This is a genomic window from Marinibium conchae (assembly GCF_015595035.1).
Classification (GTDB): domain Bacteria; phylum Pseudomonadota; class Gammaproteobacteria; order Enterobacterales; family Alteromonadaceae; genus Glaciecola.
The window spans coordinates 1-115,343 of sequence record NZ_JADNRN010000005.1; the positions used below are offsets into that span (position 1 = coordinate 1).

Annotated in this window: 108 protein-coding genes (1 of these 108 running past the window's edge); 40 read left to right on the forward strand and 68 right to left on the reverse strand. The window is 42.4% G+C overall.

Features of this window, described 5'->3' with window-relative positions; translation table 11 throughout:
* Window positions 1-423: 423 nt before the first annotated feature.
* Window positions 424-912, forward strand: a complete 489-nt coding sequence (locus ISG33_RS16300) for an RNA recognition motif domain-containing protein (RefSeq protein WP_370545345.1) — start codon at window positions 424-426, stop codon at window positions 910-912.
* Window positions 913-1,056: 144 nt separating this feature from the next.
* On the opposite strand, the gene ISG33_RS16305 is transcribed toward ISG33_RS16300, so the two are convergent.
* Window positions 1,057-2,259: a DUF5610 domain-containing protein gene (locus ISG33_RS16305; RefSeq protein ID WP_195734717.1), complete on the reverse strand. Its 1,203-nt coding sequence runs from the start codon at window positions 2,257-2,259 to the stop codon at window positions 1,057-1,059.
* A 124-nt stretch (window positions 2,260-2,383) separates the two neighbouring features.
* Here ISG33_RS16305 and trmA point away from each other — a divergent pair, with 124 nt between their 5' ends.
* Entirely contained in the window at window positions 2,384-3,475 is a 1,092-nt protein-coding gene (gene trmA / locus ISG33_RS16310) for a tRNA (uridine(54)-C5)-methyltransferase TrmA (RefSeq protein WP_195734718.1), read from the forward strand.
* 41 nt (window positions 3,476-3,516) lie between these two features.
* On the opposite strand, the gene fabR is transcribed toward trmA, so the two are convergent.
* Entirely contained in the window at window positions 3,517-4,116 is a 600-nt protein-coding gene (fabR, locus tag ISG33_RS16315; protein ID WP_195734719.1) for an HTH-type transcriptional repressor FabR, read from the reverse strand.
* A 109-nt stretch (window positions 4,117-4,225) separates the two neighbouring features.
* Here fabR and ISG33_RS16320 point away from each other — a divergent pair, with 109 nt between their 5' ends.
* The gene (locus ISG33_RS16320; protein WP_195734720.1) at window positions 4,226-5,359 is read left to right on the forward strand and encodes an acyl-CoA desaturase; all 1,134 of its coding nucleotides are present in this window, start codon (window positions 4,226-4,228) and stop codon (window positions 5,357-5,359) included.
* A gap of 91 nt (window positions 5,360-5,450) precedes the next feature.
* Complete coding sequence (gene sthA, locus ISG33_RS16325) at window positions 5,451-6,869, forward strand: Si-specific NAD(P)(+) transhydrogenase (protein WP_195734721.1); 1,419 nt, start codon at window positions 5,451-5,453, stop codon at window positions 6,867-6,869.
* Between the two features lie 75 nt (window positions 6,870-6,944).
* On the opposite strand, the gene ISG33_RS16330 is transcribed toward sthA, so the two are convergent.
* The 14 genes from ISG33_RS16330 to ISG33_RS16395 form a co-directional block, all read right to left on the reverse strand.
* A complete protein-coding gene (locus tag ISG33_RS16330; RefSeq protein WP_195734722.1) occupies window positions 6,945-8,639 on the reverse strand; it encodes a hypothetical protein in 1,695 nt (564 codons plus the stop codon).
* Between the two features lie 220 nt (window positions 8,640-8,859).
* Entirely contained in the window at window positions 8,860-9,180 is a 321-nt protein-coding gene (locus ISG33_RS16335; RefSeq protein WP_229333660.1) for a pyridine nucleotide transhydrogenase, read from the reverse strand.
* A gap of 115 nt (window positions 9,181-9,295) precedes the next feature.
* Window positions 9,296-11,053 carry a bifunctional diguanylate cyclase/phosphodiesterase gene (locus ISG33_RS16340; RefSeq protein ID WP_195734723.1) on the reverse strand — a complete coding sequence of 586 codons (1,758 nt, stop codon included), beginning with the start codon at window positions 11,051-11,053 and terminating at the stop codon, window positions 9,296-9,298.
* A gap of 151 nt (window positions 11,054-11,204) precedes the next feature.
* Window positions 11,205-11,963: a phosphoadenylyl-sulfate reductase gene (locus tag ISG33_RS16345; RefSeq protein WP_195734724.1), complete on the reverse strand. Its 759-nt coding sequence runs from the start codon at window positions 11,961-11,963 to the stop codon at window positions 11,205-11,207.
* Complete coding sequence (cysI, locus tag ISG33_RS16350; protein ID WP_195734725.1) at window positions 11,956-13,668, reverse strand: assimilatory sulfite reductase (NADPH) hemoprotein subunit; 1,713 nt, start codon at window positions 13,666-13,668, stop codon at window positions 11,956-11,958. Before cysI ends, ISG33_RS16345 begins: the two co-directional genes overlap by 8 nt.
* On the reverse strand, window positions 13,668-15,479 hold the full coding sequence (locus ISG33_RS16355) for an assimilatory sulfite reductase (NADPH) flavoprotein subunit (RefSeq protein ID WP_195734726.1): 1,812 nt from the start codon (window positions 15,477-15,479) through the stop codon (window positions 13,668-13,670). Before ISG33_RS16355 ends, cysI begins: the two co-directional genes overlap by 1 nt.
* Window positions 15,480-15,584: 105 nt before the next feature.
* The gene (locus ISG33_RS16360) at window positions 15,585-16,340 is read right to left on the reverse strand and encodes a TIGR04219 family outer membrane beta-barrel protein (protein ID WP_195734727.1); all 756 of its coding nucleotides are present in this window, start codon (window positions 16,338-16,340) and stop codon (window positions 15,585-15,587) included.
* A gap of 3 nt (window positions 16,341-16,343) precedes the next feature.
* Window positions 16,344-17,336 (reverse strand): DUF2333 family protein, encoded by a 993-nt coding sequence (locus ISG33_RS16365; protein ID WP_195734728.1) that lies wholly within the window; start codon window positions 17,334-17,336, stop codon window positions 16,344-16,346.
* Window positions 17,337-17,466: 130 nt separating this feature from the next.
* Complete coding sequence (locus ISG33_RS16370) at window positions 17,467-17,670, reverse strand: PspC domain-containing protein (RefSeq protein ID WP_229333661.1); 204 nt, start codon at window positions 17,668-17,670, stop codon at window positions 17,467-17,469.
* A 221-nt stretch (window positions 17,671-17,891) separates the two neighbouring features.
* On the reverse strand, window positions 17,892-18,194 hold the full coding sequence (locus ISG33_RS16375) for a hypothetical protein (protein WP_195734729.1): 303 nt from the start codon (window positions 18,192-18,194) through the stop codon (window positions 17,892-17,894).
* A 241-nt stretch (window positions 18,195-18,435) separates the two neighbouring features.
* Window positions 18,436-19,467 (reverse strand): tRNA dihydrouridine(20/20a) synthase DusA, encoded by a 1,032-nt coding sequence (dusA, locus tag ISG33_RS16380; protein ID WP_195734730.1) that lies wholly within the window; start codon window positions 19,465-19,467, stop codon window positions 18,436-18,438.
* A 357-nt stretch (window positions 19,468-19,824) separates the two neighbouring features.
* A complete protein-coding gene (locus tag ISG33_RS16385) occupies window positions 19,825-20,442 on the reverse strand; it encodes a hypothetical protein (RefSeq protein WP_195734731.1) in 618 nt (205 codons plus the stop codon).
* Between the two features lie 121 nt (window positions 20,443-20,563).
* Window positions 20,564-21,421 carry an S-formylglutathione hydrolase gene (fghA, locus tag ISG33_RS16390; protein WP_195734732.1) on the reverse strand — a complete coding sequence of 286 codons (858 nt, stop codon included), beginning with the start codon at window positions 21,419-21,421 and terminating at the stop codon, window positions 20,564-20,566.
* Between the two features lie 30 nt (window positions 21,422-21,451).
* Window positions 21,452-22,615, reverse strand: coding sequence for an S-(hydroxymethyl)glutathione dehydrogenase/class III alcohol dehydrogenase (locus ISG33_RS16395; protein ID WP_229333662.1), 1,164 nt, complete (start codon window positions 22,613-22,615; stop codon window positions 21,452-21,454).
* Between the two features lie 152 nt (window positions 22,616-22,767).
* Here ISG33_RS16395 and ISG33_RS16400 point away from each other — a divergent pair, with 152 nt between their 5' ends.
* The 4 genes from ISG33_RS16400 to ISG33_RS16415 all read left to right on the forward strand — a co-directional run bounded on the left by ISG33_RS16400 (window position 22,768) and on the right by ISG33_RS16415 (window position 28,168).
* The gene (locus tag ISG33_RS16400; protein ID WP_195734836.1) at window positions 22,768-24,936 is read left to right on the forward strand and encodes a sensor domain-containing diguanylate cyclase; all 2,169 of its coding nucleotides are present in this window, start codon (window positions 22,768-22,770) and stop codon (window positions 24,934-24,936) included.
* A gap of 144 nt (window positions 24,937-25,080) precedes the next feature.
* The gene (gene yihG / locus ISG33_RS16405) at window positions 25,081-25,995 is read left to right on the forward strand and encodes a 1-acylglycerol-3-phosphate O-acyltransferase, YihG family (RefSeq protein WP_195734733.1); all 915 of its coding nucleotides are present in this window, start codon (window positions 25,081-25,083) and stop codon (window positions 25,993-25,995) included.
* Window positions 25,982-26,872 (forward strand): 1-acylglycerol-3-phosphate O-acyltransferase, YihG family, encoded by an 891-nt coding sequence (gene yihG / locus ISG33_RS16410; protein WP_195734734.1) that lies wholly within the window; start codon window positions 25,982-25,984, stop codon window positions 26,870-26,872. Before yihG (ISG33_RS16405) ends, yihG (ISG33_RS16410) begins: the two co-directional genes overlap by 14 nt.
* Window positions 26,873-28,168, forward strand: coding sequence for a mechanosensitive ion channel family protein (locus tag ISG33_RS16415; RefSeq protein ID WP_195734735.1), 1,296 nt, complete (start codon window positions 26,873-26,875; stop codon window positions 28,166-28,168). It begins immediately after the preceding gene.
* Between the two features lie 38 nt (window positions 28,169-28,206).
* Here ISG33_RS16415 and ISG33_RS16420 read toward each other — a convergent pair whose 3' ends face one another.
* Window positions 28,207-28,398 carry a hypothetical protein gene (locus tag ISG33_RS16420; RefSeq protein ID WP_195734736.1) on the reverse strand — a complete coding sequence of 64 codons (192 nt, stop codon included), beginning with the start codon at window positions 28,396-28,398 and terminating at the stop codon, window positions 28,207-28,209.
* 268 nt (window positions 28,399-28,666) lie between these two features.
* On the opposite strand from ISG33_RS16420, the gene ISG33_RS16425 reads away from it, so the two are divergent.
* Both ISG33_RS16425 and ISG33_RS16430 read left to right on the forward strand, forming a co-directional pair.
* Entirely contained in the window at window positions 28,667-29,464 is a 798-nt protein-coding gene (locus ISG33_RS16425) for a YggN family protein (RefSeq protein WP_195734737.1), read from the forward strand.
* Window positions 29,451-30,305, forward strand: coding sequence for an NAD-dependent epimerase/dehydratase family protein (locus tag ISG33_RS16430; RefSeq protein ID WP_195734738.1), 855 nt, complete (start codon window positions 29,451-29,453; stop codon window positions 30,303-30,305). Before ISG33_RS16425 ends, ISG33_RS16430 begins: the two co-directional genes overlap by 14 nt.
* Here the strand turns inward: ISG33_RS16430 and ISG33_RS16435 are convergent.
* The 3 genes from ISG33_RS16435 to ISG33_RS16445 all read right to left on the reverse strand — a co-directional run bounded on the left by ISG33_RS16435 (window position 30,287) and on the right by ISG33_RS16445 (window position 33,026).
* The gene (locus tag ISG33_RS16435) at window positions 30,287-31,708 is read right to left on the reverse strand and encodes a sodium-dependent transporter (RefSeq protein WP_195734739.1); all 1,422 of its coding nucleotides are present in this window, start codon (window positions 31,706-31,708) and stop codon (window positions 30,287-30,289) included. The two genes, ISG33_RS16430 and ISG33_RS16435, sit on opposite strands and share 19 nt — an antisense overlap.
* Window positions 31,709-31,813: 105 nt before the next feature.
* Window positions 31,814-32,557: an SDR family NAD(P)-dependent oxidoreductase gene (locus ISG33_RS16440; protein WP_195734740.1), complete on the reverse strand. Its 744-nt coding sequence runs from the start codon at window positions 32,555-32,557 to the stop codon at window positions 31,814-31,816.
* Between the two features lie 79 nt (window positions 32,558-32,636).
* Window positions 32,637-33,026, reverse strand: coding sequence for a thiol-disulfide oxidoreductase DCC family protein (locus ISG33_RS16445; RefSeq protein ID WP_195734741.1), 390 nt, complete (start codon window positions 33,024-33,026; stop codon window positions 32,637-32,639).
* Window positions 33,027-33,309: 283 nt separating this feature from the next.
* Between ISG33_RS16445 and msrA the strand changes: the two genes are divergently transcribed.
* The gene (gene msrA, locus ISG33_RS16450; RefSeq protein WP_195734742.1) at window positions 33,310-33,852 is read left to right on the forward strand and encodes a peptide-methionine (S)-S-oxide reductase MsrA; all 543 of its coding nucleotides are present in this window, start codon (window positions 33,310-33,312) and stop codon (window positions 33,850-33,852) included.
* 12 nt (window positions 33,853-33,864) lie between these two features.
* Here the strand turns inward: msrA and ISG33_RS16455 are convergent, their stop codons facing one another.
* A complete protein-coding gene (locus ISG33_RS16455) occupies window positions 33,865-35,112 on the reverse strand; it encodes a hypothetical protein (RefSeq protein WP_195734743.1) in 1,248 nt (415 codons plus the stop codon).
* A gap of 206 nt (window positions 35,113-35,318) precedes the next feature.
* Here ISG33_RS16455 and ISG33_RS16460 point away from each other — a divergent pair, with 206 nt between their 5' ends.
* From ISG33_RS16460 to ISG33_RS16505, 10 genes are all read left to right on the forward strand, one after another.
* The gene (locus tag ISG33_RS16460; protein WP_195734744.1) at window positions 35,319-37,280 is read left to right on the forward strand and encodes a metallophosphoesterase family protein; all 1,962 of its coding nucleotides are present in this window, start codon (window positions 35,319-35,321) and stop codon (window positions 37,278-37,280) included.
* A 2-nt stretch (window positions 37,281-37,282) separates the two neighbouring features.
* Entirely contained in the window at window positions 37,283-37,837 is a 555-nt protein-coding gene (fldB, locus tag ISG33_RS16465) for a flavodoxin FldB (protein WP_195734745.1), read from the forward strand.
* Between the two features lies 1 nt (window position 37,838).
* Window positions 37,839-38,651 carry a CLCA_X family protein gene (locus tag ISG33_RS16470; RefSeq protein WP_195734746.1) on the forward strand — a complete coding sequence of 271 codons (813 nt, stop codon included), beginning with the start codon at window positions 37,839-37,841 and terminating at the stop codon, window positions 38,649-38,651.
* 409 nt (window positions 38,652-39,060) lie between these two features.
* Window positions 39,061-39,813, forward strand: coding sequence for a hypothetical protein (locus ISG33_RS16475; protein ID WP_195734747.1), 753 nt, complete (start codon window positions 39,061-39,063; stop codon window positions 39,811-39,813).
* A complete protein-coding gene (locus ISG33_RS16480; RefSeq protein WP_195734748.1) occupies window positions 39,810-40,376 on the forward strand; it encodes a hypothetical protein in 567 nt (188 codons plus the stop codon). Before ISG33_RS16475 ends, ISG33_RS16480 begins: the two co-directional genes overlap by 4 nt.
* Window positions 40,376-45,382, forward strand: coding sequence for an RHS repeat-associated core domain-containing protein (locus tag ISG33_RS16485; RefSeq protein WP_195734749.1), 5,007 nt, complete (start codon window positions 40,376-40,378; stop codon window positions 45,380-45,382). Before ISG33_RS16480 ends, ISG33_RS16485 begins: the two co-directional genes overlap by 1 nt.
* Window positions 45,363-45,671: a DUF2185 domain-containing protein gene (locus ISG33_RS16490; RefSeq protein WP_195734750.1), complete on the forward strand. Its 309-nt coding sequence runs from the start codon at window positions 45,363-45,365 to the stop codon at window positions 45,669-45,671. The genes ISG33_RS16485 and ISG33_RS16490 overlap by 20 nt, the downstream gene beginning before the upstream one ends.
* A gap of 1,055 nt (window positions 45,672-46,726) precedes the next feature.
* Entirely contained in the window at window positions 46,727-48,073 is a 1,347-nt protein-coding gene (locus ISG33_RS16495) for a HEAT repeat domain-containing protein (protein WP_195734751.1), read from the forward strand.
* A 198-nt stretch (window positions 48,074-48,271) separates the two neighbouring features.
* Window positions 48,272-48,451, forward strand: a complete 180-nt coding sequence (locus tag ISG33_RS16500; protein ID WP_255528943.1) for an LPD1 domain-containing protein — start codon at window positions 48,272-48,274, stop codon at window positions 48,449-48,451.
* A 167-nt stretch (window positions 48,452-48,618) separates the two neighbouring features.
* Window positions 48,619-49,809 (forward strand): hypothetical protein, encoded by a 1,191-nt coding sequence (locus tag ISG33_RS16505; RefSeq protein ID WP_195734753.1) that lies wholly within the window; start codon window positions 48,619-48,621, stop codon window positions 49,807-49,809.
* Window positions 49,810-49,885: 76 nt separating this feature from the next.
* On the opposite strand, the gene ISG33_RS16510 is transcribed toward ISG33_RS16505, so the two are convergent.
* Complete coding sequence (locus tag ISG33_RS16510) at window positions 49,886-51,259, reverse strand: xanthine permease (protein ID WP_229333663.1); 1,374 nt, start codon at window positions 51,257-51,259, stop codon at window positions 49,886-49,888.
* A 130-nt stretch (window positions 51,260-51,389) separates the two neighbouring features.
* Window positions 51,390-52,370 carry a DMT family transporter gene (locus tag ISG33_RS16515; RefSeq protein WP_370545346.1) on the reverse strand — a complete coding sequence of 327 codons (981 nt, stop codon included), beginning with the start codon at window positions 52,368-52,370 and terminating at the stop codon, window positions 51,390-51,392.
* A 214-nt stretch (window positions 52,371-52,584) separates the two neighbouring features.
* Between ISG33_RS16515 and ISG33_RS16520 the strand changes: the two genes are divergently transcribed.
* Complete coding sequence (locus ISG33_RS16520; RefSeq protein ID WP_195734755.1) at window positions 52,585-52,992, forward strand: ExbD/TolR family protein; 408 nt, start codon at window positions 52,585-52,587, stop codon at window positions 52,990-52,992.
* A 97-nt stretch (window positions 52,993-53,089) separates the two neighbouring features.
* On the opposite strand, the gene ISG33_RS16525 is transcribed toward ISG33_RS16520, so the two are convergent.
* From ISG33_RS16525 to ISG33_RS16540, 4 genes are all read right to left on the reverse strand, one after another.
* Window positions 53,090-53,596, reverse strand: a complete 507-nt coding sequence (locus ISG33_RS16525) for a YgjV family protein (protein ID WP_195734756.1) — start codon at window positions 53,594-53,596, stop codon at window positions 53,090-53,092.
* A 74-nt stretch (window positions 53,597-53,670) separates the two neighbouring features.
* A complete protein-coding gene (locus ISG33_RS16530; RefSeq protein ID WP_195734757.1) occupies window positions 53,671-54,039 on the reverse strand; it encodes a hypothetical protein in 369 nt (122 codons plus the stop codon).
* A gap of 177 nt (window positions 54,040-54,216) precedes the next feature.
* Complete coding sequence (locus tag ISG33_RS16535) at window positions 54,217-54,861, reverse strand: NAD(P)H-binding protein (RefSeq protein ID WP_195734758.1); 645 nt, start codon at window positions 54,859-54,861, stop codon at window positions 54,217-54,219.
* Window positions 54,862-54,980: 119 nt separating this feature from the next.
* Window positions 54,981-55,355 (reverse strand): PH domain-containing protein, encoded by a 375-nt coding sequence (locus ISG33_RS16540; protein WP_195734759.1) that lies wholly within the window; start codon window positions 55,353-55,355, stop codon window positions 54,981-54,983.
* A 181-nt stretch (window positions 55,356-55,536) separates the two neighbouring features.
* On the opposite strand from ISG33_RS16540, the gene ISG33_RS16545 reads away from it, so the two are divergent.
* Both ISG33_RS16545 and ISG33_RS16550 read left to right on the forward strand, forming a co-directional pair.
* Window positions 55,537-56,559 (forward strand): serine/threonine dehydratase, encoded by a 1,023-nt coding sequence (locus ISG33_RS16545; protein WP_195734760.1) that lies wholly within the window; start codon window positions 55,537-55,539, stop codon window positions 56,557-56,559.
* 12 nt (window positions 56,560-56,571) lie between these two features.
* The gene (locus tag ISG33_RS16550; RefSeq protein ID WP_195734761.1) at window positions 56,572-58,257 is read left to right on the forward strand and encodes an amidohydrolase; all 1,686 of its coding nucleotides are present in this window, start codon (window positions 56,572-56,574) and stop codon (window positions 58,255-58,257) included.
* A gap of 9 nt (window positions 58,258-58,266) precedes the next feature.
* Here ISG33_RS16550 and ISG33_RS16555 read toward each other — a convergent pair whose 3' ends face one another.
* The 5 genes from ISG33_RS16555 to dinB all read right to left on the reverse strand — a co-directional run bounded on the left by ISG33_RS16555 (window position 58,267) and on the right by dinB (window position 62,759).
* Entirely contained in the window at window positions 58,267-58,791 is a 525-nt protein-coding gene (locus ISG33_RS16555) for a GNAT family N-acetyltransferase (RefSeq protein WP_195734762.1), read from the reverse strand.
* On the reverse strand, window positions 58,767-59,642 hold the full coding sequence (locus tag ISG33_RS16560; RefSeq protein WP_195734763.1) for an MBL fold metallo-hydrolase: 876 nt from the start codon (window positions 59,640-59,642) through the stop codon (window positions 58,767-58,769). The genes ISG33_RS16555 and ISG33_RS16560 overlap by 25 nt, the downstream gene beginning before the upstream one ends.
* 194 nt (window positions 59,643-59,836) lie before the next feature.
* Window positions 59,837-60,076, reverse strand: a complete 240-nt coding sequence (locus ISG33_RS16565; RefSeq protein WP_195734764.1) for a DUF1653 domain-containing protein — start codon at window positions 60,074-60,076, stop codon at window positions 59,837-59,839.
* A 9-nt stretch (window positions 60,077-60,085) separates the two neighbouring features.
* Entirely contained in the window at window positions 60,086-61,639 is a 1,554-nt protein-coding gene (locus tag ISG33_RS16570; protein WP_195734765.1) for a M17 family metallopeptidase, read from the reverse strand.
* 58 nt (window positions 61,640-61,697) lie between these two features.
* The gene (gene dinB / locus ISG33_RS16575; protein ID WP_195734766.1) at window positions 61,698-62,759 is read right to left on the reverse strand and encodes a DNA polymerase IV; all 1,062 of its coding nucleotides are present in this window, start codon (window positions 62,757-62,759) and stop codon (window positions 61,698-61,700) included.
* Between the two features lie 240 nt (window positions 62,760-62,999).
* Between dinB and ISG33_RS16580 the strand changes: the two genes are divergently transcribed.
* Window positions 63,000-63,713: a hypothetical protein gene (locus ISG33_RS16580; protein WP_195734767.1), complete on the forward strand. Its 714-nt coding sequence runs from the start codon at window positions 63,000-63,002 to the stop codon at window positions 63,711-63,713.
* A 16-nt stretch (window positions 63,714-63,729) separates the two neighbouring features.
* Here the strand turns inward: ISG33_RS16580 and nqrM are convergent, their stop codons facing one another.
* From nqrM to ISG33_RS16640, 12 genes are all read right to left on the reverse strand, one after another.
* Window positions 63,730-63,963 (reverse strand): (Na+)-NQR maturation NqrM, encoded by a 234-nt coding sequence (gene nqrM / locus ISG33_RS16585; RefSeq protein WP_195734768.1) that lies wholly within the window; start codon window positions 63,961-63,963, stop codon window positions 63,730-63,732.
* A 42-nt stretch (window positions 63,964-64,005) separates the two neighbouring features.
* Window positions 64,006-64,980: an FAD:protein FMN transferase gene (locus ISG33_RS16590; protein WP_195734838.1), complete on the reverse strand. Its 975-nt coding sequence runs from the start codon at window positions 64,978-64,980 to the stop codon at window positions 64,006-64,008.
* 202 nt (window positions 64,981-65,182) lie between these two features.
* Window positions 65,183-66,415, reverse strand: coding sequence for an NADH:ubiquinone reductase (Na(+)-transporting) subunit F (gene nqrF, locus ISG33_RS16595; RefSeq protein WP_195734769.1), 1,233 nt, complete (start codon window positions 66,413-66,415; stop codon window positions 65,183-65,185).
* Window positions 66,416-66,435: 20 nt separating this feature from the next.
* Complete coding sequence (nqrE, locus tag ISG33_RS16600; protein ID WP_195734770.1) at window positions 66,436-67,044, reverse strand: NADH:ubiquinone reductase (Na(+)-transporting) subunit E; 609 nt, start codon at window positions 67,042-67,044, stop codon at window positions 66,436-66,438.
* A 2-nt stretch (window positions 67,045-67,046) separates the two neighbouring features.
* Window positions 67,047-67,679: an NADH:ubiquinone reductase (Na(+)-transporting) subunit D gene (locus ISG33_RS16605; RefSeq protein ID WP_195734771.1), complete on the reverse strand. Its 633-nt coding sequence runs from the start codon at window positions 67,677-67,679 to the stop codon at window positions 67,047-67,049.
* A 9-nt stretch (window positions 67,680-67,688) separates the two neighbouring features.
* The gene (locus ISG33_RS16610) at window positions 67,689-68,468 is read right to left on the reverse strand and encodes a Na(+)-translocating NADH-quinone reductase subunit C (RefSeq protein ID WP_195734772.1); all 780 of its coding nucleotides are present in this window, start codon (window positions 68,466-68,468) and stop codon (window positions 67,689-67,691) included.
* The gene (locus tag ISG33_RS16615) at window positions 68,458-69,669 is read right to left on the reverse strand and encodes an NADH:ubiquinone reductase (Na(+)-transporting) subunit B (RefSeq protein WP_195734773.1); all 1,212 of its coding nucleotides are present in this window, start codon (window positions 69,667-69,669) and stop codon (window positions 68,458-68,460) included. Before ISG33_RS16615 ends, ISG33_RS16610 begins: the two co-directional genes overlap by 11 nt.
* Before the next feature lie 3 nt (window positions 69,670-69,672).
* Entirely contained in the window at window positions 69,673-71,013 is a 1,341-nt protein-coding gene (locus tag ISG33_RS16620; RefSeq protein ID WP_195734774.1) for a Na(+)-translocating NADH-quinone reductase subunit A, read from the reverse strand.
* 457 nt (window positions 71,014-71,470) lie between these two features.
* Complete coding sequence (gene fabV / locus ISG33_RS16625) at window positions 71,471-72,664, reverse strand: enoyl-ACP reductase FabV (protein ID WP_195734775.1); 1,194 nt, start codon at window positions 72,662-72,664, stop codon at window positions 71,471-71,473.
* 128 nt (window positions 72,665-72,792) lie between these two features.
* Entirely contained in the window at window positions 72,793-73,890 is a 1,098-nt protein-coding gene (locus tag ISG33_RS16630) for a TRAP transporter substrate-binding protein (protein ID WP_195734839.1), read from the reverse strand.
* A 24-nt stretch (window positions 73,891-73,914) separates the two neighbouring features.
* Entirely contained in the window at window positions 73,915-75,291 is a 1,377-nt protein-coding gene (locus ISG33_RS16635; protein ID WP_195734776.1) for a TRAP transporter large permease, read from the reverse strand.
* A complete protein-coding gene (locus tag ISG33_RS16640; protein WP_195734777.1) occupies window positions 75,291-75,851 on the reverse strand; it encodes a TRAP transporter small permease subunit in 561 nt (186 codons plus the stop codon). The genes ISG33_RS16635 and ISG33_RS16640 overlap by 1 nt, the downstream gene beginning before the upstream one ends.
* Before the next feature lie 217 nt (window positions 75,852-76,068).
* Between ISG33_RS16640 and ISG33_RS16645 the strand changes: the two genes are divergently transcribed.
* Window positions 76,069-77,181 (forward strand): Gfo/Idh/MocA family protein, encoded by a 1,113-nt coding sequence (locus tag ISG33_RS16645; RefSeq protein WP_195734778.1) that lies wholly within the window; start codon window positions 76,069-76,071, stop codon window positions 77,179-77,181.
* A 148-nt stretch (window positions 77,182-77,329) separates the two neighbouring features.
* Here ISG33_RS16645 and ISG33_RS16650 read toward each other — a convergent pair whose 3' ends face one another.
* Both ISG33_RS16650 and proB read right to left on the reverse strand, forming a co-directional pair.
* Window positions 77,330-78,577 carry a glutamate-5-semialdehyde dehydrogenase gene (locus ISG33_RS16650; RefSeq protein ID WP_195734779.1) on the reverse strand — a complete coding sequence of 416 codons (1,248 nt, stop codon included), beginning with the start codon at window positions 78,575-78,577 and terminating at the stop codon, window positions 77,330-77,332.
* Complete coding sequence (gene proB / locus ISG33_RS16655) at window positions 78,574-79,680, reverse strand: glutamate 5-kinase (protein WP_195734780.1); 1,107 nt, start codon at window positions 79,678-79,680, stop codon at window positions 78,574-78,576. The genes ISG33_RS16650 and proB overlap by 4 nt, the downstream gene beginning before the upstream one ends.
* Before the next feature lie 522 nt (window positions 79,681-80,202).
* Here proB and ISG33_RS16660 point away from each other — a divergent pair.
* Both ISG33_RS16660 and ISG33_RS16665 read left to right on the forward strand, forming a co-directional pair.
* The gene (locus ISG33_RS16660; protein ID WP_195734781.1) at window positions 80,203-80,694 is read left to right on the forward strand and encodes a MarR family winged helix-turn-helix transcriptional regulator; all 492 of its coding nucleotides are present in this window, start codon (window positions 80,203-80,205) and stop codon (window positions 80,692-80,694) included.
* A 7-nt stretch (window positions 80,695-80,701) separates the two neighbouring features.
* Entirely contained in the window at window positions 80,702-81,145 is a 444-nt protein-coding gene (locus ISG33_RS16665; RefSeq protein ID WP_195734782.1) for a DUF2177 family protein, read from the forward strand.
* Here the strand turns inward: ISG33_RS16665 and ISG33_RS16670 are convergent.
* The gene (locus tag ISG33_RS16670; RefSeq protein ID WP_195734783.1) at window positions 81,142-81,504 is read right to left on the reverse strand and encodes a MaoP family protein; all 363 of its coding nucleotides are present in this window, start codon (window positions 81,502-81,504) and stop codon (window positions 81,142-81,144) included. The genes ISG33_RS16665 and ISG33_RS16670 overlap by 4 nt on opposite strands.
* A 232-nt stretch (window positions 81,505-81,736) precedes the next feature.
* On the opposite strand from ISG33_RS16670, the gene ISG33_RS16675 reads away from it, so the two are divergent.
* Window positions 81,737-81,937, forward strand: coding sequence for a hypothetical protein (locus tag ISG33_RS16675; RefSeq protein ID WP_195734784.1), 201 nt, complete (start codon window positions 81,737-81,739; stop codon window positions 81,935-81,937).
* A 92-nt stretch (window positions 81,938-82,029) separates the two neighbouring features.
* The gene (locus ISG33_RS16680) at window positions 82,030-82,887 is read left to right on the forward strand and encodes a LysR family transcriptional regulator (protein WP_195734785.1); all 858 of its coding nucleotides are present in this window, start codon (window positions 82,030-82,032) and stop codon (window positions 82,885-82,887) included.
* Window positions 82,888-82,894: 7 nt separating this feature from the next.
* Here the strand turns inward: ISG33_RS16680 and ISG33_RS16685 are convergent, their stop codons facing one another.
* Both ISG33_RS16685 and bamJ read right to left on the reverse strand, forming a co-directional pair.
* On the reverse strand, window positions 82,895-84,421 hold the full coding sequence (locus tag ISG33_RS16685) for a bifunctional GNAT family N-acetyltransferase/carbon-nitrogen hydrolase family protein (protein WP_195734786.1): 1,527 nt from the start codon (window positions 84,419-84,421) through the stop codon (window positions 82,895-82,897).
* A 188-nt stretch (window positions 84,422-84,609) separates the two neighbouring features.
* Entirely contained in the window at window positions 84,610-85,230 is a 621-nt protein-coding gene (bamJ, locus tag ISG33_RS16690; RefSeq protein ID WP_195734787.1) for a BamJ family beta-barrel-assembly machinery protein, read from the reverse strand.
* A 201-nt stretch (window positions 85,231-85,431) separates the two neighbouring features.
* On the opposite strand from bamJ, the gene ppc reads away from it, so the two are divergent.
* Entirely contained in the window at window positions 85,432-88,041 is a 2,610-nt protein-coding gene (gene ppc / locus ISG33_RS16695) for a phosphoenolpyruvate carboxylase (protein ID WP_195734788.1), read from the forward strand.
* 129 nt (window positions 88,042-88,170) lie between these two features.
* On the opposite strand, the gene mdh is transcribed toward ppc, so the two are convergent.
* A complete protein-coding gene (gene mdh, locus ISG33_RS16700) occupies window positions 88,171-89,109 on the reverse strand; it encodes a malate dehydrogenase (RefSeq protein ID WP_195734789.1) in 939 nt (312 codons plus the stop codon).
* Window positions 89,110-89,331: 222 nt separating this feature from the next.
* On the opposite strand from mdh, the gene argR reads away from it, so the two are divergent.
* Both argR and ISG33_RS16710 read left to right on the forward strand, forming a co-directional pair.
* Entirely contained in the window at window positions 89,332-89,796 is a 465-nt protein-coding gene (gene argR / locus ISG33_RS16705) for a transcriptional regulator ArgR (protein WP_195734790.1), read from the forward strand.
* A 232-nt stretch (window positions 89,797-90,028) separates the two neighbouring features.
* Window positions 90,029-92,110 (forward strand): putative bifunctional diguanylate cyclase/phosphodiesterase, encoded by a 2,082-nt coding sequence (locus tag ISG33_RS16710; protein WP_195734791.1) that lies wholly within the window; start codon window positions 90,029-90,031, stop codon window positions 92,108-92,110.
* A gap of 28 nt (window positions 92,111-92,138) precedes the next feature.
* Here ISG33_RS16710 and rsmI read toward each other — a convergent pair whose 3' ends face one another.
* Entirely contained in the window at window positions 92,139-92,984 is an 846-nt protein-coding gene (gene rsmI / locus ISG33_RS16715) for a 16S rRNA (cytidine(1402)-2'-O)-methyltransferase (protein WP_195734840.1), read from the reverse strand.
* A gap of 201 nt (window positions 92,985-93,185) precedes the next feature.
* On the opposite strand from rsmI, the gene ISG33_RS16720 reads away from it, so the two are divergent.
* The 5 genes from ISG33_RS16720 (at window position 93,186) to ISG33_RS16740 (ending at window position 97,179) form a co-directional block, all read left to right on the forward strand.
* Window positions 93,186-95,225, forward strand: coding sequence for a penicillin-binding protein activator (locus ISG33_RS16720; RefSeq protein ID WP_229333665.1), 2,040 nt, complete (start codon window positions 93,186-93,188; stop codon window positions 95,223-95,225).
* Window positions 95,225-95,581 (forward strand): YraN family protein, encoded by a 357-nt coding sequence (locus ISG33_RS16725; protein ID WP_195734792.1) that lies wholly within the window; start codon window positions 95,225-95,227, stop codon window positions 95,579-95,581. The genes ISG33_RS16720 and ISG33_RS16725 overlap by 1 nt, the downstream gene beginning before the upstream one ends.
* A gap of 57 nt (window positions 95,582-95,638) precedes the next feature.
* Window positions 95,639-96,232, forward strand: coding sequence for a phosphoheptose isomerase (locus ISG33_RS16730; protein ID WP_195734793.1), 594 nt, complete (start codon window positions 95,639-95,641; stop codon window positions 96,230-96,232).
* Window positions 96,233-96,244: 12 nt separating this feature from the next.
* Window positions 96,245-96,835 carry a BON domain-containing protein gene (locus ISG33_RS16735; RefSeq protein WP_195734794.1) on the forward strand — a complete coding sequence of 197 codons (591 nt, stop codon included), beginning with the start codon at window positions 96,245-96,247 and terminating at the stop codon, window positions 96,833-96,835.
* Between the two features lie 191 nt (window positions 96,836-97,026).
* The gene (locus ISG33_RS16740; RefSeq protein WP_195734795.1) at window positions 97,027-97,179 is read left to right on the forward strand and encodes a hypothetical protein; all 153 of its coding nucleotides are present in this window, start codon (window positions 97,027-97,029) and stop codon (window positions 97,177-97,179) included.
* 69 nt (window positions 97,180-97,248) lie between these two features.
* On the opposite strand, the gene ISG33_RS16745 is transcribed toward ISG33_RS16740, so the two are convergent.
* The 16 genes from ISG33_RS16745 to ISG33_RS16820 all read right to left on the reverse strand — a co-directional run bounded on the left by ISG33_RS16745 (window position 97,249) and on the right by ISG33_RS16820 (window position 111,363).
* Window positions 97,249-97,773 (reverse strand): ClpXP protease specificity-enhancing factor, encoded by a 525-nt coding sequence (locus tag ISG33_RS16745; RefSeq protein WP_195734796.1) that lies wholly within the window; start codon window positions 97,771-97,773, stop codon window positions 97,249-97,251.
* Between the two features lie 95 nt (window positions 97,774-97,868).
* Window positions 97,869-98,501 (reverse strand): stringent starvation protein SspA, encoded by a 633-nt coding sequence (gene sspA / locus ISG33_RS16750; RefSeq protein WP_195734797.1) that lies wholly within the window; start codon window positions 98,499-98,501, stop codon window positions 97,869-97,871.
* Between the two features lie 102 nt (window positions 98,502-98,603).
* On the reverse strand, window positions 98,604-99,338 hold the full coding sequence (locus ISG33_RS16755) for a cytochrome c1 (protein ID WP_195734798.1): 735 nt from the start codon (window positions 99,336-99,338) through the stop codon (window positions 98,604-98,606).
* The gene (locus ISG33_RS16760; protein WP_195734799.1) at window positions 99,335-100,600 is read right to left on the reverse strand and encodes a cytochrome b; all 1,266 of its coding nucleotides are present in this window, start codon (window positions 100,598-100,600) and stop codon (window positions 99,335-99,337) included. Before ISG33_RS16760 ends, ISG33_RS16755 begins: the two co-directional genes overlap by 4 nt.
* Window positions 100,600-101,232, reverse strand: a complete 633-nt coding sequence (gene petA / locus ISG33_RS16765) for a ubiquinol-cytochrome c reductase iron-sulfur subunit (protein WP_195734842.1) — start codon at window positions 101,230-101,232, stop codon at window positions 100,600-100,602. The genes ISG33_RS16760 and petA overlap by 1 nt, the downstream gene beginning before the upstream one ends.
* Before the next feature lie 336 nt (window positions 101,233-101,568).
* Entirely contained in the window at window positions 101,569-101,961 is a 393-nt protein-coding gene (rpsI, locus tag ISG33_RS16770; protein WP_195734800.1) for a 30S ribosomal protein S9, read from the reverse strand.
* 12 nt (window positions 101,962-101,973) lie between these two features.
* Complete coding sequence (rplM, locus tag ISG33_RS16775; RefSeq protein ID WP_195734801.1) at window positions 101,974-102,402, reverse strand: 50S ribosomal protein L13; 429 nt, start codon at window positions 102,400-102,402, stop codon at window positions 101,974-101,976.
* Window positions 102,403-102,660: 258 nt separating this feature from the next.
* Complete coding sequence (locus tag ISG33_RS16780) at window positions 102,661-103,074, reverse strand: MazG nucleotide pyrophosphohydrolase domain-containing protein (protein WP_195734802.1); 414 nt, start codon at window positions 103,072-103,074, stop codon at window positions 102,661-102,663.
* A gap of 5 nt (window positions 103,075-103,079) precedes the next feature.
* Entirely contained in the window at window positions 103,080-105,227 is a 2,148-nt protein-coding gene (relA, locus tag ISG33_RS16785; protein ID WP_195734803.1) for a GTP diphosphokinase, read from the reverse strand.
* Between the two features lie 108 nt (window positions 105,228-105,335).
* The gene (gene rlmD, locus ISG33_RS16790) at window positions 105,336-106,805 is read right to left on the reverse strand and encodes a 23S rRNA (uracil(1939)-C(5))-methyltransferase RlmD (protein ID WP_195734804.1); all 1,470 of its coding nucleotides are present in this window, start codon (window positions 106,803-106,805) and stop codon (window positions 105,336-105,338) included.
* Between the two features lie 5 nt (window positions 106,806-106,810).
* Window positions 106,811-107,257 carry a holo-ACP synthase gene (gene acpS / locus ISG33_RS16795; RefSeq protein ID WP_195734805.1) on the reverse strand — a complete coding sequence of 149 codons (447 nt, stop codon included), beginning with the start codon at window positions 107,255-107,257 and terminating at the stop codon, window positions 106,811-106,813.
* A 60-nt stretch (window positions 107,258-107,317) separates the two neighbouring features.
* The gene (pdxJ, locus tag ISG33_RS16800; RefSeq protein WP_195734806.1) at window positions 107,318-108,058 is read right to left on the reverse strand and encodes a pyridoxine 5'-phosphate synthase; all 741 of its coding nucleotides are present in this window, start codon (window positions 108,056-108,058) and stop codon (window positions 107,318-107,320) included.
* Window positions 108,059-108,091: 33 nt separating this feature from the next.
* Entirely contained in the window at window positions 108,092-108,823 is a 732-nt protein-coding gene (gene recO / locus ISG33_RS16805) for a DNA repair protein RecO (protein WP_195734807.1), read from the reverse strand.
* Window position 108,824: 1 nt separating this feature from the next.
* Window positions 108,825-109,106 carry a hypothetical protein gene (locus ISG33_RS16810; protein ID WP_195734808.1) on the reverse strand — a complete coding sequence of 94 codons (282 nt, stop codon included), beginning with the start codon at window positions 109,104-109,106 and terminating at the stop codon, window positions 108,825-108,827.
* Entirely contained in the window at window positions 109,106-110,833 is a 1,728-nt protein-coding gene (gene recJ, locus ISG33_RS16815; protein WP_195734809.1) for a single-stranded-DNA-specific exonuclease RecJ, read from the reverse strand. The genes ISG33_RS16810 and recJ overlap by 1 nt, the downstream gene beginning before the upstream one ends.
* Before the next feature lie 113 nt (window positions 110,834-110,946).
* The gene (locus tag ISG33_RS16820) at window positions 110,947-111,363 is read right to left on the reverse strand and encodes a hypothetical protein (protein WP_195734810.1); all 417 of its coding nucleotides are present in this window, start codon (window positions 111,361-111,363) and stop codon (window positions 110,947-110,949) included.
* A 164-nt stretch (window positions 111,364-111,527) separates the two neighbouring features.
* Here ISG33_RS16820 and ISG33_RS16825 point away from each other — a divergent pair, with 164 nt between their 5' ends.
* Window positions 111,528-111,965: a hypothetical protein gene (locus ISG33_RS16825; RefSeq protein ID WP_195734811.1), complete on the forward strand. Its 438-nt coding sequence runs from the start codon at window positions 111,528-111,530 to the stop codon at window positions 111,963-111,965.
* A 44-nt stretch (window positions 111,966-112,009) separates the two neighbouring features.
* Window positions 112,010-112,870, forward strand: coding sequence for a dihydrodipicolinate synthase family protein (locus ISG33_RS16830; RefSeq protein WP_195734812.1), 861 nt, complete (start codon window positions 112,010-112,012; stop codon window positions 112,868-112,870).
* Between the two features lie 67 nt (window positions 112,871-112,937).
* Here the strand turns inward: ISG33_RS16830 and ISG33_RS16835 are convergent, their stop codons facing one another.
* On the reverse strand, window positions 112,938-115,343 hold the 3' portion of the coding sequence (locus ISG33_RS16835; protein ID WP_195734813.1) for a PAS domain-containing protein. The gene runs 2,181 nt beyond the window's last position; 2,406 of the gene's 4,587 nt are visible here — the last part of the coding sequence; its start codon lies off the right edge, out of view — the gene reads right to left on this strand; the stop codon is at window positions 112,938-112,940.

The window sequence follows — 115,343 nt, forward strand, 5'->3', positions numbered from 1 at the left end:
ACGTTTCGTGCCGTCTCAAGCGGGATGCGTATACTACCTACATCCAATTTATTGTCAAGCCATTTTGCAAATTTATTTGAATTTATTTTTGACCGAAGTCGATGTAAAACCCAACACAAATTGTAAAACACTTGCCACTTCAACTTAGCTCTAAACTTGCGTTTGGATGTCTCCGTTGAAGTGAGCGCGCATTTTAGAGATTAAATGTTTTTGTGCAAGTACTTTTATCAAAAAAACTGAAAAATCCTAAAAAAACTTGTTTCACTGCTCTTTATTCACTCAAAACGACTAATATTCCATCAAATTGCAATATTTTTCCTATTCAAACGATTGAAAACTGGCAAATGTCGCTTAAAAGCGTCATATTGTAGGTGCCTTTTACATAACATTAACAAAAAAAGATAAGGAAAGGTTATGGTATCCATAAAAATGCCGCTAATTGTGGTGGCATCAATCATACTTGCTGTGATTGGTTATATAGTTACATCTTCAGTTTCACCCACTGATGCTTCCATTATTCAAAAGTCTACATTCTCAATCGGTGTTTTAGCTACCGCTGTCACATTTGTATTATTAGGCAGTCTTACGAAAACAAAAGGAACATCAACGCCAAGCTCAAGTTCAACATCTTCAGGTGCTTCTATAGATACAGATAATGATGACATAGCAACTTTGTATGTCGGTAATCTTCCATATAGAGCTAACGAGCAAGTTGTGAAAGAACATTTTGAAAGCTTCGGCTTTGTAAAATCGGTTCGTTTAATGAAGGACAAGCGAACTGGAAAACGAAAAGGCTTCGGCTTTGTAGAAGTTGGCTCAGCTGAAGCAGAGACCATGATAGAAAAACTGAATGATTCTGAATTTCAGGAAAGAACAATAAAAGTTCGTCCTGCAAAAGACAAAGTCGCTTAGATATATCTACACCAATAAAGTAAAAGTCCACTGCAAGCTATAGTGCCAGCTAGTTATGAACTGGCTGGCACTTTCTTTTAGACGGGGATATCTTTGCTTTTTATGCGTGTTGGCGCATTATTGCTAATGCCGCATATCCACCAATTAGTAGTCCGGTTTTGGCTCTATACCTTCAAGAAGCTTTGCGTTGAAAGAATGAAAGCGATTAATTGCCGTTAAAATATCGGGAACTTGAACATCTTTCAATTCATTAACTAAGCTATTTATGACTGATTTAAAATCACCCTGACTTTCTAATGTCTCTTGCGCTTGATCTAAGCCATCTAATAACTTATTCAGATACTGAGCTACCGCCTTCGGTGCTTTCAAATCGGTATCATCGTTTGAGTACTGTTGAATTTCTCCATACTTCTGTACCTTCTGATAGCTTTCAGCTTGAGTGAGTTGAAAAGCGAAAGAAGCCAGCTCTTTGTTATCGAAGCCAACATTCAAAGAGTCTTCAAAAGCCTTTTCAATATCTCCTCTGTAAAAACTATTTGCTATATCATCTGCCTGAGCAACTAAATCTCCGATAGCCTTGAGCTCTTCGTCATCTAGCTCCCCAGATATTGCTAACGAGAAACTTTGGCTCTCTTTCAGTATAGTGTTGGATACTCCTGATTCGGTTGAGATAAATGACCGACTATCTAAGCTTTGCGATAGCCCGAACTGAATTGTTACCTCATCGCCGTCGCGCGTCCGTACGTAAAACTCACTTAGTTCACTGCGTTTTGCTTCTAAGGCTGTGTTGAGACCTATCTGCTCGTCCTCGGCAACTGGGAAGATGTTATTTTCTAGCTTATCAATGCCATCAAAAATCGTATCTCGACTTGCATTAATGCCTTTTTCAATATCATCATTTATCGAGTTACTTAACTCCTGGCGAGCAAGTGCGATACCTTTGTCGACACCAAAGCGCGCTTGCTCAAAAAGAGAATTTAGCTTTTCATCCGACGAACCTGATGATGCTGCTTTATTAATCACGCCGCCAACAAAATTGAGCACATTTTTTGCGACTTCTTCAAAGTCGAAAAGTTGCGTGTTGTCCGTGGCTTTTGATTTAGGGTTTTTCTCGCTACCCTCTTCACTTTCTTCACGTAACTCGAGGGCATCATTGATGGCACCTCCCAATACTCGGGCAGCAATAGAACGCCCGTCAGATATAGATTCATTAGGTGCAATGAATGACTGCTGCAACTCTCTAGCCTGTTGCAGGCCGTCTTGTTGGAGCTTCTTATTCAATACTTCATCAGGGCGAACAACTTGTTGCTTTTCGCCTTGGTATGTTTTTACTTCTACTATATTCATTTCAGATACCTCACTATCCTCAACAACCTTATCGACTGCAGAATGCAAAACCTTAAGCTTTAACTTGGTAATTTTTTCAAAAACCTTACAATCCACCTATATTAACGAGAGAAATGGCGTACTTATGGCACTTGAATTAACTCAAGCCTATGCAGAGCAACTACAAGACAAAGAGAAGAAAATCAAAGATTTGCTTTCTCCCTTTTATACCCTAGCAATCGATTCTTACCCATCAAAACCCGAAAACTTTAGAATGCGTGCTGAGTTTAGGATCTGGCACGAGGGCTCTGATAGCTATCACATCATGTTTGACCAGAATTCTAAGCAACAATACCGCGTTGATTACCTTCCTGCGGCAAGTCTTCTAATCAACAAGGCAATGACTGCAGTTTGCAATGCACTTGTTGGTAATGAGGTGTTGAGAAAAAAACTGTTTCAGATTGATTATCTCAGTACACTTACCGATGAGATATTGGTAACGATGGTATATCATCGTCCCCTTGATGATGAATGGTTAGAGGAAATCGCTAAGTTACAGCAAGGTCTAGCGCCAGAAATGAAAGTTGAATTCATTGGGCGCTCAAAGAAACAAAAGCTAGTGCCCGACAGAGATTATGTGATTGAGCGTCTTCCAATTTTTGATAAACACTACGAATTTAAGCAAATTGAAAACAGCTTTACTCAGCCAAACGCACTAGTTAATTGTAAAATGATTGAGTGGGCAATGACGCAGACTAAGCAGTCTGATGGAGATTTACTTGAGCTCTATTGCGGTGCAGGCAACTTTTCGATCCCTATGGCTTCGATTTTTGACAAGGTACTCGCTACTGAAATCTCGAAAACATCTGTGAATGCAGCTCAGTTCAATATTGACAGAAACGCAATTTCTAACTTAAAAATCGTGAGGTTCTCAAGTGAAGAATTTGTCGAAGCGATGAAAGGAGAACGCAAGTTTGTTCGTCTCAAGGATATCGAGTTAAACGATTACGCTTTCTCAACAGTGCTTGTTGACCCCCCAAGGGCTGGGCTTGATAGCGAGACCATTAAGTTAATTCAACAGTTCGACAATATCATTTATATATCGTGCAACCCAGTAACCCTTGCAGATAACTTAACGACACTAACCACCACACATGAAGTAAAACGTGCAGCTATCTTCGATCAGTTCCCATTCACTTCTCATATAGAAAGTGGCGTATTTTTAAGTCGAAGATAAAAGAGGGTAAAATATAAGCGGTGCAATATGCTTTGGACGCCTTATCGAGAAGCGTACTTCACCGCTCCATATTGTACAAAACGCAGTTGGAGCTTCACGCTGGCAGCAATATCACGCCTGGCGATGTCGTCGGAATCTAGGGCTTCTGCACCAGCACTGAAAACCAGTTTGACCATTGCCTCCGCCTGCATCGTTGCTATATTACGTGGTAACTTTAATTGTAAAATTACGTAGTCAGTAAGCTCCTCTATAAAATGCTGGATCTCTCTAACCACCGCTGCTCGAAACGCAGCTGATGTACCGGTGTGTTCACGTAACAGAAGACGAAAAACATTTTTATTTGCTGTAATAAACTCCATAAATGTATCTACCGAGATGTCAATAACTCCACCACCAGCTTCAATACGCTGACGTGCTTGACGCATCAGTTGTCGCAGCGCCAAACCGGCCTCATCAACCAAGGTTAAGCCGAGCTCATTAATATCGCCAAAGTGCCGATAAAAAGAAGTTGGTGCAATTCCCGCCTCGCGGGCGACCTCTCTTAAGCTCATAGCGGATAAACTTTTATCTTCGTCGAGTAGACTGAAAGCGGCATCAACTATGCGTTGTCGAGTTTGAAGTTTTTGTTCTTGTCGGTTCATGTAAATAGAATACAACAAAAACAGAAAGATAAAGAAGTTTATTTCTTGCCAAAAATGACAACTAAAGTTAAATTAGCGTACAGTTGTAAGCTGAAATTTAGGTCATCCTTTGAATAAACCTCCCCTTATTATTACCAACGTTATTGTCTTTAGCGCACTAACATTACTTGCTTTGGTAGGGACACCAATATGGGCAATTATGTACGGTTTCGATTGGATCGAAATCGGCACTGCTATTTTTCTTTTTTATTTTACAGGCATGTCAATAACGGCAGGCTATCACCGCTTGTGGTCTCACAAAACCTATGATGCTCATCCTGTAATACGCTGCATTCTTGCAGTTGGTGGCGCAATGACAGTGCAGAATAGCATTTTACACTGGTCATCTGACCACCGCGTTCATCATCGCCACGTTGATGTAAACGACGAGGACCCCTATTCAGCGAAAAAGGGCTTCTGGTATTCACATATGGGCTGGATGCTTCGAGAGCACAAAGCAAAGCGCTTTGTTGACTACAGTAATTGTAAAGACCTACAGAAAGACAAAGTGGTAATGTGGCAACACAACCATTACCTACCTATTGTTCTTATTGCAAATTTTGGAATCACCGGTTTTCTTGGCTGGCTAAATGGTGACATTCTTTCTATGGTGCTGCTTGCTGGAGTCACGCGGATTGTATTGGTCCATCATGTAACCTTTTTTATCAATTCTTTAGCTCATATTTGGGGCTCAAGACCTTATACTGATACAAACACTGCGCGAGATAATCATCTTCTTGCTTTCTTCACTTTCGGTGAGGGCTATCATAACTACCACCATATTTTTGAATATGATTATCGAAACGGCATTAAATGGTGGCAATTTGATCCGACAAAATGGATGATTAAAGGCTTATCATATCTAGGCTTAACCTCTAAACTTCGTACCTGCCCAGAAGAACGAATTGAAAAAGCAAAATTAGAAATGCAACTCAAATATGCCCAAGACAAGGCAATACTCTTACCAAATACTGAGGAGATTATTGCGAGAATGGAAAAGGAATATGAGGAGCTAGTGCAAAGAATGTCCGACTTTTACGCGGCTAAGAAACGCTTAATGAACGCGAAGAAAAAGAACCTCCAGAAGACCTATGAAAGCCTTGAGCTCGACTTTAAATGCAAAGAACTGAAAAAGAACTTTGAAATACAAAAGCAAAAATGGCGATCGGTGTATAGCTTCTATTTCGAGCAGCAAACTGCTTAAACAGGGATATTTAATATGAAAGGATGCTTTGGCATCCTTTTTTATTCGTCAAATATTGATAAACTATTGAAAATTAGATTGGAAATAGCATATGCCACATAGAAAAAAATCAAACCAAGACTTCGATTTCGATGCTGTTGTCATTGGCACAGGCCCTGCCGGTGAAGGGGTCTCAATGCAGCTTTCAAAAGCAGGAAAGCGTGTAGCAGCCATCGAAAGATACGAGTCGGTAGGTGGAGGTTGCACTCATTGGGGCACAATTCCTTCTAAGGCTTTGCGCCATTCAGTGAGTCGCTTGGTTGAATATAACCAAAATCCGCTATTTAACGATAACAATTCCTCAAGAAGTTTAACCTTCGCCGATATTATGCAGCATGCTAGTGGTGTTATCAGAAAGCAATCAAGACTACGCTCTAGTTTTTATGATAGAAACGGAGTACCTGTTATTACTGGTGAAGCAAGCTTTATCGATAATAATACACTGAGTGTCAGTCGTATTGACGGCTCAGTTGAAACAATCACTGCAAAGCAGTTTGTGCTTGCTGTTGGCTCAAGCCCATATAAACCAAAAGATATCGATTTCACGCACCCTCGCATATATAACAGCGATACTTTACTTTCTTTGAAGCATCACCCCAAAAGTGTCATTGTCTATGGTGCTGGTGTAATTGGAAGTGAATACGCTTCGATATTTAGAGGTATGGGAGTGAAAGTCGATCTGGTAAATATGCGTGATCGCTTACTTTCCTTCTTAGATACTGAAATATCTGATGCGTTGAGCTATCACTTGTGGAATAACGGTGTGGTTATTCGCCATAATGAAGAATACGAGTCTGTTGAAGCTCATGACGATTATGTTGTTCTAAACCTAAAATCAGGTAAGCGAATGAAAGCAGATTGTCTTCTTTTTGCAAATGGAAGATCGGGTAATACAGCTGAACTTGAACTTAAAAATGTTGGTTTGAAAGCTGATAGTCGTGGCCAGGTAAAAGTAAATGGCAACTACCAAACTGACGTAGAAAACATCTATGCTGTCGGCGATGTAGTAGGCTACCCTAGTCTTGCATCTGCAGCATATAATCAAGGCCGATTTGCAGCAGAGGCTATGCTGTCAGGAGAGTGTCACAAAGCACTTGTAGAGGATATACCAACAGGCATTTATACCTTGCCGGAAATTAGCTCAGTGGGAAAAACAGAGCAGCAACTTACCGAATTACGGATCCCTTATGAAGTAGGAAGAGCTCAATTCAAGCACCTTGCGAGAGCACAAATAGCAGACACAGTGGTGGGCAGTTTGAAGCTTCTCTTCCATCGTGAAACAAAGGAATTATTAGGTATACACTGCTTTGGAGAACGTGCTAGTGAGATCGTCCATATCGGTCAGGCGATTATGCAGCAAGAAGGTAAAGGCAATACAATAGAGTATTTTGTTAACACTACTTTTAATTATCCGACAATGGCTGAGGCATATCGGGTAGCCGCCTTGAATGGCTTAAATAGAGTCTTTTAATTTCATTAAGATGGAAAAAAGCGCCTAAGCTACAATAGCGAAGGCGCTTTTTTTATTTCTAAAACAGGCTAGCGCTTATTTAACAAGCACCGTTGAATCCATCACTATGCCTTTATCATTAACATTAACATCCACCGACAAAACCATATCAGTTTCCATCATTGATTCTAGCTCAGGTGGCATTGGCTGACCCGACATTTGCATGATAGGCAACAACTGCTTAAAGAACTGCCCATAGTCTATGGTTATTGCTTGCAAGCCATTTGCTTCAACACTTTCGCTAAGCACTGATTCAGCTTGTGCTTTCGCTTTTTCACCAGCATAAATGACCAAGTGCTCTTGGTTCGCTTGCGCCATCACTTGAATGCCAAACTGATCTAGCATTGGCACAAGTTGATTCAAAGACAACTCTTCACCCGCAGCTGGCAATGGTTGCGCACCAAGGAAAGGGACGAAAGTTTGTAAGCTGCCGTATAAAGCTGAAATATTCTTAGCTGAAACTGACACAACCGCGTCTATCGCCATCGATTCACCAGACATGTCAAATACAAACTCATTTATAGCCGCTGCCGTACCGAAGAAACCGTTGGCAACACCAGCCATAGCAAAAGCGCCCGTTGGATTATTTTGCTTAAGCTCTTCTTGAGCCATTACTAAGGGTTCACATGATAACGGTAGGTTTGCCATTGCATTAAACATTGAGTTAACACTGCCACTCAATTCAGCTACTTCAAGCCCAACACCGATCGACATGATGCTGTTATTATTTTTTACATAACCTGGAATGAAGCCTCTAAGCGCCTTTAAGCCATCGATTGCAACTTGGCTATTAGTCGGGATTAACATTGAGCCTTGTACTTCTACTCCTGCGTCACCCTTCATGTTCACTTTGCTGTCGATGAACAAGCCTGGCCACAGCGCCGTAAGCATGCCGATATCAGCCTTGCATGCAGGCTCTCTAAACATTTCGAACTCTTGAGCAAGCTCATCGCCAGCAAGCAAATTCAAGTCCTTCGCAAGTGAGTTACCGTCAAGACTAGTAAACATAAGCCCAATTTGCTCAGTACTTATGAAGCCGAAACCTTGAGAGCCCATACCGTAGTCTTTAGTCAATTTTTTGTATATCTCGCTACCAACAAGAGGGTTTTGTTGCTTTGCAAAAGCCATTGTTGTTTTTAAATGTTCTTCGCCTAACTTAGGACTGTGCAGTGCAACCACACCCCAGCCATCCGCTGCGCGTACTAGCAGATCAATCTGTTCATTTTCATCTAGCACGTAGCGAACATAACTTTGTCCGTCAAGCAGCTCATCGCTAAAAGCAATATTTGATGCCTGTTGCGCTTCAGCGAAAAAAGCCAAAAACTTAGCTTCGTCTTGCAACTCGAAATGAATAACAGGAGCGACGCCATTCATAAACAAAAGCGAGCGAAGTTGATTTTTGATACCTGTCTTAGCTTCCATCTGATCTGGCGTAGACACAGCATCAATGAATGAAGCAAAAAGACTCATTGCAAACTTAGCGCTTTCATCGGTTTCATATTCGAGCTCTTGCTCTAGCATAGTGCTCAAGTCACCATATTGACCTGGCTGAAGCCCTAAGGAAGCAAGATAAGTTTTCATATCAAGCGGCTCAACTTGCGCTGACAATACAACCGTATCAGCCGGCACATAGTCCAGCCTCTCCATTTTTGAGGCAGAACCTGACCCTAAAAATTGATACGCACCTACACCTAGAGCAACAAGCACTAAGATTATAATGAGATTCTTCATTGAAACGACCCTTGTAGAATTGAAATGCAGCGTCCATCGCAGCATTTTTATTTAAGTGGTGAATATATCACCTTTTTTAATGAAAATTGACTGTTTTGCTGATTTTTAGTCTCAAATACAACAAAGCCTCCAAAAGGAGGCTTTTGATATAGCAAGTATAATGTTGTTTATTATGCTTAACTAGCCGATAAATACTGGCTTTGCACTACAACTTATGCCACTAGTTTCTAGCTAATTGAGCATCTCGGTGGGCAACAACTTCGATCGACAATGTTTTTGGATCAAAGGTCATGGTGGCGATAGCTCTGTCACTAACTTGATTTGCATTTTGAATAAGTGACTCTTCCACTTTTTTGAAAGCGATGTTGGAAGAAATCTGCTTGCTCATACACTCACTATTCATAGTGAGCGTTTTTTTATCCATACAGTTAAATAACTTTGCATCACCGGCCTCTGCTGCTGCCATGCCAGTAGATAGAACGTAAGCGCTAGCGATAAACGTTGCTGTTGCAACTGATTTTCGAGAAATAGTTAACGTCATTTCTTGAGCCTTGGTGATTAAACGTGCGTCAACTATACGCAATTATAAGACAAATAGCAATGCAAATCACAGAAATATGACAGTAATATTACAGTAATGCTAAAAAATCATGACACTACTGATTAACCGCCTTGCTAATTTCAGCAGACATTGAACTCGCTAAATAGCTTCGCAGCTTATCAAAACTCATTGGCCGAGCGAAGTAATAGCCCTGAGCCTCTTGAGCACCAAGCGCAATCATTTTGCGAACTTGCTCTTTATTTTCAACGCCTTCTGCAATCGTCGTTAAGCCTAGTTGCTGCCCAAGATTCACTATCACTTGGGATATGACCTCATTTTTTCTATTGCCACACTCCTGCACAAAGGACTTATCAATCTTGAGGCGATCAAGTGGCATTTGTTGAATATAACTAAGAGATGAGAAGCCAGTACCAAAATCATCAATTGCGATAGATATTCCGTAATTTTTTAGTTCATTAAGCGATTGAATAACGATTTCGGGTTCATCCATCACAACACTTTCTGTCACCTCTAACTCTAGTAAACTGGGTGTTACACCATGGATGTCGAGAATATACTTAACGTATGGGACAAACTCAGGATCTCTAAACTGTAGTAACGATACATTTACCGCCATTCTTAGTGGTTTATTCTCGGTAGTAGCCAACATTTTCATTCGCCTAATTGCTTCGGCTAATACCCATTTACCAATGTCAACAATACTGCCTGAATACTCAGCCAGTGGCACAAATACCTCAGGAGAAACGAATTCTCCTTTTGCATTTCTCCATCGTAGTAAAGCCTCAAGACCTATCAATTCTCCGCTATGTAAATTAACTTGCGGTTGATACCACACTTCCAATTTCTCTTTATCAAAATCGTGTTGTAAGTTTCGAATTATCTCTAATCGTTCTTTGGTTTCCTCGTCCATCGCTGGCGAGTAAAAGCTATAATTAGAAGTTAGCGATTGTTTTGCATGGTTTAGTGCGACATTCGCGCAGCGCAATTGAAATATGGCATCAATATTCGGTGCAACACTATGCATACCTACGCTAACATTTACTTGTAAGGTGTGTACGCCAATCGAGAAAGGCGTTCTAAACAGGTCATTAATGATAAATGGGTCGACAAAATTGGCGTCGCCTACAATTCCAAATACATCGGCGGTTACCCTGCCAATGTGAACATCGCTATCGAAAGAATTTTTCAAACGGTTGGCAACCGCAATTAAAAGAGAGTTACCGATATCTTGGCCTAGGCCGTCGTTCACATCTGAAAAGTGTTTTAAATCGACTAAAGCAATATTTTGAGAGAGCGCCGTAAGCTTCGATTGACTTATGAGGTTTATAAATTCATTACGATTGGGAAGCCTGGTCAGCCAATCGTTGAATGATGTTTTCTTTAGCTTTCTATATAGGTTGATGTTCTCTAGTGCAATACTCATTTGACTCGCTAGGGTTTCTGCTAAGGCCCTAGCATCAGCGCCAATAGCTTCCCGAGTACGAAAATAAATCGCCCCTTCGATACCGCCATGACACATATACAAAAAGTTATATTGCCCGCTGTAGTAATTTGCCTTAGCGTCTATGCAATGGTTGTACATGGTTAATATCTGAGAACTAACACAAGTATTAGCATTTTTGCCTACTTGTTCAGCAGCATTATCATTGCCACCCAAAACGAGGAGTTCATCTCCTTCTTGGCCAAGTAAAAACGCAGCGCGCGCAATGCATAGTGCATCATGCTCGAGTGCCAAAATGCTTGATAATTTTTGTAGATAATAATTTAAGAGAGCTTCGACTGAGTCACTCGCAAAGGGGCTAAGCGTAGTGTCATTTATGGTCGAAAGGCCTTCTATTAAACGATTATTCATCGTCACCGATTCACCTGTATATAAGATAATTACACGATTGATATGAGAAGCATAAAACAGAACTGTCTCTAATTAGATACAATAGCTGCCTCAACGTAAAAAAACCAGCTAAAAGCTGGTTTATTTTTAATCAATTGTCCTGTTTTGCTATTTAGATGCCATCGCCGTCACCGAACTCGTGCAAACCGCACTCGCGCTTTAATCCGAAGAAACGAGTATCTTGTTCGCTCATACCATCTTTCAGTGCAACTGTAGTGTGCCAATCGCCAATTGAAACATAACCTTCGTCCCACAAAGGATGATACGGCAGCTTCTTAGCCTTGAGATACTCGTGCAACTGTTTATTGGACTGATCAATAATAGGATGTACTTTGAACTGTTTTGCTTGCTTTTGCAGTACCTTGAGCTTGCCACGAGAATCCGATTGATCTCGACGTAGGCCAGCAAACCACGTCCCAACTTGTAAGTCAGCTAATGCCTGTTTCATGGGTTCAACTTTATTGAGCTTGTTGTATTTCTCAATACCCTCAACGCCTTGTTCCCACAACTTTCCGTATTTAGCTTCTTGCCATGCTGGTGTAATTGGCGCAGTAAACACCTTTACATTTAAGTTCAGACGCTCTGTTAACTCATCAATAAATTGGTAAGTTTCGGGGAATAAATAACCCGTATCGGTGAGCACTACTGGTATGCCTGGCGCAACCTCGTTTAACAAGTGCAACATGACCGCCGACTGCGCTCCAAAGCTAGAAGACAACATATGGTTTGCGGGCAAGTGTTCTAAAGCCCACTCAACTCGCTGTATCACCGATTTTTTTTCAAGTTGCTCATTGAGCTGCTCGAGCTCTGCTGATTCCACCGAGAAATTAATTGGCGATTCCTGTGTGACTCTTTGCGCTAAGTTACTCATAGAAATCCTTAGCTGAGTCGATGACAGGCGCTACAATGCCAGCTCTGATAACAAAATCACCAAAGGCCTCTTTATCGTTTCGCTCCTTCGACCAACGCCCAATGAGCTCATCAAGATGCCCCATTATTTCGGTATCGGTGATATTTTCCTTATACATTTTTGGAATGCGAGTCCCTTCTCGATCACCACCGATGTGGAAGTTATATTTGCCCGGCCCTTTGCCAACCAAGCCAACTTCGGCAAGCATTGCCCTACCACAACCATTCGGGCAACCGGTAATGCGGTAGATAATACTTTCTTGCTCCATACCGTGCTTAGCCAACAGCGCCTCTACTTCAGTAACTGCACTCGGTAAGTAACGTTCGGCTTCCGCCATTGCAAGCGGACACGTTGGCAACGACACGCAGGCCATTGAGTCTTTTCGCTGATTTGACACCGAAGCTTCAATCAAGCCGTGTTTTACTGCCAAGGATTCGATTGTCTCTTTTTGTTCGCTTGGCACACCTGCAATAATCAAATTTTGATTAGCAGTCATGCGGAAGTCGCCTTTGTGTATTTTAGCGATTTCAGCACAACCCGACTTTAGTGTCTTATTGGGATAATCCAATATTCGGCCATTTTCGATGAATACTGTTAGGTGGTGCTTGCCATCAACTCCTTCAACCCAACCAAAGCGATCGCCACGACTGGTAAATTCATAAGGACGGCTTTCACCGAACTTAACACCTGCTCGTTTCTCAACTTCGGCTTTAAAGTTTTCAACGCCAACGCGCTCAAGAGTATATTTTGTTTTAGCATTTTTACGATTAACTCGGTTACCCCAATCACGCTGAGTTGTTAATACTCCAGCGGCCACATCAAGTGTTTTATCCAAGGGTATGAAACCAAAGTCATCTGCCTTTCGAGGAAAAGTTGATTTATCGCCATGTGTCATGGCTAACCCCCCCCCTACGAGTACGTTAAACCCTATCAATCTTCCATTCTCTGCAATGGCAACAAAGTTAAGGTCATTCGCATGCACGTCAACATCATTATTAGGTGGCACTACAACGGTTGTCTTGAACTTACGCGGTAAATAATTATTACCGAGTATAGGTTCGTCTTCTTGCGTACTTTCAATCTTTTCGCCGTCTAACCAAATCTCTGCATAAGCTTTTGTTTTAGGCAATAAGTGTTCACTTATTTTTGTTGCCCATTCGTAAGCTTCCTGATGCAACTCAGATTCAACCGGATTAGATGTACACAAAACGTTGCGGTTAACATCACCAGCAGTCGCAATAGAGTCAATGCCGGCTTTGTTCAACGTTTGGTGCATTAACTTAATATTAGGCTTGAGCACACCATGAAACTGAAAAGTTTGACGGGTAGTAAGGCGAATACTGCCGTACATAGTGTAGTCGGCCGCGAACTTATCAATAACTAACCATTGGTCCGGTTTGATTATTCCACCAGGCAGACGAGCTCGTAGCATGACATTGTGCAAAGGCTCAAGCTTTTGTTTAATGCGCTCAGCTCTGATATCGCGATCGTCTTGCTGATACATTCCATGAAAACGTATAAGCTGGAAATTGTCAGCCGTAAAACCACCGGTAACGTCATCACTTAAATCCTCAGTAATCGTGCCTCGTAACAGACGACTCTGGCCTTTTAAGCGTTCGTTATCAGATAGCTTGCCTTCTACGACAAATTTGTTGTCATTATTCATTAGTAAACATCCTTCTGATAACGTTTCGACTTTCTAAGGTTAGTGACATATTCTTTCGCTTCACTTTCAGACTTATTACCGTGCTTAGCAACAAGCTCTAGTAGTGCCGACTCAACGTCTTTAGCCATTCTTAAAGCATCACCACAAACATAGAAATGCGCACCATTTTCAAGCCATTCAAATATTTCTTTGCCATTTTCTCGAATACGATCTTGCACATATATTTTATTCGCTTGGTCGCGTGAAAATGCCAAACTAATTTTGCTTAACAAGCCCGATTTTAAATAAGCTTGCCATTCAGTTTGATAAAGGAAATCTTGGGTAAAGTTTGGGTTACCAAAAAACAGCCAATTTTTACCTTCTGCTTCTGTCGCATCGCGCTCTTGCATAAATGCTCTAAACGGGGCTATACCAGTACCCGGACCAACCATTATTATTGGTAAACTCGGATCAGCAGGAAGTCGGAAATTATCATTACTTTCAACGTAAACCTTAACTTGTTGGCCTTCTTCTAAGCGAGAAGACAAAAAGCCGGAAGCGCCCCCCTGATGAGTAAAACCATTTGCTTCGTATTCAACATGAGCAACAGTTAAATGAACTTCATCTTCAACTTCAGCTTGGCTAGACGCAATTGAATAAAGGCGTGGAGTGATTGGTCTTAGTGCATCAACTAAAGCTTGTGCCGTAATCTTAGCAGGGTACTTTAGAACAACATCAACTATTTGTGATACCGACAAAAACTCTCTAAGCGCCGTTTTATCTTGCATCAATTTGCCTAGCTCAGCTTGCTGAGTTGCCTCTTGATAAGCCTTTACAAAGCCGGGATAACTCAACGTTAACTCTAGTTTGTTAACTAAAGCATCGAGCAGGCTAAATTTGGCATCGCCAATGCTCACTTCAGTGTCGGCTTCTGTACCAGTTGCCTCAATGATTCTGGCCGCGACTTGTTCATCGTTGCTAAACCAGACACCAAGAGCATCCCCGGGCGCATATTCAATGCCACTGTCTTCCAAGGATATTTCTATGTGTCTGATATCCTTGATTGAATCCCGCCCCGTAATTTTTAGCGCATCACTTAAACTCGCTTCAAAAGGATTCTTTTTATTATATAAGGATTCAGCAACCGCATTGGCAGCCGGCCTTAATTGAGTAATTTGTTCAGTAACTACGGGCTTCAGTTCATTTTCGAGCTTATCATTTATAGCAACAGACCATGCCGCAATTGCTTCTTCATAATCAACATCGCAGTCCAGACGGTCGACTAATGCAGTAGCCCCCAAAGCAGAGAGTCTTGAATCGAAATCTTTGGCCGTTTGACAAAAGAACTCGTAACTAGTGTCGCCTAAACCAACCACTGCATATTTGAGTTTTGTTACTTTAGGTGCTTTTTTACTGGCTAGAAACTCATGTAATTCAACAGCATCATCGGGTGCGTCGCCTTCACCGTGTGTGCTCACGACAACCACCAAGTGGGTTTCATTTTTTAGCTGACGAGGCTTGTAATCTGCCATGCTGACGACTTTGGTTTGAAAGCCTTTTTCAGTTGCCGCCGTTGAGTAGCTTTGCGCAACGCCTTTCGCGTTGCCGGTTTGCGAACCATATAAGATGGTAAGTGTCGGTTGTTCGGCCACCGAAGTAGATGTGCTAGGAACTGCACTAGCGACACCGCTAGCATGTGAAGCCATGCCTGCAAAGTAGCCACTTGCCCAGATGAGTTGGTCTTTATTTAGCGCCGAAGCGGCAGAAGAGAGCAACTGGAGTTGTTGCTCATTCAATGCAGAAAAATTGCTTTTGTCGTTATTTGCTGTCATTTATCGCTAGCCTTAGTTGTGTACTTGCTAAGGTTAGCGACTTTTTAGCATAACTTGAAAGAATTAAATCAGATTTTTTATTACTTTTTAGACTGAAAGAACTAATTAAAAATCAAATTCCAAACCAATAAAGGCACCGGTGAAGTCTAAATTGGCATATAAATCATCCAAGTCTTCAACTTCCACGTTCATCACACGGTAACCAGCTTGTATTGTCATATCCAATGCGAGCGATTCAACAAAGCTATAGGTAAGCGCTGCTTGCAGATCTGAAACGCTATGATCGCCAATAGCTAAAAAACTACCTTCGGCATAAACACCAAGGCCAGTAAAAGGTAAGCCAACCTCAGCTTTAGCATAAGCCATAGGAATAACTGCCGAAAAGTCTTCTGTCGTAGCGTTACCGCCGTCTGATTCAGCAACCATGATAGTACCATCGATATATTTACCGTTAATGCCTACATCAATGCTGACTAAGTCATTGTCGAGTATTTCGTAATACAAAATAAAGTCGGTTGCAGTTACTTCAAATTCAGTTTCGACGTTTGTATTTGCAGAATACAGCTCACCATTAAACTCAAATTGTGCGTTCAAATTGGTTACACCAGAGGTATCTAAAGTGGTTCTCGCCACTTTGGCGTTAGGCACAAATGGCACTGGGTGTTCAAGCGCGACATACAGAGAACTATTAGTTGAGTCGTCGTACGCGAATTCGGTTAATGAGGCATCGCTCGAAAAACCACCTTCAACGCCCATATTCCATCCTTGCGCTCCAACATAAGCGCCTAATAGCGTGTCGGCTTGCGCCGGAGCTGTGGCAACTGCAGCTAAAATTGCACAGCCTAAAAGTGACTTCTTCATAATTTATCCTTGGTTTAGTAATTCAGATAGCTCAATTAGAGCAGCATTTGCTCTGGAAATATAGTTCGCCATCACTAACGAGTGATTAGCAAGCATACCAAAGCCATCTCCATTGAGTATAACGGGCGTAAAAATAGTTTCTTGAGTTGCTTCAAGTTCTCGTATTATTTGGCGCAGACTCACGCTTGCATTTTTCTTTTCAAGAACATCTTTAAAATCAACTTCGATGGCCTTCAAAAAATGCAGTAAAGCCCAGCTAGCGCCGCGAGCTTCATAAAAATTGTCGTCGAGTTTGAACCAACTAGTCTTGTTTGTAACAACCGAGTTCTGAGGTGTTGACTGAGTAGCGCTGCTATCGCCGGCCAATTCTGTATTAATAACCTCAGAGCCGACACTTGCACTTAATTTTTGCGACATCGAGCCCAAACGCTTCTCTACTTGCTTCAACCAATCTCTAAGATTATCGGCGCGAGCATAAAATTGCGTATTTGTTGCACCAAGCTGACCCAGCTCGGCTTGATAAAGATACAGTTGTTCAACCGCCTTTTCATATCGCGACTCTGAACTGGGTAAAATCCAGCGATTACTGTCATTGTTATAATAAGGCTGGGCTTCAACGAGTTTAGGATTTTCAAGCGATTGAGACTGCGAGCGACTGAAGTCTTTTCGCATAGATAAAACGAGATCACGGCTCATCTCCAACACACCAAATTCCCAAGCTGGAATATTATCCATAAATATACCCGGAGGAGTGACATCGTTCGTGATGTATCCGCCGTTTTTATAGAGCATGGTTTCGGTTACTTTGATTAAAGTCGCGGTGGTAGTGTAGCCGGTAACTATTTGATGGCCATTCTCCTCAGCCATACTTTGTGCGTTATCTTTTACATTAAAAGTACTAGGTGCAAAACTCCACCAAAAGCCCAGTAAGGCGAAAAGAAGAATGATGAGTCCGATCCCAGCTGAAATTGACTTAGTAGTAAGAAACTGTGTCATACCTATCCTTTGATACATTTTTAAAAAGTAAAAGCCGTTTCTCGCATATTTACGCATGAAACGACTTTTTTGTGGAATATTCTATCTCATGCTCCTCTCTATTATAGAGAAGCTAGGCATTTTTAGACAACTATTTATATTTTAGCAAAAGTACGGCGAGTACGTAAGCCAATGCTGTTACGAAAGGAAGAGTTATCATCGCTGCTACAGCACCTGCACGAACCCACAAGGGATCAACATCAAAGTATTTTGCTACACCCGCACACACACCAGAAATAATAGCCTTGCTTGGGTCTCTAAATAAACGCTTTTCATTCAATACTGTTTTCATCATTTTTCTCTCTTTACACTATTTTATGTGGTGGTGTTTGCAGCTACTTTTCAAGCTCATGTCTCAGCTATTGGGCAATATTTTGAAGTAATCCAAACACATTATTAAGCTTGCGCTACCCACATACAAAATAATTGGGGTAGCAAATAAACTAATCAAACTTACATGTTCTAACATAGTAACTCCTTGATTCAATAAGCGGTCGCGAGGCGACTAATCACCTATTAGTCGTCGCTCTGCTCTGTAAGGTTTACATCAACCTTAGGCGTTACCGTAGCAATATCAGTAATAGTGACCGTTGTTGCCGGCAATGTTGGATCTTGAACTTTTGCAAAATCAAAGTTTGAAGTTGCTACTAAGATTGATGCTTCAACTTCTTCATTTATTTCTGCAGCAACCTGAGTCATTGCAACATTTAGCATTTGGTTAATCATTTGCTCAACATGCGACTCTTGTGCTTGAGTTGAACCGGCAAAAGCCATAGCAGAAACGAAAAGTGTTGATAAAACTGTTTTTTTAATAGTCATGATATTTCCTTAAGTGTTTAACAATTTGGTTTCGTTAACTGCTACAAAACCGATTAATAGATGCCTTAGCGGCGGTACACTTAAGCTATAGCGATAGTTGTGCCAAGTTTTAAGAAAATAAATATAGCTATAACAATCAACAACTTAAACACTTAAGCCATAAAATAATATGAAATTGGTAGGGAGTATTAATTTTAAAGTGGTGAAAAAAACCACCATACTTGGTGGTTTTCACTATTTTTTAGTTTTGCGCTTTAAGTTTGGGGTTTTGCTCCAAAAACTCATCCGCTTTTTGTTGAGCAGCCAAGACCTGATCATAGGCTTCAAGTAACAAATTTGGAGAAACATCACGCTTCGTGCCATTTTGGCTCAAGTAACGTCGCCAAATCCTACCACCCGTTTGCGCCTGAAATAAACCAAGTACATGACGCGCTACATGCCAAACTCGCGCTCCTTGCTCCACCTGCGCTTTAATATACTCATTCATCTGCAACACAACTTGCTCACGACTTATTTGTGGGTGTTGAGTGCCGTAAATGAGACTATCTACTTTTGAAAGGATATAAGGGTTAGAATATACTTCGCGCCCCATCATCACGCCATCAACATGCTCCAAGTGCTCTTGAGTCTGTTCTAGGCTCGTAATGCCGCCGTTAATTGAGATATTTAATTGGGAAAATTCCTTTTTTAAATCATAAACGCGCTGGTAATTAAGAGGAGGAACATCTCTGTTTTCCTTCGGACTTAAGCCTTTAAGCCAAGCCTTTCTTGCGTGTACCGTAAAGTTATCACACCCAGCTTGCTCCACCGTTTTCACAAAGGTCGATAAACCTTCGTAATCATCCATATCATCTATACCGATGCGACACTTCACGCTAACCGGAATATTTACAGCGCTTTGCATTGCCTCAACGCATTCGGCGACAGTCTCAGGCATCGCCATGAGGCAAGCACCGAAGCTCCCGTTCTTCACCCTGTCCGACGGGCAACCCACGTTGATATTAACCTCATCATAGCCTCTTTCTTCGGCAATGGCCGCGCAATGAGCCATGGCCTTAGCATCGCTACCACCAAGTTGCAGCACCACAGGGTGCTCTTCATCGTTGTACGACAAGTAATCGCCTTTGCCATAGATGATAGCGCCGGTTGTTACCATTTCTGTATACAAAACTGTATTTTTTGAAAGCAAACGCAAAAAGTATCGACAATGTTTATCGGTCCAATCGAGCATGGGGGCTACCGAAAATTGGTGGTCTATCGTTTTATCAGTCATGAGGCTACATCTACTGATTTATATAGTTTTAACGTCTTTTTTTGCAAAACAATTACCTTCAAAATATCGGTGATTTCCGCTGTTTTTGATCAATTTTCATCCTCCTGACCTACAAATGAACTGGCAAATGAATTGGCAAATGGAGTAACAAATGGGCTGATAAAATCAGAGGGCTTTCTTTGGTCGCCTATCTTAGCAAAAAACGCTTCCGAGGCGAACCACCAGTTTATTAAGTTGAGCGCAGACAGCAATGGAAGAAGTGGATCAAATGGCGGAAATGAGCGAGGAGAATTATTGTGGGTTTCTGCTTATTGCTATTTATATAGGTGACGTGAACTGGCAATCAGTAGGCAGAGATTAAAAAGTATAAACCACCTCAATCGCAGCCAAAGTCCAATGCTCGGAGTCTTGAGTCACAAAGCGTGGGATCGTTACTTGAGGAAGCCATACAGAACCAGCAACAGTTTGCACCTTAGCGTAGGCTCGCCAACCTTTACTCATGTTCCAATTCAAACCCACCACTCTTGATGTGGTATTTCGCGCTTCTTCGAGAAGACTCGTATCGAGCGCTTTAAAAAACTTATTATCTCGGTGCGCGTCGCTAAAGCTGACTTGATACCTAGACCATTGACCTGAAAGCGTTAAATCATCTTGAATTGCAAATTCAATTGCCGTGAAATAACCGCTGCTGTCTTGTGGAACGCTCAGTCCAAGAGAAGCATTGAGCAAGTTTAACGAATAGGTATTAGTGTTAGTAAAACTGCCTCCAACAAGTTGAAAATCAGGAATTAGAGGTAGACCTGAATAACTGTCAGAACGTGCGTGTTGCCTAAATGCAGTAGATGCAGAGAAGATGTGTTGCGCACTACCTGATTGCGCCACGACATGAGTCGATGAAAAATCAGCTGCCCATAGGGTCGCGCTGCAGAATAACACTGCAGTTGATATCGCGATTTTTTGGGCAATAGCTTTCATATACACTCATTAAATTTTCTTAATGAAGAAAGCTTACAGTATGAAAGTATCGATTTGTAAGAGATTAGGTATAGCCAATATCAAGGTGATATCAGCTTTGATACCCAGCATAAAATAGTGCTTAATCGCTAAAGTGCTCGGCATGAAAAGCTAAGTGCTTGTCAATAAAGCTACTTATGAAAAAATAACTGTGATCATAACCACTGCGCATATTTAATGTGAACTCACTGTTCGACAATTGCGCACTCTTGACTAAAGCTTCGGGCTTAAGCTGCTCTTCTAAAAAGTCATCGGCGCTGCCTTGATCAACCAATATCGGAGCATGATTCGCATATTGAGACAATAAATAGCTTGCATCATACTGCCTCCATTCAGCTTTATCTTGCCCTAAATAATTGGCAAGCGCTTTTTCTCCCCAAGGGCAGTTTACGGGGTTCGCAATAGGCGCAAAAGCCGAAATAGAGCTGAATAAGTCGGGATGCTTCAATCCAATAGTTAAGGCACCATGCCCACCCATCGAATGCCCAGATATTGCTTTTTTATTTGACACTGGGAATTGCGCTTCGATTAAATCAACAAGTTCTTTTACAATATAATCGTACATATTGTAGTGCTCACTCCATGGTGATTCTGTGGCATTAACGTAAAAACCAGCGCCTAGACCAAAATCGTAAGCGGCTTCAGGATCATCTGGCACACCATCACCTCTTGGGCTGGTATCTGGGCAAACTATTGCGATACCTAAATCTGCTGCGGCTTTTAAGGCCCCGGCTTTTTGCATGAAGTTCTGATCATTGCAGGTTAAGCCCGATAGCCAATACAGCACTGGCACCTCTGCACTGGCTTGAGAGTTATAAACAACGGGCGGTAGATAAATAGCAAACGTCATTTCGCAGTTATTCACCACAGATTGATGCTTATATTGCGTGTGAAAGCCACCAAAAGCTTGATTCTCTGATACCTTAGTAAGTGCCGTCATAATTCTTAGTCGTCCTTTTTTGCGTGAAAGTTACCGTGCAACCTTGTCGCTTGCTCGAAAGTGCACGACGCTGCGGATACTTTTACCTTCATGCATCAGATGAAAAGCTTCGTTTATATCTTTTATATCCATATTGTGAGTGATGAAGTCGTCGAGCAATATCTCGCCGTTAAGGTACTTTTCAACATAGTCTGGAAGTTCTGTACGCCCTTTCACACCTCCGAATGCTGTACCTCGCCATACTCTGCCTGTGACTAATTGAAATGGTCTGGTGGAAATCTCCTGGCCAGCACCTGCAACACCTATGATCACAGACTCACCCCAGCCTTTATGACAACACTCAAGCGCGCTTCTCATAACATCGACATTACCGATGCACTCAAACGAGAAATCAACTCCGCCATCAGTAATTGCCACTATATGTTCTTGAATCGGCTTATCAATGGTTTTTGGGTTAATACAGTCTGTGGCGCCTAGCTTTTTAGCAAGTTCAAATTTACTCTCGTTTATATCAATTACCAGTATACGGCTAGCTTTGGCCATAACTGCACCTATTACAGCCGATAAACCAATGCCACCCAACCCAAAAATCGCAACCGTATCACCTTCCTGCACTTTTGCAGTATTCATTACCGCACCGATACCAGTGGTTACACCGCAACCAAACAGACACACTTCGTCCAGAGCCGCTTTTTTATTGACTTTAGCTAGAGAGATTTCTGGTAATACAGTGTATTCAGAAAATGTTGAGCAACCCATATAATGATAAATAGTTTCACCATCCTTTGAAAATCGACTCGTGCCATCAGGCATTAGCCCTTTACCTTGGGTTTCTCTAATCTTTTGACACAGGTTGGTTTTGCCAGAAAGGCAGAATTTACATTCACCGCATTCTGGCGTGTAAAGTGGAATTACGTGGTCACCTACTTTAACACTGGTAACGCCCTCGCCTACTTGTTCAACTATGCCACCACCCTCATGACCAAGTATGGCAGGAAAAATACCTTCAGGATCCTCGCCAGAAAGTGTGAACGCATCTGTGTGGCAAACACCGCTGGCAACGACTCGAATTAACACCTCACCTTGTTGTGGAAGCTGAACATCCACCTCTTCGATTGTAAGGGGTTTATTAGGCCCCCATGCTACAGCAGCTTTTGACTTTATTGTTTTTATTGGCTGTGTGGTGTTGCTCATTTGTTGTCTCCAAAAATAGATTATAGGTAGAATATTAGGCCACCACGGAATAAGATCAAATAACGCTCATTTATACAGCAATTTCTAGACTTTCATTTTGATTAAAGCTAGTGTTAGTGAATAAATAAAATAAGAATAACAAGCGCCAGTTGATGCTTCAAAACGCTGCACAAATAACGACTAATGCAACGCAAATAGACATACTAAAGGGCTTACTTTTAGGTGGATTCGCATGCGTAGCCAATCTGTTCTTAAATATTCCTATTTTTGGCACTGAGCACCTCTCGTGGGGCATGGGCTTCGTGCTGTTTGCGCTTATTACCTTTGGTCAGTTACCCGCCTTTATTGCCTTAGCTCTGTGTTTGTTGTCGCTAGCCATTGGTGAATCAGAGTGGTATTACATTATTGCAACAGTAGCAGAGTTCGTGGTTATTTCCTTACTGCTACGAAAAAGTTTTTTCATTGTCATGGCTGCACTCTGTTTTTGGTTATTTATTGGCAGTCCCTTTTTATTAGCAAGTGCCTACCTTTTTTCTGAGAATGGCTACGGACAAAACTTCGAGTTAGTATTTGCCGCATCTGCTGGTTTAAATGGACTCTTCAATGCTTCATTTGCCGCCCTTCTTTACTTGCTTACACCCAGTTCATGGTTAAACGACAAAAATATACGCTTAAACAAAAAGCTCTCATCTAACATTTTTGCTCTTAGTGCTCTGACCTTAATCTTACCACTAGTAACGGTTTCATTAGTGCTAGCCAGTACTGCAAGTACCAGAAACCAAGAGCAACTAGAGAAAATCTTTAAAGCGCAGAGCCAAAGTATTAGCCTGGCAACTGAAGACTTCATTAACCAGCACTTTACCGTCGTGAAGCAGCTCGCAACAACGCTTTCCATAGTTCAAGACCAGAACGCTACGAAGCAAGTCTTAGTACAAGCACAGAAAAATTACCCTGATTTCTTCAATATAACGCTCATCGAAAAAGATGGCTACACTGCATTTTTCGCGCCCGAACGCTATAACGAAGAATTGAAAAAGCTACCTGAGCGTCTGCGTTATGTGAACGATAGAATGTATTTCATACATGCAAAAACTAAACTTGAGCCCTTTGTTTCTGAGGCGTTAATGAGCCGAGGCGTTATTGCCGCTCCCATGATCGCAATGTCGAGCCCAATCATCATTGATGGTCAGTTTTCGGGCGCCATTTTGGGAGCAATGAATCTGTCTTACGTAAAAACCTTACACGCTAACCTTCAAAGTGAGTTACAAACCGATAGTATTGTCATTACTGATGCCAGCAAACGAGTTATTTACGCATCGGCCCCTTTACAACTAGATAATTTAAAGCAGTTTAGCCCTCGCTACACCCAAAGTAGTTTCATCGCTGATTTTCCGATGCTTGTTCTCAACAACACAAGTTACCCTTACCATACCCAGACGAATAGTTATGGATGGACCGTTTACGTGATCAAACCGTCGTCGGAATTAGTCGAGCTTTTTAGCCAACACATTTTAGTGCTCTGGTTCACAGTAATGACAGTTATACTGCTTTTCCTTTTCATTGCGTATAAGCTATCAAAAAGAATCACGTCTCCGCTTGTGGCTTTACTTGATAACAACTCTGAGGCCTACATATCGAATTTTGAGGTTGCCCAGAATGCGACCTCCAGCAAAGAAATTAATGATGTTGCAGCCAAGCTTAAGAAGTCTCATCGCCTACTCAGGGATTTTGAAGACCAACTGCAACAACAAGTGCATGAAAAAACAACCCAGCTCAAGCAAATGAATCTGCAATTAGCTGCGCAAGCACGAGAAGATGGGCTAACTCACCTACTGAATAGAAATGGCTTCGATGAAATAGCCAATAACGCCATAAAAACCAGCTATCGCTTGCAACAACCTGTGAGCTTGGCCTTGATAGACATCGACGACTTTAAACTCATCAATGATAGTTATGGTCACCCTGTCGGTGACAAGTGTCTGCGTGCATTTTCTGAGTTAATGCAAACCAACTGCAAACGTGAAACGGATATCATTGGTCGATATGGAGGTGAAGAGTTTGTCATTCTTATGGCTGGAGTCGATGTGCATGCGCATCATCAATTGATGCATAATATTCGAGTCCAAACTCAGGACATGCTAGTTGAAGTGGAAGAACTTCAGAAACCTATCTCTTTTACGATCAGCATTGGTTTATGCAGCTTATTAGGCCGCAGTCAATTAGGTTTGCATGAGGTTATTAACATTGCTGATGAGGAGCTTTACAAAAGCAAACGCAATGGCAAAAACCAATTGTCAATCGTCACCATCGATCCTGAGTAAGCACTAGCTCCCTTACTCTGCACAAAAAAACATCACTCAATACAAATTCCGCTTAACAAGCCTGTTTTAGTAATAATAAAACAAGCAAATAGGCTATCTTGGTATATAATTGTGGTTTTAAGTAATGGCTTTTGATTTGGACCAATGAGCACTATATTTCATCTATTCAATGGCACCCTGTCAGTTTTAGGGTACTTTGTAAATACCGTTTTCTGGGTAATCCCTATCCTCATACTCTCTTTCTTAAAAGTAATACCGATCAAGATATGGCAGAAAGCGGTATCTTTTCCCCTTGATGGATGTGCAAGCGCTTGGATTTCAATTAACAATATGAATCAAAGAGTGTTTTCGCGAACTCAGTTCGTAGTTAAGGGGCTTGAAGACTTAAGCACCAAAGACTGGTACTTGGTAACATCAAATCACCAGTCTTGGGTAGATATTTTAGTCTTACAACGCATTTTTAATCACAAGATACCATTTTTAAAATTCTTTCTTAAGAAGGAGCTTATTTGGGTACCTTTTCTTGGGATTGCTTGGTGGGCACTCGACTTCCCCTTTATGCGCCGATACTCGAAGGCTTTCCTAGCGAAAAATCCACACCTGAAAGGCAAAGATCTAGAGACAACAAAGGCCGCATGTGAAAAATTTGAACATAAACCCGTAAGTGTCATGAATTTTATTGAAGGTACGCGCTTTAACACACATAAATGGGAAAAGTCGGGAAAACAATACAGCAAGCTTCTTCCGCCCCGAGCAGGAGGTATTGCCTTTGTCCTAAGTGCAATGGGGAAGCGGCTAAACAAACTGGTCGATGTAACCATATATTACCCGAAGGGTATCCCATCTTACTGGGATTTCGTAAGTGGTAAAGTTGTCGAAATTCACGTGTCGATCAAGACAGTGTTGATTGAAGAGCTGTTTGAAAAGGGCGTATTTTCGAGTAACTACTTTGACGACCCTGAACAAAAGAAACGTTTCCAGTCGTGGTTAAATACTATGTGGGAAAACAAAAACAAGGAATTAGAACTCATGGAAAGGCAAAACAATGAAGTCACTTAAACCCTACATCATCTTCCCTATACATTTTGTCTTACAGATGACCAACTTAGGACTGTGGGGATTACTTATTTTTGGTTTTGGCATTGTTCGTTTCATCCTTCCTATTCCTTTTGTCAGTAAAGCACTGCTCCGACTAATGCATTGGTTTTATTTCACCTTTAGCGTGATTAGTGTCGGACTGATTAAGTTATTCAATAATATCAAGATAGAAATTAAAATGGATGAGGCTCTGAGCAAAGACAAGTGGTATTTAATTATCGCAAATCATATCAGTTATTTAGATATCATATTGCTAATTAGATTTTGTGCCATGCATACCTCTCCACCAAAATTCTTCTTAAAAAAAGAACTGATTTGGTTGCCCTTTGTTGGTATTGCCGCATGGGCGCTTGATATGCCTTTCATGCGAAGATATACGCAAGAATTTGTTGCCAAAAACCCTCACCTTAAAGGTAAAGACATAGAAACAACGAAGAAATCCTGCGAAAAGTTTATTGATAGCCCAACGTCAGTTATCAATTTTGTAGAGGGCACACGTTTTACGCCTATAAAAGCCCAGCAAAGAAACAGCCCTTTTTCGCACTTATTGCGTCCAAAAGCTGGCGGTATCGCATTTACTCTGGCCGCAATGGGTGAGCAGTTTAGCTCATTGCTAGATATTACTTTAGCCTACCCAAGCAATTCAGGTCACCCAATGACCGACATGCTGTGTGGTGATATGACCCACATCGTTATTGATGTAAAAGTACTGCCGGTGTCGGAAGAGATTATTGGTAATTATTTTGAAAATGAAAAGTTCAGAAATGGTTTCCAAATTTGGTTGAATGAGCTTTGGACAAATAAAAATCAACGAATGAAAGCGTGGATGGGTGATTAAATGCAAAATTTAAACCTAGACAACACACAAAGCATTGTCGCGGATACTACCCCATCATTGGTATCGACTATCGTAGAGCTATCTCAAAAACTAGGTTTCGTGCTTGAACAAAACAGTTTTACCTTTGATTTAGTTGCTCTCACTCTGATTGCCTTAAGTGCCTTTGTTGGTTTGGCAATTGCACGCTTTATTTTACATTTCAAAGTAATGCGCTTTGTTGCCAGATCAAATAATACTTGGGACGACAGCTTACTTGAAAACGGGGTTTTTCGTCGTTTTTCTCACATCGTTCCGGGCCTCATCGTCTATTCGTCGATTGCTTTATACTTCGACAGTGAACAAAGCATATACAAAGCACTGGACACGCTTAGTGCTATATACCTGTTAATTACAATATGGTTAACGCTAAGTGCTGTACTAAACGCCATTGAAGATATCTATAGCCGAAGTCAATTAGCTAAAAAGGCCCCTATTACTGGTTTCGTACAAGTAAGCAAGCTCCTGCTCACTCTGGTGCTTATTTTCCTATTACTTTCGGTACTCATTGGTAAAAGCCCCATTTATTTGCTGTCTGGATTAACTGCTATTGCAGCCGTCTTGTTATTGATTTTCAGAGATACCATTTTAGGCTTTGTGGCTGGCATTCAGATAGCTGCAAATCGCATGTTCAACACCGGTGACTGGATTGTAATGCAGAAATATGGCGTCGACGGCGAAATTCTAGAAATTGGCTTAAACGTTGTGAAAGTGCAAAATTGGGATAAAACAATTTCAACCCTTCCCACTTACGCGTTAACCAGCGATGCCGTAAAAAATTGGCGTGGAATGTCTGAATCTGGTGGACGGCGCATAAAGCGCTCTATATTCATTGACGTGCATTCAGTTTGCTTTGCGGATGAAGCCTTACTAGGAGAGTGGCAAAAAATGCAACTGTTAACTGACTACCTCGCGAGTAAGAAGTGCGAATTAGAGAACGACCGAAATTCACGCCAATTGTCTAACGAAGACATCCTCAATTGCCGGCGTTTAACCAACCTAGGCACCTTTAGAGCTTACTTAAGTGAGTATTTGAAACATCACAAATTAATCAATCATGACTTAACGTGTATGGTAAGGCAGTTAAAGCCAAGCGAATTAGGGGTAGCACTAGAAATTTACTGCTTTAGCGCAGAAAAAGAATGGACAAAGTACGAAGCTATACAGGCTGATATATTTGACCACGTGCTCGCGATATTACCTGTATTCAAACTAAGAGCCTACCAAAGAGTGTCTGGTCTAGAGCAAAAAACGCGCTAAGGCGCGTTTTTTTTAAAGCTATTTGTTACTGCTATCTTTTATGCGGCTGCATAGCCGAGCAATGCGGTTATCGTCAAACCAGAAACACCCATAAATCCATATTCAATTTTTTCACGCATTCCTTCAGCGCCCGATTTTCCACTTAAAACAGCCATAACAATGCAAGATAATCCCAAAACCAGTGCCAGTATAGTCGCACCAAATAATAAACCACTAAGAATACCGTTCATACCTGTTCCCATTGAAAGTAAAAATCGGCGGTATTATGCACTAAAGCGCGTCAGAGTCACAGGGGAGTATGCTGTTTTTTTATTGAAGTTGATCTTGGTCAATATTGCTAACACTTAAGCAATTTGCTTAAAAAAATTAAAAAATACCGTACTAAAAGCCAAGGCAAAAATACAAGTTACTGTTTTAATTGAATATTAAATAATGGAACAAGCATTGCTATTAACACTTTAGTCATTGCAAAAAACACCACTTACAAAGGATTTCATCATGAAAAAAACACTCGTAACAACTATTGCCTTCACAAGCCTCTTCGCATTTAACGCACAAGCCTACGACTTCAACAATGAGCAGTGCAACGTAGATTTAAACGGAGACATCAAGTTTTCAGAAAAAATTCTCAGTCTAAAGACCAAGAGTGAACGAATAGTTAAAATAACTCCTGATTATTCGCTATATTTAGATGGCAAAGCCGTTAGCTTATCCGCGCAAGAGCAAAAATGGGTAGCGCAATACTATAACGAAATTCAAGATAGCATTCCTCAGGTAATGACTGTAGCTGCTGAAGGCGTAAAAATAGCCAACTTTGCCGTATCCGAAGTACTACGCGGCTTTTTAGGCGAAGATAGCCTAGCCGCTACAAACATGGAAGATAAATTAGATAGCCTTTACACAGGGTTAAAAAGCCATGTATACAAAAACCCTGATTACCTTACTTTTGACACCCAAGTTATTGAAGATGACTTAGGCTTAGGTGCTAATTTTGATGAAGAAATAGACCAGTTCGTTTCAGAAATTATTGAACAAGCCATGGGGGAGTTTTTCATTCAGATGGGTAAAAATATGTTGAGTGGAGAAGGCGACACATCGATGACTTCGTTTGAAGCACGTATGGAAAAAATGGGTGAAGCAATAGAAACTAAGGTGGAAGGTCAAGGCGAAATGCTGAAACGTGAAACAGAAAAACTATGTGAAATGATTAGTACTATCGATGCGACAGAGAGTAATATACAAAAAATACGAGGCTTATCGGATTTGGATTTAATCACATTCAATGACAAGGCATAAACAGGTAATAATGGGCTTGGGCTGGTTAGGCAGCCCTCTTGCGACGCAATTATTAGATTGCGGAAACTCGGTATCGGGTAGCACGCGCAATACAGAGAAAGCCCAACTATTAAAAAAAGAAGGTATTTCCACCTTCTTTTTTGATCTGTACACAAGTTCAACAAATGAGCTTAACGATAGCTATTTTTCCAATGCAAGCCTAATACTCAACATTCCACCTGGCAGGAAACACTTCGATCCTCAGCAATTCGTCAACAAAATGAAAGAGCTAATCAACTACGCGATTAAATGTGGTGTTAGGCATATCATTTTTATCAGCACGACTGCTGTTTTTGGAAAGGTATTAGGTGAGGTCAACAATTTAACTGAATTATCGCCCAAAACGGAGTCTGGAAACGCGCATGCAGACATCGAACGCTACTTGAGGTCTCATGCTAAAAGCAAAGACCTCCGGTTAGATGTGCTCCGCTTGGCAGGTTTAGTGGATAATGAGCGTCATCCTGTGCATAGCCTTGCAAAGAAAAATGATATTAGCTTGGGGAAAAACCCAGTCAACCTAGTTCACAAAAACGATGTCATAAAATGTATCAAGGCGCTGCTATCTCGTAAGCACATAACAGGTTTCTCAGCGATGAACTTGTGCAGCCTTTCTCACCCAAGCCGGCAGGAATATTACACTTGGTGCGCTAAAGAGTTGGGTATTACTCAACCGAGCTTTACCTTAGATGACAGGCAAGTGGCAGATGGTAAATGGATAAACGCCAAGGATACCTTAGCCTCCTTGGCGCTTGATTTAGACTTCCCTTCGCCCTTTGATATGCTTTATCCGAAGAAAGAGTAAGCGAAGTACTTCAGGGCCACAGTATTAATAAAAATAGCCAAGAGTAAAACAGGAATAAAAGTGCTTACCGAGAAGTTCACATAACGTTCAAACAAGCTCTTTTTAAACTCTGGCGCCCCTTTATCGAGTTCTTCATTAAAATTATGTTTCTTCCAGCGATGCATCACGAAAATGCAAATTAGGAAGCCGTTTAGTGGCAAAATGGTGTCATAAAAAACATCATATACAACATCAAAGAATGACTTATCAGCGCCAGCATAAACCACGAACTTCGTGAAAAATTCAGTGTGTCCGAACGATAGAGCGCAAACCACCGAGAAAACCACTAACAAGGCTCCACATAGCAACAGAGAGGGCTTTCGTCCCATTCCTTTTTCACTCATAAGAGAAGCAACGGGCACTTCAAAGATTGAGACCAAGGATGTAATAGCGGCAAAAAACACGAGTAAGAAAAACAGACTAGCAACAATGCTTGCTCCAACGTAGCTAATGCTTGATTGTAGCTCTAAGAAAATTTGTGGAAGGTAAGAAAATATCATGCCAATCGACTGATCGGTTAACTCTTCGGTATTTACCTCCGGATTGAACGAGAAAATTGCCGGTAGAATCATCAAACCTGCAGTGAAAGCAACAGCGGTATCAGTAAGTGCGACTAATTTAGCCGAACTCGGCACGTTGGCTCTGCTATCAATATAACTGCCGTAAGTGATCATAATTCCCATTCCCAGCGACAAAGAAAAGAAGGCTTGAGATAAAGCGCCATTAACAACGCCAGCATCTATTTTTGAGAAGTCTGGAACGAGATAAAACTCAACACCCGCCATAGCATTGTCGCGAGTCAGCACAAAGATAACCAAACCAATGAGCATGATTAACAAAGCTGGCATGAGTACTTTAGCTGCCTTCTCGATACCTTGTTTGACTCCACCTTGCAAAATCAAATAGACAATCGCAAGTACGCCCACCATATAAACGAAAATGGTATTTCCACTAATGAAGTCGCCAAAGGTATTGGCCAGGACAAGTTGGTCAAGGTTTCCGGTAACAGACTGATAGAGGTAACCGAAGATCCAAACGGTGATAACAAGGTAGAAAACGGCAATCATAAAGGGCGTTATTACGGATAACCACCCTGCGATACGCCATGGGCGTGAATTGCCCGAAAGTGAAGTATAGGCACCCAATGGGTCCTTTTGACTATTACGCCCTACCGCCATCTCGGCCATCATAACCGGTAAACAAATGAACACAACGAAAATTGCGTACATCAGCAAGAAAGCACCACCGCCGTTCTTTGCTGCCCCAACTGGAAAACCAACAAGGTTTCCAATTCCTACCGCCGATCCCGCCGCAGCAAGCACAAATCCTAACTTTGAGCCAAATTGCTCCCTTGAACCACTCATAACAATCCTTCTTTTTATTATTTTTCTCAGTGTTGTTGCACCGATGTTAACAGCCTAATAATAAAAAGTCTTGAGCCAAAGCGCAATTAGCCAACGCAGATTAGCTTACCAAGGAATAGTATGCCCCTGCCAATCTAGGTAGAATGGGCTTTCTTCTGCATCTAATTCGGCGGTGATTGAAAGCAACTGGCTTACGGTGAACTCTGGAGTAAAGAGCTTTTCAGGTTTAACGTTAGCTTGAAAGGGTTTTGATAGGCCAGTATCTACCGTACCTGGGTGGTAACACATCAAAGACGTGTTGGCTGCGCGTCGTTTGTACTCAATACTTGCCGTTTTCAACAACATATTTAATGCAGCCTTCGACGCACGATAGCCGTACCAGCCACCCAAGGAGTTATCGGTAATACTGCCAACGCGTGCACTTAAAAAAACAATTGCAGCTTTTTCTTTGGCAACCACTTTTACTAAGTGCTGTAACCAAATTGCAGGCAAAATACTATTTATCCGAAAATACTCAGCTAGCTGGGCACTATTCATATCTTCCAAGCGCTTTTCAGGTTTTAGCGGCGTCTCGCCCTCGCCTTTTTGATGCAATATACCTGTTGTACAAATAACTAGGTCTAGCTTTTTACCCGCAGAACGAAGTTCATCAACATAGCTCTTCACCTCCCCTTCGTCTGCAGTGTCCATTGATTTATGCTGCACTTTACTGTTATTGGCATGGTTACCAACAAGTGCTGAACGAGCAACACTAAACACTGTTTCGTAGTGCTCATCTTGCACTAATTGCCTCAAGACCTCATTGCCAATGCCGCCGTTTGCGCCTATCACTAATGCATTTTTAGTCATATCTTTCTCTATGTTAGTTGTTTGCTACCGAGGTTTTCCTACCAAATAATCATGACGTTCCGGTATGGGCTAAACTGGGTTATTTCAGATTGCAACGCCCCGGGTCACAGCGACGTTTACCCGTTAAATAATAAGAAATGCTGTGGCGATGTTTTGCGAAGAACAAATAACCTTTATCTGCAAACCAGCGAATCACTGGCCATCTTAAAGGTGCATATAACCACCCTACCCCAACAAGGCTCCAGGCTTTGTGCGTGACATCCAAACCGGTGATCATGCTGCCATCTTCAAGTTGCCCGTGTATCATAGCTTCCAAATCGTTGACATCGAGGTGAGGAAAGCGCTGTTGAAAATCTGGTAGCGAAATGTCTTCAAAAGCAATCAGCCCCTTAAGGTCGCGTTTTTTTAGATGTGATATCTCTTTTTCACATAAAGGACATAGCCCATCGTAAAATAGTGTGAAAGCCATAAATGCTAAGTTATTCCTTCATCATCTTGCTGAATCAGTCAATTAGTACGATGATTAATCCATAATAGATGACAAACGCTTAAAGGCCTTTGTCGCGTACTTTTGTCACGAAGCTTTTGTAGTTGAAGCGAAAATGCTTGTAGTAAGTGATTAAGTGTTGTGCCCGAGGAAGAGTTGTGTAGAAAGCTGTGGAAATCCGTTATCCTGAAAAACGCATATACTTAACTAATAAAGCCAGTTTACGCATATCAATAATGCATTATATAAATCAATAGGAATAGAAATGAAACATGATGTAATTACCCTAGGTGGTGGTTGTTTTTGGTGTTTAGAAACTGCATTTAATACCGTTGAAGGGGTTGTTTCGGCATACTCGGGTTATTCAAATGGACACGCAATCAATCCCAGTTATGAGGAAGTTTGCAGCGGTACTACTGGTCACAATGAAGTGGTTCAAGTTACCTTTGATACCGACAGCATTAGTCTGCGACAAGTATTAGAAATATTCTTCGCCTTGCACGATCCGACGCAACTAAATCGACAAGGAAACGATGTGGGTACCCAATATCGCAGTGGCATTTATTATCACAATAGTGAGCAAAAAAGAGCGGCCGAAGAAATTTTAAAAGAAATCGAAGATACGAAAATTTGGCCAAACCCCGTAGTGACCGAAGTTCTTCCTGTCGATAATTACTCTCAGGCCGAGGACTATCATCAAGACTATTTTTCAAACAATCCACAAAATCAATATTGTAATATGGTGGTTGCGCCTAAATTAGCAAAATTCAAAAAAACCTTTGCCAGTAAACTTAAGACCGCAGACTAATAGCTCAGCTGTTTACAGTCCTAAGCTTGCCACCGGCATTTGGAAAATAAGCGGTGCCATCTTTTCAAAGGTGGCAGCGTCGGCTTCACACTGTACATTCTTCATGTAATTAATTTTCCATGGGTCGTTCACCATCCATATACTGCCATTTGCTACTGCTAAGCCCTCTATAGAGGCATTATTCATTAGATACCGAGCTTCACACCGAGAGTCAGGATTATCAGCAAAACGAGAGGGTGCAGTAAACGCTAGCTTGATACGTTTCGTTGCTTTTTCTTTCGCTAAGTCGATTACCCAAAGCTCATTATCGTTTCGCGCCGCAGCTAACAAGTAACCGCGACTTTCATCATCGGGGTAATACACATCCATGCCATTAATTGGGTGATTTCCACTCTCAAATTTAGGTAAAAGTAACTCAGTGTCTTTTGCAACCGCAAAGCCATCTTGCAACCAAAAGTCTTCATTCATGTTTATTGAAAAGACTCTCGGCTGACCGGCAGCGTCCTTTTCCAAGCCTAATAATAATTTACCATCGCGGGTGAGCGCTAAGCCTTCAATACCATCGTTTGGAAAATCGCCCACTTCTACGAAACTGTTGTTACCGAGGTTTTTTTTCGTGGGAAATTGAACAGCCCGAACATGAGTTAACTCCAAAGAGGCCCCGTTAACTTCCATTCTTACTAGCAAGGTCGGATAAAGAGTAGAGCCAGTGGCGGCAAATTTGGTTTGACAAGCTGGGCTGAGTGGCGCTACCCGACTCGCATCTTCAGTGACAAAAACCCATGTACTTTGAGCATTGGCACTTGCTAAATTGTCGTGAACGGGTACTAAAGCTTCATAATCTGGCGCGTTTTGTAAATAGTCATAAAAACAGCTATTTTGAACGCGCTCATGCACACTACTTGGTCCAAATTTCTGAGTGATTTTAGCAGAATCCATATCAATCTCATGCAAACGTTTAATCTGACTCCTGTCGGCACTAGCATCTGATAAACTATAAAGTTTGCCGTTGTGATATTTTAAACCTGAGGTTTGAGGATTGAGCATCACATCACCGTAAGGCTCTAGCAACCACTGTCCATCAAGCCGCATAGGCTCCACAGACTCAGTGTTTTCGATACTTTGCGCAATCTGACTATGAATAGTTGAACTATCACTTTCACAAGCCTGTATAAAGAAAATAGTTAAAATAACAAGCGAAATACTGAGGGCTGGCAGCTTGGCGGAATGGGTCTTTGAGCTCGATTTAGTTCTGTTCATATTGTGTCTGATGTAATCCGAATTTAGCGCCTTGTTTTGGCAAATTTCACGTTTTTTTGAGCATCGCTAGCGAAGCTTTTAAAAAGAAACTAAAATGTTGATATCGCTAGCATATATATCAAAGTATATATCGCTTATGGGCATATGCACAGCGCCGCTAAGCATAAGAATTATGTCCAGCTGTATAAAACAGGGAACACCTAATCTTGAAAGCATCACTGCCAACAATTATTGCTGGTCCAATTCTTCGTCATACGTGTGCCAACGAGCTTGTCTTGTGGCTTGCCAGCAAGTCAAATATGAATATAGAAGCTCGTTTATTCGACGAGCAGCAAGACAGCGTTTTACTCGATAAAGCTGAGCACTCCCAACGTACATTTTGTGTAGGAAAACACTGCTATATCCATTTAATATCAATCAGCGGCGACGCTATACTCAATCCAGATAAGCTATATTTCTACGACTTAGTCGACATGAGTGCTGATGAATCTGAATCACAAGAAAAAAGCCTGTTGTCAGAGCTTAGCGAAATTCTTTACAAGAATTGTGCGCTACCAAATTTTCGCCTGAAAAAGCAAATTCGTAATCTTGCACAAGGCTCGTGCAGAAAGCCACACTTTGATGGTAAAGATGCTCTTGTACGACTCGATACACTTGTAGAGCAGGAACTCGCTGCGCTACAGTGCGATAAAAACAATGATAACGACCTGCAACATCGCCCCGATATGATGCTGATGACTGGTGACCAAGTTTACGTTGATGATGTGGCGGGGCCTATGCTGCATGCTATCCACCAAGTAATTGAACTATTAGGCTTGCACACTGAAAACTTTGAAGGTGCTACCGTAGATAATCTCGAGGATTTAATCGAACACCCCGACGGTTATTATCAACGCGAGCAACTCCTGCCCGCAATTGATGGCAATGACAAGTTAGAAAAAGCTTTTTTTTCAGCGAAAAGAAAGCCCGTATTCACCTCAGTGAATGCGAAAAACCACCTCATCGCTTTAAGCGAAATGCTTGCAATGTACTTGCTATGTTGGTCACCTGTGCTTTGGCGACATGTATCACTCGAGAAAAAGAACTTAGCGCAGAAACATGCAGATATTTATCACAAAGAAAGCAAATTAATACAGCAGTTTGTTGACACCTTAGGTCAAGTTCGTCGGGCTCTAGCGCATGTGCCGCAATACATGATATTTGATGATCATGACGTAACGGATGATTGGAACCTCACCCGAGGCTGGGAAGAACAAGTGTATGGTCACAAATTTTCCAAGCGCATTATCGGAAATGCGATGGCCGCATATTTTCTATGCCAAGGTTGCGGAAACCCTAAAGAGAAAATGAGTGAGATGTTTCGTCGTTTCGATGAGGTTTTTTCATCAAGCATAGTTGATGCTAACACCAAGCAATTATGTGCGGTAAAGCACGAGGACCTCATAGAGTTCATTTTCGATTTTGACCAATGGCATTATCAACTGGATACTAGCCCGCCCATTCATGTGTTAGATACCCGCACGCAGCGATGGCGTTCTGAATCGTCGCTAAATAAACCCTCTGGCCTAATGGATTGGGAGGCGCTGTGCGAATTACAACAGAGTATCATTGGCAAAGAATCGGTAATAATGGTGTCGGCGGCGCCTGTTTATGGCGTTAAGTTTATTGAAATGGTGCAAAAAATATTTACTATTTTTGGCGGTGCGCTTACCGTCGATGCAGAAAACTGGATGGCACACAGAGGCACTGCAAGTGTGATGCTAAATATCTTTCGTCACATTAAAACACCGCCAAACTTCATTATTTTGTCGGGCGATGTGCATTATTCCTTCGTGTACGATGTTAAACTCCGCTTTAGGCGCAACAGTCCTAAGATCACTCAATTTACCAGTAGTGGCATTCATAACGAATTCCCGGCACCACTATTACGCTGGTTCGACAATTTAAATCGCTGGTTCTATGGGCATAATTCACCACTAAATTGGTTAACTAAGCGACGAAACATGTCTGTTCGCCAGCGTCAGCCAGAGGGTAAAAAGGGCAAATTAGTGAATCAATGCAACATTGGCCTACTAAGCTTGAACGAAGATGCAAGTGAAGTAGACTGCCGGCTATTGTGCAGCGATGGTCGCGACATCCACTTTAAGAAAACCAAGGCAAGCAAATAATAATGAGTACAAAGCAAGTAGCTATTTTTTATGGTTCAACCACCTGCTATACCGAAATGGCTAGTGAAAAAATTCAACTGCAACTCGAAAAGCTATTCAGCCAAGCCGATCAGAGTGTAGATGTTGCCATGTTTGATATTAAAGAACATTCACTTGAAAAGTCGACTCACTACGATCTTGTCATTTACGGTATTTCAACATGGGATTTTGGTGAACTACAAGAAGACTGGGAATCGACATGGGAAGACATCAAAACCCTCAGGCTCGCAGACAAAACAGTGGCATTGTTCGGCCTTGGCGACCAACTCGGTTACGCTGATTGGTTTCAAGATGCATTAGGCATGCTGCACGACGAGCTTATTATTCTTGATTGTAACATTATCGGCTATTGGCCAAATGAAGGTTATGAGTTCACCGCCTCAAAAGCACTTAGTGAAGATGAAGCCTTTTTTGTAGGTTTGTCGCTAGATGACGAAAATCAATTCGAGCTTAGCGACCAACGCATAGAGCAATGGTGTAAGCAGTTGGTTGAGGAATGGGAAAGCGACAGTCAGTAATATGACTAGCCAACAACACGCGTTAACGCCCAAAAAAGGCAGACTACACAAGACCTTCTATCGTAACGGCGATGATCACAGAGCAGGCGCTGATGTTAACTTCCAAGATATCATTCGATTATTCCACTTTCGCTCAATCGAAATTGGAAAATGGGTAACAGAAGAAGAAAAGCGTATTGCCGCCAATCTTTTTTTTGATGCCTTGTGCGATCTCATGGATATCCTTCAAGTTCCAGAGAATGTCATTTCGTTGAACGGTTCACTTTCCTTAGGCTTTGGTGTTGGTGGCCAGAAGTTCGCAAGCGCACATTACAACAGTGCTAAGAAACAATTGTCTTTGGCAAAAAATGCTGGAGCCGGGGCACTGGCTCATGAATGGTTTCATGCTTTTGACCATTACATAGCGAAAAAAATGTATTCGCTTCGCGGCAGTAACCTCTTCGCTACAGAAATATGGATCAATGAACAACAGCAAGCTGTGCAGCATCCACTAAATCAGCAACTAGCAAAAGCCTTCGAGCTTATATTTCTACAGAATAGCAACAGTGAACCGAGCGAATTAGTTCGCTCTAGCGTGTTTGTTGATCAAAAAATGAAGTCTTTCTATTATGCACGGCCACAAGAAGTGGGAGCCCGAGCCTTTGAAGCGTGCGTACAAAACCACCCCATCAAAAATGCTTTTTTAGTCCAAGGCACTATGCAAAGCGCAGAAGCAAAACTGGGAATTTACCCCAATGGCGAAATACGTGAAGAGATATCTCAAGCGATATTTACTTATTTTCATTGGCTAGGGGCGGCGTTGGAAAATAGGTAATGAGATAAGTAATAAAAGCCTGTCTTGTTTTAATACAGTTTCAAGCACAAAGTATCTACCAACATAACTCACCGCGTCTTTATAGCTGAATTAGTTCGAGCATTCTTGCCTTACCTGCCATTTGTACGTATGCCGATATTGTTAGGTACAAAAATTGATGGTAAGGATGCTTGGGTACGCATTGAGCACGGAGCAACACTAGACTTTTATTTCACTACTAAAGTTTAAAAATATAACTAAAACTAACTTTCCTACATAAATTCTTTGACAATCGCTATTTAAAACATTAACTTCCACGCGCTTTATGGAATAAGCGCATGTCGAAATGGTCTCATATAACAAAGTAATACAGTTAGTGGCGCTCGTTTTCGACGTTTAAATATAATAAGCACAAGCAAAGGAATGCAATATGATTTGCAACTCTTATCACCTCAAAAAGCGGCATGTTCTGTTTGCCGCTGGCTGCTTGCTTTTTGCAAGCGAAGCAGTTGCACAATCAAACCAACAAGCTTCTACCTTACCTAAAAGTTCACACAAATTAGTTACAGATACCAAAAACCGTATTTGCTCTGACACAGCAGTAGCTTTGAGAAATACCATCTATACCGCTAATCGGCGTATTTATTTGGCTCGTGGCGGTGCACACCAATCTCTCGAGGTATTATCTGGCATTGTTGGCAATGCCATAAAAAATAAAGATGATTCATCATGCCTATCACGGCCAGCAATTGAGACCCAGTCAAAAAGTGCAAGCCAAGACCGTATATATTCTATCTTTTCGTTTTTACTATCTTCGGTTGTAAATAACTCAGCGCAAAACTATGGGCGTGATAGCGAATATGTTACAGACCAAAACACTCCATTGAACAAGTTTAGTCATATACTCAGTTCTCGTATTTCTGCCTTGGAAGTGCGCGACGCAGGCTTATTATTTGGCTTGTCTTTCACTCATGAAAAAAGGCAATTTTTACTCGTTATTAATCACGATCCTTATTCAAAACACACTTTACCATTAGCACAACTAACACAGCATACACTTATTAATGCACTCAATAAGCAAGTAATCACTAATCAAAACAATCCTATTTTACAGCCTGCTGAAAGCTTTTTATTTGAACAAAGAGCAGCGAATTCACCCGAAGGAACAGAGCCATTATTATGATACTCAAACACCTATTTAGAAAGACAATCATCTGCTGCTTTTTAGTATGCATGCCATTTATTGCGAGAGCCAACGTAACTATTACTCCCATGCAGGTTATTAGCCACCTGAATAATGCACCGAATCATACCGTGGCCTGGAAAGCATATGGCGCAACTTCTTGTAATTCAGGTAGCTACTCGTTCAGCTTTTTCGGTGGCAACGAAATGAGCCCGTTTAGAATTGACGGCTATAATGCAAATGGTTCTAAGGTGTCGACAGCTTATGCTTATGGGCGCTCACTCGACGTATACATTAATACCAATGTAAGTTCCGACACCCAATACACATATCGCGTTTACGCATACACGTGCAATTCGTTCGGTGGTGGTAGTTATATTTTCGCAGGTAGCGCGCTTATAACGATAAGCGCTAGCGGAACTTCAGGAGGGAATGGGAGTGGCGAAGACGACGATTCAGGAAACTTTACGAATGGTTTACCACCTGCAAATCTAACTTTTGTTCACACTGATTTGCTCGGTAGCCCCGTTGCAGAAACAGACGAAAACGGAGATAAAAAGTAATGAAAGGATTCAAATTCGCATTTAAAAGGATTTGCTCACTAGGTATTTTGTCCGCTTTATTTGTAAGTAGCATAAGCGCACAGCAACTTATTGATAAAGAGATTAACGAGTCACAACAAGACGGAGACCCTTTTGTCCCGCCGAGTGCTTTTACCTACAACTATGGTGAAATGAATAACGTACAAACAGACGTTACCACACTTACCACTGCTTTGATGGGCGACAGCATCGATCCGAACACAGGCACAGTAAGTTTCACTCACACTGATATCAGTATTCCTGGCAACTTTGATATACCTGTTGCATTACAGCGAACTATGTCAGACCCCGATAATTGGTATAAAGAATCGTTAGAAGTAGGAAATTGGAGTTTAGCCATTCCTCATGTTCGCGGCAGCTATATTCGGCCCATAGCTGGTATTCCGGTTTCACAGGTTGGAGATAATTCACCTTGGCTAATGGGCATGGCTTGCTCAAAAACTCACCGCCCCAGTTTCTCTAAAGTCATTGGTAAAGTGTTTGGAGATAAGAGGCTCTACACAACAGGGAGTCACGACTACTCAAACATTAGAACGATCTCCATCCCTGGAAAAGGTTCGGCTCAGATTACTATTAAAAATGGCGTTCTCACTAATAGTAAAAACTGGAAAGTAGACTGCCTAAACAAAGGAAGCAGAAACGAAGGCTTCTTGGTAACAACTACCGACGGTACTAAGTATAAATTTAGGCATAAAAGAGAAATAAAGAGCCGCAAACATCATTATTTAACAAAAGAAGAATGGCGCTGTGGAAGCGATAGAAACGCTTATTGTGAATTTCCCTTGCACGCTCCAAATGACGAGGCTGTAACAGCTTTTGAGGCGCTGCGTAGAAATCAAAACGCAAAGATGGACAACATTCATGCTTTTTTACAAGTAACTGAAATAGAAGACCGCTACGGCAACAAAGTAAATTATAGTTATGATAGCAATGGCGACCTAGACAAAATTACTTCCACAGATGGCCGAGAAATCGACCTTACATTTACCAGCGGAAGACTCACATCAGCTGAAGCTAACGGGCGAACATGGATATACGAATATGAAAGAGACAGTGATCTAAGCCTCCACATGCTAGCAAAAGTGATTCAACCTGACCAACTTAATTGGGAGTTTGATTATGGTAAGCCCGGGAGCTTAAGATTCTGGTCTCTTCTAGGGCTACATACCCAAACCAATCCATTGATGCCATACTCATGCAGTAGCCTTGGATTTGGTAGTTTCATTACTATAACGCACCCAAGTAAAGTAAGTGGCGAGTTTGTGCTAAGCGAGCGCTGTATGGGAAAAGCTGAAATCCCTAAAGTAGAAAACTTCAACCCGTTTGGGCAAGGAAAAGCTTTTCAGTCATATGTATTGCCAATTCATGTACAGCTATTTGCACTTCATTCAAAAACACTCACTTTCGCTGATGGTAAAGAGTATACATGGAGCTATAAGTACTCAACCAATAAGGGTTACTTCTTAGGGGACAATCCCCTCATAACGGAGCGAAATAAACTGAGTAACTTCACAAACCCAAGTGGCCCATTTATTCCATTGGAAACTAAAGATAAGCCTGAACACATGAATGCCACTTTTATTACGCATCCCGATGGCGCGGTAGAGGTCAAATACTATGATAGGCGCTACGGGTTCACCGATGGTCAACTTCGTTATTCTGCAATTTTTGATGAAAACGAAAACATCAAAATGAGTAAGCGATATGATTACCATGAAGTTACACATTGCACTACTAGACCAGCAATCAGAAAATACGGATTTAGTAGTCAGCTCACTTCACCAGTTCAAAAAAGTTGGGTGAAATCAACCCCGTGTCCGGGTTGGGAAAGGTTTGAACAAGCCCATGGCGCTGTGCAAAATCAAAATATCGCGGCTGTTTCCACTATCTATTACGATGGCAACAGTAACTCCACTTATTCAGAAACAATAGACGGCTATAACGACTACGATGTACCTACGCGCTTTTCTCAGAAATCTGATGTCGCTGAACGATATATTGGTAAAACATTTATTCATGACACAAATCAGTGGTTGTTAAATCAGCCATCAAAGGTGTATGTCAGTGATAGTGAAATGAACTCAGCAACGGACGGTACATTGTTATCTGAGATAAAGTATTACAGTAACTCTCATGCCTCTTACCCTTCGATGCCTTATCAAGAACATTGGCTTGGAGAATTGCGTAAAACCTTTAAAAGCTACCATATGAGTAATATTGGAAAAAATGGTAAGTTAAAGAAAGTAGAAATGAATGTAGGTATGTATTCGAATAAACATGTAAAACGCTGGGTATTGTTTAGCGATTACAAGCGCGGTCACGCTACTAATGTGTTCGTCCCCCAACGCTACACTGCCCATAACATGCACCTATCAAAAATAGTGGATGACAATGGATGGATCACACGCACAACCGACTTTAATGGCACTCACACTCATTACGGCTATGATGAAATGGGCAATATCGCCTACATCGACTATGAAAATGATGCAAGTGCCGACGAAAACTGGAGCGATTTACGTTTTACTTGGATTTCGGAAGATGAACCAAAGCGTATCGTTGAGCATTGTGAGCTGAATGCGGAAAGAACTGCTTGCTCTTCTTTAAAAATGCGAACGACTGAAAACTATGACGGTTTTTACCGCCTTGTTAAGAGTAAGAGCGATGATTTGGTTACAAATAGTAATAGTCGTTACCAACGATTTGAGTACAATTTTAGAAATCAAACCACCTTCTCCTCACGCCCCAGTATCAATAGTAGTGAAACTAAAGGCACTACCGTTAATTTCGATGCACTAGGACGCATGGCGAGTACAAAGTCTACCGGCTTTAATACTGTGTATGAAGAATACTTAGGTAATAACACTAAGCGCGTTACTGATGGCAATGGCAATCAAACCACTACTCAGTATTTGGCGTATGATCGCCCTAGCTATCAAAATGCGTTAACTATAACCTCCCCTGAGAGCGTTACTACCGAAATGGACTACAACTTGTGGGGCAACATAGAAACAATAACTCAGTCCGGTTTAGGAAAAGCTAATCAAGCGGTAACACAAACTGAGTATCGCAGCTATGATGCAAACAACAATCTTTGCTTAATAGTGCGAAGCGACGTGGGTGCAACCGCATTAAATCACAATAGTATGGGTGAATTGATATGGCAAGCGCAAGGCGTGGCATACAACCCAAAAACGCGAGCATGTATATCGAAACCGAACAACCTCGCCGTAACCATGACATATGATAATTTGGGTGACTTATATTCAGCAACTTATCCAACAAGCAATGCTACGCCCGACGTTGTGCATCTGCGAGATAATAACGGTAATCTTACAATGCTCACTGCAGGGAATATCGTTCAAACTTATAGGTATAACAACCAAAACTTACTCACCAGAGAAACAGTGAGAATACCCGGTAAATCAGTCTATCAATTCGAACATGGGTATAGCGCACAAAAATTCCCCGAAAGCATTACCTACCCAGGAGGCATGAAAGTCAGCTACGCACCTAACGGCTTTGGGCAAGCCACCACCGCAGAAATTCCACCGGTTTCTGGCAGTTTGCCTTACAAGTTTGCCCACGATGTAAAGTACTACGCAAATGGACAAATGCGCTCATTTACCTATGGTAACGGTATACGTCATACACAAGGACAACATAGTAGTTCTGCACTTCCCTCTTCTTTAAAGTACGCGAATGGAGGTAACGCAATTGTTGAACTAGCTTATAGCTATGATGATAATACTAATGTAACGGCGATTGTCGATAAGGTTAATAGTGCTTATTCGTTAACCAACCTAAGATACGATGGACTCGATAGATTAATACAAACCACTGGTGGCAGCGGTATTGGCAGCAGCGTCATGCGCTATGATAGCTTTGGTAATATCACATACTATAAATCGAAAGACCGAATTAATCATTATAACTACAGTTACAATAGCAACCGGTTAACAGCCGTTGCCAGTTCAGGTATCAAACAAAAAGACTATACTTCTTTCAGCTATGATAATCGCGGCAACGTGACGCACAACAGTCACCAAGAAATGGAGTACAACCTTGCGAATCAGATGACTAGTGCGAAAGGTAGCAACTCCTATTTGTACGATGGTTTTAACCGACGCGTGAAACAGACTGACGCAAAAGGTACTAGCTATAGCGTTTACTCACAGTCGGGTACCTTACTGCTGAGAGAGACAAATAAAGGAAAAATAAGTTACATCTACCTTGGTGGTAAGTTAATCTCTAAAATTGGGAAAAGTGAAAGCCCTTCAAGTTCTAGCCAGCACTATGCACCGTTTGGTAGCGTAATCGAAGGCGAAAAAGATGCAGTAGGATATACTGGGCATAAGTTTGATACCGATGTTGGATTAAGCTATATGCAGGCACGATATTATGATCCAGTGATTGGGCGTTTCTACTCAAATGATCCGGTTGGGTTTACAGGCGATATAACCACATTCAATCGTTATTCTTATGTGGGTAACAACCCATATATTTATATAGATCCTGATGGTCGGTCGCGAAAACATTCATCAAAAATGACCGGAGCCTCAATAAATTTTATTATTTCCGGCTATATTATGGAGAACTCGACCCCGGGATCAGCCGTTCATACTCATGCTTCAAGAGTCAATGCAATAGCTCTTGATCAATTAACAGACGGTGCAGTGAAGAATAGAGTTAAGATACGTAAGGGGACATTGAAGAAAATTAAAGATAAACAGCCACGAGATTCTGATGGGAATATGATAGACCCTAATACTAAAAAGCCCCTAAAACCAGGTCAGGTTGACATTGGCCATAAGCCAGGAAATGAGTGGAAAAAACGAAAGAAAATGCACAAGAAAAAGGCTAACACGAGAGAAGAGGTAATTGAGGAAGAAAATGATCCTGACCTATACCAATTAGAAGATCGCTCAACCAATAGAAGTCATAAATATGAAGAAAAAGATAAATAGTTCACCTTTACTAGGCTTCGTTGTAATAAGCAACGAAATAATTAAATTGAAAAAAAGCATAGGGTACTTTTACAGGGAAGAGCCGGAATCACCAGATGATAGCGGATGGAGATTTTTTTCTGGAGACGAAAGTCAAGATTTTGCTGACGATGAAAATAACTTTTTATTATATAACGTTTCTACAATTGTAGATATTGAGCCAGATGTTATTCAATATTTGTCACTTGATTATCCAGTTGAAGTCGAACGTAACCATATATCAGGGAAATTTGAATTAATTGTAAGTTAACTTTGATTTTGACACTTTACAAAAATGTGCAGCGCAGGGTGACTATTTCAAATTATGAATGGCACTCTGGTGTCTATGAGACTTTGGCCGGACTTTTAGGTAATTTAAACGTAAAACACGTTAAGAGCTCCTTACTGTAAGGGCTAATTAGAATGCCTATCATTACCAACAATTACTCTCAAGTTGGTCATAAAGTGTACTTCTCACTCCAACTGGCATAGCGATAAACCCACAAATGCCGGCTAGCTTTTAAGGAAGTGGTAGGATTTTTTGTTTTCGATTTCAGCTCTCTAATTTAAAATCATACATATAGCAACCGTCAATAATACCTAATATGCACTGAGCATAATCATCGCTGAAGTGGGCAACTGTTTCTGGTTTGGGTAGGCAGGAGAATTAAGTTCGACTAGCATTTTGTCCCAGCGTCACTAGGTGGTGACACCAGTCAATTTGACTAGCTCGGCTTTTTAGATCTGCCACTTAAAACCGGCACCAGGTGCCTAGTAAAATCGCGATATTGCCTATTATTGAAGAAGGGAGTCGAAGATCGAATAAATTTCCCTCTCAAATCTAATTTGCTTAACTTCTTTCTGCAAGGACTCTAATAAAGGCTGTAATAAAGATGCGTTCAGCAACAAGCCTTCTTCGGATATCAACAAATTGCGAGATACCGCAAGTAGCCTTACGTTTTCAAAATTTGGTGTTTGCATTAAAAGGACAATGTTGCCGAATGAATCGATACCATATAAGTCTGTATCAAAATTGACATGCCCGAGCGTGCATCCAACGCATCATGCCAGCTGAAAATCGGATTAAAGAAACGCATTCGCTCTTTAATTGCGTATGACTTTCTTTTTATATGTGGTAATGCTGAATAGCGTTTATACTCTCGTTTAGTCATCTTCCACCTCGAGTAGGAGTTTTTCCTTTCTTGAAGTGTCCGGCTAATTCAACCACAACACCTGGCAACAAAAGACAATCAATTGAAGCCTAAACAAGACTGACTATGGCGTTAATAAATCTCGGCTCCATTGGAAATATAGTGAGAAGTTATTATGAATGAAAGTGGTTTTCTAAAACCTAATCAAATATTGGATTTGTGCCCTCACAAGTTTGATAATTTGGAAACCTTACTTAGTCTGTATGAGTGTAATGATTTGAGAGTACGATTGGCTGTGCTTGACAAAATATCTAGCGACTTTAATCCAGAAAGGTTTGTTCAAAAAAGCTACCCTTTCAATTCGGTCATCGACTTATTCAAACGCGCGGTCACTTCTGTAGACGTTGATGAAATTACTGAAGGCTTGTCAGGGCTAACATATATAGATAAGAAATTAGCACGAGTGCATTCTTTAAATATGCTTGCTCATTCTGATCTAGCAATCAGGGAGGAAGCAGTTTGTTGCTTGGGATATATAGGTGAAGATGTAGATAAGAAGTTATTAATGTCTTTGTTAGATGGTGACACTAATGAACTGTTAGTAGTCAATGCGCTTGCCTCACTTTTACGACTTGGACAAACTGAATTAATAAGCAAAATAGAAGTAATCGCCTCTACTTTTGGAGAGAAGCCTTTAATTAGTTTACTCGAATGCTTATATACTTTGGCTGACCATTATGATTTTACTCCTATTATTCCTTATCTTAGAGCACGTGTGCAATCATCCTATAACTCTGAGTTACTAGTAGAGTTAGAAGACTTTGAATTAAATGTTACGAGGAATAAATTATTTGCTGAGCTAGAAGGTTTAAACCCTAGCAATCAAGTTGACTTAGAGCGAATATTGAGCTTTTTTAACAATACTGATGCTTCCGTTCGATTTAGAGCATTAGGCCTATTGGGAACTGGAGCAAAACCTAATAAAAAGGATTTGCCTGACATCCAATATCCCTTTTTGAATCATATAAAAATGCTCGTTACCGACGAGTGTGAAGATGTACGAGCCGAAGCCATCTGTATTTTGGGGGATAGGAAAGACATCAGCAGCGTTTTTTTGATTGGGGAGTGTTTAGTTGATAAGTCTGAGCTTGTAAGACTAGATGCACTATATGCTCTTGGAGAGATTGGCGATGAAGGATCTCTTGCTCAGCTTAATGCCTATAATTATGAAAAAGGTTCAGATTTAGAAAAAGTTCGATATTTGCAGGCCCGCATCCGATTGGGTGATAGTTCTTATTTTGGTACGTGGCTTGAATTCTTAAATCATGAAAATGGATTGGTTAGGGCTAATGTAGCAGGGGGAGTTTGGAGCCTTTGGAAAGTAGAATGGAATATGTTACTTAAGAAAAAGTTAAATGAAGCTATTCAAATTGAGCCTTTTGTTTATGTATTTAATGAGATAAAAGATGCTTTGGATTTTATTGAAGCCAAGTCAACAAAAAGGAACACAAGACTTGATTGATAATTGCGAAAATAATTGTGAATAAATTACTAGTATGGTGTATTGGATTAACGCTTAGTTGCTCGGTTCTATCACAGGCTCCAAAAACTTTTTGTTCGAACAGATGGTGATACGTTTAAGTACGCAGGAAGCATATTAAAAAAAATTGACATAAGGGCAGAGCCTAAAGAAAGCAATAATTCTTTGACGAAAAAGGAGTTGAGTCCAAATGAATTAGCGTACCCCCCCCCCATCAAAAATGCTTTTTTAGTTCAAGGCACTATGCAAAGCGCAGAAGCAAAACTGGGGATTTACCCCAGTGGCGAAATAAGGAAGGAGATATCTCAAGCGATATTTACTTATTTTCATTGGTTAGGGGCGGCGTTGGAAGGTAATTAAAGACCAGCTAGATTGAAGAATATTAACAACTTAGAAATGTAGCGAGTTTGAAGACAAATTCAATGCTCAATAATATTATTCATCACAAACTATTGTTTTTTTTAATTTTTATATTGTAAGGTCGTTATACAATTGATCAATTTAACTTTTACCAGATAAGGATTTCTATGTATCGTTCAATTTTACCACTGATAGTGTTAATGACGCTTGCAGTTTTCAATCTTCATGCTCAGACAAACCAGCTCCAGCTAACGACTACCTATGTATGTGACAACTGCGATTATGATAGTGCACTCGAGCTAGCCATCTCTCGACACGAACCAATTGTATGCCACACAAGAGGGCTTGATGATGGTTTATTGTCTCAGAGTTCAACCATATTCGATTGTAACGAAACCTCTGTCGATTTAATTATTGCCAATCCGATTGATAGACGAGCCTTCAAATTCTCTGTTAGCGCACGCCAACAGTCTACATTTAGCCCCGCTTACACGATTAATGCCAGTGATACACCCTTTTTGGCGAGGGAGTCGGAGGCACTTGAGTCTTTTTTTGACATCGACGATGACTTTAGGAGCACAGTGGAAGAGATTCAAACGATAGCTTTCACTCCAAAAAATAGTCCGTTAAAGGGTGTATATGCCAGCCAATATGCACAAAGCGATGATGTAGATTGTTCAGAGCACGCATCAAATATCCTATCAAACGACCCTTCATTCGCTAATCAACTTAAAGACACATTTAGTTCACGTATAACAGGAGCGCTGGGATTAAAACAAGCATGGGAAAACTTTACATCCACTGCGCCTGTGGGTGATGGAGTATCGATTGGAACTGGGGGTATTGGCATAACAGTGAATTTTTCAACTACTGAACGCAACTATTTCGTAACGCGTAGAAACGAAAATGGAGACAAGCTTGTGTTTCAAGTCTCATATCGCGGAGACACTAAAAACACTCGACCAATAGGTAGGTCTGGTAGAGGAAGGTTAACAACCGAACGCTTTCTGAATCTCTCATACTCATTTATACCAGGAGCTTCCCGTATAGATGGTATGCCAGTGAGCACCATAGTACGGGGGATTGTTGATTTAACTAATTTGCCAATTTCATTATGCTTGTCACGTAAATTAGACGAAATTTTGGGTGATGAAGTAGTAATTGGCGGTGCAGGCGGTGATGGCAGCCTGATTGATGTGGTTGGAGATGGGCCTACAAACGGTGGCTCACTGATACCACCGGCAGGAGAATGGACCAACCTTGCCGGCTGTAAGATAGTAGAACGCAGTGGTTCAGCCTGCATAGACAACACTGAGTGCAGAGCAATCAAGGTTTCGTATTTAAGTTGTCGAGAGTAAATAAAATAAACAACGGCACTCTGTAGCAGTATAAATAACTTTATGTAAAGAGGGGAACTATCTATCCCCTCTTTAACTACTTCTCTTTCTTAGGCATGAAAACACGTGGCCCGCAAAGTGCTGCTATTGTAACCACACCTATCATCAAGCCCAACCATGGCTCAAACACGCTAAAAGCCATTGCCGTAATTACCATGGCACCGCGCTCGGTCGCGTCATTTACCAACGATAAAGCCAAGGTGGCACAGGCGAAAGCAGTCAAAATTAACGTAACCGCCAACGCAACAGGCAATAAAGGTTGCAACAACGTTACCAACGGTAAAAATATAAACAAAAATGGCAAACCAAACGCATAGAAACTGCCGATGCTGTCAAAAATCGAATCAACTTTGTCACGCCCTTGTGCCCAACGTTTTAACAAAATGACTTGAATACCTGTCCACAGCACCCCTTGCGTGGTGAAAAAAGGTGCGATAATGCCCATCATAATATTCCGCGCACCCGTCGCCATATGAGCACGGCTGCCATTAAGTTCTAAAATTTCATCGCTACGCGCCTTTTGCGCCTCTTCAATCATTTCATTGCCGGTGACTACATCGCCAAAGAACAGAATATAAGTAATAAGAGCTAGCGGAAAAGATGCAACAAAAGTAGATATTGGAGGCCATCCGATAGCAAATGGAGAAGCTTTAGCCCACAGCGAGGTAGCAGCAGCACCAACATCAAGGATTTCCCAGCGAATATTGTAGTTAAACTCACCGCTGAAATATCCCACTGTACCCGCAATGATGAAGCCAGGTAGTAAACCGAAGCCAAGAATAACAGCTAGCAACTTATTTTTTAATGCCAGAGCTTGGAGCGGCTTTGAAAAAGCGAACACTAAACATACCACAACGCCAATAGTGCCGGCGAGCGGTGCTGATTGAAATACGTTTGCTGGATCACCATCTTTGGTTACGCGCAAAAATGCAGCAAGCGCTGCGCCAAGTATAATGCCGCCTTTAAATACGTTAGGGACAATATTAATCAGTTTAGCCCCTAATCCAGTGATCCCGAGGAAGATAAGAATGAAGGCAAAATTGAGCGATAGCGCGGTCATCGCCTGAAATTGAGCGGTGTGATCTCCCATATAGGCTGGCGCCGTTATGAAAGCGACTACAAAAGGGATCGCAGGTGTTAACCAGCCCGGCGCATAGGGGTCGCCAAAAAACATCCATGAAAATGAAATGAGCATGCTGTGAAACATCGCCATTACAACGGCTTCTTCAAAGCTCAGCCCCAACAAACCCATAAAATACGGCACTAGCGCTAGACCAGTTGCACCAGCAACTGCAAATCCTTGTAGCATATCAGCAAGAGAAAAACGTAAGTGAATAAGAGGGATCCGCATAGTGAACGGGCCCCATTTAATACCAGGCTGTACACCACCATCAGGTCGTTTTGAAAGCATATTATTGTTCTCGTTTTTTGCTTGACTCGAGTGCTTAGTACAGCACAATTAACAAAAAACACCCAACTTATTTACATCTTTTATACTTATAGATATTCATCAAGAAAAACTGATAATGCTAAACCGACACCTAATTCACTGCTTTAGCGTCACATTCTTGTGATTCTTTTGGCTTCTTCATCATCAAACCCACTGCTAGCATAACTAACACCAAGCCGATGCCGTGAAAAATGGTGAAAGCTTCATTGAGCACAAATACCGCGATAACAGAGGTCATCGCTGGGCCACAAGTACCAACAATACTAGTGCGCTCCGGTCCTATCCGATGGATTGCTTCCGCCACTAATAATGAGGGGATCACCGTACAAAACACCGAAAGTATCGTAATAATTAAATAGGCATGATTACTTACATGCAAATCTGCAACTGAGTAATTTGTTAGGAATAAGACAATAATCACAAGGCTTGCGGCCAACATGGCAATGCTGGTGAACATTTGACTTCCCACTTTGCTAATCACCGGCTTGCTCCAAAGAACATAAACAGCGAAACACACAGCGCTGATAAAAACCAGCAAAGTGCCCCACGAAACTTGGCTACCGAGCACTGATAAATCATGCCCAAAAATAACCAAAATCCCTGCATAGGACATGGCTAGCAGCAACCAAGTCTTCTTCTGCATCGGTGTCTTAAAAAATATCCAAGACATCACGACGACAATCGTCGGAAAACTAAATAGCACCACACGTTCTAGCTGCGCACTAATATATTGTAAACCAAGCAAATCAAGGTAGCTGGCGAGAAAGTAACCCAACACACCCAATACACAAATGATAGGTAAAGACGATAGTGTTTCTTTCCTTCTCTGGGGCTTTCTTTGCCAAGCAAGCAACGCAATAATCAGGTATATCGGAAGCGCTATCAGCATTCTCAAAGTAATAACTTGTTCGCTAGTTAAGGCCAGCGCATAAGCATATTTGATGACGATGGGTTTTAGCGAAAATAAGAAAGTGCCTATTAAAGCTAAAACAATGCCTGAGAAAATGGGATCGGAAAAGCGACGAGAAAAAATAATAAAGACTTTGTGTTGTGAAGTGTTGCTGGCAATGATAACAGCTTAAGCCAGATGAAGAATATATTTCATCTATAAGGGTAAAAATAAACGCGGAAATTGATTGGCTTAGCCTGAAAGACCAAAATAAATGGGTTTATGGGTGGAAATGACGATAGCGATGACACTTTTTTGTTAATTTCATTTACAAAGGCCTATGCTTTTTCTGCTGAGTCATTATACTAGGGGTAATATTAGAAGGAATGAATGTACAATGAAAAGAAAAAAACATACCGCCGGTGATGAAGATGCAGCAGTAGACATGACGCCAATGCTCGACATCGTCTTCATCATGTTAATATTTTTTATCGTAACCACAACGTTTTCATCGGAAAAGGGTTTAGAGCCAACTAGGCCGCCTAAAAACCAGCCTGAAAACCCAAATCCTAGTAAGTCATTGTCGATTCGTATCGATGCTCAGGGCCAAATACTCATGGCTGGCCGTATTGTTGATATTCGTCGAGTGGTTGCGAATGCACAAACTTACTTAGCAAACAACGATACCAAAACTGCCGCTATTCAAGCTCACGAAGACACTGAGCATGGCATCGTGGTTGAGGTAATGGACCAAGTTAAACTCGCTGGTATAGAAAAAGTATCGGTATTAGTGAAAGAAGACTAAGATCGAAAGCGAAACAAAAAACGCTGCAATCGCAGCGTTTTTTTTATGCCTGGTAAAAACCAATCACCTTTTATAAGTTACACTTTGCGACCGATGCCTAAGACTTCCGGCGTCTTTCCTGATACAGAGTAAAAAGAATACTGCACAAGTTTGTGATGTTAAATATGGTGCCAAATATACTGCCAACCAATACAGCAAAGATTAATCCCAATAGCTCTGCAAGTATGAACCATTGACGAATGGCTGTTGCACTTTTCAGTGAAATAGAGCCCACAGTAAATATGAGTGACGATGCATAAGCAATGATAATAATACCGCTACTGTCTAAATAGATTAGCTCAAAGATAAAAAAAGCAATATTAAGACCGACAAAGGTAAACAGAACTGGCAAGCCGGTATAGCGAGTTGCAACCACATTTCTGATGCACGCTAGCAAGCAACCGATGCCAGCTGCATAAGCATTACCCAGTAGAAAAAAGTGGACGCTAACACTAAGTAATGCAACCGCTGAAATTAGCCGGTATCTATTGATATCTGTTTGGCGGTAACCGATGAAATTGAAAATCACGGCGACCGCGCCAAATGCTTCAGCCAATATTGGCATGTGCTCTCCCAATGATGTTGCAAGTAATCAAAAAAGAAACACTGCCAAAATACTCTAACTAACGCATTCCGGTTTTACTGCAGTGACGACTGTGTTTCTAACCAGTCGCTCCACGACATCATAAAGGGCTCGTCGATGTGGTCTGCAGGATAGGCAAATAAACCAAACTGGTTTCCCTTATGATGAGAGATCACAATAGCGTGTTTTGGCATGTTGTGAATGTCTTGATGGAAGGGATCCCAAAGAGGGATATGATATCTATCAACCTTGATCAACGGCACTTTTACACCATTAATCACCTTCCAGTCATCGGCTACAGGATTTGGAATACAAGCGTAGATACAGTGAAATGGCATTTTGATTTGCACCCCATCCCACCAGAACTGTTCAATTTTTATATTTTCTATCAGTGTTTCAACAATTGTCGGTAAAGCTGTCGTCATAATAACCGCCTTATAATCTTGTTTAAAAACAGATCGAATATCCATCCTTATATAGGTTATCAAAGCAAATAAAATAAACTTTAGCTAAAAAACGCCGCGAGTATAAAGATAAACACCATTATGCACCAGCTAAATTTATTTGCTATGAACTGAACACGCACTCACTAGCTTTGGTGCTCAATGCTCGGTCTTCTCAAACACTTGCAATTCAATCATTTGCCGCGCGACTTGAGCAGCGCTGACTGGTCGGTACTTAGCCAAAGGGCCTCTCATGATGGGTGAAAGAAATTTAGCAAACGATATTCCCATATTTTCTGCAAATCGCGTTTCCGCTCTTTCCCCTATTAGCAGACTCGGTCTTACTGCCGCCGCGTTATCAAGTTGTGGCATACTTAATATGGCATTTTCTAGCTCGCCTTTCACTCGCAAATAGAAATTTTTGCTCTTTGCATTTGCACCCACTGATGAAATCCAAACAAAACTCTTTGCTCGTTGCCCGCGAGTGAGTTGCGCAGCAACATGTACAAATTGGAAATCAACCCTTCGAAAAGCAGATTGTGACCCTGCCTGCTTAATCGTTGTGCCTAAACAGCAATACACATGGTCGACAGAGAAATAACCTTGAAAATCTTGCAGATAGTCAAAGTCGATCACAATTGCCTGAATCTTACCCTCAGGATCGTAATAGTCACGTTGTTGTAAGGGCGTTCTCACTAAACATGTTACCTGCGCATAGCGGTCATCTCTGCATAGTTGGTTCACCAGAGCTTTTCCAACGAGCCCCGAGGCGCCGAGTACTAATGCTTTAAACTTTCGTGTCATCTTATTTTTCAGCGCTCGTTAAATAAAGTACAAAGTGTGTAGTGATAGATACACAAACTACAGCATTTGGGTTCAGCCAACATAGCTTAAGAGGGAGAAGCGCATTAACCCTTGCTGCATTAGGCAAACATATGGTCGGCGAGTGTCTTCTGTACTTGTTGGGCCAGGTCTGACTTAAGCTTAGTCTCGATAGGCTCTGATTGTCCCGACACCCAAATTTTAAGATCACAATCTAAATCGAAATGCCCTGCAGTTTCGACTTTTAACTGAGTGATGGCGCGATATGGAATAGAGTGATAATCAACTTTCTTGCCCGTCATTCCTTGTTTATCAATGTAGAGTAATCGTTTATTCGTGAATACCAACAAATCGCGTATTAACTTGTAGGCCTCTACCACATTCTCGTTACTCGCAAGAATCGGCATGAGCTCTTCATTTACCGACGCTACATCCACTTCAGAAGCATTACCAAGCAGTCCATCTAATAAGCCCATCTTTTGTTCCTTTTTATAACTTATGTCTTTGTAACAATAACAAATTTACATAAATTTACTAGTTCATTGGGCTAAGAGTTTGCGTATCAATATTATTGACTTATAGTACAGCGACGCACTCTTAACGTGTCTGAGTAAAAAGCACGGCAAAATAACTAACATATTCAAGGAAAGGCTGTTAATGACGACTTTTAGCGACATAGAGCAAGCTCAAAAACGTATTAGCTCTATCGTGAAAACCACCCCTATATTTCAGAGCAGGTTGCTAAACCATTGGCTCGGTCATAATATTTACTTCAAAGCTGAGTGTTTGCAGCGCACGGGTGCCTTTAAGCTCAGAGGCGCTATGAATGTGCTTGCAAAATGTCATGAATTAGGAAAATTACCACGTAAAGTTGTTGCAAATTCGTCGGGTAATCATGCACAAGCTGTCGCTTTTGCAGCGGCACAATTTGGTATTCCGGCTCATATATTTTGCTCTGATGCAGTATCACCGATAAAAGCGGCGGCAACTGAATTTTATGGCGCTGAACTTAGTACCTTTAGCTCTAGAACCTTAGCCGATAAGGCTGTAGAGGATGCAAGCAAAGAGGAGGGAGTTTTATGGATCCCACCCTTTAATCACCCTGACATTATCGCTGGCCAAGGCACTGTGACGCTTGAGTCACTCCAACAATTACAAGAAATGAACGTGAAAGCAGATGCCATTGTTGCTCCCTGCGGTGGTGGTGGACTGCTTTCAGGAGCGATAGTGACAAATGCCGCCTATAAAGAACAAGGTTTACTTGATAATACTGAAGTCATTGGCGCTGAACCACTAAACGCTAATGATGCGGCTCGGAGCTTGCAAAGTGGGGTTATTGAGGTTCTCGAGGGCACACCAGATACTCTTGCAGACGGCGCGGCAACGCCTTCGCTTGGCCCACACACCTTTAAAATAGTACAATCAGTTGACGATTTCTATGAAGTAGATGAAATTCAAATTGCCTATTGGACTCAGTGGCTTCACCACTTGTTAAAGCTGCATATTGAGCCGACCTGTGCGATGACAATGGCTGCTGTTGCAGCTTGGATCAGCAACAAATCGCCAAATCAACATGTGTTGGTGCTGCTTTCAGGCGGCAACATTAGCCAAGCGACTATGAGTAAAATTTGGCAGACCGACTACTTACAACACCCCCCCATCATGAACCCCGACGCGTAAAAAGGAATATTTATGAAAATGATTTCAAAAATTACCACCGCAGGTATCGCTTTAATGAGCGTTTTTGCACTGCAAGCTCAAACAACTGTTATTAGCAATGTTAAAGGTTATAGCTTGAATAACGATGGCGAACTAATCACCTTTAATAACTTTGCAATAGAAGACCAAAAGATAAGTGCGGTGAACCTGAAGGTTCTTCCAAGCGGTGACGATGTGACCATTGTCGACGGTAAAGGTCAAGTTGTGTTACCCGGCATCATCGACGCCCACGGACACATTTTGGGTTTGGGCCAAAATCTATTGGAAATTGACTTAAGAGGAACAAGCAGCGAGGCTGAAGCAGTGAAGCGCGTGCAATCTTTCGTCAGCGCTCACCCTATGACTGAAAAGTCTGGTAAAACATCCGATAGCCAAGCATGGTTGATTGGCAGAGGTTGGAATCAAGTACTTTGGGACAATAAAGCGTTTCCGACTAAAGCCAGTTTAGATGCCGCTATAAAGACGCGTCCTGTCGTACTATCTCGTGTAGATGGTCATGCAGTCTGGGTGAACTCAGTCGCTTTGGAGTTGGCGGGAATTGATGCAAATACTCCGTCACCTTCAGGTGGTGAAATAGTTAAAGATGAAAACGGCCAACCTACAGGCCTGCTAATTGACAATGCTGAATACTTAGTCACAAAACTCATTCCACAAGCTAACGAGGCGCAACTCGATGAGCAGTTGCAAGCCGCATCTGACCATCTACTCTCGCTTGGTATCACCAGTGTTCACGACGCTGGTATCAGTGAGCAGGTCTATCAGTTTTACAACAAACAAGCAGATAGCAATAAACTGAGAGTGCGAATATATGCGATGCTTTCAGCCACTGATCCAAATATTGATAAAATGCTAAGTGCTGGGCACGTCAACACCGCTGACGAAATGCTAAGTATAAGAAGCGTGAAAGCTTATGGTGACGGGGCGCTTGGTAGCCGTGGCGCAGCGCTTATCAAGCCTTATTCAGATGACAAAGATAACCATGGCTTATTAGTGACACCGCAAGAAGAGCTGCCAATCTTATTTGCAAAAGTACTTGGCTCCGGCTTTCAACTTAACTTTCATGCAATTGGTGATCGCGCCAATCGTTTAGCGTTACAACAATTTGCTAAAAGCTTTACTCAATTTCCAGATAACAAGGAAAGACATCGAATAGAGCACGCACAAGTAGTCGCTGTAGAGGATATTCCTCAGTTTAAGCAACTCGGTATCATTCCATCAATGCAACCAACACATGCAACCAGCGATATGAATATGGCTGAAGACCGCATCGGTAAAAAACGTTTGAAGGGTGCCTATGCATGGCAAACATTTCTTCGCCAGGGTTCTCGAATTGCCTTTGGGTCGGATTTTCCAGTTGAGCTAGCAAATGCTTTTCATGGTTTGCATGCTGCAGTCACTCGTCAAAGTGGTATGAATGAGCCTGACAACGGCTGGATACCTGAAGAAAAAGTATCCTTAGTGCAAGCGCTGCGTGGCTTCACTCTTGACGCCGCCTATTCAGCTTTCCAAGACGATAGCCTAGGCACGATTGAGGTAGGAAAACGTGCAGACTTCATCGTCATCGATCGCGACTTGTTTACAATTCCAGCTAGCGATATTCGAGATACTCAGGTGCTACAAACATGGATTAATGGCAAGAAGGTGTATGAGCAGCAATAGCAGCCTCATCTATTGTTTGGTGGGCGCATCGGCTCTGTGCAATAGCATATAAATACAGCCTTCAGGAATATTGATGTTTCTGGGGGCTGGCAATTGTATAAAACCCAATTTTTGGTAACAACGAATAGCAAGGTGATTGCTTTCGTAAACAAACAACGAAATGAGATTAATGCTTCCTTGGGATGTCGCTTGCCTTACTAAAGAATGAATCAAGGTTTTGCTATGGCCTTGCCCTCGCATGGAAGGATTCACGCATAGACGGGCTAAATGAGCCCTCTGCTTGACAATATTCACTTGTCCGAAGGCGACTAAATGTTCTTGGGATTTCAGCGCATAGCTTTGATAATGCGTAGCTTGCTCATTGTCTTTAAAAAACTGCTCAGCATTGAGAGGATAATTAAGCTTAGGCCCGCCCCACTCTCGCAATAAAGCCGGTGTTTTGAACCACTTTGGCAAAGTCAAGAAATCCGATTCTTGAGCTTTGCCAAAACTAAATTGAGAGTTTGAATTTATTTGTAAAGGGTTCTTATCCAACGTTCTTCACCAATAAATTGCCAAGCCCAGCTATCCCATTTATCTTCCAAGCCTGCCGCTACTACGTCATCTTCGCTCATTCCTTGGGCTTTTTTAGCTTGAACGTAGGCATAAGTCTCTTTAATCATATCGACAAAACGTTGATAATCGGCCTTATTTGCCATCGAACCGTGACCAGGAATGATTTTAGTATCGTCATCGATCATGGAAATTAAGGTTTCTACTGCGGTGATATAACCGGCTACCGACCCACCTGAATTTAAGTCAATAAACGGAAACCAATCTTTGAAAAACAGATCTCCGGTATGCAATACATCAGGTTGCTCGAACCATACTGCGCTGTCGCCGTCGGTGTGAGCATTTGAAAGGTGATAAACATGCACGGTTTCACCATTCATGTGAAACTTAACGCCTTTTTCGTAAGTCACTACAGGTAAACTTGCAGGATCAGTGTCGTCTCCTGCCGCCAAACGAACCCGCACGTTTTCGTGGGCAAATATCGTCGCATTCTTATTTTTCGAAAAGAAGGCATTAGAACCAGTGTGATCACCGTGGAAGTGAGTATTGATCACGTAACGAGTTTGTTTGTCGCTAATGGTCGACAGCGCTGCCGCTATCTTATCAGCAAGTCCTGCGTATTGATCGTCAACAATGAGCAAACCATCTGGCCCCGCAGACACGCCTATATTTCCGCCAGCACCGACCAACATATGCACAGAGCCCCTTACTGGTTCCGCTTTAACCTCTATCTTTGCAAAGCGGTCTTGGGCGAATACGCTACTTGCCATCAAACCCGTGATAGATAGCGCCAGTAAACTGCGTGATATTGATTTTATTGTTGTTTTTTTCATTTTCTGTCCTTTTTCATCCTCGAACACGAGCTAATAAGCGTTCAGTGCTGCTAGCTAGCATTTTCTTTGGGTGTTTTTTATACTTGTTATTGAAACAGGCGACTTATGTACAAATCGCGTAAAAAGAGTATAGCTCACTTTTTTAATTCGTCTGCTTATGACAAAAAATAGACCGGCTTATTTGATAAAAAAGCTCAGCCAACGAATTTAAAACGCGGAAGGCTTTTGTCATCTACCTGCACAGTCTCGATGAACATTGACAAGGGGCGCACCCACAAACGTCCCTCTCCATAAAGTGGGCGATAAACGACCAATTCGCTTTCATCCTCGGAATGCTTAGCAATGCCAATTAACTCATAGAAATTACCTTTATAGTGTTGATATTTACCTGGCGGCAGGTCGACATTGTGTTGATTCTGATTAAGTTTATTCATTTCAATCACTTATAAGTAGGTATTAACAAATACATTCACCGGTGCACCAGTAGGTTTACCGTGTTGCCAATCGAGATTTTCTACACCACTGCCTGCGATATCAACGTGAGTGTACGCAAGTGGATGAGGTGAGCTAGCTTGATGCTGGTCTAAACCCGACGCAATACTTAAAAACGCCATTGGAAATTGATGACCACGAACCGTTGTTACTGAGGGAGCGTTATTGGACGATAATACATCGTCCGCTTTTGTACGTGGCTTTACAAAGTCAAAATCCTCTCGTCTCGATAGCGATGGTTCAACAGGATCAGCACAGCGCTCACCTTGCTCGAACAAGGCACTAGCAACACCTTGTTGCTTAGCCACCTTATTTTCAACGAGCGCAGAATAGGGCCCAAAAGCCATTGCAGCATGACCTGTTAGGGTCGCAACCGAAAACAACTGCGGATTAATCTCATTAATTGCCTTTTCACGCAAGTGAGATAAGAGATCAGCTAGTAGCATGCGCCCCTCAGCATCTGTATTTCCGACTCTTACGCGAATACCAGCATGGGAAGTAATAATCTCATCAGGGATAAAAGCCTCAGCGCCGATACTATTTCTCACTGCACCAATTTCTACAACAACTTTTAAATTTGTGGGAGCTAGCAAAGATACTGTTTTCATGAAACCTGCAACGCCTGCAGCACCGCCTTTATCGCGGCTCATACCTGCCATATGACCGTTAACTTTCAAGTCTGCGCCACCGGTATCAAAAGTGATTCCCTTGCCGGCAAACATCAGCGTTTGTTCAATTTCACCTTCACCTTGGTATTCCATGCGAATAATCCGTGGACGGTGCCTAACGACTTCTATTGACGCTCGTGCCACTGCATGAAGTAAAGGATACTCGTTTTCAATTTGGTGGTGGTCGTCGATAACCTCTACTGACACATTCGAACCAGCAAAGGTCTCTACACAATAATCAGCAAAACCTGGAGGTGCCATTCTTTCAGGTTCAGTACCGCATAAGTCTCGCGCGACGCGCTTTCCTGCTTCGATAGCATTTAATCTGCGCACATCAACGCCATCAGACCGAGTTAGAATTCCCACTGTTTTGATTGGTTCTACCTGATCTTCACCCAAGGCTTGTCTTGCTTCAAGCGGTTGCCAAAGCCCTTGGCATAACCCCAAAAATGCAGCTTCAATCGCATTTCCAAAAATGTGCTGTTGTTCCTCGTTCAAACCGACAAGATTAAGCTCGAGCAAAGGCTGTCTAATACCAGCTTCTAGCATTAAAGAGGCTGTGTGCTTTGCAGCATCGAAGACTCTTCGCACATCGTCATAATCCCGATCGAGCATACCCACGCCAGCAACAATTAAGCGTTTCCCAGCAACTGAATCGTTTGCTAGTAATATAGCTTGTGAGCCTAGTCTTGCATCTATTGCTTTATAGGCAGACAAGGATTCAGCAAGTGAAGGATAATATAGACTACTTAGGCTATTACTTATCAGCACGTAGGCGTCGTAATGTTGCGATAGTTCTGTTAAATCGCTTTCATGAATAGCCTTTGGAAATGACATATTGGACTCCGTAGTACAGGTAATTGTTATGATAATTATTTAGCCGGAAGTATAAGACTTATTCCTCAGTAAACAAAGGTAGCACTAATTGGTCAGTGTTCACTTTTTCTGCCAATGATACGTGCATGCCAACCAAACGGACTTTTTTCCCTTGCCCACGTTCGAATGCGGTGCTGAGTAAGTCGAATAATTTTTGCTCATCAAGCTCTGTAGCTTGTTGTTCAACCGTTGTTTGCTGAAAATCGCTGAACTTGAGTTTCACACCAATCGACTTTATCGGACGACGCTTTTTGGTATTCATCCTTTCATATAAAGTAGGCAGTAATTTCCTGCTAACCTGCTGACATTCCTCAAGCGAGCTGAGGTCATGATCCAGGGTACGCTCGACACCAATTGATTTTCGCTTACGATTTGTTGATAACCTTCTTTCGTCGATGGCATGGGCGCGTTTCCACAACGACGCACCAAACTTTCCAAAGTGCTTGTGTAGTTTTTCAATAGGGAAATGGCGAATATCTTCGCACTTAAACAAACCAAACTTATTGAGCTTCTCAAGTGTTACCTTGCCAACACCAGGAATTTTCTTTAAAGGTAAGCGCCGAACAAAATCATCTAAGTCATTTGGCGTAATAACGCAAATACCATTTGGTTTGTTTTCGTCACTTGCTACCTTAGCAACAAATTTTATTGGCGCAACACCAGCGGAGGCCGTAAGCCCTGTTTCTCGCTCTATTGCTTGACGTATATCATTGGCGATAAGGGTTGCACTGCCTTCAAATAGGTCGGAATCCGTAACATCAAGAAACGCTTCGTCTAAGGATAATGGTTCGATTTCATCGGTGTAGCGTAAAAATATCGATTTAATTTGATCGGAGACTTCCTTGTATACATCCATTCTACCGCGCACTAAGGTGAGCTTCGGACAAAGCCTAAGTGCAGTCGCTGTCGCCATTGCTGACCGCACTCCGAAAGCTCTTGCTTCATAATTACATGTAGAAACCACCCCCCTGCGATCAGCACTGCCGCCAATAGCAATCGGAATTCCTCTTAATTCAGGATTGTCGCGCATTTCAACAGCAGCATAAAAACAATCCATATCGATATGTATAAATTTTCGCATAGATAAGTGGTTAACTGTCTAGGTTAATTACAATAGCTTAGAAAGAATAGCAAAAATCACTGTATATTAATACAGTTACCTATAGTGATTCCACAAGCTTTTGCAGCAATGCCCTGCTCGCTGTTGGGCATTCTCGGATAAGGCCTAAGAAATGAGAAACTCAAGCCGATATTGTTTATATTCAAATAAAACTTTTATTAGAATGCTAGAATACTGTAAAAAATCGCACCGGAGTTTATTTTGAAGTTAATCTATGTAATCACCGTCATGATACTCATGGTGACGCACCCGCTAACTGTTGCTGAAGAGCAAGTATCGGTGAGGTTTGGCTTAATGGGCTTTGCGCCGCACAGCAAAATAGACCCTGTTACTGGCGAATGCACTGGTACAGCACTTGAAAACGTGAGAGAGCTTTTTAAAGATGAAAAGGTCAGTTTTATTCCTGTATGCGCCGCACCTGCAAGAACCTACAGGAATGTAAAAGATGGTATTGTCGATCTTTCAGTTAATATTAAGTCAACAGCAGCGATTGCAGGCGCGGTTACTTTTAGCAGCTACCCAATGGATGAGCTTGCAATTAACTTTTATTCTGTGGCAAACGTTACAGAGGGGCCTAAAACAGTAGCATCAGTTCGCGGCTATGATTACAACGGACAAAGAGAAGCATTTACGAAGCAAGGTTATATTTTCGTAGACGTTCCCAATACAAGCGATGCAATTCGTTTATTTTTCAACAAACGCACAAGATACCTAATGTCATATGAAGGGCCATATATTGCTTTTATTGAGAATGATAAAAACTTTCTAAAACACAAGGCTCGGCTTACGCCAAACTCTGTTGAAACCAAAAAGCTACTCGCGGTACCCACCTTCTATGCAATCAGTAAGGCCTCCGACAAGCATGACTTTCTGGTCTCATTATTTGATAAAGTACAAAAAACGCCTAAGCAATAAGTTTTGAAAACTAGAGCTATAGAATCTTGTTATCTTGCCACTCTTTGATCTTCTTTTGCCTTGCTTCCTCGCGCTCCATGCGTGCCTTTTTACGATCACAAGGCTCTGGACAATCACAGGCCTTCGAAATACCTAAAGCTCCCAAACCACCACAACTACCGGCAATAGTCTTCTTCTGAAGAATGTAGCCAATAGCCATTGCCGCAACCATTAACAGAAAAAAACCAAACGCTAAGATAAAAGTACTCACAGTATCTCCAAATAATATATCAGGGCTTGTATGAACAAGACTTTATAAGTATTGCACCTGTTTATCAAAAGCAGGTGAAGCATATTCCACAAATTCTTCGCCTTCTTTAATGACCATATAAACGGCTAAATCATTTCGCTCAGCCAATCTTTTTGCATCATCAGGCCCCATAACATTTAATGCTGTTGCTAAGCCATCAGCGGTCATAGAGGAAGGATGAATAACCGACACCGACACGAGGTTATGCTTAATGGGAAAACCGGTTGCGGGGTCGATTAAATGACTAAATCGCTTACCATCCACTTCAAAATAATTTCGATAATCGCCTGAAGTAGCAATGGCATTATCGCCAATAACGACGCCTATTTGGGCGTTTCGTTTGCCTTCAATAGGTTTCTCAATAGCAATGCGCCAAGGTTTGTTATTAAGCTTAGTCCCTTTCACTCGCATCTCACCACCAATTTCTACCAAGTAGTTTTCGATTCCCTGAGCTTCGAGTAACTCTGCAAGCACATCAACCCCATATCCTTTGGCAATAGTCGATAAATCAATGTACACATTGCTGTGTTGCTTAGTGACAGTGCCATCCGCAACAGTAAACTTGTCTAGGCCAACATATTCGCGTATGGCTTGTAGTTCCTCATCTGAAGGAATAAGCTCTGGCCGCTTATCTGGGCCAAAACCCCATAGGTTGACCAAGGGACCCACTGTTACATCCAGCCGACCATCGCTGAATCGCCCCAAACGCATCGCTTCTAGTAATACGACTTCAGTTTCCGGAGAAATAGAAAAAGCTTCATTGTCTTGTGCCCTATTCAAACGTGAAAGCTCCGACTCTGGGTCATACGTCGACATAAGCGCGTTTACTTCAATCAGGGCATCATCAATTTTCACTTTCAGGGCAGGAATGACTATGTTTAGGCCTTCTTGTTCAACAAATTTTACCGTATAGGTAGTGCCCATTGTTTTGCCCTGTACAGCATGTTCTCGTAGGGTTGGGCCCGAACACCCTAGCATAAGAGTCGATACAACAAGCAACAACAAAACACGTCGAATAGTTTGAAACACCTTGCTTCCTCTCAAATGGTTAGCTTAAGTAATGTGGCACAACTGCACACTGACGATAGTAGTATAAGACAACAACAAATCGACGCTCACTATCTGCCAACAAAAAAGGCGCTAAACATTCCCTTAGCGCCTTTTCCTATGAGTGACTAATTTAGCCACCGAAGTCATCAAGCATGATGTTTTCGTCTTCAACACCTAGCTCTTTGAGCATATTTATCACTGCTGCGTTCATCATAGGTGGACCACACATGTAGAACTCACAATCTTCTGGCGCCGGGTGATCTTTCAGATAATTTTCCAAAAGCACGTTATGGATAAATCCAGTATCGCCTTCCCAGTTATCTTCAGGTTGCGGATCCGATAATGCGACATGCCAAGTAAAGTTATCGTTTTCTTTTTGTAGCATGTCGAAATCTTCAACATAGAACATTTCTCTTAAAGAGCGCGCACCGTACCAAAATGTCATTTTGCGATCAGTCTTAATGCGACGAAGTTGGTCGAATATGTGTGAACGCATAGGAGCCATGCCTGCACCACCACCAACGAATACCATCTCTGCGTCAGTTTCTTTTGCAAAGAACTCACCGAAAGGCCCCGATATCGTTACTTTGTCACCTTTTTTCAAAGACCAAATAAACGACGACATTTTACCTGCAGGAAGGCTGAGATTATTAGGTGGCGGCGTAGCAATACGCACGTTCAACATAATAATACCTTCTTCTTCAGGATAGTTTGCCATTGAATAGGCGCGGATTGTTTCTTCGTCTACCTTTGACTCAACGTCAAAGAAGCCAAAGTGTTCCCAATCTTTACGATATTCATCTGGCACATCAAAATCTTTATACTTAACGTGATGGGGTGGAGCTTCAATCTGAATATAACCACCAGCGCGGAAAGGAACACTTTCACCGTCAGGAATGGCTAGTTTAAGCTCTTTAATGAAGGTTGCTTCGTTATTGTTAGAAATAACTTCACAGTCCCATTTTTTGATACCAAATACTTCTTCAGGCAATTCAATGTCCATATCTTGCTTGATAGATACTTGACATGACAAGCGGCAACCACTTTTAGCTTCGCGCTTAGAGATGTGGTCAAGTTCAGTTGGTAATATTTCACCACCACCAGACTTAACATCTACAGTACACTGTCCGCAAGAACCACCACCGCCACATGCTGATGATACAAATATACCTGATTCAGCCAGTGCGCCAAGTAACTTGCCACCTGGCGAGGTTGTAATTGCTTTATCTGGGTCGCCGTTGATAGTGATTCTTACATCACCCTCTGGTACTAATTTCGATTTTGCAAACATGATGATAAAAACCAGCGCTAAAACGATAGCGATGAACATGCCTACACCGAGATAGATTTCTATTTGATTCATTATCTATACTCCTAATCGCTTTACAGCGATATACCTGTGAATGATTGGAAGCCCAATGCCATCAAGCCAGCAATCATAAACACAGAACCCAATCCGCGAATACCATCTGGCATATCAGCATACTTCAACTTCTCTCTAACCGCAGCTAACAGAATGATAGCAATGGCCCAACCAGCGCCGCTGCCAATTCCATATACGATACTTTCAGTAAAGTTGTATTCGCGCTGAACAGCAAACGCAACACCACCGAATATTGCACAGTTTACGGTGATAAGCGGTAAGAAGATCCCTAGTGCGTTGTATAAAGCTGGGAAAAACTTGTCCAGTGTCATTTCCAGTATCTGCACAAGTGCCGCTATAACACCAATGAAAGTAAGGAAACTCAAGAAGCTGAGATCAGCATCTGGAAGTCCGGCCCATGCAAGCGCACCTGGGGCAAGTAAATTTACATAGATAAGTTGGTTAACTGGTACAGAAATACCCAATACCACGATAACTGCTACGCCCAAACCCATTGAGGTAGCTACTTTTTTCGATACCGCTAAGAAAGTACACATTCCCAAAAACAGAGACAATGCCATATTTTCTACGAAAACGGCTCTAATAAATAATGCTGCGTAATGTTCCATGGTTATTCCTTAGGCTCTACTTGTTCAGGACGGATAGTACGGATAAACCAGATCATACCGCCAATCAGGAAGAATGAGCTGAACGGAAGAATTAGAAGACCGTTACCTTGATACCAACCACCATTAGTAACTAGAGGCAGAATTTCAAAACCTAAGATAGTACCGAAGCCAAAAAGCTCTTTGATGGTGCCAATCACGATTAGGATGAAAGAGTAGCCCAGACCATTACCTAGGCCATCTAAGAAACTCATGCCTGGAGGTGACTTCATCGCATAAGCTTCAGCACGACCCATTACTATACAATTTGTAATGATCAAACCAACGAATACCGACAACTGCTTAGATATTTCGTAGGAATAAGCCTTTAGGATTTGGTCAACCACGATCACCAATGATGCAATGATCGTCATTTGAATAATAATTCGCACACTAGATGGAATTTGGTTGCGAATTAACGAGATAAACAAATTAGAGAAAGCACATACCGCAGTAAGTGCCAACGACATAACTAATGCCGTCTCTAGCTTGGTTGTAATCGCCAATGCAGAACATATACCAAGTACGTGTAAAGCAATTGGATTGCTATCTAATATGGGCCCTAACAGGGCTTTTTTCATTTCTTTTGTGTCAGCCATTGTTATGCCTTATGATTTCCAAGATTGCTTTGAAAGGTATGTACCGTAACCGTCTTTACCTGCCCAGTATTGCAATGTATTTTCGACACCGTTACTGGTTAAGGTTGCACCAGATAGTGCATCAACAGCGTATTGGTCGCCCTCGGTTCCACCTTTGCGTACTTCGATTGCGACGTCGCCATTTTCGAAAAGTTTCTTACCATCCCACTGCTCCTGCCAATCTGGGTTTTGAATCTCACCACCCAATCCTGGCGTTTCTTTGTGTTGGTAATAAATCAATTCACGGATAGTTTTACCGTCAGAATCCAAGGCAAGAAAGCCATACATCAAGTCCCATAAGCCACTGCCGTGAACAGGAAGCACTAAACGCTCAACATTTCCTGATTCGCCTTTAATGTGGAATACGCTTGCTACTTTCGCTCTGCGCGAGAAACCAGCAGGGCTTCCATCAACAGCAACACTTGTGTCAGCCGCTTTAGATACACGACCATACATGTCGTAAGCTTTGCCCGTGCCCTTTGCAGGGTTCTCAACATAAGCACCCGTTTCTAAGTCGACAAAACGTTCTTCGACTTTCGCTTCATAAATGTCTGCAATTTCTTGCTTAGTTTTCGCTTCGCCTAACAAACCTGCAGCAGCAAGAATATTAGATTGTCTGTCGAGAGCAGCATTGGTTTGCTGCAAAGAGCGTAAACCAACAGCAGAACCAGACACAACAATTGAACATGCCAGACAAACGGCAACAACGATTAGAATTGTTTTTCCTAAAGTTTCTTTTTTAGCCGACACGTGCAAGCCTCCGTTTAATGTTGCTTTGCGCTACGAAGTAATCAAACAGTGGCGCCCAAAGATTAGCGAACAATATCGCAAGCATAATCCCCTCAGGGAAAGCTGGGTTAATAACACGAACCAACACGGTCATTAAACCGATAAAGAAGCCATACATCCATTTACCTTGATTGGTAAATGAAGCCGACACAGGATCGGTTGCCATGAAAAACATACCAAATGCCAAACCGCCTATTACGAAGTGCCAGTAGAAAGGCATTGCGTAAATCGAACTTGCATCGGGAGCAAAGAAGTTTAGTAAGGTGCTGAAGAAAGTTACGCCAAGCGCTACACCCAACACAATTCGCCAGCTGGCGATGCCTAAGTAAATAATGAATAAGCCACCAAGCATAATCATCAAGCTTGACACTTCACCAACAGAACCTGGAATGTTACCCAAGAACGAGTTCATCCAAAGGTCCATATCGGTGTAATCCATTTCGCCGTTTGCGGCGTTACTTAACCATGTTGCACCTGAGTAGCCATCAGCTAATTCAGCGGCAATCCATGGTTGGTCACCAGAAATTTGCGCAGGATAGGCGAAGTATAGGAAAGCACGGCCTGAAAGTGCCGGATTAAGGAAGTTTCGACCCGTACCGCCAAAGATTTCCTTAGCGATAACCACACCAAAAGTGATACCCAGTGCTACTTGCCATAGCGGAATAGTTGCAGGTAGTGTAAGAGCAAACAACACCGAAGTAACAAAGAAACCTTCGTTAACTTCATGTTTTCTTACCGACGCAAATAATACTTCCCAGAATCCACCAACAACAAAGGTAGTGGCATAGATTGGAATGAAGAAGCATGCACCGTAGAACATCATGCCCAGTGCACCAGAGTCGGCTGTTAAATTACCACCGAAAAACTGAAATAAAGCAGTTTGCCAACCATCATACATAGCTCCACCAGCGATGATCGCGTCCTGAGCCTGCACACCTACGTTGTACATACCATAAAACATAGCTGGGAAGGTTGCCATCCAAACCATGATCATGATGCGTTTAAGGTCAATACTGTCTTTAACGTGAGTATTGGCTTTGTTTACTTTGCCTGGTGTGTAGAAGATAGTAGCTGCCGCTTCATACAAGGCGTAGAATTTTTCATACTTGCCGCCTGGTTCAAAATCAGGTTCGACTTTTTCAATTAATGCTTTTAAACCCATGACTTAACCCTCTTCTTCTATCTTGGTTAAACACTCTCTCAAGATTGGCCCGTAGTTATATTTGCCGGGGCAAACGTAGGTACATAATGACAAATCTTCCTCATCAAGCTCCAATGCGCCCAAGCTGGCGGCACCTTCGGTATCACCTGAAATGATGTCACGAAGTAATAGCGTTGGAATTATATCCAACGGCATGATGCGCTCGTAGTTACCAATAGGAACCATTGAACGGTCAGACCCGTTGGTCTGCGTGGTCATATTAAATAATTTTTTCGGAGACAAGTGCCCTAAATAGGCGCGTGTGACAGAATGCTGATTTGAGCCAGGCATAATCCAACCGAACAAACGTTTTTCCTTATCTTCTACAAGCAAGGATACCTGAGTGTGATAGCGCCCTAGGTAGGCATGAGGGCCGCTCGCATTAGTGCCGTTTAATACAGAACCAGAAACCGCACGTACTGGACCCTCGATGGTCTCACCAGCTGATATCTCGTCGATGCTAGCGCCCAGAACAGTTTTGATTATTTTAGGAGCCTTAGCCGCCGGACCAGCAAGTGAAATAACTTTGGTTGTATCTAGTTGGCCCGTTTTGAACAGGACGCCGAAAGCGATGACGTCTTGATAGCCAACATGCCAAACAAATTTATTAGCACCAACGGGATCAAGATGATGAATATGCGTTCCCACTAAACCCGCTGGATGGGGCCCGGCAAACTCGTTTACATCAACACTTGCATCACCAGTAGGGATATCAGCATTCGGTGCTTTAGACACAAATACTTTACCGTCGGTGAGCTTTCCAAGCACTTTCAAACCAAATGCAAAGTCGTCTTTGCGTTCAGAAATGACTATTTGTGGGTCAACGGCAAGTGGATTTGTGTCCATCGCTGATACGAATATCGATGATGGACTAGAACCGACCGCTGGGTTTTTACTAAATGGACGGGTACGAATAGCTGTCCAAGCACCAGAATCGACTAGCAACTGAGCAATCGTATCACGCTCAGCAGAGGCTAGAGATGCTTCATCAAAGGTAGCAAAGGTGACAGCCTCGTCGCCTTTAATACTGATAACCACCGATTGCAAGACACGTCTTGCACCGCGATTAATCTCAATGACTTCACCTGCTGCAGGAGCGGTAAATTTAACACCCGGGTTCTTTTTGTCTTCAAAAAGCAATTGCCCTTTTTTGACCGTATCACCAACCTGAACATGCATAGTTGGCCGCATGCCATTATATTCTTCACCAAGGACTGCAACCTTCGTAACAGCTGGTCCGTCTAGGACTTTCTGCTCGGGGGCGCCTTCGATAGGAAGATCTAAGCCTTTCTTGATTTTTATCATACGTAATTGACTACTCTAATTTAAGATACCAATTTTAATCAGCCTATCGGCTTGTCTACCTGAAAGCCGATTAAAATTTGCCTCTAGCGCGCTACCACTCACACGCAAGTAAGGCACCGACCACACTTATAACGATAAAACGACACATAAGTTCAAAGGTAGGCCTGCAAATCAGAAGGTCTACGAACATCCGTGGTTATTTTATTATTATGTGTTTGTGCATTACATTTTGTGGAATTTATGAAGAAAACGACATTCTCTTCTTCCACCTAGTAAATGATCGGGCGGATTTTAGCACTAATGAGGGTAAAAAGGCTATGCCAAAAGTGCTAAATCGGCTAAATATATCGCCCTAATGTGAACAAAATCTTCCACTTAGCGCCTTGCAACGCAATGTAACACTTGCGTTGAAGGCCTAAGGTATAAATATTTACTTATAAGTCTAGTTTCGCGACATTTAGGACCATTCAACTACCGGATTAATATCAGCCTCATAATCAACATCCTTAATTTCGAAACCGAATAAGTTAAGGAACTCTCTGTTATAGCCCGCATAGTCACTCAATTGATGGAAATTTTCTTGCGTCACTTGGTCCCACAAAGCTTTGATTTTGGCTTGCGTTGCCTCATTAGTTTCTTTACCTTCCATGTGAAACCTATTCATATCATCTACTGGTGGGTTTGCCACGTAAAGCCGTTCTGAAAATAGACCTACTATCTGCTCAATGCAACCTTCATGCGTACCCTCTTCCTTCATTACTTTATAAATTAACGAGATGTAAAGTGGCATCACAGGAATAGCCGAGCTTGCTTGCGTCACCAAAGCCTTCAATGAACTTACATTCGCTTTTACATGCTGCGAAGCCAGCTTACTTTCAATGGCGCTAGCCGCTCTATCTAAATCTTCTTTCGCTAGACCTATCGTTGCTTGACCGTAAATAGGCCAAGTAAGCTCTTTACCAATATATGTGTAAGCTGTCGTTTTGGCATTATCTGCCAACACACCTGCATCACCCAGCATTGTTAACCAACGCTCCCAATCCTCACCGCCCATCACTTTCACTGTGTGGTCAATTTCCTCTTGGCTTGCTGGCTCAAGTGTAATTTCGTGCACTTTGTCTTTGTCGGTATCGTAGGTTTTCGTTGTATAGGCTTGCCCCACCGGCTTGAGCGTCGACTTAAAGGTTTCGCCGCTATCTGGATCAGTACGTCTTGGTGACGCAAGACTGTATATAACGAGATCGACGCTACCCAAATCTTGTTGGATTTTTTCGATAGTCGCTTTTTTCATCTCATCAGAGAAGGCGTCACCGTTCATCGATTCTGCATAAAGGCCTTCAGCCTTCGCCTGTTCATGAAAAGCAGCGGTGTTGTACCAGCCAGCTGTGCCTGTTTTTCTTTCTGTTGGTTGCTTTTCAAAGCAAATACCAAGCGTTTTTGCGCCATAACCGAACGCTGATGTAATTCTCGATGCTAGGCCATAGCCAGTCGAGCAACCAATTACTAACACGTTCTTTGGTGCGCCTATCTCAGCTTTGTCTGCAATATTTTGTGATTTAACGTATGCAATTTGATTTTCTACACTTTTCGCACAGCCTACTGGGTGGGCGTTTGTGCAAATAAAACCTCGAACTTTTGGCTTAATAACCATAAATAACTTCCTTTGTTAGCACGCATAAAGCAGCGCGCAATAATGTGGACACCGAGAAAATGATAAATCGACTAATGGCGCGCATTCTAATGCTTTGTGCTCGAATAACAAATCAGAGCAGCTAAAACTTACTCGCGATTGTCGAAATACTCTTGCTCCGAAATTTTATGGTAAGCCTTCGCGTCCTGATAGAAAGCATCATAAGACGCATAAATTCGGTCAAAGTCTTCATCTGATGCACGTTTTTCTTTTATCACTTTTGCAGTAGCGACTTTAAGAGCGTCTATAACGTCTTTCGGTAAGGGGCGCATCTCAATTCCATGCTCCTCAAGTAACTGCCTCATCGCATTTGGGTTTCGAGCAGTATACTCATCTAGCATGTCTTGATTTGCAGCACGCGCAGCTACTTCAACGATCTTTTGTAAGTCTTGAGGTAAAGCTTCATAGGCTTGCTTATTCACTGTGAATTCAAGCATAGTGCCGGGTTCGTGCCATCCACTGTGATAGTAAAATTTTGCCGCTTTGTGTAGGCCAAATGCTAAATCATTATATGGCCCGACCCACTCGGTTGCGTCTATTGCGCCGGTTTGCAGTGCTGTGAATAACTCACCACCGGTTAGGGTAACTGGCAATCCCCCCACTTCTTTGAACACCTCACCACCGAGACCGGGAATTCGCATTTTCAAGCCTTGGAAATCTTCCAAGCTGTTAATTTCCTTTTTAAACCAACCCGCCATCTGAGTACCTGAACTACCACCTGCAAAGGGAATTACACCATAGGGCTCGTACAACTCACGCCAAAGCTTCAAACCATCGCCATAGTGCAACCAAGCATTCATTTCTGTGGCATTCATACCAAAAGGGATAGTCGTAAATATAGGAGCCGCAGGCATTTTCCCCTTCCAATAATAAGCACCAGCATGCCCCATTTGTACGCTTCCGCTAGAGACTGCATCGAAAACCTCAAAGCCAGGAACAAGCTCACCCGCACCATAAACACGCACTTCTAAGCGACCGCCAGACATTTCATTGACATAATTTGCAAAAGTTTCTGGCCCTTTGCCCAAACCGGGAAAATTCTTTGGCCATGAGGTCACCAACTTCCATTTTATTTTTTCTGCTGGAGCTGCGTTATTGTCAGTTGAATTGTCTTGAGATTTACCACCACAAGATGAAAGCGCCAACATACTTACTGCAAGGCATAGACTAGCCAAGATCTTTTTCATCATTTCTCCTTAAAAGTACAATAATTAGTCACTATTGCCATAAACCAAATTTGGTAACCAAGTAATTAATTCTGGCCATATCGCCATCAGCACTAACACAATGAGTTGTATGATTATAAAGGGAATTACTCCCTTATACATCTGCTCGGTTTTAACCGAGTCTTGTGTTACGCCACGCAAATAGAAAAGCGCAAATCCAAACGGTGGTGTTAAGAAACTCGTTTGCAAATTAACAGCAATCATAATGCCGAGCCACACTGGGTCCATGCCCATCATAATCAAGATAGGTGCAATGATAGGTACGACCACGAAAGTAATTTCAATAAAATCTAATATAAAGCCCAATAAAAAGATAACGACCATTACCAACAGCATTGCGGTGAAAGCCCCGCCCGGTAAATCCGAGAAAAAGTCATTCAGCAATTCTTCACCACCGAAACCTCTAAATACCAAGGAGAAAACCGAAGCCCCTATGAGTATCAGAAACACCATACAAGTCACTTTAGTCGTTTCACGCACCACGTATTTTGTATTACTCAGACTAAGCTGCCGCTTCATCAGTGCGAGTAACACCGCTCCTATCGCGCCCACGCCGGCCGCCTCAGTAGGCGTTGCTTTACCCGAGAGTATCGACCCTAATACAGCCACAATAAGAATAAGTGGCGGTAACAATGCCTTGAGTAAACCAGATAACTTGGCATGTTCACTTAGCTGTCCATGCTTAGGCACTTGAGATGGACTGAATTTGCTCACACCCCACAAATACAGTAAGTAAAGTACAACTAAGACGAGGCCGGGAATTAACGCCCCCACAAATAAATCACCTACAGAAACACTTTCAGGTGAGAAAATACCCATATCGAGTTGCGCTTTTTGATAGGCACTCGACAGCACATCCCCTAATAATACCAAAGCGATAGAGGGGGGAATAATTTGCCCGAGCGTACCTGTCGCGCATATGGTCCCAGTCGCTAACTCAGGCGAATAGCCTCGTTTGAGCATAGTGGGCAATGATAATAACCCCATTGTCACTACTGTAGCACCCACTATGCCTGTACTAGCCGCTAGTAACATACCTACAAGAATGACAGACACTCCAAGACCAGTCTTAAAGCGCCCTAACAAACCCGACATAGCAATAAGGAGGTCCTCTGCGATTTTTGATCGTTCAAGTACCACTCCCATAAAAACAAACAATGGCACGGCAATGAGCGTTTGATTGTTCACAATCCCAAAAAGACGACTGGGCGTTGCCAATAAGTAACTTGCATCAAATGCACCAAAGAGAATGCCAAGCCAAGCAAATAATAAAGACACGCCGGCCAAGGTGAGCGCCACCGGATAACCAACCAGTAAGAAAATGCAAACAACTAAGAATAAGACAAGAGACAATATTTCCATTAGTTTGCCTCATCCTGGCTTGCGTTGAGTTCAGCCTTATTGGAATTAATGCCTACCAATACGAGTACCTGCTTTATGACTTCGGAGATACCTTGCAAGAGCATGGTGAGTGAAAAAACAAGAATAAATGATTTGAGTACATAGAGAAATGGCAGACCACCCGATTCCATAGAACCTTCAAGTGTTTGCCAGGATTCGGCTACATAGTGCCAACTAACGATACTTATAAACGCCATTACAGGGATAAGCAAAAATAGACTGCCTATCAGATTTACCACTGCTTTGCGTTTTGCATTAAAACGACGATAGAACACATCAACACGAACATGCCCATCGTGCTGCAAAGTATAAGCACTGCCCAAGAGAAACACGGCCGCGTGAAGGTAGGTGACAGATTCCTGCATCGCAATCCAGCCCATATTGAAACCATAACGCAAAATAACAACGACAAATGTGATCAAAGCCATGAGAAAGGTAAAATAGCTGATCCACTCGCCTAACTTTTTGTTAACTAAATCGATCGCTGTCGACACAACCAACAGAGCCTTCATTAACGACATGGCCTATCCTCGCCTGATTAACCCAACAACACCCTATCATCATATTCTTGCACAGAAAATTTAGCTTCGTTACACCTTTTTTATGCTTTTTTGCACATTTTATCTATTACTTAAGGTCTTATTTTGTTAATCATATGTAAAAACCATCAAAAGGTGGCACACTTAATTTCTTGGGAAAGTTTCATAGTGCAAAGCAATAAGCCGAGGTAATACAAAAATGACCAACACACTAAATCGTCAAAATAAACTTGACCGTCGTCACTTCATCAAATCCTTAGGCGCGGGAATTCTGCTATCCTCCATGGGACAACACGGCATCGCTCTGGCATCCTCGCAACGAAAAGTGGGAGTAGCATTAGTTGGTTTGGGAAATTACAGCGAGACAATTCTAGCGCCAGCCCTGCAAGCAACTAAATACTGTGAGCTAAAAGGAATTGTTACTGGCAGCCCGTCAAAAATACCAAAATGGCAAAAAGCTTACAGCATTCCAGATAAAAACACTTATACCTACGACAATATGCATGAGCTCGCCAATAACCCTGATATTGATGTTGTATATGTTGTAGTACCTACAAGCCTACATTTAAAATATGCCGAAATTGGAGCCAATGCGGGCAAACATGTGTGGTGTGAAAAACCGATGGCGATGACCGTAGCCCAGTGCCAACAGATGATCAATGTCTGCCGGAAAAATAAAGTGCAACTGACTGTCGGTTACAGAATGCAGCATGAACCCAACACCCGAAAACTAAACAGCTATGCGCTTGAGAAAAAGTTTGGCCAAACTGAGTCGATCATTACTCGGGCTGGCTACGCCGGAAAAGGTTTCCCACAAGATAACTGGCGAATGCAAAAAGCAATGGGGGGCGGAGCGATGTACGATATGGGGGTATATCCTGTGAATGGCGCTCGCTTTTTGTCAGCAATGGAACCCATCGCCATAACCGCAACTCATGACAAGTCGCACCCGCACATATTCAAGGAAGTAGACGAAACAACTAATTTTACCCTTGAGTTTCCAAACGGTGTTACAGCAGATTGCGCCACGTCGGTCGTTAAAAATTATAATCTAGCACGGGTGAAGGCTAGCGAGGGTTGGTACGAATTAGAACCCATGTCGAACTACAGCGGGGTGAGTGGTAAAACAAGTGATGGAGAAATATTAACTGCAATACGTGGTATGCAGCAAAGTCTTCAGATGGACAACGACGCTCTGGCAATACTTGGTAAGGGGCCTATATTAGTGAATGGAGAAGAGGGCCTAAAAGATATTCACATCGTACAAGCAGCATTTGAGTCAGTGGCGAAAAACAAGAGAATCGTGCTGTAATTAATCGCAGGCGCGGTCATCGTGAACAAGATGAGCGCCTGCGCCATTATGGTTTATACGCAGATTATTGCGTGCAGTATTGTGTGTGCAGCGCTCTCTAGTCGCAAGCTTGGGCTACACGCGGGCTTAGGCTAGACGCGAGCTTAGGCTAGGCGCGAACTTGTCCGCTCCCCTCAACTAAGTATTTTTCAGTGGTCAGTGACTCCAATCCCATAGGGCCATAAGCATGCAACTTAGTAGTTGCAATACCGATCTCGGCACCTAGACCGAGTTGGCTGCCGTCGGAAAAGCGAGAGCTTGCATTTACCATTACGACAGATGCATCAACAGAACGCTGGAATCGTTTGGCTAAAACATCATCTCTTGTGCAGATGACTTCAGTATGATTACTTCCGAAGCGAGCAATATGTTGTATAGCCTCATCGGCATCATCAACAATTTTTATCGCTATTTCTAAATCAAGATACTCCTCACCAAATTCGTCATCAGCTATCACCTTGGCATCATTGAAATAAGCTGCACCTTTCTTACAGGTGTTTATTACAACAGAATGTTCCTGTAATACTGGGCCTGCGATTGATAAAAATTCAGAGGCTATTTCTTTATGAACAATTAAGCCCTCTAGCGCATTACACACGCCGGTTCGTTGAGTTTTGCCATTTACCAATAGGTTAAGGGCGGTTTCCAAATCAGCATCTTTATCGACATAAAGGTGACACACTCCTTTAAAATGCTGAATTACTGGCACCTTACTATTTTCAGTAACGTAGTTAATTAGCCCTTCTCCACCGCGAGGAATGATTACGTCGATATACTCTTTCTGCTCCATTAATTCTTGCATTAAGGCACGGTCTGGGTCTGGCACGACGGAAATAAGTTCTTTTGGTAAATTATGAGCTTCCAATACAGTATGCATAAGCCCGGCAATGAATTTACTGGTAGTGAGTGCTTCTTTACCACCGCGAAGTATGGCTGCGTTACCAGACTTAAAGCAAAGTCCTGCCGCATCCGCGGTCACGTTTGGACGGGCCTCATAAATCATACACACAACGCCTAAAGGCACACGCATTTTTTTTATCTTCAAGCCGTTGGGCCGCGTGCTAATCTCTCGCTCTATACCAACAGGATCTTGCAAGGAAGCGACCGTATCTAAGCCTTCCGCCATTGCTTCAATGCGCTCTTCGTCCAAGGTTAAGCGGTCTATCATTGCAGCACCTAAGCCGTTTTCGTTGGCAGCTACTAAGTCTGCTTTATTTGCTGTAACAATGGCATTTGAATTCGCGCGTAAAGCCTTAGCCATATCCAACAAAACTGCGTTTTTTTGTGCTTCATCAACGACGCTGAGGACTCGCGCAGCTTCGGCTGCTTTCTTCGATAGTGTTTTAATTAAACTCATTTTTCCTCCAGTACGGCGATGTTATTTTCAGATATTATAGGGCCAGTTGTATTTTGAAGCTTACTGGCGAAGCTTTTATCGTCTTGTTCGGCGATGAAACTAAGCAAGCAACTACTGTAGTTAGACTTTGCTTTTGCTAATCGCGTGCCGTCGTCCTTACGCACCAAAATGGTATCACCAACCGAGAAATCACCATTTACCTCAACAATTTCGTCGCTAGTTAATTGGTCGCTATCGTCCTCCAGCCCAGCATTAAAGCCGTTATCAACAACCACTTCCCCCTGAGCTGTTGACGTGTGGGTCATCCAATGCAAATGCTCTTTCATGGGTTGCTGACTAGACGGGAAATGCGTCCCTGGATTTTTCCCCGATATTAACGCATTAAATGACTGCTCAGTAAATCCATTGATTAAAAAAGTATCTATGCCATGCGCCACTGCTTTTTGCGCAGCTTGAACTTTTGTCTTCATTCCACCTGTTCCTACAGCGCTGGATGCACCGCCTGCCATCGAAAAAATACTGGCATCGATATGATTCACCTTGGCTATCAGTTTCGCATCTGGGTTTTCATGCGGGTTACTATCGTACAAGCCATCTACGTCAGAGCATATAATTAAGGTATCGGCGTCTGCTGCGGCTGCAATCATTGCAGACAGGTTGTCGTTATCCCCTACCTTTAGTTTATCGGTGGTAACCGTGTCGTTTTCGTTTAGCACTGGCAAAATGTCATTTTTCAATAATGCCAAAATAGTCTCTTTGATACTCACGTAACGCTCACGATCGCGAAGATCGCCATGCGTAACCAGTATTTGCGCAGTTGGGAAGTCAAAGAGTTTGTCCCAGGTAGCCATCATTTCCATTTGTCCTGCAGCCGCCATTGCCTTTTTCATCGCCATATTCACTTCTTTTTTGTCATCAAAAAGATGTGACCCTGCGGCAACGCTGCCTGACGATACTAAAACCACCTCAATACCCATACTTTTGCAGCGCACAATAAATTGTGCAATACCAAGCAAATAGCGACTACTACATCCGTTCTGCTTGGGCGCTATAAGAGCGCTACCGACTTTAATAACGATACGCTTCCAACTTGAAATATTCATTTACTATCTTACCTTGAAGAATTATAAAACATTGCGTATGCAAACGCAGGAAATGTAGACTTATATTCACTGCCCAGCCAAGAATATGCTTAAGCCACTTACATTCAACTCAATTAATTAGACATCTAACTATATTATTGATCAAAACCTATTATGAAAGCAAGTAAGCACTACTTTTTGCCGTAAAAAATACCAATGTCAAGAAAAACACTAGAGATCAAATGCATTGAGAACAACCCAAATTCTAATAAACATCCATATATCGAGCATACAACTATGCTCATAATGGCATTAACCATGGATTAAAATGACCCTTGAGTGTCTGTCGTCATCAGCTATGTAGCTCATAAACAGGCATAGCGTTTAGCGATATTTTTTGATAGAGTTCAACGTAATAACATATATCACTTATTTTTGCCTAGAGCCTTACTCTGCCCATTGAGTGATCATAAATACAGACTGATGCGAAAGCTTGAGTGTTCGCAGCACCTTATAAATAGCTAGCTAATTGGAGTGTAAGCTTTGGAAAAGTATGAAGAATTATTGGTATCATTGCGCAAAGTGATTAGGGCCATCGATCTTTATTCAAAGAAGCTAAGCAAAGACTCGGGCCTAACTAGTCCGCAACTGCTCGTCATGCAAGAAATCAATCAGCATGATGGTGCAATGGTCAAAGATATTGCCAGTAGCATCAATCTTAGCTCTGCAACCGTCACCACAATTTTAGACCGCTTAGAGTCTAAACAATTTGTAGTTCGAGAGCGTTCAACCGTCGATAAGCGAAAAGTGGCCGTTCACCTAACATCGGTAGGCCAAGACGTGCTTGAGAGCGCTCCTAAACCTCTGCAAGAGCATTTCATCGATCGCTTCGAAAAATTAGAAGAGTGGGAGCAGACACAACTTGTTGCAACAATGCAACGTGTAGCGCTGATGATGGACGCTGAAGAGCTTGATGCAGCTCCTATGTTAGAAGTCGGAGCAATACAAACGCCTGAAAACCCAAGTTCAGACTGAGGTAAACATGATCAATAATATAAAAAAATATGCAACTAACATCGGCCTGTCTTTAATTGCGGTTTTTATTACGTTTGCACTGCTTGACGCATTTTGGTTGGGGTGGTTTTCAGTTGACACTTATCAAACCGAAATGAAAGGCATGCTTCGAGAGGATTTTATCCGGTGGCCGTGGCTAATTTTTTACCTCATGTATGGTTTCGTTACCTTTGTGTTAGCAGTTGTCGCTAATCGTGACAAGCCTTGGTTTTATGCAAGCATCGACGGTGCGCTTTTAGGTTTAGCAAGTTACGGCGCCTACAATCTCACCAATTATAGTATTCTTGAAGGATTCACACTCAAAATAATGCTAGTCGATTGGAGCTGGGGAATATTCTTAACTGCGTCATCCGCTACTGCTGGGTGGCTGGGCTTTCAATTTAGAAAGCCCAAAGCAGTAGACAAGATTTAAGGGGCTAGTGAGTCGTCATCCTGAGCATAATCGTCGTCACCATCAAGTAAGGCGCTTGCTGCAGTGCTATGTACCGAGAAAAAGTTTCTGCGCTGACGCGCCAAGCGAATGTATTTCATCCAGGCTTTTTCTATCCCATTGCTTACCTCTTCGAAGCCATTTACTACGCTAACAAAGTGACGCTCTTCGTCGGTCTCAGGCAACAAGCTCCCATCTTCCAAGCCCGCAAGAGTAGCACCGAAGGTGCTGAGGGCATTAGCCTCCGCTATACTAAAATCGCCGGACTTAGCAAAGCCGTAGGGAAAGCGTTTATCATCTCTAAAGGCTTTACTACCTACTCTGATATTTGTAGAAATCATGATGCTACCTCATACATAACGCAAAATAATGTTGAAACTGACTTTTAAATGAAAAACACGCTGAGTAACAACAAAATATTTTTGTCTTATCCATAAAGTTTTACGATAGCCCTGTATGTCAGACTAGATGCCATCATTTATTTTTGTCTTCACGGTCACATTTATTTGCTTTACAGCCACATTTAGCTCGCATTTAATACGGCAGTGTTAAACTTAACTAAGTAACAAAACGATGAGCAAAGACTTTCGCTTTCAAAAAGATGAGCACGATTACGACGATGATGAATATCCCACGATGTTAAAACAAAAGGGGAAGGCAGGTTTGACTGCAAAAAAAACCAAAGCACACATTGCCCAGAAAAAGAGAGCAAGTAAGTGCCTTACCGAGGTAAGGGCTAAGGGAAGCATTGAGAATTCTCTTAGCCAATTCTAAGCGAGTAAAGATTAGCTAATTAAGTCGCTGAACTGATTGCGCTTTACGCAAAAAATGTTTATAAACCAGTAAAAATGTTTACTGGTTTTTTTATGGACGTCAGATTTTTAACCACATTTTTAGAAGTAGCAGAAACTCGCCATTTTGGAAGAGCTGCCGACAACTTGTTTTTAACGCAGTCTGCAGTAAGTGCTCGCATTAAACTATTAGAAGAATACTTCAACACCGTACTCTTCATTCGGCACCGAAACAGTATCCAAATTACGCCTGCCGGTGAAAAGTTACTCCCTTTTGCTCGTCGTCTTGCAGATACTTTAACCGACGCAAGAAAACTCTTAGCCGAGGAGGAATGTCAGCACGTGAGCTGCGCCTCAACGCAAAACGCTTTCGCTTTGTTCATGTCATCAATGTTGCCCACTTTATTGTCGAGTTTTTCACAGATGAGCTTTAGGCATGAAGTGTCATCAAGTGAGCAACTTACTCGACATCTTCACGAACATCGTATCGACTTTGCATTGTCAACCAATAAACTGAAAGCTGATGACATTGTAGATATTCCATTACTCGAGTTCCCGTTAAGTGTGTTTGAGTCAAGCTCAACCGACGCGGCTGATAGCCAAGAATTACAAGACATAAATGTAGAATGGGCGAGCCATATCAACGACGATATATATGAGCGCTTACCTGAATTAAGAAAAGCGCGATTTAGAACGTCATCAATTGATGTTGCAACCTCAATAGCGAGTCAACGCGCATGCCGCTTGATTCTCCCAAGCGCTAATCATGAACATATTGACCAGCGCCTGCGCAACACTATGCAAAGCTTTAAGCAAAGTCCTGATAAGCTCAATATAAAGGCAGTGGTATACCTCCATAAACTAAAGAAAGTAAATAACACGGGAATCGAAGAGCTTATTCAGTTTATGCAAAACGATGAATTTTCATCGTGAGAAACAGTTACTGAGAATTCCATTTCAAAGTATAAAGCTCAGTGCGGCGGTCTTTGAGATTATTAACAGAGCCTTCGCTTCTCACATGCTTGAGTTTATCTAGGTCGAGATCAGAAAACATGATCATCTCGGTGTTCGCGGTTGTCTCGCTGACTATTGCATCGTGAGGAAAGGCGAAATCTGAAGGCGAAAAAACCGCCGACTGCGCATACTGAACATCGAGATTTTCAACCGATGGTAAGTTTCCGCAGCTTCCACAAATAACCACATAACACTCATTTTCGATTGCTCTGGCTTGAGCGCAGTGTCTGACTCTAAGGTAGCCATTTTTAGTATCAGTCCAAAATGGTACGAAAATGATGTCCAAATCCTTTTCAGACATGAGCCTAGAAAGCTCAGGAAATTCGATGTCGTAACATATTAAGATACCCACTCTACCGGCATCCGTTTCAAATACGCTTATTTCATTACCACCTCGAATAACCCAATCTCGACGCTCATGTGGAGTAATATGTATTTTGTATTGGCATTCCACGGTACCGTCTCTTCGGCACAAGTAGCTGGCGTTATATACTTCATCGCCCACTAAAAGGGGCAAGGAGCCTGTGATCACGTTAATGTTGTAACTCACCGCCAGCTTCGACATTTCAATTCTGAAACGTTCAGTGAAACTTGCCAAGAATCGAATAGCTTCAACTTGTTGGCTTTGATCGGGGCACAGACCCATTAATGAGGCATTGAAAAACTCTGGAAACACCGCAAAATCGCTTTTGTAACTCGATAAGGCGTCGATAAAATACTCAACCTGTTGAAGCACATCGTCTACTGACTCAACCTCCCTCATCATCCATTGAACCGCTCCCACCCTTACAATGGCTTTACGACTATCAATGACTGTTTCTGAAGACTCGTACAGATAATTATTCCACTCTAATAAGGTTGCGTAACCTAATGACTTCTCGTCTTCTGGCAGGTATTTATGAAGTAAGCGTTTTACCTGAAAATCATTTGATAACTGAAAAGTAAGGATGGGGTCGTAAAGTTCTCGGCGTGCTACAGCCTGCAAGTATTCACTTGCCGATATTTTGTCAGCTTGAGCTTGGTAACCAGGAATGCGCCCGCCGGCAAGAATCGCTTTCAAATTCGCTTTTTTACACAACTCCTTTCTAGCTTCATATAAACGCCTGCCAAGGCGATATCCCCTATACTCAGGATCTATTAGTAAGTCGAGACCATAGAGCGCATCGCCATTCGGATTATTGTGTATCGCTTCGCGGTGACCAATTAGATCGTCGTAGGTATGTGGATTACTAAAGCGGTCATAATCAACTTGAACGGTTAATGCGGCACCAATCACTTTGTCGCGATCAACGATGACAATTTGGCCCTCAGCAAAGTCCTCAATCAAACCCTTGATGGTAAATTCAGACCATGCGCCACCAATATCAACATACACCTTATCCATCAATACCTTTAATTGAGGATAATCGCTACTCTCTAAATTCCTAACGTTAAGATGCAGCTCGTTGTGCATAGTGTATGTACCCCTAGAAGAAATGTATGGTTACTTATGTAGTTGCAAGGTGTCTAACTGTTACTCACAGTCGCTTTTCGTCGAAAACGCTAAGATAGATTAAAAACAAAAAAGCCGCAATAAAATGCGGCTTTCGTTTCATCATCAATTCGATGAAGAAGTGCTAGTTAACTTAGTGACACTATCGACTACGCAACGATATCAAGAAGCTCTACGTCAAACACAAGAGTTGAGTATGGACCAATCGCACCACCGGCACCTTGTTCACCATAAGCTAGGTCGTGAGGAACATACAAACGCCACTTTGAGCCAACAGGCATCATTTGAAGTGCTTCGGTCCAACCTTTGATCACGCCACCTACAGGAAACTCAGCCGGTTGACCACGGTCATAAGAACTATCGAAAACGTCACCGTTGATTAATGTGCCATGGTAATGTGTGCGAACTGTCGATGCAGCTGATGGCTTATCACCATTACCCGCCGTGAGAATTTCGTATTGAAGACCTGAATCAGTCGTAACAACCTCTTCACGTTTAGCATTGTCTTCTAAAAACTTAGCGCCTTCTTCAACTGCACCAGCAAATTGCTCTTGCTTAGCGGCTTGCATACGCTCATGAATCTCAGTGAAAGCAGCACGAAGATCGTTGCTATCAACTTGTGGCTCTATGCGGCTGAAACCGTCGGTTAAACCGGTAAGTACCGTTTCCACATCAAGGCCGTCGAATGGGTTTGAAGCTAACTGCTCACCCATTTGATAACCAATACCGTAACTTGCCTGTGCTTCTACTGTTGAGTATTTATCTGACACGTGGTCTCCAAAATCTTAAGTTAAAAAAGGGTTTGGAGCTTAGATACTCCAAAACTGGTGGCGTAGCTTAGCATATATCCTCACCGTTTTACATGTGTCCTTATGAGCATTAGCATTATGATATAAGGCTTGAAATTAGACTTTAGGCTGAATCATGTATATCGTGTTACTAGGTCTATTTTTTCGAGGAAAAAGCAAAATATGAATGATTCGCTCAACGCACAACTGAAGGATACTGTACGTTACTTAGGCGCAACACTTGGGGAAACAATTGAAGCTGAGTTAGGCAGCGAATGGTTGCAAAAAATAGAGCAAATCAGACAAGATGGACGTGACTCTTATGCTGGCGAAGAAGAGAGCACAACTCGTTTGACCGCGTTATTCTCGTCACTTGATAATCCATCTCTTTTATCTATTGGCCGTGCCTTTGCACAATTTTTAAATCTTGCAAATATTGCCGAGCAAGAATACAACAGTGCAACACAACGCGACGAGTCTCTAGCCGTTTCATTAGAGAAAATAAAAGCACTAGGTGCCGATAAAGAAAAAGTACTTGAGGCGGTAAAAAACCTCAATATTGATTTAGTGCTTACTGCTCACCCCACCGAAGTTACTCGCCGCACTTTAATTCACAAGCATCGTCAACTGGCGGCGCAACTCCAGGAACTGCATGCGTCTGACTTAAGTGCTCACGATGAAAAACGAATTAAAACGCGTATTGCAGGCTTAATTAGTCAGGCCTGGCACACCGAAGAAATACGCTCGGTTCGCCCTACTCCAGTTGATGAAGCTCGCTGGGGATTTTCCGTTATCGAAACCTCGCTTTGGGAGGCCGTACCAGAATTCCTCCGAGAGCTCGATGAATACTTACAGAATCAATTTGATATAGAGTTGCCGCTTAATGCTAACACCGTGCAATTTAGTTCATGGATGGGTGGGGACAGAGACGGTAACCCTTTTGTTACGTCCAAAGTCACAGAAGAAGTATTAAAAAGAGCTCGTCGACGCGCCGCAAAGTTGTTTTCACTCGACCTCGACAATTTATACATTGAATTATCAATGAATGATTGTAGCCCGGAATTGCGTGAACTAGTGGGCGATACTAAAGAACCTTATCGTGCAGCTCTTAAGAGCGTGCGCGAAAAACTTGAGCTCACCAGAGATGGTAAAATTCCCATCGAGGAATGGGTTTCTAGCGATGAAGAATTATTAAAGCCCTTAATGGCTTGTTACAACTCTCTACACAAGTGTGGCATGAGTGTTATTGCTGAAGCTGCCCTCAAAGACACTATCCGACGAGTTCACAGCTTTGGAGTGCATCTACTTAAACTAGACGTCAGACAAGATTCAGAGCGTCATGCGGATGTTTTCAGTGAATTGACCCGTTATCTTGGTATTGGTGATTACGGACAATGGAATGAGGAAGATAAGCAAGCCTTCTTACTCAGAGAGCTTAGTTCAAAACGCCCATTGATCCCCGCAAAATGGGAGCCAAGTGAAGATGTACAAGAAGTCATTGATACTTGCCGAGTCATTTCTCGCCACAGTAAAGAAGGCTTTGGTATTTACATCATTTCAATGGCAAGCGAAGCATCTGACGTGCTTGCCGTGCAGTTACTCTTGAAAGAATGTGGCGTTGATTGGCCAATGCCAGTTGCTCCTTTATTCGAAACCCTCGACGACCTTAACAATTCTCCAAAAGTGATGCGCAATCTGCTCGATATTGACTGGTATCGTGGTTACATCTCTGGGCGACAATACGTCATGATAGGCTACTCTGATTCAGCCAAAGATGCCGGTTCATTAGCTGCTGGCTGGGCTCAGTATGAAAGCCAAGAAGCCTTAGTGGCGCTGGCTGACGATAAAGATGTAACGCTTACCTTGTTCCACGGTCGAGGTGGTACTATCGGCCGTGGTGGCTTACCGGCCAAAGCAGCCATTCATTCACAACCTCCAGGCTCACTCAGCGGTGGTTTTCGAGTAACCGAGCAGGGCGAAACAATCCGCTACAAATTCGGTATGCCGCAGTTAGCCAAGCGCAGTTTGTCTATATACGCCGCAGCCGTCGTAGAAGCGATGTTGTCACCGCCGCCCGCGCCAAAAAGCGAATGGCGCGAAACAATTACTAAAATGGCTGCCTTAGCACGCGATAATTACCGAGGTGTTGTGCGCACCGATCCAGAGTTTGTGCCGTATTTCCGAGTCGCAACACCTGAGCAAGAACTAGGTAAGTTGCCCCTAGGTAGCCGACCAGCAAAACGAAACCCTCAAGGCGGAATAGAGAGCTTACGCGCCATACCATGGATTTTTGCATGGGCACAAACTCGCATGGTATTGCCCTCTTGGCTAGGTGTGATGAAGGCAGTTGAGTCGGTCAAGAACGACGGTAACGATGCACTTGTGAAAGACATGATAGACAATTGGCCTTTCTTCAACTCGCGTTTATCGATGCTGGATATGGTGTTCAAAAAGGCTGAACCGCACATTAGCGCAGCTTACGATGCACGTCTTGTTCCTGAAAACCTAAAACATTTCGGTGAAGGTTTACGAGCTGAGTTGAAAGAGAGTATCGCTTCGATTTTGCGCATATTGGATCACACCGACATGATGGAAGACGACCCCCATGGCAGGCTTTCAATGGATATACGCGGCGGCTACTTAGAGCCTTTGCACTATCTGCAAATCGAGCTGTTAGACAGAATTCGCAAGGAAGGTACGTCGGAATATAGTGACAATGACATTGCGACCTTAGAAATGGCCATGATGGTTACTATTACAGGCATAGCTATAGGACTGAGAAACACCGGTTAAGACCTGAAATATAGGCAACTTTAGTGACAAAAAAACGCTTCCTCATACAGAGAGAAGCGTTTTTTTATTTTTAGCTTGCAAATTTTAGCATTTTTGCTTTTAAAGCAACGCGCTTAAGCGCTCATAGAACTAGCTATTTACGAAATCAACACCAAGCTTGATATCGCCACGCAAACCTTCAAGCATGTCATTTTTCGCTTTTTCTTCAAAGGCGCTCAGATCACCATACGGTAGAATCTCTTCTACGCCATTTACGCCTAAGCGCACTGGGTGAGCGAAGAAAGCGGCATCATCAGAGTCATCTACTTGTACGTAAGTATATTCAACAACCGCCTCGCCTTTCATTGCAGCAACGAGTGACAAACAAAAACGAGCTGCCGCCTGCCCCATTGATAAAGTAGCTGAACCACCACCCGCTTTTGCTTCAACCACTTCCGTTCCTGCATTTTGAATGCGAGTTGTTAGGCTCGCCACTTCTTCATCACTGAAAGACACACCTTCAACCTGTGAAAGAAGAGGAAGAATAGTTGTTCCCGAGTGGCCACCAATAACCGGAACGTGCACATCTGTTGTGTTCAAACCTTTAAGGTTAGCCACAAATGTTTCAGCTCGGATAACATCCAAGGTAGTCACACCGAACAATTTGTTTTTATCGTAAACGCCTTTTGCTTTGAGCGTTTCAGCCGCTATAGCAACAGTTGTATTCACTGGGTTAGTGATCACACCAACGCATGCTTGAGGACAATTATCAGCAACAGCTTCAATCAAGTTTTTAACAATACCGGCATTGATATTGAAAAGGTCCGAACGGTCCATACCTGGCTTTCTTGGAACGCCTGCTGGGATAAGAACAATATCGCAGCCGGTAAGTGCTTCTGCCAAATCATCTTTTCCATGACCTGTAACATCTACATCCGTTGGGATATGGCTTAAATCAACTGCGACACCCGGAACGACCGGCGCTACGTCGTACAACGCAAGCGCTGAACCCGCTGGCAATTGAGTTTTAAGTAATAACGATAACGCTTGACCAATACCACCAGCGGCACCTAATACAGCAACCTTCATAAGAATCTCCTGATTAAAAAAACCTGTAATTTTCGCACGACACCTTAATGTAAATACGCCTAAATCTCAATCATCGTATGGTCTTATATAGACGAAATTAGTTTAGGTTCACAGTTATTTTACGTGGTTAACATTTTGATCACAGCTAATTGAGTCATTCGTTTGCGAAATCCCTAGCTGTGATGCAAAATATACAAAAATTTCTTTATTACGGATTAATTAATGTCGAATGCTAAGCAAGACGCCCTCGTAAAATCATTTAAAGAGCTACTGAAAACCGAAAGCTATGGCTCGCAGGGTGAAATTGTCAACGCACTCAAAGACAACGGCTTTGACAATATAAGTCAGTCAAAAGTGTCGCGTATGTTAAGTAAATTCGGCGCTGTACGCACGCGCAATGCGCGCGGAGATATGGTCTATTGCCTGCCGCCAGAGCTAGGTATGCCAACGGCAAAAAGTCCGCTAAAACAATTGGTTTTAGACATCGTGCACAATAATGTGATGGTAATTATAAGAACGAGTCCAGGAGCCGCTCAGCTTATTGCTCGGCTACTTGACTCGCTTAGCCACACCGATGGTGTGCTAGGTACAATCGCTGGTGATGATACCATCTTCATTGCACCCGCCGACATCACACAGATCGAAGAACTTCGTCAAAGAGTTGAAGACCTATTTGAAAGCGTGTAGTGCTACTTTGATTTTCCTATCCATCTATCGAGCATTGCCTAATATCTATCACTGCGCGGTAAGACTTCATTTTCATTATTAGTTATTTATTAAAATACGTTTTGTTTATGTCGCTACTTTACATTCAAAAAACACTTGGTATGGTCGATAAAGGTAACTCGAATCAAATTCAAGGTAGATGAGTCTCGCACCTGAAACCGGTGGATGACGCATTCAGCCACGTAAGAGTCTTATGAAAAATAAACCAAAGCTAATTAACAAACTTATTGCCCTGTTATTTGCTCTGTCCTTATTACTAATCACAGCCTTTTCCTTGGGTTTATTTGCCACCGAGCTTGAATTACTCGAAGACAACTTCCCTCAATATGCTGTTCGCGCAGTCAATGGCGATGCCCAGCACTCAGAAACTTTTGACAACCAAAGAGCAAGGACAACCTGCGAAGTCGTGGCCGCTGGCAAGTACGACGTTTGCGGCGCTAGTTTTATTATCGAAAAAAGCTACGGTAATGGCATAGACCTCAGCAGCTACGACAGCCTATTGTTAACCTTTTCGACAGAAAACCCCCTCGAGGTGTCGAAAGTGAAATTCTCGCTCCGAAATAACAATGAGGCTTATTCTTTACGAGACCAACCGGACTCACACAAATATAATAGTGTCGTCCTCAAAGACAGCAGCGGTAGTGTAAGTCAAAAAATCCCCCTAAGTTATTTTCAGGTTGAAAGTTGGTGGGTTCGTGAATTTGGTGTTGAATTTGAAGACGCTCAACTTGACTTCACCAACATTGTCGCCTTTGACCTCATTAATAACGACATGAGCATTGACGGTACTTATATTATTGAAGTCAGCTCTATCAAGTTCTTCGGAGAAGCGATAAACATTACCCAACTTCTCAGCCTCGTTGCCGCCCTTTGGCTTTCTATCATTGTTTTACTGGTAGCTCGCAACCGCATCCTATTGCACGAGCGAGCAACAAGAGATCATCTCACTGGCATCCCAAATCGAAACGGGCTGCAAGAGTGGATAGACAGTTTAAGCGCCTCAGCAAATCGCCCGGTGCCGCTAACGATGTTCTACATCGACATAGATGATTTTAAAAAAGTAAATGACACTTACGGCCATAGTGCCGGCGACATCATTCTTACTAGTTTCTGTAAAGCGGTAAAAAGTACGATGAAAAAAGCTTCTGCTAAGCACTGCATTTTTAGTCGACTCTCGGGTGATGAATTTGTCATTTACGCAGCAAACTATAGCGAAACGCAAGCAACTCAACTTGCAAAGCTTCTCTACAAAGAATTAGAACAGCCTGTAGTACTCGATAATGCCGAATTAACTATATCAATCAGTATGGGTATAGCGTCAAACGATGTTGTCTCTAGCGACACTGCTGACTTATCCGATAAGGCCGACATGGCCATGTATTACGCGAAAGTAAGAGGTAAAAATAGATACAAAATTTACAATGCCGAGGTAGAAAAAGAGGCCGAAAACCGCAGAGAAATCGCCAGAGCGATACGAGAAGCCATCGAAAACGACCTACTCGACTTACAATACATGCCGATTTTCGACATTGAAAGTCGCCAAGTCAAAAATGTAGAAGTATTGCTACGAACTCGCTCTGAAGAATTAACACATCTTGGCCCCAGAGAGTTCGTTCCGATAGCAGAGGAATTTGGTCTTATTCAGTTACTAGACGCTTGGGTAATGAAAACAACCTTTTCCGTTATCGATAAAAATAGAGATATCGTTGAACAACTTGGCTTATGTTTTTGCATCAACGTATCAACGATTGACCTGCAAGACAAAGGCTTCAGTCAAACCGTCATATCACAAATGCAAAAGCATAATATCAAAGCTGATTGGTTCGCATTAGAGATAACCGAAACCGCGTTTGAAAGTCATCAAAAGGCATCCATTTCGTCACTCAATGAGTTGAGTGACATGGGTATCTCAATTGTCTTGGATAATTTTGGCACGGGTTATACTGCACTCAATCAGCTTATTAGCTATCCAATCAACGGATTAAAAATAGATAAGAGTTTTACCGATTTGCTGATAGAAACGAACAACATGAACTTCACGAAAAAAGGTGAAACGCTGATCCGTTCAATTATTAACATCGCGAATGAATACGACCTTAAAATTACCGCTGAAGGCGTTGAAAACCTCGACCAATTTTATTTTCTAGAGGGTGCAGGCTGCGATTTGATCCAAGGCTATTTATATTCTGAGCCTCTTTCACTGACAGATCTCACCCGAGGGCTTAGAAATCAAGACTTATTAGCTGACCCTAGCGCTATTGATAGCGATAACTAATGGGCTCACAAACTAAGTATTGCAAAGCTTAATCGCCCTTTAAGTCTAAACCTAGGTTATATAGAGTATTCTTCTTCAAGCCATAATGCTTAGCGGTAATGGCTGCGGCCTTTTTGAGAGGTAATTCTTCAGCTAAACTCTTTAACAAAGCGATAGCCTCGGGTGATACATCCCCTTTTTGTAAGTTGTTGGGGCAATATATCATGATCACAAATTCCCCTTTTTGATGCACTGGATCAGCGTCTAGCCATGCTAAGATTTCATCAGCACAACCATATTTAAAAGTTTCGAAGGTTTTTGTCAGCTCTTTTGCAAGCACTATCTGATGATTCGTTTGTAAGTACTTGCTACATGCTTCGATAGTATCTCGTATGCGACGCGGCGCTTCATAAAAGATGGTTGTCGTTCCACTATTTGAAAGGCTTTGAAGAATATCACCTTTTGCCATTTGCTTTATTGGTAAAAAGCCGCGAAAGGTAAAACGGTCTGTAGGTAAGCCTGAAGCGCTTAAGGCTGTTGTTAATGCACACGGTCCCGGTAGGGCCACAACATGCAGCTTAGCAAGTCGACACTCCCTAACAAAAACGTAGCCCGGATCACTAATCAGTGGTGTTCCAGCATCAGAAATCAAAGCAATAGACTTACCCTGCTTCAACTTTTCAATGAGCTGTTGAGCACGTGCACTTTCGTTGTGATCATGCAGCGACAGGGTTGCGGTTTGAATCGCATAATGCGATAAAAGCCGCCCTGAGTGCCTCGTGTCCTCTGCAGCAATAATATCAACATCATTAAGGATCTGTAGAGCTCGACTGCTGATGTCGGATAAGTTACCTATTGGCGTGGGCACTATGAAAAGTGTACCACTCATACTCATTTGAGAGCGCGCTTCATCTTCATATGAGCTAGTCATGCGTTGACCTTCAGACATTATTTGATTTATTCCTATTTTTTACAGTCGATGTGTATGCCATTCAGTACTATTCTACACCGACTTTAGAATAGAATATGTGAAAGTAGATAGATATTTATTCACGCTCTAGTAAACTAACAATACAATGACAAGAAGAGAGTATTTGTGAGCCTACGTTTTTATATCATTTGCATGAGCATTCTAGTGGTTTCTGGCTGTGCCAATCAACAGAAACCGATTGCAGTTAATACCAAGCCTGTTGAGGTTGAGCAAACACCTGAGCTCATCTTAAATAATGCTGAAGCTGCTATACAGCGAGCAGAGCTAGAGTGGCAGGCAAATGGCAACATTCAACAACGTAATGCTTTGCTATTGCAAGCGGCTCAAGATTATCAGTCGGTAAATGAATGCGCTCGAAGCAATATCATTATTGCAAATATTGAACCCTTTTTAGAGCTCCCCTTTCAAGCCCAATATGCCACGCTGATAAAAGCCGAATGCGCTATTTTATTACACTATTCATCGGGTGCCGACGACAAGCTCATCCAACCCTCAATCGACACCATGATAACTTGGCTCGGCAAGATTTCTGACTCTCGTTTTACCAATAGAAAAGAAGTACTCATTGCCCACTTAGCTGCACTGCATGAGCGTTGGGATTTAGCATCTACAGTAATGGCTGGTCAGCTCGAAGCCGATTCACCACTGAACACCCAAGTTCATCAAAATCTCTGGCGCTGGTATTTAAAGGCAAGTAAAAGTACGCAGCAAAGCTTAGGTGACAGCAACACGGTGTTAAGCGGCTACCGTGCACTGTCTCAAATCATAGAGGACGTCAACTTAAGTGATGCTGACAGACAACAGTCATTACGCTTTTGGCTGAGTCAAAACGCTGAGCATCCCTTGGCCTTGGAATTACCCCAAGGTGTCGCAAATTATTTGAACCAAAATATACAAGCCTTAGAGAAAATCGCCGTTTTGCTGCCCCTTTCTGGACGAGTGGAAGCTCAAGGAAGGGCAATAAAGGAAGGCATTATGGCGTCTTTCTTTTCTCAGCTTCAGGAGATTCAACGCTCTAATCCAAGTGCTCTACTACCGAGCATCGACTTCATTGATACGGGTTCCGACGCTAACACTTTCGCTAGTGATGACATCACGCAAGACAAGCTTTCGGAATACGACATTATTGTTGGCCCCCTCCTTCGTGAACATGTCGCGGCCGTCAACACATTCGAACTACCAGAATCGATGATTGTTTACCTGAATAGACTTGAAACACCGTCCTTTCAAGTAAGCGAATCACAAAGTGACACTCCCACGCTAGATTCAACTGCGCCAACATCGACTGCACTAACATCAACTGAACTAACATCAACTGAACTAACATCAACTGCGCTAACATCAACTGCACCGACAAAGGCTGAGGTCTTTTTCGCCCTTGCTCCCGAAGATGAAGCCAAACAACTCGCCAACTTAATGATGGAACGCGGTGTAAGCACCCCAATATTAATAAGTAATCAAAGTGCATTAAGCCAACGCATGGTAGATAGTTTTAACGAACAATGGCTAGCATTGAACGCCGAGCGAAACATTGAACGCCCTAAGTTAGTTAATTTTACTGATAACAAAAGCTTACGTGTTGGAATTACGGCTGCACTCGATGTCCTACAAAGCCAGCGTCGCATACGTCAAATATCCAATCTTTCAAGTGACGTGGTTCACAGCGTGACAAGAAATCGTAGGGATGTTGACGCTTTTGTTGTGTTTGCAAGGCCGCAAGAGCTGGAGTTACTCAATCCAATTATTGAGTCAAGTATCAGTTTATTTAGCGAGCGAACTATTCCGGTTTTTGCAAGTTCATACAGTTATCAGCATAAATTAAATAAAAATACTATTCGTGACTTAAGAAACGTCGTATTTGTGGATATGCCCTTCTTGATGCCTACTCAAAGAGAAAGCCAGTTAGCGACTGATATTGATAAGCTTTGGAATGAACCCCCTAGTAGTTTCCTGCGTCTATTCGCGTTTGGTTTTGACGCCTTTCAGTTTTCTTCGCAAATACAACAATTGGCATTTTTTAGTCACACAGCACTAGATGGTATGTCTGGGACATTAACCGTCAATGCGGATTTTCAAGTTGAGAGGCAGTTACCAAACGCAACGATATCCGAGAGCAGCATCATTGAAGCAACTAAGGCAAACTGATGCTTTCAAATCAGTACTTGGCTAGTAACAGAGGCTACACTGCAGAACAAAAAGCAAAAAGCTACTTAGAACAACATTCATTGGTCTTTATTGAACAAAATTTCAAATCAAAAGTCTCAGAAATAGACCTCATTATGAGAGACCAAGAGCAACTTGTTTTTGTGGAAGTGAAATTTCGAAAGAACGCAAGTCATGGCAGCGCTGCAGAACAGTTCACAAAAAGTAAGCGAAATAAGCTCGAAAAGGCCATTTACTATTATTTATTAAAAAATAAACTCAATGCTTTTCATACAAGTTTTAGAATAGATGTTGTCGCGATAGATGCAGAAAAGGTAAACTGGATAAAGAACGTGTAGTGCACGCTGAAATCAAGAAATATTAATCGCCCGTGCTTGGGCCAATAAGGGCTATTCATGCTTGAAAACATTAAAAAGAACTTCACAGAAAGTATTCAGACCAAAATAGCAGCGGCGGAAGAGCTCCCTGTTCATATTGAAAAAGCAGCTAATATGATGGTACAAGCCCTCATTCGTGGAAACAAGATTTTAAGTTGTGGCAATGGTGGTTCGGCTGGTGACGCACAGCATTTCTCGTCCGAATTACTAAATCGATACGAACGTGACCGCCCCTCTCTTCCTGCCATGGCACTCACTACCGATACATCAACAATCACTTCAATAGCGAATGACTATAGTTATGACGAAATTTTCTCCAAGCAAATAAAAGCCCTAGGCCAGCCTGGAGACATCCTTTTAGCTATTTCTACTAGCGGTAATAGTCGCAATGTAATAAACGCAATGGAGGCTGCTCTAGCGCGCGATATGACAATCGTTGCTCTCACTGGAAAAGATGGTGGTGAAATGGCAGGCTTCTTTGGTGAAAACGACGTTGAAATACGCGTGCCTTCCTCCCGAACGGCACGTATTCAAGAAGTACATTTACTCGTTATTCACAACTTATGTGAAGCGATCGATAACGCGCTATTCCCAGTCAGTAATACTGAATAAGAGATTTTGAACATGTTAAGAAAAGGAAGAATTCTTGGCCTAAGCATACTCGCAACACTGATTTTGCAGTCGGGCTGCACTTTAGTTGCTGTTGGCACAGTAGGAACCGCCGCAACAGTATCAGCGAATGATAGGCGAACTGTAGGGACACAAATTGACGACAAAACGACACAAAGCCGTGTTAGGAGTGCAATAAACGATATTGCCGGAATAAAGGACGACGCGGCCGTTAGCGTTGATGTTTATAATGGTCAGGTGCTGCTTACAGGGCAAGCGCCTACGCAAGCAATGATCACTGCCGTTGAAAGCGCTAGCAAGTCAATTCCTAATGTGGTCAAGGTTCACAATCAGATAAGGCTAGCTGCACCGATCCCGGCCTCCTCCACCATGAACGACGTTTGGTTATCATCAAAGATTAAAACGATAATGATAGCAGATAACGATGTGCCACTATTCAAGCTGGATATTGTGGTAGAAGACAGCGAAGTTTTCATCATGGGCTTATTAACAAAAACCGAAGCTGCAGCAGCCGTAGAAGCTGCACGCAATGTGGAAGGCGTCACCAAAGTTATTAGAGTGATGGAACTAGTAAACGAAAACTAAGGTCATTGCTATTATCATTCCCAGTTTGAACAGCGGCTAGCTGCAAATAAGCATTGGCCGCTGCCTACTTCGTGTAAGAGTGGTAGCTCCCCCTTTTTAACATACACACACAGCGTACAGTTATATTCCTTCCGGCAAGCTTATATCCTTGTTTTCTGCAATGAAGCAGGTGAATTAAAAAGGAAGATATAATGATATTAGATACTGAAGCGTTAAACATAAGAGAATTGAGCGAAGTTGTCGGGGGTGTAGTTGCAGGAGGCTGTGTAGTAGACACTCAACCCAAGCTTGTTATTGAACTTCCGCAACAACCGACTCCGCCTGCGGATACTGAATTATTCTAAATTGATAGAGGCGTTGTACTCCTGTGCTCACAGGAGTACTGACTTTTCCAGATTTTGTTAAACCCTGAGTTACTTTACTACCTTGAGGCTCGGGCGCGTCGCCTTGTTCTTCTTTGCTGCATTATCAGTATCAGCGCTTATCTTGCTTTTGTCTTTAGCTGCATCGCTAGCAGGCGTGCCATCAGCCACAGATGCAAGTTTATTCTTTTGAGATGCCGATATATCACTCTCAGGACTGCTTCCAGTAAACTGTGCCTCGAATGCCTGCAATTCCTCATCACTTCTGGTAAAAACAGTACCTGCACCGTTTTCACGAGCATATATCGCTGACACAGCGATACAAGGAACATATACCAACATTGGTTGCCCAGAAAACCTAGCTTGGAATGATATTGCATCTAATTCTATGCTGAAATTGACACATGCGCTGGGAGATACATTCAATACAATCTGGCCATCCTTCACAAATTGTTGAGGAACCTCAACACCAGTAATAAATGCGTCAACAACAATATATGGTGTAAGTCCATTATCGACAATCCAATCATAAAAGGCTTTTAACAGGTAGGGTTGATTCGGCGTCATGTTTTCCATTGGTAGTCTCTTATATGCTTAATCAAACGTATTACAATATGATTGAACAAAATGAAAAAAGCGCTTTCGCGCTTTTTTCATTAAACAATTGTTGCTTAAAGCGGGTTATGTATCTCACGTTCTTGATCGGTTAGAGAGGCTTTAAAAGACGCCCGATCGAATATCCGATTCATGTAGGCGACTACATCTTTACTACCAGCACCACTCAAGGTGATGTTCAAAGCTGGTAAACGCCATAGTAAAGGTGCTAAATAGCAGTCAACAAGGCTAAACTCATCGCTCATAAAGTACGGCTTCTCGGCAAAAATTGGGCCTAGAGCAAGTAGTGATTCTCGTAGTTCATGACGGGCTTCATCTGCACCAGGTTCATTACGGAAAATTTTCGCAGCCAAAGCATACCAATCATGCTCTATACGGTGCATCATTAATCGGCTCTCTCCACGAGACACTGGATACACTGGCATTAATGGTGGATGAGGGAAACGCTCATCTAGGTATTCCATGATGATGTGAGATTTATACAATACAAGTTCGCGATCAACTAAGGTTGGCACTGTACCATAGGGGTTCAATTCAAGCAGATCTTCGCTTAATTGAGTTGGGTCGATAAAGCTAATTTCTACGCCCACTCCTTTTTCTGCAAGTACGATGCGTACTTGGTGACTATATATATCGATATTGTCAGAAAACATCGTCATGATAGAACGCTTGTTTGTGGCTACAGCCATTAAAACCTCCGAATTCTCTATCCGAGAGAATTACAAAATATAACAATTAAAAACACTAAAAGGGGCGCACTGCCCCTTTTATTTACAAATCACGGTAAACGCTTATTTCTTAACGTCTTTCCAATAATCTTTCTTCAGTAAATAGGCAAACACGAAGAATATTAATATAAAGATTAATACGCCTTTACCAATTTTTTCTGCTTGCAATCTAGCTGGCTCGCCAGTGTAGGCTAAGAAATTTACCAGGTCGAGTATGGTTTGGTCGTATTCTTCGGGTGTTAATTTTCCGTCACCATCAGAACGCAAACCAATATTTACTTCTTTTTGCTCACCGTCAATCATACGCATTTCAGTAGCTTTGCGTGTTGTGCCCTGCAAACCTTGCAAAACATGTGGCATCCCAACATTTTCAAAAGTTAGGTTGTTAACCCCAAATGGGCGGCTTTCATCTACATAGAATGTACGTAAATAGGTATAGATCCAATCAGCACCTCTTACCCTGTTAACCAGAGTTAGATCGGGTGGTGGAGCACCAAACCAAGTCGCCGCTGATTCTTGTGGCATAGGCGTTGTAATGTAATCACTTACTTTTTCGCCAGTAAACTGAAGGTACTGAGCACCAATATCTAAGGGAACACCAATATCTTCGAATGTACGCTGATAGCGTTGATACTGCATTTGATGGCAACCCAGACAATAGTTCATAAAGGTTTGCGCACCGCGCTGCAGCGAAGCTTGATCATTCAGATTGATCTCAGCTTTATCCAACGGGTATTTTGACCCGGCAGCGAAAGCAAATGTAGGTACAAGTAGTAATATCGCTAACCACTTCTTCATAGTGTGATCCTCTCAGGTACTGGCTTAGTCTTCTCTTTTCCTGAATAAATCCAGAGCAAAACAAAGAAGCCGAAATACATGATAGTTGCAATTTGTGAAGCAACAATCTTCCAATTTTCTTGTGGCGTGCCACCTAAATAGCCTAAGAAGATAAACACAACAGCAAACACGAGTAAGTTCACTTTATGCAAGCCACATCTGTAGCGCCAAGAGCGAACTTTACCACGATCGACCCATGGTAGCGCAAAGAGCACTGCGATTGCCGCAAACATAGTGAGTACACCAAATAGTTTGTCAGGTACAGCCTTCAAAATTGCATAGAAGGGCGTGAAATACCAAACAGGGAAGATATGCTCAGGTGTTTTATAAGGGTTTGCGATTTCAAAATTCGGACGTTCGAGGAAGTAACCACCCATTTCAGGCATAAAGAACATGACATAGCAAAAACCGAATAAGAAAACACTAAATGCGACCAAATCTTTTAGCACGATGTGAGGGAAGAACGGTACTACATCGTCTACGATATCGTACTTATCAGTGTAATACTCATGAATCTTATATGACGTTTTTTGATCTTCTGGCAACGAGCCTTTCTTGTGCTTGATATTCACGCCATCGGGGTTGTTGGAACCCACCTCATGTAATGCAATAATATGCAGAAACACCAAAATTACGATGACTAAAGGTAGAGCAATTACGTGCAGAGCAAAGAAACGGTTAAGCGTTGCGCCAGATATAACATAGTCGCCCTGTATCCATATCACTAGGTCGGGGCCAATCACTGGGATCGCACCAAACAGAGAAACAATAACTTGTGCTCCCCAATAGGACATTTGTCCCCATGGTAATACATAACCCATAAAGGCTTCCGCCATGAGCGCCAAGTAAATTAACATACCAAAGACCCACAACAACTCGCGTGGTTTTTGATAAGAACCATACATCATACCTCGGAACATATGCATATATACTACGATGAAAAAGGCAGATGCACCTGTGCTGTGCATATATCTAATGATGTAGCCGTAATCTACCTCACGCATAATATATTCAACAGAGGCGAATGCGCGCTCTGCAGATGGTTCAAAGCTCATCGTCAACCAGATGCCGGTTACTATCTGATTAACGAGTACGATTGTAGCTAAAAAGCCAAAAACGTACCAAAAGTTCATATTTTTAGGAGCAGGATACTGAATAGCATGCATGTTAGCTACACGCATCATAGGTATTCTCTGCTCAATCCAGTTCATTAAAGCGTTCATTACGAAACCTCCGCTTCTGAGCCGATGATGATGGTATTGTCATCAACGTATTGATAAGGAGGAACAACCAAATTCGAAGGCGCTGGCACGCCAGCGAACACTCTACCCGCCATATCGAATTTTGAACCATGACATGGGCAGAAGAAGCCTTCCGCGACGCCCTCTGCATACTGGGCAAAGTTACCATCGATAAGGTGTTGTGGTGAACATCCAAGGTGAGTACAAATGCCGACCAACACAAGGTACTCTTCTTTTAGTGAACGATGTTTGTTTTGAGCAAATGCAGGCTGCTGCTCAACTTCAGAATCTGGATCTCGAAGTTGGTCTTCGTGAGCACTCAATGACGCTAGCAACTCTGGAGTGCGGCGCACTATCCATACTGGTTTACTGCGCCATTTTACTCGAATCATTTGGCCAGGCTGTATACCACTGATATCAACTTCGACATCAGCGCCAGCCGCTTTGGCTTTTGCGCTTGGCTGCCAAGAGCCAACAAAAGGAACTGCAGCACCTACAGCACCAACGGCACCAACAACACAGGTACCAACGGTCAAAAACTTGCGACGATCGCTGCTTTGAGGTTGGTTATTGTCTGCTGTTGACTTATTGGTATCTACTGATACATCGCTCATCAACTTTTCTCCGGGGTTGGAAAGATAGGTTTTAATCATAAATCTCAGCTCAGTAAAAAGTTACAAAACTTCGTTTTAAGCCGTTAGCTATGATCAAAATTACTCTATTAATATTAACAGCGTATGTTAAAAGAAAACCCTTAACAAACACAAGGATTTAGTGATAAAAATTGATTGTTTTTGTAGTTATAAGTCAAGAAATCTCTACATCTTGCTATTTTTTTCACCTTGAAGTCTTTTATCGACCAATTTCTGTTATTCAGAAGGTTTTTTCCGCCCAATAAAAAACCCAGCAAATGCTGGGTTTTTTGAAAGAGTTCGTAAACTCGAAACGAATTAACGTTTTGAGAACTGTGGACGCTTACGTGCTTTGTGTAGACCCACTTTCTTACGCTCAACTTTACGTGCATCGCGAGTAACAAAACCGGCTTTACGAAGTGCAGGACGAAGTGCTTCATCATACTCCATAAGCGCACGAGTGATACCGTGGCGAATCGCGCCAGCTTGACCGCTGATACCACCGCCAGAAACAGTGATGTATAAGTCGAATTTCTCAGTTAGTTCAACTAACTCTAATGGTTGCTTAACAATCATACGTGCTGTTTCACGACCAAAGAATACGTCGAGTGGACGTTTGTTAACAGTAATTGTACCTGTACCTGGACGTAAGAACACACGAGCTGTTGAGCTTTTGCGACGGCCTGTGCCGTAATATTGTGTATCTGCCATTTTGCTCGCTCCTTAAATGTCCAATACTTGTGGCTGTTGTGCTGAATGCGTGTGCTCTGGGCCAGCAAAAACTTTCATTTTGCGGAACATAGCACGGCCTAATGGACCTTTTGGTAACATACCTTTCACGGCCTTCTCGATAACCATTTCTGGCTTTTTAGCGATAAGCTTTTCAAAAGTAGTGTCTTTAAGACCACCTGGATAACCAGAGTGAGCGTAGTACATTTTGTTCTTCGCTTTGTTTCCAGTTACTGTTATTTTTTCAGCATTAATAACTACGATGTAGTCACCAGTATCGACGTGAGGCGTGTATTCTGGCTTATGCTTACCGCGCAATCTTAGCGCGATTTCAGTCGCTAAACGACCTAAAGTTTTGTCTGCGGCGTCTACCACATACCAGTCGCGTTCTACGCTTTCTGGCTTTGCAACAAAAGTTTTCATTATATTCGTCACCCGAAATTATCAGTTAAGTTCACAAAAAGCAGCTTTCCTACTTAAAGTGTAAATATATCAACCTGTTAGCCCCTTCGAGCTGGTCAATCTTCCACCTTCCCAAAGGTGGGTGCAACTGGGCAGGTCGCGAATTATACAGACTTTAGACAAAAAGCGAAGTATTTTCTGGAAGTTTTCTAGATTTGAACTCGGTTAGAAGCAAGTATTACTGAATTTTTGAGCCAAGCGTCGAATCACATCGCTAAGTCATCGTTCACTTTTTAATTCAAGTTGCTTGACTCGTTGCCAAAGCGCTTCTTTTTCTTCCATGTTCAAATTAACAAGTACTTTTCCTTGCTTTTCTGCCAACGATTGAAGCTCGGAATAGCGCCCTTGAAATTTCAGGTTAGCCAAAGCCATTGCCTCATCGGGATTCACATCGAGATGCCGGCATAGGTTCACAACGGCAAACAACAAATCACCCAGCTCTTCTTTAATGGCGGATTTGTCGACAATATCTTTACCGTATTCCTCCCTTACTTCAAGAAGCTCCTCTTCTATCTTGGCGAACACAGGCAAGACCTCATCCCAGTCAAAACCATCTTCAGCGCAGGCTCGCTGAATCGATAAAGCCTCAATTAAGTTTGAATAAGCGCCCTTGTTGGCTTTGACAGTCTTCAATTAAATCACGCTCTATTGACATCTACGACGTCGGGCAACTGCTTGAGTTTATCCGAAACTTTTACAATGTCTTCTGCATCTTGCACTTCAAGGGTCAATTTGATCGTTGCCGAATTCTGAGCTTTATTGCTGATGCTGTTCACGCCAAGTAGGCCAACCTTTAAGTTTGACAGAACGGTTGTAATATCGCGCAAGATCCCGCTGCGATCTGAGCAATAAACGGTTATTTCTGTTTGAAAACTCGTTTGATGCTGTATAGACCAGCTCACATCAATCTGACGCTCAGGATGTTGTTCCAATAGATTAGCTAACTGAGCACACGACTCTTTATGTACGCTCACGCCTTTTCCTTGAGTGATGTAACCAAGTATGGCCTCGCCGGCGACGGGCTGACAGCATTTAGCAATTTGGCTGAGCAGATTTCCAACTCCCTCAGCAATAATAGGTTGACCACTGTTTTTACGCGATGCTTTACGCTGCTTAATCGGCACGACTTCAGGCTCGGGCTCAGGCGGTGTATGCAATTGCACAAGATAATGAACCACACTCATTACTCTCAAATCGCCGACGCCAACAGCCGCAAACAGGTCGTCAATAGTATTGGCATTAAATTTCGACATCGCGTCGTGAGCTACTTTGATTGGTAAATCAACTTTAGCTAACTCTCTCTCAAGTAATTCTCGGCCCGCGTCGGCATTTTTCCCTTTGTCTTGCTTTTTAAAAAACGAATGAATAGTGGCTCGCGCCCGCGCTGAATGCACATAACCCAGACCGGGATGCATCCAATCACGACTTGGAGATGCTTGTTTCCCTGTGAGCACCTCTACTTGGTCGCCGCTTTGTAGCTTGTAAGTGAAAGGAACGATACGTTTATTTACTTTCGCGCCATTACAGCGATGACCCACATTACTATGCACATAATAGGCAAAATCCAGCGGTGTTGATCCCAAGGGAAGATCGATTACGTCTCCCTTTGGCGTAAAAACATAAACCCTATCATCGAAAACTTGGCTTCTTAGCTCTTCTACCAAATTACCGGACTCAGCCATTTCCTCTTGCCATTGCAGTATTTTACGCAACCAATTCAAGCGTTCTTCTGAGCCTGCAGTTTTGCCAGTCGTACCCTCTTTGTATTTCCAATGCGCGGCAACACCCAACTCAGCATCTTGATGCATCTGATGGGTGCGAATTTGTATTTCGATTGATTTACCACGTGGGCCGACAATAACAGTATGTATGCTTTGATAGCCATTTTGCTTCGGTGTAGCTATGTAGTCATCAAACTCTTTTGGAATATGCTTCCAGTTAGTATGTACTACGCCTAGAGCTGCATAACAGTCTTGCAGGCGATCGGCAACTATACGTAGTGCACGTATGTCAAAAAGCTCCTCAAAAGACAGTTGCTTTTTTTGCATTTTTTTCCAAATACTAAAGATGTGTTTTGGGCGGCCAATAACCTCAGCTTTGATATCCTCTTTGTCGAGTAGCGCCTGAATATTCGCGACAATATCAATAATATATTGTTCACGATCACTTCGTTTCTCATCTAGCATACTTGCGATACGCTTATAGGTGTTCGGGTGCAAGTAACGAAACGAAAGGTCTTCGAGCTCCCATTTTAGTTGCCCGATACCTAAGCGGTTCGCTAAGGGAGCGTAGATACTGGCGCATTCATGCGCGACAATTACGCGTGTTTCTTCGTCTTCAGCTTTAACGGCGTGCAATGCACAGATTCTTTCAGCCATTTTTATGACGACGGCGCGGACATCCTCAACCATACTCAAGAGCATTTTACGTAGTCCATCTACGTGACTTTCATCTTGGCGATTTCTTGACTGGAGTGTTTTAATCGCATCCATTCGACGCACGCCACCAATAAGTGCGGCGATCTCATCGCCAAATCGCTCACACACCTCGTCTTGGCTTAGCTTGTGATGCTGACAAAAAGGAAAAACGAGTGCGGCTTGAAGCGTTTCATCATCCATGTGAAGTTCATGGAGTATTTCGACCATTTCTTGGCCAATAAGCAAATCCTCTGGTCGATCGGAAATAGATTCTAGTTTACTTTTTGTCGTATCTGACACTTGAAGATCGCGCAGCCATGAATTGAAATCTGGGCGCGTATCTTGATGAACACTTCGAATAGAAACCATACTTTCTTATTCCGTTTATAGGTATATTGAATTAACAGTCACAAAAACTCACAACTTTGTAAATCATTGTTAATGCTAGTTTTTTTAAAAAAACTAGCCTTTTAGGTATTAGGGCTGAATCTCTAACAAAGCCATTAACTCAAGATGCTTTGTATAGGGAAACATGTCTAAGGCGCACAACTTAGTCACTGCATAAGCTGCGGGCATCGCATTTAAATCACGAATAAAGCTAGTAGGATTGCAAGAAACGTACACGATTTTCTTTGGCAAAATGTGATGCTTATTTTGCGCTCCTTTCTGTTTGACATTCTCGCGATCGGATAATTGCGTTGCCACGGCCAATGCCCCTTCTCGCGAGGGGTCGATAACTAATATCGAATTTTCCGTAATGCTAACTTGCTCAATAATATTGGCTTGGGTGAGGTCTACATGTTCAAACTCAATATTATCTATGCCACTGCGCTGTGCATTCATGCGCGCTTGTTGCACCATGCTGGCAATTCCCTCATAGCCAACCACCCGTTTTGCCATTGGAGCGAGTGCTAGGCCGAAGTTACCAACCCCCGAAAACAAATCGATGACATGTTCGCTTCCATCAAGCGCTAACCATTCGCTGACTTTACTGAGCATCTTTTGATTAACGACTTTGTTAACCTGGATAAATTGTGTTGGCTTCACCCACGTGCGATAACTGGTTAAGTCAGATACCTCCAGTGCAGCGCTGGTATTTTGTTCCTCTACATCTGGCAATTCAGCGGAACTGACTTCTACTATTGCCCCATTTTTTACCTGGTAAACAATTTCAAGAGCATCGTTAGTAAAGCTACTTTGAAACTTGCGGAGTTCTCCAACTGAGCTTCGACTCAGCGCTTTTGTGAGATGTAGACTAACTTGTACTGCGTATACACCCTCGGTGAGAATAATGTGGCCTATATGTGACAAGTCGGGTAACTGTTTTAATAGCGAAATAATAGCAGATTGAACTTTTTGCAAACCGCTCGAGAACACAGGACACGAATCTACATCGACGACTTTATTTGATTTTGACTTTCGGAAACCGATTTTAGGATTTGATTTATTTCGGGCATCGATAGCTAAGCGCGCCCGCCTTCTATATTCAATCGGTTTTTCGCCTGTTAGCTCAGAACTTTGCCCGTCGACAAGACTATTCAAAGGGTCTTCCCAAACGCATTTGTTTAGACGGTGCTGGGCGACATGCTTATAAATGTAGCTACGTAAACTACTCTGCTTAGCTTGCAAAAAAGCTTGAGGCCTGATGTGCTGATGAGAACAGCCACCGCATTCTTTAAAGTATTTGCAAAAGGGTAATGCCCGAAGCTCGGCATTTTCATGAAAGACCGTAACTACATCCGCGTGCCACACTCCAGACTTTTGTGATTTTACCTGAACTAAATAGCGCTCTCCTAACAAGCCACCGGCAATTACGATTATCGGTTTATGTGACAAATAAATACCATTGCCGTGGTGGTCGATAGTATCTACCGATACTTCAATTTTCGGCAGTTTATCATTTACTGCTTTATTTCTACTGCGCTTTGCGGAAAAGAACTGAGCCATGATTGCTAACTCTCAAGGATCACAGTGGCTACTGCGTAGTGCTTTTCATCGGAAATTGAAATGTGAGAGTTCACCACACCTTTATCATCAAACAGACTTTGTAAGTGACCACTTACAATCAAATAGGGTTGCCCTGTTTGGTGGTGTGACACTTCAATTTGCTGCCAACTTACACCATTTCCGATACCGTTACCGATTGCTTTCACTGCAGCTTCTTTGGCAGCAAAACGCTTAGCGAGAAAGCGAGCTTGCGCACTAATTTCCACATTGCTGTTGTCGCTGCCTACCTCAACTTGTTGACGAGGACGTATTCTCGCTAATTCATTGAGTGCAAGATAATCCTCGTATTCTTTCGGAGTAAGAATGCGCTGGGCCATTGAATCAGAACGATCCACACTTGCCTGTAAACGTGCAATTTCTACAATATCGGTACCAACTCCAATAATTGACATCTGCTTTCCTGTGTAAATGGTGTTTGCTCACTCGACATCACTTCAAACGTGTGAGGCTAGCTAATAGTTAGCATTTCTCGCTTCTTGCATCAATGCTCGCATGTCTCTGACAGCTTTTTCTAAACCGTCGAAGGCGGCGCGGGCAATAATTGCATGGCCTATGTTTAATTCGATTAACTCAGCTATCGCGGCGATGGGCTTGACGTTGTGATAATGCAAGCCATGCCCTGCATTTACCTTGATTCCCAAACTATGAGCATATTGAATACCCTCAACTAGCTTTGCTAATTCAATAGAAGCTTCTGCTTCGTTTTTCGCCTCAGCATACTGCCCGGTGTGAATCTCAATATATGGGGCTTTGGCTTCAGCAGCCGCGTCTATTTGCTTTTTGTCTGCGTCGATGAATAGCGATGCCAATGTGTTTTGTTCCGCTAAACGAGCACAGGCATCGACCATTTTGTCGATGTTACCTGCCACGTCAAGCCCACCTTCGGTGGTAAGTTCTTCGCGTTTTTCAGGAACCAAACAACAAAACTCAGGCGAGACCTTGGCTGCAATATTGAGCATTTCCTCGGTAACGGCCATTTCCAGATTCATACGAGTATTAATTGTTTCTTTTAAAAGAAATACATCTTTGTCTTTGATATGCCTACGATCTTCACGTAAATGCACTGTTATGCCATCTGCTCCCGCTCTTTCCGCTAGGTCTGCGGCATGAACCGGGTTTGGATAATCAGTACCCCGAGCATTCCGGAGTGTTGCAATGTGATCTATGTTCACACCAAGTAAAATATCCTGCATGTATTTCTCCAAATATATCAATAAGCTATTAAACTAAGTTTGATGTTGAATAGTTGGCTTCGCCATAAATAGTTCACGACTCTTAATGGGTTTTTCTCCCAGAATTGGACGCAATGCAATACGACTTATCTTCTTGGCAGCTTTCAAAGCATCGCTATCCCAGTCTTGGCTATGAATGTTAAGAATGTCTTTGCCACGGATGGCATGCGCTTGCTGAGGACTTGCCTCGCAAAAACCGATTTCATTTAGCAAGGTGTAGCTTTTTTCAGGCTTAATCTCAGATTCATTTTGAGTATCGTATAGGAAGTCAGGGGCATAACCTAACTCTTCAAGCAGCACGAATTCAAAGTTTCGCAATATAGGCTCTAGTTGAAATAAGGCCGCCGTAGTTGATTGCGACTGCAAATTATCCAAAGACAATTCGTATTGCGCATACAATCGTTTGAAAGGCTCAGCTTCTGGCAAGGCTCTATTAAGTACTTCGTTAAGATAAAAAGCGCAAAATAAGGCCTGTTGTGCAAGTGCTTTCGGTCGTGCATTGCTCTCTACTCTGCCAAGATTACGCAGTGCAGAACGCCCACTCAGTTCAAAATTGAGGTTCTGCATAGGTTGTAAGAGACTCTTTCTGTCGGACTTTCCGCCTCGGGCCCCTTTTGCTACAGCGCTCACTCTGCCATTTTGTTCGGTAAAAAAATCGACCAGTAAGCTCGTCTCTCTATAAGGACGTCGGTGTAACACGTAACCATCATAGGTTTCTTTGTTCACCTTAACTCGCTTTAATTCTAACCACTTTCATTGTTTCAAACTCCATGCCAGCGATTTCTTTCATCTCAGGATAATAAGTAAGATTGACTACGCCCGACTCTAAGTTCTTGTATTTTTTCTTGCGTTTAAAAATAAAGGGCACATCGGTACCTTCAATCAGCAATGTATTAATGAACCAGCCATCTTCTTCACGCTGAACATGAGACGTTACTTTGCATAGCTCGGTATGAACCAAGTTAGGATGGGTTTCCAGTAGTTTTTGCAAAGCTGTTTTTCTTGCCATTATGTGCCCGTATTGTATGGTGTTAAATCTTGAACCAGTAATTGTACACTGATTTGCCCTCGAAATTCATTAATGTCGAGCTTATAAGCTAATTCCACTTCTCTTATTTGCTTATTAGGCCACTGCTGAGTATCAATATTAAATGCGATCGCGTCGAACTCAACCCCACCTTGAGCAACGATCATCTTTAAGTGTTTTTTACCTACGATGCGTTGAGTCTTGAGCATAAAAACACCATCAAATAGAGGTTCTTCAAACGTTTGCCCCCACGGTACAGCGAGTTTAAGTAAGCTGGCGTTTTCGACATTGATTTCGTGGCTTGGCAGACTGCCATCAGATAATAAGATGGGCTCACTTCCCAGCCCCTTGGTTGCCTCCAAAACAGCTTCTTCAAAGGCTTTTTTAAAAGTCGCTAGTTTGTTTTTCTCTAAACTTAAACCTGCTGCCATCGCATGGCCACCAAATTTGGCAATCAACCCAGGATGTTGACTACTAATATATTCCAAAATATCGCGAATGTGGACGCCGGGAATCGATCGCGCAGAGCCCTTCACGCTGTTGTCGTCTTGCTCCGCAAAAACAATCGTTGGGCGGAAATATTTTTCTTTTATTCTTCCGGCCAAGATACCTATAACACCCTGATGATAGTCGTCTTTATAAAGTACGACGCCGGATGGAATATCGCCTTTCGAGAACGCTACCGAGTCGAGCGCTTTTATCGCTTCTTCTTGCATTGAACTTTCTATTTCCCTGCGTTCTAGATTTAACGCGTCGAGCCTTGCCGCCATTTGGCGCGCTTGCTGTGGGTCTTCACACAATAAGCATTCTATTCCTAAAGCCATATCATCCAAGCGGCCCGCGGCGTTTAATCGAGGCCCTATTACAAATCCAAGGTCAGTTGATGAGAGTTTATGGCAAGGCCTTGAAGCAACATCTAAAATTGCCTTAATACCAGGCCTTGCAACGCCACTGCGAATTCGTTGTAGACCTTGGTGCACCAACACTCGATTATTATTATCAAGGGGTACAACATCAGCGACTGTGCCAAGGGCCACAATATCCAAATACTTTGCTAGGTTCGGTTTTGCTAGCTCCTTAGAAGCAAACCAGTGCCGTTTTTCAAGCTCCGTTTTAAGAGCTAGCATAAGATAAAAAGCAACGCCTACACCGGCTAAGTTTTTCGACAGAAAAGCACAGTCTGCTTGATTCGGATTTACTATTGCATCGGCTTGGGGCAAGGTGGCGCCTGGCAAGTGATGATCTGTGACCACCACCTGCATGCCAAGAGATTTCGCGTGTTCAACCCCGGCAATACAAGAAATTCCGTTATCGACTGTAATTAGCAACTCTGCCTTTTCTTGCTTCGCGACATCGACAATCTCGGGGCTTAAGCCATAACCGAAATCGAAGCGGTTTGGTACTAGATAGCTGATATTGCTAAAACCAAAGTCTCGCATAGCTAAAATGCATAAGGCTGTGCTGGTTGCCCCGTCGGCATCAAAATCACCGATAATACAAATGCGTTTATTGATTTCCATTGCGTCGGCAACAACTTTCACAGCTAAATCAATACCTTTCATAGTATTGTAGTGATGTAGCTCTTTTAATTGCGTTTGAATTTGAGCGACATCGGTAATACCGCGATTTCTATATAGCCTATCAAGCAACGGAGGAAGAGAGTTATCAATGACGTGAGACAAAATAGGCTGTCGATGTTGAATCTGCAAGATTTGGACTCTTTCTTATGTTTTCATACGACAGCAAATATTAGCATATTTAGCGCTCTCGCGAATAGGCTTTACTGACTTGCCTATCTGTGTCAAAGAGCACTTATCGAAACTTAACTTACCTTGGCGTCTAATTTTTTAAGCGAACGCAAAAATAAGCCTAAACCACCAATAGCCAGTATTAAGATTACGATGAGCTCAAAAGAAGTCATTGTTCTCAAATTAAAGCGGACGGACGAAATAACCCCGAAGATTAGCGCAGTGAGTGAGCCTATCGACAGTAGCCAGCCCAATAGGTTTTTGCTGTTATAAAAAATGATGCCCACGCCAAAAATAAAGGGGATCATTATCATGCCGCCTGTTATACCGATGCTGGTGCCAAAGCCCGAAAAGCCAAACATACGAGATCCAAGGCCGAAGTTAGAGCTGACCGTTATAGCATTGAACAACATATAGAAGCCGCCGCTCATCATTATTAAACCAATAAAAAAGTGACCGATACCACCTGAACTACCACCTGCGCCTTTCATTTAAAATCCTTATTGAATATATGTTTGTTTATTACACACGCCGATAATATTAGCACTAGTGCCGAATTTGTTCATCTAAACCTGAGCCAATTAAATAAAAAGATGTTTTTATTGTTACCTACGCTAGTGTTATTGTTACTACTCACAACGCAAGAGATTACGCCATGAGCACTGCATACTTTATAATCATTAATGATGACATAGAATACGACACCTATGTGTCTGGAAAAAACATTGCTAAGTATGCAGGGCAACTCAATCAGTTCTGCGCTTCACATGGGCTTCGCACCGTTGATTTCTTTCTATACCAAGATTTTTCGGACTTTTTGGATGAGGATCTCGGGGATAGCGAACACGAGGGCGATGAAGATGATCAATACGCTCAAAGCGACCAAAACATTGCCGACGCTCCAGAGGACGAACAAGTGTGGTTTGATCCACAACAAGGGCTTGATTGGTTGGATTCATTAAGAACTAAACTTAACAGTGAACAGCCCGCATTTTCATCACAAGCGCTACTTGATGAACTTCAAGAGTATCGTGAAGTGCTTGAAAAGACGAGAAAGGCCGGCGCAATGTGGCATTTAGAGATGGACTTTTAGACTGTCGCTAATACTTAATATTTAAATATAGGAAACCAAGTGCCATGGCAGATATATTTACTGGCCTAAGCGGCTTCCCAATAACACCTCTGCTCGGCAATGAATTAAACCTCGATGCACTCAAAAAAATAAGAGCATGTATTGACTCATCAGGGCTGGACTCCATTGGTGTTCTCGGCAGCACTGGAAGCTTTGCTTATTTAACAGCAAGTCAGCGAGCAACGGTGTTCGAGTGCTGGAGCGAAGCTAAAACACCATGGATTGCAGGAGTTAGTGCTACTAGCACGAAGGAAGCACTTGCTACATGCAAGATAGCTCAACAAAATGGTGCCTCTGCGGTAATTGCTAATGCCTTCGCCTATGTCCCTCTGACGAACAATGAGCTTAGCCATTATTTTTTGCGTATTGCTGATGCTAGCGAACTTCCTGTATGTGTTTATGATAATCCGATAACCACTGGGCAAAAACTCACGCACGATATATTAGCAATATTGGCAAAGCATCCAAACATCAAGGCAACAAAAATGTTTGCCAAAGAAAACAATACCGAGCAACACAAAGCATTAGCATTGCTTGACTGGCAGGCAGGTTATGCTGTAGACGCCAACTGCTGTGAGGCAATGATTGGCGGAGCCAGCGCTTGGTATTCAACATTAGCAGGCACACTACCCGAATTATTAGTTCCGGTAGTAAAGGCCATTAAAGATGGTGATATCACGAAAGCGAGAGCCTTAAATCAGGCCAATCAACCCATTTACGCGTTAATGAAGCAATACACTGGGTACAGGGCTATGCACGTGTTTGCAAATATCAGAGGTTGGCAATGCGAGCTTCCTTCACCATTGGACTTACCCATTATCGAAAAAGCGAAGGAACTCATCACTGAAGCGATATCTGGGCACTAAGCCCATTTGGAGCTTATAAAGCTATCACTATCGCGTCTTATGCCCGAATGTTAACGACTGACATGACTCAGCCGTTTAAGTTCTCGTAAATCACTCTGAGAGTATTATTTAACGCACGCTTTGTATTTGGCCATGCGATAGAGATGTTATCTACCATGCCAGTGCCACAATCAACTTCCAAACGGCTGATAACATCAAATAAGGCGTCTGCATTTACTTTCTTGCCCGTTTGCACAAGACGTCTGGCGCCGCGTAAAATTGCACTGTTATCGTCTTGCATAATGCCATCGTCAGTCATTTGGATGCCCTCGCTTAACTCTTCAATCAGCTCGTTCAGGGCGGTTGATAAAGAATCGACTTGCCCTTGCTGTTGAAGGTAGGGTAATAAATCGAACCAAGTACTGGGGCTTTCTGGCATCTCCATCTGCGCAATCGGCGACTCTTCAACTGGCTCAGAGCTAGCCTGCTGTTCAATTTGCTTTTGCTCTTGAACCTGTTGCAACTCTTCTTTATGAGCAGCAACAAGCGCATTTTCTTGCTCAACAAGAATTGCTTCGTTGCTTTCCAACTGTTTTTGAGCACTTTGCAATGCTTGTTCTTTATCGTCAAGCTGCGCTTTACTCGCTTGCAACTCTTGCTCGAGTGTCGCGAGTTGGTTGGCTAAACCTGATTGGTTGTCCTGCTGCTCAGTTAAGGTTTGCTTACTCTGCGAGTATTCCTCTCGAACGGCTTGGAGTTCGGCGGTCAGCTTTTCTTGCATTTCCTGAAGTGCTTGAATGCTCTCTTCTCGCCCCTCTAGTGCAGCTTGTTGTTCCTCAACCTGCTTCTTGAGTGCCAATTCCTGCTCTTCTTGCTGCCTAATCCTAGACTCAAGCTCTTCTTGCTGTGCTTTCGCCGCGTTTAGTTCTTCAGTTAACTTGTTCTCAACTGATTTAGTCTCGTTAGCTTCAGATTCTGCTTGCTGAAGCTCCTCTAGGTTACCTTCGAGTTTTTGCTGCAGTTGCTGATTTTGCTCTTCCGCTTCACGCAGGGCTTGTTGTAGTTGCTTCTTCTGCTCTTCAATTTGTTGCTGTTGGGCACTCCATTGTTCTTCACTTCCCTCTAACATCTCACGTTGCTTGGCTGCTCGACTCTCAACATCTGACAATTCCACGGAAAGCTGTTCGAGTTTTTGTTCTTTCTCAAGACGGGCAAGTTTTTCAGCTTCTGCTTGCTGTTGAATTTCATCAAGTTTGCTTTGTGAACTTTCTAATTGCTCACGTTTAGCTTCAACCTCGCGTCTAAGCTCTTCCTGATGCGCCTCCCATTGCTTACCAGACTGCTCTAGCTTAGCCGCTTGCTCAGCACTTTGTTGCTCCATTTCGGCCAACTCAGCTTGGAGCTTATCGAACAGTTCTTGTTGACGCAGCTTCTCTGCTTTTTCTGCTTTGGTCTGCTGTTTCGCTTCACTCAATATACTTTCAGTTTCCTGCAGCGCTTTCTGCTTCGCTTTTAACTCTTCCTGCAAACGTTGTTGTTGTTCTAGTCGCTCTTGTTCCGCTCGCTTCATCTCCGCAAGCTTCTCTTCGGCATGTTTCTCAGCCTCAGCAAGTTCGTTTTGCAAACGCTGCATGTCTTCTTGTTGACGCTGCTTTTCTTGCTTTTCTTTTTCCGCGGCTTGTTTGGCTTCGTCAAGTGCATTTTGCGTTTCTTGAAGTACTTTTTGCTTCGCTTCTAGCTCTTGCATCAGCTTGCTTTGTTGAGCCGCCATATCACCTTTTTCTTGCTTCGACATTTCCTCGAACTTCTGCATTTCGTTCTGTAAATGTTCAACATGGCGAACTTTGTTTGTTAATTCCGACTGTGCAAGTTTGTAAGTATTTTCAATTTCACGACGCTGACGCTCAGCTTCCTCACTCGCCTTACGCTGGCTAATCAGTGCTTGTTTTAACTTAGCACTAGTATCGTCACTACTTTGGAGTTGGCCCTGTAATTCATTAATTTGAGAACCAACTTCGCTGATTTCAGCATCTTTGTCTTGGATAGACGCTTTAAGCGAGTCAATTTGAGTAACATAAGCATGCATTTTTTGAGACTGTTCTGCTTGCTCCTGCTCTAACTTTTGACTATGAGCTTGGCTTGCAGCGAGTTTTTCTTGTGCTTGTTTGTAATTCTCTTCACTTCGCTTGAGTTGCTCAGATATCTCATTTCGTTGCCCTTGCAGCTTATTCACTTTCCGTGTTGATATTTCTAGTTGCTCAGTGAGTGCATTATTGGCCTCTTTCGCTTCATTAAGCATTTCTCTGCTTTTACTGTAATCCTGCTGAACCTGTTGCAGGTTTTCGGTGACACTTTTGTGCTTTTCTTGCAAATTGATGTATTCAATTTTCGCTTCAGATATTTCATCGTGAGCTTCTTGAAGCTTAGTTTCAGTGTCGCGCAAGTCTTTGAGTTTACTTGCTAATTGCTCGTGACTTGTGCGAAGAAGCTGTTG

Excerpts from the sequence above, each read along its gene's own strand:
- ISG33_RS16305 (WP_195734717.1), bottom strand. The coding sequence starts at position 2,259 with ATGAATATAGTAGAAGTAAAAACATACCAAGGCGAAAAGCAACAAGTT.
- trmA (WP_195734718.1), top strand. The coding sequence starts at position 2,384 with ATGGCACTTGAATTAACTCAAGCCTATGCAGAGCAACTACAAGACAAA.
- fabR (WP_195734719.1), bottom strand. The coding sequence starts at position 4,116 with ATGAACCGACAAGAACAAAAACTTCAAACTCGACAACGCATAGTTGAT.
- sthA (WP_195734721.1), top strand. The coding sequence starts at position 5,451 with ATGCCACATAGAAAAAAATCAAACCAAGACTTCGATTTCGATGCTGTT.
- ISG33_RS16330 (WP_195734722.1), bottom strand. The coding sequence starts at position 8,639 with ATGAAGAATCTCATTATAATCTTAGTGCTTGTTGCTCTAGGTGTAGGT.
- ISG33_RS16335 (WP_229333660.1), bottom strand. The coding sequence starts at position 9,180 with ATGACGTTAACTATTTCTCGAAAATCAGTTGCAACAGCAACGTTTATC.
- ISG33_RS16340 (WP_195734723.1), bottom strand. The coding sequence starts at position 11,053 with ATGAATAATCGTTTAATAGAAGGCCTTTCGACCATAAATGACACTACG.
- ISG33_RS16345 (WP_195734724.1), bottom strand. The coding sequence starts at position 11,963 with ATGAGTAACTTAGCGCAAAGAGTCACACAGGAATCGCCAATTAATTTC.
- cysI (WP_195734725.1), bottom strand. The coding sequence starts at position 13,668 with ATGAATAATGACAACAAATTTGTCGTAGAAGGCAAGCTATCTGATAAC.
- ISG33_RS16355 (WP_195734726.1), bottom strand. The coding sequence starts at position 15,479 with ATGACAGCAAATAACGACAAAAGCAATTTTTCTGCATTGAATGAGCAA.
- ISG33_RS16360 (WP_195734727.1), bottom strand. The coding sequence starts at position 16,340 with ATGAAGAAGTCACTTTTAGGCTGTGCAATTTTAGCTGCAGTTGCCACA.
- ISG33_RS16365 (WP_195734728.1), bottom strand. The coding sequence starts at position 17,336 with ATGACACAGTTTCTTACTACTAAGTCAATTTCAGCTGGGATCGGACTC.
- ISG33_RS16370 (WP_229333661.1), bottom strand. The coding sequence starts at position 17,670 with ATGATGAAAACAGTATTGAATGAAAAGCGTTTATTTAGAGACCCAAGC.
- ISG33_RS16375 (WP_195734729.1), bottom strand. The coding sequence starts at position 18,194 with ATGACTATTAAAAAAACAGTTTTATCAACACTTTTCGTTTCTGCTATG.
- dusA (WP_195734730.1), bottom strand. The coding sequence starts at position 19,467 with ATGACTGATAAAACGATAGACCACCAATTTTCGGTAGCCCCCATGCTC.
- ISG33_RS16385 (WP_195734731.1), bottom strand. The coding sequence starts at position 20,442 with ATGAAAGCTATTGCCCAAAAAATCGCGATATCAACTGCAGTGTTATTC.
- fghA (WP_195734732.1), bottom strand. The coding sequence starts at position 21,421 with ATGACGGCACTTACTAAGGTATCAGAGAATCAAGCTTTTGGTGGCTTT.
- ISG33_RS16395 (WP_229333662.1), bottom strand. The coding sequence starts at position 22,615 with ATGAGCAACACCACACAGCCAATAAAAACAATAAAGTCAAAAGCTGCT.
- ISG33_RS16400 (WP_195734836.1), top strand. The coding sequence starts at position 22,768 with ATGCTTCAAAACGCTGCACAAATAACGACTAATGCAACGCAAATAGAC.
- yihG (WP_195734733.1), top strand. The coding sequence starts at position 25,081 with ATGAGCACTATATTTCATCTATTCAATGGCACCCTGTCAGTTTTAGGG.
- yihG (WP_195734734.1), top strand. The coding sequence starts at position 25,982 with ATGAAGTCACTTAAACCCTACATCATCTTCCCTATACATTTTGTCTTA.
- ISG33_RS16415 (WP_195734735.1), top strand. The coding sequence starts at position 26,873 with ATGCAAAATTTAAACCTAGACAACACACAAAGCATTGTCGCGGATACT.
- ISG33_RS16420 (WP_195734736.1), bottom strand. The coding sequence starts at position 28,398 with ATGAACGGTATTCTTAGTGGTTTATTATTTGGTGCGACTATACTGGCA.
- ISG33_RS16425 (WP_195734737.1), top strand. The coding sequence starts at position 28,667 with ATGAAAAAAACACTCGTAACAACTATTGCCTTCACAAGCCTCTTCGCA.
- ISG33_RS16430 (WP_195734738.1), top strand. The coding sequence starts at position 29,451 with ATGACAAGGCATAAACAGGTAATAATGGGCTTGGGCTGGTTAGGCAGC.
- ISG33_RS16435 (WP_195734739.1), bottom strand. The coding sequence starts at position 31,708 with ATGAGTGGTTCAAGGGAGCAATTTGGCTCAAAGTTAGGATTTGTGCTT.
- ISG33_RS16440 (WP_195734740.1), bottom strand. The coding sequence starts at position 32,557 with ATGACTAAAAATGCATTAGTGATAGGCGCAAACGGCGGCATTGGCAAT.
- ISG33_RS16445 (WP_195734741.1), bottom strand. The coding sequence starts at position 33,026 with ATGGCTTTCACACTATTTTACGATGGGCTATGTCCTTTATGTGAAAAA.
- msrA (WP_195734742.1), top strand. The coding sequence starts at position 33,310 with ATGAAACATGATGTAATTACCCTAGGTGGTGGTTGTTTTTGGTGTTTA.
- ISG33_RS16455 (WP_195734743.1), bottom strand. The coding sequence starts at position 35,112 with ATGAACAGAACTAAATCGAGCTCAAAGACCCATTCCGCCAAGCTGCCA.
- fldB (WP_195734745.1), top strand. The coding sequence starts at position 37,283 with ATGAGTACAAAGCAAGTAGCTATTTTTTATGGTTCAACCACCTGCTAT.
- ISG33_RS16470 (WP_195734746.1), top strand. The coding sequence starts at position 37,839 with ATGACTAGCCAACAACACGCGTTAACGCCCAAAAAAGGCAGACTACAC.
- ISG33_RS16475 (WP_195734747.1), top strand. The coding sequence starts at position 39,061 with ATGATTTGCAACTCTTATCACCTCAAAAAGCGGCATGTTCTGTTTGCC.
- ISG33_RS16480 (WP_195734748.1), top strand. The coding sequence starts at position 39,810 with ATGATACTCAAACACCTATTTAGAAAGACAATCATCTGCTGCTTTTTA.
- ISG33_RS16485 (WP_195734749.1), top strand. The coding sequence starts at position 40,376 with ATGAAAGGATTCAAATTCGCATTTAAAAGGATTTGCTCACTAGGTATT.
- ISG33_RS16490 (WP_195734750.1), top strand. The coding sequence starts at position 45,363 with ATGAAGAAAAAGATAAATAGTTCACCTTTACTAGGCTTCGTTGTAATA.
- ISG33_RS16495 (WP_195734751.1), top strand. The coding sequence starts at position 46,727 with ATGAATGAAAGTGGTTTTCTAAAACCTAATCAAATATTGGATTTGTGC.
- ISG33_RS16505 (WP_195734753.1), top strand. The coding sequence starts at position 48,619 with ATGTATCGTTCAATTTTACCACTGATAGTGTTAATGACGCTTGCAGTT.
- ISG33_RS16510 (WP_229333663.1), bottom strand. The coding sequence starts at position 51,259 with ATGCTTTCAAAACGACCTGATGGTGGTGTACAGCCTGGTATTAAATGG.
- ISG33_RS16520 (WP_195734755.1), top strand. The coding sequence starts at position 52,585 with ATGAAAAGAAAAAAACATACCGCCGGTGATGAAGATGCAGCAGTAGAC.
- ISG33_RS16525 (WP_195734756.1), bottom strand. The coding sequence starts at position 53,596 with ATGCCAATATTGGCTGAAGCATTTGGCGCGGTCGCCGTGATTTTCAAT.
- ISG33_RS16530 (WP_195734757.1), bottom strand. The coding sequence starts at position 54,039 with ATGACGACAGCTTTACCGACAATTGTTGAAACACTGATAGAAAATATA.
- ISG33_RS16535 (WP_195734758.1), bottom strand. The coding sequence starts at position 54,861 with ATGACACGAAAGTTTAAAGCATTAGTACTCGGCGCCTCGGGGCTCGTT.
- ISG33_RS16540 (WP_195734759.1), bottom strand. The coding sequence starts at position 55,355 with ATGGGCTTATTAGATGGACTGCTTGGTAATGCTTCTGAAGTGGATGTA.
- ISG33_RS16545 (WP_195734760.1), top strand. The coding sequence starts at position 55,537 with ATGACGACTTTTAGCGACATAGAGCAAGCTCAAAAACGTATTAGCTCT.
- ISG33_RS16550 (WP_195734761.1), top strand. The coding sequence starts at position 56,572 with ATGAAAATGATTTCAAAAATTACCACCGCAGGTATCGCTTTAATGAGC.
- ISG33_RS16560 (WP_195734763.1), bottom strand. The coding sequence starts at position 59,642 with ATGAAAAAAACAACAATAAAATCAATATCACGCAGTTTACTGGCGCTA.
- ISG33_RS16565 (WP_195734764.1), bottom strand. The coding sequence starts at position 60,076 with ATGAATAAACTTAATCAGAATCAACACAATGTCGACCTGCCGCCAGGT.
- ISG33_RS16570 (WP_195734765.1), bottom strand. The coding sequence starts at position 61,639 with ATGTCATTTCCAAAGGCTATTCATGAAAGCGATTTAACAGAACTATCG.
- dinB (WP_195734766.1), bottom strand. The coding sequence starts at position 62,759 with ATGCGAAAATTTATACATATCGATATGGATTGTTTTTATGCTGCTGTT.
- ISG33_RS16590 (WP_195734838.1), bottom strand. The coding sequence starts at position 64,980 with ATGCTAGGGTGTTCGGGCCCAACCCTACGAGAACATGCTGTACAGGGC.
- nqrF (WP_195734769.1), bottom strand. The coding sequence starts at position 66,415 with ATGAATCAAATAGAAATCTATCTCGGTGTAGGCATGTTCATCGCTATC.
- nqrE (WP_195734770.1), bottom strand. The coding sequence starts at position 67,044 with ATGGAACATTACGCAGCATTATTTATTAGAGCCGTTTTCGTAGAAAAT.
- ISG33_RS16605 (WP_195734771.1), bottom strand. The coding sequence starts at position 67,679 with ATGGCTGACACAAAAGAAATGAAAAAAGCCCTGTTAGGGCCCATATTA.
- ISG33_RS16615 (WP_195734773.1), bottom strand. The coding sequence starts at position 69,669 with ATGGGTTTAAAAGCATTAATTGAAAAAGTCGAACCTGATTTTGAACCA.
- ISG33_RS16620 (WP_195734774.1), bottom strand. The coding sequence starts at position 71,013 with ATGATAAAAATCAAGAAAGGCTTAGATCTTCCTATCGAAGGCGCCCCC.
- fabV (WP_195734775.1), bottom strand. The coding sequence starts at position 72,664 with ATGGTTATTAAGCCAAAAGTTCGAGGTTTTATTTGCACAAACGCCCAC.
- ISG33_RS16630 (WP_195734839.1), bottom strand. The coding sequence starts at position 73,890 with ATGAAAAAGATCTTGGCTAGTCTATGCCTTGCAGTAAGTATGTTGGCG.
- ISG33_RS16635 (WP_195734776.1), bottom strand. The coding sequence starts at position 75,291 with ATGGAAATATTGTCTCTTGTCTTATTCTTAGTTGTTTGCATTTTCTTA.
- ISG33_RS16640 (WP_195734777.1), bottom strand. The coding sequence starts at position 75,851 with ATGTCGTTAATGAAGGCTCTGTTGGTTGTGTCGACAGCGATCGATTTA.
- ISG33_RS16645 (WP_195734778.1), top strand. The coding sequence starts at position 76,069 with ATGACCAACACACTAAATCGTCAAAATAAACTTGACCGTCGTCACTTC.
- ISG33_RS16650 (WP_195734779.1), bottom strand. The coding sequence starts at position 78,577 with ATGAGTTTAATTAAAACACTATCGAAGAAAGCAGCCGAAGCTGCGCGA.
- proB (WP_195734780.1), bottom strand. The coding sequence starts at position 79,680 with ATGAATATTTCAAGTTGGAAGCGTATCGTTATTAAAGTCGGTAGCGCT.
- ISG33_RS16665 (WP_195734782.1), top strand. The coding sequence starts at position 80,702 with ATGATCAATAATATAAAAAAATATGCAACTAACATCGGCCTGTCTTTA.
- ISG33_RS16670 (WP_195734783.1), bottom strand. The coding sequence starts at position 81,504 with ATGATTTCTACAAATATCAGAGTAGGTAGTAAAGCCTTTAGAGATGAT.
- ISG33_RS16675 (WP_195734784.1), top strand. The coding sequence starts at position 81,737 with ATGAGCAAAGACTTTCGCTTTCAAAAAGATGAGCACGATTACGACGAT.
- ISG33_RS16680 (WP_195734785.1), top strand. The coding sequence starts at position 82,030 with ATGGACGTCAGATTTTTAACCACATTTTTAGAAGTAGCAGAAACTCGC.
- ISG33_RS16685 (WP_195734786.1), bottom strand. The coding sequence starts at position 84,421 with ATGCACAACGAGCTGCATCTTAACGTTAGGAATTTAGAGAGTAGCGAT.
- ppc (WP_195734788.1), top strand. The coding sequence starts at position 85,432 with ATGAATGATTCGCTCAACGCACAACTGAAGGATACTGTACGTTACTTA.
- mdh (WP_195734789.1), bottom strand. The coding sequence starts at position 89,109 with ATGAAGGTTGCTGTATTAGGTGCCGCTGGTGGTATTGGTCAAGCGTTA.
- argR (WP_195734790.1), top strand. The coding sequence starts at position 89,332 with ATGTCGAATGCTAAGCAAGACGCCCTCGTAAAATCATTTAAAGAGCTA.
- ISG33_RS16710 (WP_195734791.1), top strand. The coding sequence starts at position 90,029 with ATGAAAAATAAACCAAAGCTAATTAACAAACTTATTGCCCTGTTATTT.
- rsmI (WP_195734840.1), bottom strand. The coding sequence starts at position 92,984 with ATGAGTATGAGTGGTACACTTTTCATAGTGCCCACGCCAATAGGTAAC.
- ISG33_RS16725 (WP_195734792.1), top strand. The coding sequence starts at position 95,225 with ATGCTTTCAAATCAGTACTTGGCTAGTAACAGAGGCTACACTGCAGAA.
- ISG33_RS16730 (WP_195734793.1), top strand. The coding sequence starts at position 95,639 with ATGCTTGAAAACATTAAAAAGAACTTCACAGAAAGTATTCAGACCAAA.
- ISG33_RS16735 (WP_195734794.1), top strand. The coding sequence starts at position 96,245 with ATGTTAAGAAAAGGAAGAATTCTTGGCCTAAGCATACTCGCAACACTG.
- ISG33_RS16740 (WP_195734795.1), top strand. The coding sequence starts at position 97,027 with ATGATATTAGATACTGAAGCGTTAAACATAAGAGAATTGAGCGAAGTT.
- ISG33_RS16745 (WP_195734796.1), bottom strand. The coding sequence starts at position 97,773 with ATGGAAAACATGACGCCGAATCAACCCTACCTGTTAAAAGCCTTTTAT.
- sspA (WP_195734797.1), bottom strand. The coding sequence starts at position 98,501 with ATGGCTGTAGCCACAAACAAGCGTTCTATCATGACGATGTTTTCTGAC.
- ISG33_RS16755 (WP_195734798.1), bottom strand. The coding sequence starts at position 99,338 with ATGAAGAAGTGGTTAGCGATATTACTACTTGTACCTACATTTGCTTTC.
- ISG33_RS16760 (WP_195734799.1), bottom strand. The coding sequence starts at position 100,600 with ATGAACGCTTTAATGAACTGGATTGAGCAGAGAATACCTATGATGCGT.
- petA (WP_195734842.1), bottom strand. The coding sequence starts at position 101,232 with ATGAGCGATGTATCAGTAGATACCAATAAGTCAACAGCAGACAATAAC.
- rpsI (WP_195734800.1), bottom strand. The coding sequence starts at position 101,961 with ATGGCAGATACACAATATTACGGCACAGGCCGTCGCAAAAGCTCAACA.
- rplM (WP_195734801.1), bottom strand. The coding sequence starts at position 102,402 with ATGAAAACTTTTGTTGCAAAGCCAGAAAGCGTAGAACGCGACTGGTAT.
- relA (WP_195734803.1), bottom strand. The coding sequence starts at position 105,227 with ATGGTTTCTATTCGAAGTGTTCATCAAGATACGCGCCCAGATTTCAAT.
- rlmD (WP_195734804.1), bottom strand. The coding sequence starts at position 106,805 with ATGGCTCAGTTCTTTTCCGCAAAGCGCAGTAGAAATAAAGCAGTAAAT.
- acpS (WP_195734805.1), bottom strand. The coding sequence starts at position 107,257 with ATGTCAATTATTGGAGTTGGTACCGATATTGTAGAAATTGCACGTTTA.
- pdxJ (WP_195734806.1), bottom strand. The coding sequence starts at position 108,058 with ATGCAGGATATTTTACTTGGTGTGAACATAGATCACATTGCAACACTC.
- ISG33_RS16810 (WP_195734808.1), bottom strand. The coding sequence starts at position 109,106 with ATGGCAAGAAAAACAGCTTTGCAAAAACTACTGGAAACCCATCCTAAC.
- ISG33_RS16820 (WP_195734810.1), bottom strand. The coding sequence starts at position 111,363 with ATGAAAGGCGCAGGTGGTAGTTCAGGTGGTATCGGTCACTTTTTTATT.
- ISG33_RS16825 (WP_195734811.1), top strand. The coding sequence starts at position 111,528 with ATGAGCACTGCATACTTTATAATCATTAATGATGACATAGAATACGAC.
- ISG33_RS16830 (WP_195734812.1), top strand. The coding sequence starts at position 112,010 with ATGGCAGATATATTTACTGGCCTAAGCGGCTTCCCAATAACACCTCTG.